Origin of the sequence: Streptomyces sp. NPDC093568, from assembly GCF_044764945.1 — a bacterium.
Taxonomy (GTDB): domain Bacteria; phylum Actinomycetota; class Actinomycetes; order Streptomycetales; family Streptomycetaceae; genus Streptomyces.
Map to the genome: position 1 here is coordinate 165,179 of NZ_JBIWJD010000002.1, position 114,991 is coordinate 280,169.

Consider the following 114,991-nt stretch of genomic DNA (forward strand, 5'->3'; position numbering starts at 1 on the left):
TCCACGCGCGACTCCGACCCCTCGATGCGGCCGCACCTGTGAGCCGCATAGGCTCGACGGCATGTCGCTGAGCAGCCTCGCGTTGATCGAAAACTGGCCCGTCCCCACCGCCGCCGCGGGAGTCGTACGGGCGGACGGCACGGTCCTCGGTACGCACGGTCCCCTCGCGCACCGCTTCCCCCTGGCCTCGGTCACCAAGCCGCTGGCCGCGTACGCGGTGCTCGTCGCCTACGAGGAGGGCGCGGTCGAGCTCGACGAGCCGGCCGGGCCCGAGGGGTCGACGGTGCGGCATCTGCTCGCGCACACCTCGGGGCTGGCCTTCGACGAGCACCGGGTGACGGCCCCGCCCGGGGAGCGGCGGCTGTACTCCAACGCCGGGTTCGAGCAGCTCGGGGACCATGTCGCCAAGGCGACGGACATCCCGTTCGCGGAGTATCTGCGCCAGGCGGTGCTGGAGCCACTGGGCATGACGGCCACCTCGCTGGAGGGCTCCCCGGCGAAGGACGGCGTGTCGAGCGTGGAGGACCTGCTGCGGTTCGCGGCGGAGGTGCAGGCACCGCGGCTGCTGGACCCGCGCACGGTCGCCGAGGCGATGACCGTGCAGTACCCGGGGACGAAGGGCGTGCTGCCCGGGTACGGGCACCAGAACCCGAACGACTGGGGCCTCGGCTTCGAGATCCGCGACGGCAAGTCTCCGCACTGGACGGGTTCGACGTCCTCGCCGCGCACCTTCGGGCACTTCGGGCAGTCGGGTACGTTCCTGTGGATCGACCCGGACGCGCGCGCGGCCTGCGTGGCGCTGACGGACCGTGCGTTCGGGCCGTGGGCGGTCGAGGCGTGGCCGCCGTTCACGGAGGCGGTGCTCGCCGAGCTGTAGCCGCGCCGGTGGCGTCGAGGCTCTCGCCCGTCCCCTCGGTGTCGATGTGCGGCAGGATCCGGTCCAGCCACCGGGGCGTCCACCAGGCGTGCTTGCCCAGCAGCGTCATCACTGCGGGCACCATGAGCAGCCGGACCACCGTGGCGTCGATGAGCACACTGACGGCGAGGCCCAGGCCCAGCATCTTGACGACGATGTTGTCGCTGATGATGAAGGCCGCGAAGACGCTCACCATGATCAGCGCCGCGCAGGTGATCACCCGCGCGGTGATCTCCAGGGCGTGGGCGACCGAGTCCTTGGCGTCCCCGGTGCGCTTCCACGCCTCGTGCACCCGGGACAGCAGGAAGATCTCGTAGTCCATGCTCAGGCCGAAGATGATCGCGAACATCATCATCGGCACATAGCTCTCGATGGGCACCTTGCCGTGCACGCCCAGCGCGGGCCCGCCCCAGCCCCACTGGAAGACGGCGACGACCACGCCGTACGAGGCCGCGATCGACAGGACGTTGAGGACGGCCGCCTTCACCGCGACCAGCAGGCCGCGGAAGACCGCGAGGACGATCAGGAAGGCGAGGCCGACCACCACGAGGATGATCAGCGGCAGCCGCTCCGCGACGATGTTGCGGAAGTCGACCTGGGCGGCCGTGGTCCCGGTGACGTAACCCTTGGCGCCGGTGCCGGAGGCAGCGTCGGGGAGCGTGTCGTCGTAGAGGCGGTTGACGAGGTCGGTGGTGTCCTTGTTCTGCGGGGACACCGACGAGTAGACCGTGCCGACCAGGACGTCGCCGTCCTGGGTCGGCTGCAGCTGGCTGACGAAGGACGTCCCGGACTCGTCGTTCAGTGCCTGCTGGGTCTTCGAGGCCAGGTCGGAGCGCTGTGAGTCCGGCACGTTCGTCTGGTCCACGACGACGGTCAGCGGCCCGTTGGAGCCCGCGCCGAAGGCGTCCGTCATCAGGTCGAAGGCCCGCCGGTCGGTGAAGGACGTGGGGTCTGCGCCGTCGCCGATGTGACCGAGCTGGATCGAGAAGACGGGGATGGCCAGCACCGCGACGGTGACCACGCCGGCGGACAGGTACCGCCACGGATGGTGCTCGACGCGCTTGGCATAGCGGTGCCAGGTGCCCTGCGAGACGTCGCCTCCGGCCTCGGTCTCGGCGATGGGCTTGCGCACGTGCCAGCGGTCGATGTTGCGGCCGACCAGCCCCAGCAGGGCCGGGACCAGGGTCAGCGCGCCCAGGACGGCGGAGACGACCGTGACGGCCGCGGCGACGCCGAGCAGGCCGATGAAGTTCACGCCGGACACCCACAGGCCCATCAGGGCGACGATCACGGTGGTGCCGGAGACCAGCACCGCGCGTCCGCTGGTGGCCGCGGCGTGCCCGGCGGCGCGCACCGGGTCGGCGCCGTCCATGAGGTTCTGCCGGTGCCGGGTGAGCAGGAACAGGGCGTAGTCGATGCCGACGCCGAGGCCGATCATCGTGGCCAGGGTGGGCGAGACCGTGGCGAAGGTGAACGCGAGGGCGAGCAGGCCGAGGCATGCCAGCCCGCCGACCACCGCGATCAGGGCGGAGACCAGCGGCAGGACGGCGGCGATCACACTGCCGAAGCCGATCAGCAGGACGACGATGGCCACGCCGAACCCGATCGCCTCGCTGATCCGGTCGTTGCCGGCGGGCCGCTCCAGCTCGCCGAGCGATCCGCCGTACTCGACGTCGACGCCGGCCTGTCTGAGCGGATCCACGGCCTTGTCGACGCCGTTCAGGTAGCTCTCGCCCAGCAGGGAGGGCTGCTCGTCGAAGCGGATGGTGATGTAGCCGGTCTTCCCGTCCGAGGACAGCGGCCCGACCTTCGAGGAGGTGGCCTCCAGCGGGTTCTGCACGGACAGGACGTGCGGCAGCTTCTGCAGGTCGGAGACGGTGGTCGACATCTGCGAGCCGAACGAGGCCAGGGACTTGTCCGCGTCGTGCATGACGATCTGGCTGCTGTAGCCGCCGGCCTGCGGATCGTGTGCCTTGAGGACGTCGAGGCCCTTCTCGGACTGCACGTCGGACAGGGCGAAGTTGTCCGAGTACTCCCCGCCGTGGAGGTGGTTGAGAGCCTGGAGCACACCGAGCGCCACGACCCAGGCGACGATCACGATCACGAAGTGGTGGGCACACCACTCACCGAGCCGTCGCAGTCCCCCTTTTTCCGGGGCGTCGCCCCGTCCCCCTTCGGCCTTGCGTCTTGCCATGGGCTCGGCTCTTCTCTGCCGGGCGGGATTCAGACCTCCATTTGACGATGCTCCGACCACTTGGGCATCTCGAGCCCCACCACTAACCGGCCATCTCCCACATCAGCAGCTCCGCCGCGCTCACCGCCACGGCCTCCACGTCCTTGGCGTCCGTGAGGCGCGCCGCGTCCCCGGCGCCCAGCTCCGTGCCGTCCAGGCGCAGGTCACCGCGCACGACATGGACGTACACATACGCCCCGTCCGGCACCGCCGTCCGCTCCCCCGCCGCCAGCCGGCGCACATGGAGCATCGCGCCCGCCTCGGGGACGGCGTAGGGCGTGGAGTCCGCGATGCCGTGGACGATCTCGTACGCCGGGTCGCCGCCCGGCGCGAGCGGGGCCAGCCAGGTCTGGACGAAGGTCAGCGGCGTGCCGGCGTCGTTGCGCTCGACGTGCCGCACCCCGCCCGCCGAGCTGAGCCGCTGCACGTCCCCGGGGCCGACCCGGGTCTCGTGGCCGGTGGAGTCGCGGTGGGTCAGCTCGCCCTCGACCACCCAGGTCACGATCTCGGTGTGGCTGTGCGGGTGCTCGTCGAAGCCGGCGCCGGGGACGAGCCGCTCCTCGTTGCAGGCGATCATCGCGCCGAAACGGAGGTTGTCGGGGTCGTAGTGCGGGCCGAAGGAGAAGGCGTGGCGCGACTCGATGCCGGAGGCCGGATCCCCTCCCGGATAGCGCTCCGCGGCGCGCCGTACGTCCATCACGGGGACCACGGTAGCCCTACCTGCGAGAGCTCACCCGCGACCCTCCGGCACGCACTCGCGTCCGGATAAGGCAGTCTTGTCCCCGTGCCCGAACCCGAAGCCCGTAACTCCCCCGCCGCCGCGCACGACGTCCATGCCCATGCCGCGACCCTGAAGCGGCTGGAGAAGTCCTCCGGCTCGCTCGCCGCGCAGGCCATCGCGCGGATGGACGAGACGCTGCCGTGGTACCGGGCGATGCCCCCGGAGAACCGTTCCTGGATCGGTCTCGTCGCCCAGGCCGGTATCGCCGCCTTCACCGAGTGGTTCCGGCATCCCGACGCTCCCCAGGCCATCTCCACCGACGTGTTCGGGACGGCCCCGCGCGAGCTGACCCGGGCCATCACCCTGCGCCAGACCGTGGAGATGGTGCGCACGACCATCGAGGTCATGGAGTCGGCCATCGACGAGGTCGCGGCTCCCGGCGACGAGAACGTGCTGCGCGAGGCGCTGCTCGTCTACGCCCGCGAGATCGCCTTCGCCACCGCCCAGGTCTACGCCCAGGCCGCCGAGGCACGCGGTGCCTGGGACGCCCGTCTGGAGTCCCTCGTCGTGAACGCCGTGCTCAGCGGCGAGGCCGACGAGGGGGCCGTCTCACGGGCCGCGGCGCTCGGCTGGAACTCGCCCGAGCACGTCTGTGTCGTGCTCGGGACCGCGCCCGACGGCGACAGCGAGCTGACCGTCGAGGCCATCCGGCGGGCCGCCCGGCACGCCAAGCTCCAGGTGCTGACCGGTGTGCTCGGGGACCGGCTCGTGGTCATCGCGGGCGGCAGTGACAGTCCGCTCGCCGTCGCCAAGTCGCTGATCGGGCCTTACGCCGCCGGACCCGTGGTCGCGGGGCCCGTCGTACCGGATCTGCTGGCCGCCACCCGGTCCGCGCAGGCCGCGGCCGCCGGGCTGAAGGCGTGCACAGCCTGGCAGGACGCCCCGCGGCCGGTGCTCGCGGACGATCTGCTTCCGGAGCGCGCCATCGCGGGCGATCCCAGCGCGCGCGAGCAGTTGGTGGAGGAGATCTACAGACCGCTGGAGGAGGCCGGGTCGGCGCTGCTGGAGACGCTCTCCGTCTATCTCGAACAGGCGAGCAGTCTGGAGGGCGCCGCGCGGATGCTGTTCGTGCATCCCAACACCGTCCGCTACCGGCTTCGACGTGTGACTGACGTCACCGGCTGGTCGCCGTCCGATGTACGCTCCGCGTTCACCTTGCGCATCGCACTGATCCTGGGGCGTCTGGTCGACGGCGATCTCCAGCTCTAGGCTTTTGTCGGGGGCCCACAAAACCCCCTCGTGTTCTTCGTCCTTGTCCTCACGGGCGGCGCTGCCCGTCCCCAAGAGAGAGTGTGAGAGTGCTCGTACTCGTCGCTCCCGGCCAGGGCGCCCAGACGCCCGGCTTCCTGACCCCCTGGCTCGAACTGCCCGGTGCCGCCGACCGTCTCGGTGCCTGGTCGGACGCCATCGGACTGGACCTCGCCCACTACGGGACGCAGGCCGACGCCGACGCCATCCGGGACACCTCCGTGGCGCAGCCGCTGCTCGTCGCGGCCGGCATCCTGTCCGCCGCGGCACTGGGTGACATCAACCCGGGTGCCGTCGCCGGCCACAGCGTCGGCGAGATCACCGCCGCCGCCTACGCGGGCGTCCTCGACGACACCGCCGCGCTGACCCTCGTGCGCAAGCGCGGCCTGGCCATGGCCGAGGCCGCCGCGATCACCGAGACCGGCATGTCGGCGCTGCTCGGCGGCGACCCCGAGGTGAGCGTCGCGCACCTGGAGAAGCTGGGCCTGACCCCGGCGAACATGAACGGCGCCGGGCAGATCGTGGCCGCGGGCACCATGGAGCAGCTCGCCGCGCTGAACGAGGACAAGCCCGAGGGCGTGCGCAAGGTCGTCCCGCTGAAGGTCGCCGGCGCCTTCCACACCCACCACATGGGCCCCGCCGTCGACAGGCTGGCCGAGGCCGCCAAGGAGATCGTCCCGGGCGACCCGAAGGTCACCTACGTCTCCAACAAGGACGGCAGGGCGGTCGCCACCGGCTCCGAGGTGCTGGAGCGCCTCGTCGGGCAGGTCGCCAACCCGGTCCGCTGGGACCTGTGCATGGAGACCTTCAAGGAACTCGGCGTCACGGCCCTGATCGAGGCGTGCCCGGGTGGCACGCTGACCGGTCTGGCCAAGCGCGCACTGCCGGGCGTACGAACGTTCGCCCTGAAGACCCCCGACGACCTGGACGCTGCTCGCGAGCTCATCGCAGAGCACGCCTGACAAGGAGCCCTGAGCATGGCGAAGCTGAAGCCCAGCAAGGGCGCCCCGTACGCCCGCATCCTCGGTGTGGGTGGGTACCGTCCGGTCCGGGTCGTGCCCAACGAGGTGATCCTGGAGAAGATCGACTCGTCCGACGAGTGGATCCGGTCGCGCTCGGGCATCGAGACGCGGCACTGGGCGAACGACGAGGAGACCGTCGCCGCGATGTCGGTCGAGGCGTCCGGCAAGGCGATCGCCGACGCCGGGATCTCCGCCGAGCAGATCGGCGGCGTGATCGTCTCGACCGTCTCGAACTTCCGGCAGACCCCGGCCGTCGCGACCGAGATCGCCGACAAGCTCGGCACGAACAAGGCCGCGGCCTTCGACATCTCGGCCGGCTGCGCGGGCTTCGGCTACGGCCTGACGCTCGCCAAGGGCATGATCGTCGAGGGTTCCGCCGAGTACGTCCTCGTCATCGGCGTGGAGCGCCTGAGCGACCTCACCGACCTGGAGGACCGCGCCACGGCCTTCCTGTTCGGCGACGGCGCGGGCGCGGTCGTCGTGGGCCCGGCCGACGAGCCCGGCATCGCCCCCACCATCTGGGGCTCCGAGGGCGACAAGTCCGAGACGATCAAGCAGACCGTGCCGTGGAACGAGTTCCGGGTCGGCGATGTCTCCCAGCTCCCGCTGGACAGCGAGGGCAACGTCAAGTTCCCCGCGATCACCCAGGAAGGCCAGGCGGTCTTCCGCTGGGCCGTGTTCGAGATGGCGAAGGTCGCCCAGCAGGCGCTGGACGCGGCCGGGATCACCCCGGACGACCTGGACGTCTTCATCCCGCACCAGGCCAACGAGCGGATCATCGACTCGATGGTGAAGACACTCAAGCTGCCGGAACACGTCACGGTCGCCCGCGACGTGCGCACCACCGGCAACACCTCGGCCGCCTCGATCCCGCTCGCGATGGAGCGGCTCCTGGCGACCGGCGAGGCGAAGAGCGGCGACACCGCGCTCGTCATCGGATTCGGGGCGGGTCTCGTATACGCCGCGACGGTCGTTACTCTCCCCTAGGCACTCCGTGCCGGATCATGTGAGCCGGCACGGGAAACGCACCACCTGCCGCTCACGCGGCGGACGCCAAACCCTCTGAGATATCTACGAAGGAGCGCCAAGATGGCCGCCACTCAGGAAGAGATCGTCGCCGGTCTCGCCGACATCGTGAACGAGATCGCCGGCATCCCGGTTGAGGACGTCCAGCTGGACAAGTCCTTCACCGACGACCTGGACGTCGACTCGCTGTCCATGGTCGAGGTCGTCGTCGCCGCCGAGGAGCGCTTCGACGTCAAGATCCCCGACGAGGACGTCAAGAACCTCAAGACCGTGGGCGACGCGACCGACTACATCCTCAAGCACCAGGGCTGATCCTCCGATCCACCCTGGGGCTGCCTGCCCCGCCACCCGGCGGTGGCGCCGCTGAATCCTCGTATCCGTTGGAGAAAGAATTCCCGTGAGCCCGACCAATCGCACCGTGGTCGTCACCGGTATCGGCGCAACCACACCGCTGGGTGGCGACGCAGCCTCTACCTGGGAGGGCCTGATCGCCGGACGTTCCGGCGTCAAGCCCCTGGAGCAGGAGTGGGCCGCCGACCAGGCGGTCCGCATCGCGGCGCCGGTCGCCGTGGAACCGACCGAGGTCATTCCCCGGCCGCAGGCCCGCCGTCTGGACCGCTCGGCGCAGTTCGCGCTGATCGCGGCCAAGGAGGCCTGGGCCGACGCCGGGTTCGAGGCCAAGGCCGGTGAGGACCCGAACGTCGACCCCGACCGTCTCGGTGCCGTCATCGCCTCCGGGATCGGTGGCGTGACGACGCTGCTCGACCAGTACGACGTGCTCAAGGAGAAGGGCGTTCGCCGCGTCTCCCCGCACACCGTGCCCATGCTGATGCCGAACAGCCCCTCCGCGAACGTGGGTCTGGCCGTGGGCGCCCGTGCGGGCGTGCACACGCCGGTCTCCGCGTGCGCCTCGGGCGCCGAGGCCATCGGCTACGCCATCGAGATGATCCGCACCGGCCGCGCCGACGTCGTCGTCGCGGGTGGCACGGAGGCGGCGATCCACCCGCTGCCGATCGCCGCGTTCGGCAACATGATGGCGATGTCCAAGAACAACGACGACCCGCAGGGCGCCTCGCGTCCCTACGACGTCGCCCGCGACGGCTTCGTCCTCGGCGAGGGCGCCGGCGTGATCGTCCTGGAGTCCGCGGAGCACGCCGCCAAGCGCGGTGCCCGCGTGTACGCCGAGGCGGTCGGGCAGGGCATCTCCGCCGACGCGCACGACATCGTGCAGCCGGAGCCGGAGGGGCGGGGCATCTCGCACGCCCTGCAGAACCTGCTGGAGCGCAACGACCTGGACCCGGCGGAGATCGTGCACGTCAACGCGCACGCCACGTCGACGCCGGCCGGTGACATCGCCGAGCTGAAGGCGCTGCGGAAGGTGTTCGGCGACGACGCGGACCACATGGCCGTGTCGGCCACCAAGTCGATGACGGGTCATCTGCTGGGTGGTGCCGGTGGTGTGGAGACGGTCGCGACCGTGCTCGCGCTGTACCACCGGGTGGCTCCGCCGACCATCAACGTCGAGAACCTTGACCCGGAGGCCGAGGCGAACGCGGACGTGGTCCGCGGCGAGGCGCGCAAGCTGCCCGTGGAGGGCCGTATCGCCGCGCTGAACGACTCGTTCGGCTTCGGTGGGCACAACGTGGTGCTGGCGTTCCGGACGGTCTGAGAAGCAGCCGTACGTACGTGAAGGGCCCCCACCTTTCGAGGTGGGGGCCCTTCGCATGTCCGAGTCTCAGACCACCTGGTGCAACCAGCGCACCGGCGCGCCCTCACCGGCATACCGGAACGGCTCCAACTCGTCGTCCCACGGCTTGCCCAGGAGCTTGGCGATCTCCGCCTCCAGGTCCGTCTCCTCGCGCTGGGATCTCGCGAGCGCCGCGCGCAGGCGGTCCTCCGGGATGAGGATGTCGCCGTGTATGCCCGTCACGGCGTGGAAGATGCCGAGGTCGGGGGTGCAGCTGTAGCGCTCGCCCTCGGCGGTCGGGCAGGGCTCGGCCGTGACCTCGAAGCGCAGCAGGTGCCAGCCGCGCAGGGCCGACGCCAGCTTGGACGCCGTGCCCGGCTCGCCCTGCCAGCTGAACTCCGAGCGCCAGGTGCCGGGCGCGGCCGGCTGCCGGATCCAGTCGAGGTTGACGCGTGTGCCGAGCACCCCGGCGACGGCCCACTCGACGTGCGGGCACAGCGCGCGCGGCGCGGAGTGAACGTACAGAACTCCACGTGTCGTCACCGGTACCTCCGGGCTGAGCGGACATCTTTGCGAACTGGCGGACGATAGTGGCCGGGCAGCCACGTTGATGGCGAGGCTACCGTGCGGCGGCGCAAGGAGTGTGACGTACCGTCGGTCCCGGTGCCGTGAAACGTCCGCCATTCACCCGTGGGGACGCTTGTACGGGTGTGAGCCGTTGCATGAGCCGGCGGGGAACCCTGGTGCGTTGTCATGGGTTGGAGACTTCAGTGGAGGAACCGACCGGGGCGAGCGAGGGGATGGACCAGGGCATGCGGCAGCGACGGCAACTCTCGCTCGCGGTGTTCGCCGCCGTGACCGCGGCCGTGGTGGGCGTGTCGGGCTGTGACGCCGTCGGGGGCGCCTCGCCGGCGCCGTCCGGCAGCAAGGCGCGCCCGTCGCCGAAGCCGACGCCCGTCTGGGACCGCAGCCCCGCCTCGGTCGCGGCCGTGGGCGACTCGATCACCCGTGGTTTCGACGCCTGCGGTGTCCTGTCGGACTGTCCGGAGGTCTCCTGGGCGACCGGCGGCAGCCCGAAGGTCGACAGTCTGGCGGTCCGGCTGCTGGGCAAGGCGAAGGCGGCCGAGCGGAGCTGGAACTACGCGGTGACCGGCGCCCGGATGGTGGACGTGGCCGGGCAGATGGCCCAGGCGGTCACCCGCAAGCCGGAGTTGGTGGCGGTGATGGCGGGGGCCAACGACGCCTGCCGGGCGTCGACCGCCGAGATGACGTCCGTGGCCGACTTCCGGACGCAGTTCACGGACGCGATGAGCACGCTGCGCGACTCCCTGCCGAAGTCGCAGGTGTATGTGGCGAGCGTGCCGAACCTGATGCGGCTGTGGGAGCAGGGCCGTACGAACCCGCTGGGCAAGCAGGTGTGGAAGCTCGGGATCTGCCCGTCGATGCTGGGCGACGCGGACTCGCTGACCGCGGCGGCGAACCAGCGGCGCGAGCGGGTGCAGGAGCGGGTCGAGGCCTACAACTCGGTGCTGAAGGAGGTCTGCGAGAAGGACCGGCGGTGCCGTTTCGACGACGGGGCGGTGTACGCCTTCCGGTTCGACGGCCGGCAGCTGAGCCAGTGGGACTGGTTCCATCCGAGTGTCAACGGCCAGGCACGGCTGGCCGAGATCGCCTACCGGACGGTCACGAACTAGTGTTCCGCTCATGAGCGAACACTTCGGCACACTTTCCGACGGCACCGAGGTCCACCGCTGGACCCTGGAGCGCGCGGGCGTACGGGTACGGGTGCTGTCGTACGGCGGGATCGTGCAGTCGCTGGAGGTGCCGGACCGCGACGGGCACGCGGCGAACGTGGTGCTGGGGTTCGCCGGCCTGGACGGATATCTGGCCCACCCGGAGCCGTTTCTGGGCGCCCTCATCGGCCGGTACGCCAACCGGATCGCCGGCGCCCGTTTCCCGTTGGACGGCCTGACGTACGCGCTCGAACCCAACGACCCGCCGAACTCCCTGCACGGCGGTGGGCACGGCTTCGACAAGCGGGTGTGGGAGGTGACGCCGGTCGAGCACGGCGTGCGCCTCACCCGGGTCAGCCCGCACGGCGAGGAGGGCTTCCCGGGGCGGCTGGAGGTCTCGGCGACCTACACCCTCGATGCCGACGGCGCGCTGCGGATCGCGTACGAGGCGGTGACGGACGCGCCGACCGTGGTGAACCTGACCAACCACAGCTACTTCAACCTGGCCGGTGCGGGCTCCGGCGACGCGGGCGGGCAGGAACTGCGGCTGGCGGCATCCCGGTTCACCCCGGTCGACGACGACCTCATTCCGACCGGCGCCCTGGACGACGTCGCGGGCACCCGCTTCGACTTCCGTCAGGCGCGCAAGGTCGGCGCCGGGTACGACCACAACTTCGTGCTCGACAAGGGGGTGACGGAGGACGCGCGGGAGGTCGCCGGCCTCTACGACCCGACGACCGGGCGGGCGCTCACGGTGGCGACGACCGAGCCCGGCCTCCAGCTCTACACCGCCGACCACCTGACCGAGCCCTTCGCCCCAGGCGACGGCATCGCGCTGGAGACCCAGCACTTCCCCGACTCGCCGAACCGGCCCGGCTTCCCGAGCACGGTGCTGCGGCCCGGCGAGGTGTTCAGGTCGGAGACGGTGTACGGCTTCTCGGTGCGCTGATCCGGTGCGCTGACCGCCGCGCCGATCCAGTGCGCGCCGGTCCACCGCGCACCACGAGCCCCGGCCCGGGCGTCAGGACCGGACCGGGGCTGTTCCTGGGTACTTCTCCCGGGTCAGACGTTAATGGTCGCCGTCACCCGACGGTCGGCGATCGAGCGTCCGACCTGGATCTCGTACGAACCCTTCACGAACGTCCACGAATTGGTCGTCTCGTCCCACATCTCGAAAGCCCGGCGCGGGAGTTCGATCACGGCCTCGGCCCGCTCCCCCGGCCCTGCCTCCACCCCGGCGAACCCGGCCAGCCACCGGGCCGGCCGCTCGGCGTCCGGCTCGCCCGGCGCCAGATAGACCTGCACGACCTCGCGCCCGGCGCGCTCACCGGAGTTGCGCAGCCGGACCGTCACCGTCGCGCCCTGGACCTCGGCGGACTCGTAGGTCCACTCGGTGTAGCCGAGGCCGTGCCCGAAGGGGTACGACGGGGCCCGGCCCGCCTTCTCCCAGGCGCGGTAGCCGATGAAGACGCCCTCGGTGTACGGGAGCTCACCGGCGGTCGGGACGACCTCGGTGACCGGGGCGTCGGACAGGGCACCCCAGGTGGTGGGCAGCCGGCCGCCCGGCTCGTGGGCGCCGGTGAGGACGTCGGCCAGGGCCGCGCCGCCCTCCTGCCCGGGGAACCAGCTCAGCAGCACGGCGGCGACGTCCTCGCGCCACGGCAGCTCCACCGGGGAGCCGGAGTTGACGACCACGACGGTGTTGGGGTTGGCGGCGGCGACGGCCCGGACCAGTTCGTCCTGGCGGCCGGGCAGCGTCAGGTCCGTGCGGTCGAAGCCCTCCGACTCGACGCGGTCGGTGGTGGCGACCACGACGACGGCCGTGTCGGCGGCGCGGGCGGCCTCGACGGCCTCGGCGATCAGCTCGTCGGCGTCGCGCTGCGGCTCCTGGTGGGCGAGGGTGAAGCCGACGACCTTCATCGGGGCGCCCTCGGGGAACTCGACGACGTGGGTGAGGGACACCTCGACCGTTTCGCCGGCGGTGAGTTCGGGCTGGGCACGCGGCACGGGGGCGCCGAAGAAGGAGATGAACGGATCGTCCTTGTCGGAGCGCTGGACGTCGTCGTAGTAGGTGGTTCCGTCGACGGTGAGCCTGAACGCACCGAGGCCCTTGATGCCGAAGGTGTGCGGGCCGGACTCGCGCGGGGTGAAGGTGCCGGTCAGCTCGACGGTGTGCAGGGCCTCGTCGGTGACGCCCTCGGGGAGGTCCGACCCCATCCACTGGATCTGGCCGCTCGGCGCCGATCCGGTGCCGATGACGTCGCCGGCCGCGTTGCGGCACACGGCGCGCAGTTCGAAGCCCTTGGAGGCGACGGCGAGTTCCGTGCTCGGGTCGGCGCCTACGGCGTAGGTGAGGGTGCCCTCGGGGAGGGCGGCGGTGAGGCCGTCGAGCGGGGAGACGATCCGGGCCGGGAAGACCGTCGCCGAACCCCCGCCGAGGACACGGGCGTCGCGGGCGGCGGCGCCGATGAGCGCGACCGTGCCGTTCGGCGCGAGCGGCAGGGCGCCCTGGTTGCGGACCAGGACGAAGGAGCGGCGGGCGATCTCGCGGGCCAGCGCCGGGCCGTCGACGGTGCCGGGAAGCTCGGTGACGACCGGCTCGGCGCCCTCGAGGATGCCGACGCGGGCGGCGAGCCGCAGGACGTTGCGCACGGCGTCGTCGACCTTGGCCTCGGCGACCTCGCCGTCCCGTACGGCCTGGGCCAGGGCCTCGCCGTACACCGTCCGCGGGCCGGGCATGGCGACGTCGAGACCGCCCTCGATCGCGCCGACCGTGGACCGCGCGGCCATCCAGTCGGAGACGTTGAAGCCGTCGAAGCCCCACTCGCCGCGCAGGACCTCGTTCACGAGATAGTGGTGCTCGGTCATCGTCGTGCCGTTGACCGTGTTGTAGGCGGTCATGATGCCCCAGGGGTGGGCGTTCTCGACGATGATCTCGAAGGGCGCCAGGTAGAGCTCGCGCAGGGCGCGTTCGCTCACGGTGTTGTCGACCGTGAAGCGGTCGGTCTCGGCGTCGTTGGCGACGAAGTGCTTGACGGTGGTGCCGACACCGCCGGACTGGACCCCGCGCACGTAGCCGGCGCCGATCGTCCCCGTCAGGTACGGGTCCTCGCTGTACGCCTCGAAGTGGCGCCCGCCGAGCGGGGAGCGGTGGAGGTTGACGGTCGGGGCGAGCAGGACGTGCACGCCCTTGCGGCGGGCCTCCTGGGCGAGGAGGGTGCCGGCGCGGCGGGCGAGGTCCGGGTCCCAGGCGGCGGCGAGGGCGGTGGGCGAGGGCAGCGCGACGGAGGGGTCGTCGGCGGTCCATCGCACACCCCGGACGCCGATCGGGCCGTCGGACATGACGAGCGACCGCAGGCCGATCCCGGGGAGCGCGGGCAGGGTCCACATGTCCTGACCGGAGAGCAGCCGTGCCTTCGCGTCGAGGTCGAGCCGGGCGAGGGCCGCGTCGACCACCGCCTCGCGTGTGTCGTCGGCCTGGGTGCGGGTTCCCGCCATCGCGGTGCCTCCTCGTTGAGTGCGGTCGCTGCCTCCATCCTGCATCGGCCACCTGTAGACCGGTAGGTTTCGTTATCTTGCTGTTATATTACTTGTCCGGTGATGTCGTACGGTGACGACATGAACGCGAGGGTCAGGAGCGAGGAGCGCCGTGCCGAGATCGTGCGGGCGGCCCTTGAGGTGATCGCCGAGCGCGGTTACCGGGGCGCGAGCCTGGGCGCGGTCGCGGAGCGGGTCGGGCTCACCCAGCAGGGGCTGCTGCACTACTTCCCGACGAAGGACGCGCTGCTCGTCGCCGTGCTCCAGGAGCGGGACCAGTGGGACGCCGTGCCCGACACCCGGTGGCGGGTGGACCTGCTCGCCTCGCTGGTCGAGTACAACGCGATGCGGCCCGGCATCATCCAGACCTTCTCGGCGCTGCTCGGCGAGAGCGTGACGGAGGGACATCCGGCGCGGGCGTACTTCACCGAGCGGTACACGCGCGTGCGGACGACCATGGCGGAGGTCCTGCGCGCCGAGTACGGCGACCGGCTGCCGAACGGACTCACGCCCGAGCGCACGGCTCCCCTGCTGGTGGCCGTGATGGACGGACTCCAGTACCAGTGGCTCCTGGACCCCGAGTCGGTGGACATGCCGGGCGCGTTCCGGGACTTCCTCAGCCTGCTGGGCGAGAGCCCGCACTGACGGCCGCCACGATCTCGACCTCGACGAGCGCCTCCGGCCGGAACAGCCTCGGCACCTCGAACGTCATGCTGGTGGGCGGGGTGCCGGTGAGGTACTGGCGTCGTACGGTGCCGTATTCCTCCAGGGTGCCTATGTCGGTGAGGCAGGTGCGGATGTTGATGACGTTCGCCAGGGTCGCGCCGTGGGCCTTGAGCAGGGCGGCGATCGTCTCGAAGATGCCGCGGGTCTGTTCGGCGACCGTGTCGCCCTCGGCGATCTGCCCGGAGAGGAACAACAGGGCGCTGCCGTCGGCGTGTTCCACGCGGGCGACCTGGGAGTAGTACGGGCTGAGGGGCTGGGGCGCCGAGGCAGGGCTGTCGATGGAGATCTGCATGCCCTCGACGCTAGGTCCGCCCTTGAGATGCGACAAGCGAATGTCCAGCATGGGTGCCATGCCGAACCAGCATGAGTTTCCCGAGGTTTCGACCGTGTGGCTGAGGGCGTTCCTGGAAGTCGCCCGCCACGGCTCCTTCACGGGCGCCGGCCGCGCGCTCGGCTGGACGCAGTCCGCGGTGTCCCGTCAGATCGCCACGCTGGAGGCGGCATTGGGCGGTGCGCCGCTCTTCGACCGGCTGCCGCGCGGCGTGCGGCTCACGGAGGCGGGGCGGGTGCTCGTGCCGTACGCCGAGGCCGTCGCGGAGTCGCTGCACGACGCCGTGCGCGAACTGGCCGCCGTGCGTGAAGTGACCGGGGGGAGGCTGCGGTTCGGGGCGTTCGCCACGGCCGACGCCGGGCTCGTGCCCCAGGCGCTGGCCGTGTTCCGTGCGCGGCGTCCACGGGTCCGTGTGACCCGGGAGGAAGGCTTGACTCCGGCGCTCCTGGAGCGCCTGGCCGCCGGACACCTGGATCTGGCGGTCGTCTCGACCACGGGCCGGGCGCCGCTGGAGTCGTACGAACTCCACCATCTCCTCGACGAGTCCCTGTACGTCGCCGTCCCCGCCGCCCACCGCCTCGCCCGGCACGAGGGCCCCGTGCGGCTCGGGGAGTTGGCCGACGCCGACTGGATCTCGGGCAGCTCCCGCCCGGAGGGCACGCTCCTCGACGCGGCCCTGCGGCAGGGCTTCCGGCCGCGGGTCGCGCACGTCGTCGGCGAGTGGACGGCCAAGCAGGGGTACGTCGCCGCCGGCCTCGGGGTCGCGCTGGTCCCGGCGTTGGCCGCCGGGTCGGTGCGCCCCGATGTGCGCCTGGTGCCGGTGCTCGACGAGGGCGGTCCGGCGCGGGCGGTGTACGCGGCGACGGTGCGGGGCCGGTCGTTGTCGCCGGCCGGGGAGGAGTTCCTCGGGGCGCTGCGGGCGGCGGTGGTGTCGGTGTCCTCGTCCCCCACCATGGCGTAGACCACACCCGCCAGGCGATACTTCCGGCGTCCCGCACGAAGCAGCTTCCCCCACCGTGACGGAAGGACCGGAACTCCCTTGAATTCCCTACGTGTTCGGATCGGCGTCCTCGGACTGGCCCTGCTGGCCGGCCTCTCGGCTCCCACGACCGGGGCGGCCGCCGCCGGGTCGGCGGCCCCGACGCCGACCGTGGAGGAACAGCGGCTGGACCGGCCGGTCCCCCAGGAGATATTGCGCCGCTCCGGATTCGACGCCCTGGCCTCGCAGTTCGTTCGTGACCTGCGGGCGGCCCGGTCCTACGCGCAGGCCCGTCACGTCGTCGAACGCGAGGGGTCGGCGCTGTGGCGGCGGGCCGTCGACCGGGCCCAGGGGCGCGGTCCTGCGGGCGGTGATCTGAGCCGGGACGACGACCGGCCGCTGTACTGGGCCCGGTTGTCGATGACGCGTCAGGTGCGGACCTGGGAGCCGGGGTTCACGCTGAGCGGCACGCAGCGGGGCGTGCTGTTGGGCGCGTTGGAGCGGACGTCGCGCGGGCAGAGCGACATCCGCTATCCGCACGGCGGGCTCAAGCGGGTGCTGGTCACCGGGTTCGACCCGTTCACCCTCGACCGCGACATCCGGATCTCCAACCCGTCCGGGGCGACCGCGCTCGCGCTCGACGGCACGGTGATCGAGACGGCGGAGGGTCCGGCGCGGGTGGAGACCGCCGTGTTCCCGGTGCGCTGGCAGGACTTCGCGGACGAGACGGTGGAGCGGACGCTGCGTCCGTATCTGAAGAAGGTCGATCTGTTCACGACGGTGAGCCAGGGGCGGGTCGGGAGGTTCGACATCGAGCGGACGAACGGGGCCTGGCGGGGCGGGTTTCCCGACAACGAGAACCTCACCCGGACCGAGGCGATTCCGGTCACCGACCCGGCCTCACAGCCGCAGTGGACGTCGACGACCCTGCCGTACAAGGAGATCGTCGCCGCGAACACCGGCCGTTTCCCCGTGTACGACAACACGAGCGTGACGGAGATCCCGGCGGGCGGCACGGAGGCGGTCGTCCGGCCGGACGGGCCGACGGCAGGGTCCACCGCGCGGGCCGGGGGCGGTGGGAACTATCTCTCCAACGAGATCGCCTACCGGGCGACGCTGCTCCGGGACCGGCTCGGGCTGCACGACACGCTGCCGGGCGGGCATGTGCACACGCCGGTGCTGCAGTTCGGGGCGGGAAACACGGATCCGGCGACGGGGTCGGTGACCGACCCCGAGTTCGTGCGGAACCGGCTGGACATCATCGCCCAGGTCCGGACGATCCTGAAGGTGACGGTCGACAGCCCGGTCACCAGCTGACGTGCTCCGCGTCGGGCGCGGGCGCCGCTTCCTCCCGGGTCTCCTCCCCCATCAGCTCCCGCGCCATCAGCGTCGCCCCCGCAACCGCGCCCGGCATCAGGAACACCGCGACGAAGGGGACCAGGAAGGCGGCGGCGAGGGGCGTGCCGAAGCCCCAGACCAGGGTCTTGCGGGAGCGGAGCATCCCCAGGCGGTCGCGGAGTTCGACGCGGCGGCGCTGGAGGGCGACCGCCGTGAGTTCCTCGGTGAGGAAGAAGCCGGTGACGATGACGCCGATCACCGGTACGACCGTCTGGCCGACGACCGGGATGAAGCCGAGGGCGAAGAGCAGCAGGCCCCAGAGGGCGGCGCGCAGCACGATCCGCAGGCTGTCGCGGCCGGAGATCCACAGCTCGCGCCAGAGCGGCAGGCCGGACTCGGGAGCCGTGCCGTCGGGCGAGACGTCCCGGTCGACCTTCTCGGAGAGGCTCTCGTAGAAGGGCTGGCCGACCAGCAGGGTGACCGCGGTGAACGTGATGACGGAGAGCAGCAGGCTCAGGGCGAACAGGACGGCGGTGAGGAAGCCGCGGAAGAGGCCCTGCCAGGGGCTCGACCAGTCGTCGGCGAAGGGCGTCGTCCAGGCCACGAAGTCCTCGCCCCACAGGGCGAGGGCGACCAGCGCCGCCGCGTAGAGCACGAGGGTGATCAGGCCCGGGAGCAGACCGAATCCGTACTGCTTGCCGTGCCGGGCCACCCATCGCTGGCCCTTGAGGAGATACCCGAAACCGACACCAAGATCGCGCATGGACCGAACTCTAGTCGGGGCGTGTCACACCCGGGTCACAGCCGCTTCGGGGCACGGTCACCGCGACCCCTGGTTCATCGCACCGGCGCGCCCTCCGGGGTGTCCGTGCCGCCAACTCCCTCTTGTTGCCGTTGAGTCGAACAGGTACACCTCGCCGTACCGATCTTTGGACGTTCCGGAGGAGGTACGCGTGCGCACCACGAGAACCGTTCCCGCGAGACCCGTACTGCTCATCGCCCTCACCACGGCGGGCTCCCTGCTTCTGACCACCCCGTACACCGCCGAGGCGGAACCCGGGCCCCCGGTCCACCGCGAGGCCGCGCCCGACCGGCACGCGGCGCGGACGCCGGTGAGCGCGGCCCAACGGGCCCTCGCCGGCGCCGGGATGCCGGCCGAGGCCGAGTCCGCGGCGACGCTCGGCGACGACAGCCGCGGCTACCCCCGCCGGCAGGTCCTGGTCCCCGACCCCGAGAACCCGGCCGACAAGTCCATCAAGCTGGGCCTGACCCCGTACCACGCCATCGCGCCGAAGCTGAACACCCTCCAGGCCCTCGGCGACCGGGTGAGCGTCGAGGTCGCTGGCCGGTCGGCCGGCGGGCACCGGCTCTACCTGGTCACCGTCACCGCCCCGGAGACCGCCCGCCAGGCCCGCGCCCAGGCGCGGATGCGCGAGCTCATCGAGAGCGCACCCGCCCTCGCCGCCAAGTCTCCCGAGGTCAGGAAGACGTACAAGACCCCCGTCTTCTTCAACAACAACATCCACGGCAACGAGTGGGAGGGCACCGACGCCTCCCTGAAGCTCATCGAGCGCCTCGCCACCGCCAAGGACGCCAGGACGCGCGACCTCCTCGCCCACAGCCGCCTGTACTTCAACATCACCGCCAACCCGGACGGCCGTATCGCCGGAACCCGCGCGAACGCCGCCGGCTTCGACATGAACCGGGACTTCGTCACCGCCTCGCAGCCCGAGGTGCGGGCGATGCGGCGGATCATGGTGGACAAGCAGCCGGCCGTCATGCTCGACCTGCACGGGTACGTCAACGGCACCCTCATCGAGCCGACCACTCCCCCACACGGCGAGAACTACGAGTACGACCTCTTCCTGAAGAACACCTACGCCAACGCCCTCGGCATGGAGGCCGCCGTCAACGGCCTCGGCTACACGCCGCAGAAGGACGGCGTCCAGCCCGCGCAGATACCGTTCCGCGACCAGGACGAGGGCTGGGACGACTGGCCGCCGGTCTTCACCCCGCAGTACGCGGCCTTCCACGGCACGGTCGCCGCGCACACGGTGGAGATCCCGATGCGGGTGAACAACGCCGACTACGACACCCTGCCCGTCGGCGAGCTTCGTCGCCGGTCGGCCATCAACGTGGACGTCGCCGGGGCCGCCCTGCGCGCCACCCTGGACTTCGTCCGGGACCGGCGCGCCTTGCTCGTCGCCGACCAGATCGAGGTGTTCCGGCGGGGTGCGGCGGGCGCCGCGCAGGTGCCGGTGTCGGAGGCGACCGTCCCGGGCGTCCCTGGCATCGGCCCGGAGGACGTGTACACGACCACCTTCCCGCGCGCGTACGTCCTCCCCTCCGGCGGCCCTGCCACCGCCCGTCTCGTCGACCATCTCCTCGCCAACGACATCCGCGTCACCCGCGCGGCACACGCCTTCCGGCTCGGCGGCCGGACGTACGCCAAGGGCTCCTACGTCGTCGACATGCGCCAGCCCAAGCGCGGGCTCGCGAACGCGCTCCTCGCCGACGGGCGGGACATCAGCGACAAGGTCTCGGTGATGTACGACATCTCGGGCTGGAGCCTGGGCCGGCTGTGGGGCGCGCCGGTCGGGACCCTGCCGGGTCTGCCGTACGGCGTGCTGCGCCCGGTCCGTGCGGCGTCCCCCGTCGCTTACGTCGCCCCGCGCGGCGACCTGCGGCTGCGGCTCGACGACCCGGACGAGGTCGCCGCCCTGAACTTCCTGCTGCGCAAGGGCGTCGAGGCCCGCCGCGCCGCCGACGGCAGCGCGATCGTGCCGGGGTCGGCCCGGCGCCTGGCGGCGGAGGCGGCCCGCGCCCACGGTGTCGCCTTCCACGCCACGAAGCTCACCGGCAGCACCCCGCTGCACCGCACCCGTGTCGCCGCCGCCGTCACGGCGGGTGAGCTGCTGGCGCTGCGGGAGATGGGCTTCGAGGTCACGCCGGTCTCGACGGGCGTGCTGAACGCAGGCTTCGACTGGTCGTCGGTGGACGTGCTGTTCGTGTCGGCGGGGCTGGCGTACGACGACCTGGAGGCCGGCGCCCGCGCGGGTCTCGACGCCTTCCTCGACGGGCACGGTCTGGTCGGCCGGGGTGCCACGGGTGCCGCGCTCGGCACAGCGGCCGGTTCGCTGTCCGTGGAGGCCGTCGAGGGCAACGGGGACGCCAACGGTGTGGTGCGCGTGGTGAACTCGGGCAGCCCCCTGATGCGGGGCGCACCGGCGCACAGTTTCGTGTACGCGCCCGTGTGGTTCACCGGCCTCGGTCCGGACGTCCGGGTCGAACAGACGTACGCGACCGGGAATCCGCTGGTCTCCGGGCACTGGCGGCCGGCGCCGGACGGCTCCGGCGGGCCGGCGGACGCGGCGGGGCGGGCCGCGGTGGTCAGCGGCCCGCGGGCGGTCCTGTTCGGCACCGAGCCGCTGTTCAGGGATCATCCCAAGGGGGAATTCGCGCAGGTGGGACGAGCATTGTTCGCCATGGCACCCGCAAGTGGCTCAGGTGAGGAGAGCGGATGACACGAGAGATCCACGGCACCGTCGCGGACGGCTTCGAGCCGGTGCGCGAGGAGTTCGCCGCGTTCGTGGCCGGTGAACTGCCGGACTACGAGGGACAGTTGTGCGCCTACGTGCACGGCCGCAGGGTCGTCGACCTGTGGGCCGGTGACGGCTGTGAGGCCGACTCCCTGTACGGGGTGTTCTCCTCCACCAAGGGCGCCGCGCACCTCGTGGTCGCGCTGCTCATCCAGGAGGGCACCCTGGAGCCGGACCGGAAGGTGACGTACTACTGGCCGGAGTTCGGGGCCGAGGGCAAGGGCGGCATCACCCTGCGCGATCTGCTCTCGCACCGGGCCGGGCTGATCGGTCTTGACGCCGGGTTCACCGGGGACGAGCTGGCCGACGACCGTGCGATCGCCGAGCGGCTCGCCGACCAGCGGCCGTTCTGGCGGCCGGGCACGGCCTTCGGGTACCACGCGTTCGTCATCGGCGCGCTCACCGGCGAGGTGGTACGGCGGGCGACCGGCCGGACGCTCCAGGAGGTCTACGAGGAGCGGGTGCGGGCGCCGTACGACCTGGGCTTCTATCTCGGGCTGCCCGAGGAGTTGGAGCCGCGGTACCGCTCGGTGCTGCCGATGGCGCCGACGCCGGAGCAGCAGGCGGCGCTGGACGCGGAGCCGACCGGGCCGCACACGCTGGCCTCGATCGCGTTCAACGCGCATGTCCCGGCGCCGGGGGAGCTGTCGGACTACCCCAACTCCCGTGCCGTGCGCGCGAGCGGACCCGCCTCGGCGGGCGGCGTCGCGTCCGCGCGCGGGCTGGCGGGGATGTACGCGGCGGCCGTCAGCGAGGTGGACGAGCGGCCGCCGCTGCTGAAGCCGGACACCGTCGCCGAGGTCGGCCAGATCCACTCGACCGGCTACGACCTGGTGGCCCGGTTCCACAAGTCCTTCGCACTGGGCTTCCAGGCGGTCGCCGACTACGTGTATCCGTTCCTGGGCGCGGGCGCCTTCGGGCACAGCGGCGCGAGCGGCTCCCAGGCCTTCGCGGACCCCCGCAGCGGCCTCGCCTACGGCTACACCCGCCGCCGCTACGCCTTCCCGGGCGGGGCGGCACCGGAGAACGAGCGGCTGGTGAGGGCGGTGCACCGGGCGGCTCTGGCGAGCTGACAGCGTGCGTGACAGAGGCCGCACCCCACGTCCAGGGGTGCGGCCTCCGCCGTGTGCAACGAGCGGGGTCAGACCAGCGTCACGCTGATGTTGCCGCGCGTCGCCTTCGAGTACGGGCAGACCTGGTGTGCCTTCTCAAGCAGGTCCCGGGCGGTGGCGGCGTCCACGTTCGGGATGGCCGCCGAGATCTCCACGATGATCCCGAACCCGTCGCCGTTCTTGCCGATGCCGACCTTCGCGGTGACGGTCGAACCGGAGATGTCGGCCTGCTCCTGGCGGGCCACGACGCCGAGGGCGCCCTGGAAGCAGGCGCTGTAACCGGCGGCGAACAGCTGCTCCGGGTTGGTGCCGGCGCCGCTGCCGCCCATCTCCTTGGGCGGGTTGACCACGACGTCGAGCTTGCCGTCGTCGGTGGCCACCCGGCCGTCGCGGCCGTTCTCGGCGGTGGCCACCGCGGTGTAGAGGACGTCAGCTCGACTGATGGGGGTGCTGGACATGCGGTGTCTTCTCCTCCTCGGTCCGCCGCGACTCGCGCCCACGATCGACGACGGTTTCGGAAAGAAGTTACCGCATGCCGGAAATCCAGCACAGGGTCAGAGCTTGACGATCATCTTTCCGGTGTTGTCACCGCGCAGCACACCGAGGAACGCCTCCAGGTTGTTCTCAATGCCCTCGACGACCGTCTCGCGGTACTTGAGCTGCCCCGAGGCGACCCACGGGCCGACCTCGGACACGAACTGCGGCTGGAGGTCGTAGTGGTCGCCGACCAGCAGGCCCTCGATGCGGCCGCGGGTCGCGATGAGGCGGGCGAGGTTCTTCGGGCCGGGGGCGGGCTCGGTGTTGTTGTAGACCGAGATCATGCCGCAGACGGCGATCCGGCCATGGACGTTGAGCTGGCCGATGGCGGCCTCCAGGTGGTCGCCGCCGACGTTGTCGAAGTACACGTCGATGCCGTCGGGGGCGGCCTCGCGCAGCTGCTCGTCCACCGAGCCGTTCTTGTAGTTGAACGCGGCGTCGAAGCCGTACTCCTCCACCAGGAGCTTGACCTTCTCGTCGGATCCGGCGGACCCGATGACCCGCGAGGCCCCCTTGAGCTTGGCGATCTGCCCGACCTGGCTGCCCACGGCACCCGCGGCGCCGGAGACGAAGACCGAGTCGCCCTCCTTGAAGGAGGCGGTGCGCAGCAGACCGGCGTAGGCGGTGAGGCCGGTCATGCCGAGGACGCCGAGGTACGTGGACAGCGGCGCGGCGTCCGGGTCGACCTTGACGGCGTTCTTCGCGTCCACCGCCGCGTACTCGCGCCAGCCGAGGAAGTGCAGGACGTGGTCGCCGACCGCGATCCCCTCGGCGTTGGACTCCACGACCTCGCCGACGGCGCCGCCCTGCATGACCTTGCCGAGCTCGAAGGGGGCGACGTAGGACTTGGCGGCCGACATGCGTCCGCGCATGTACGGGTCGACGGAGAGGTACTTGTTCCGTACGAGCACCTGGCCCTCACCGGGCGTCGGCGTCTCGGCCTCGACCAGGGCGAAGTCCTCGTCCTTGGGCCAGCCGACAGGGCGGGACAGGAGGTGCCATTCGCGGTTGCTCATGGGGGGATGCGCCTTTCCGTACGGGTATTTTTACTTCAGCATCTGAAACAACCATGCTCCTGAATATTTCAGGATGTCAAGTAACGGGGGTACCCTGAGAGCATGGCCACTCCACACAAGATCCGCCGTCCGGATGAACTGACCCTCGAAGTCGTCGACCTCATCGGTTCGGTCGTGGCCCGGTACCACGAGGAGTACGAGGAGGCCGCCGCCGAGCACGCGCTGACCGGCGCGCAGGCGCGGCTGCTCAGCCTGCTGTCGCTGGAGCCGCTGCCGATGCGCAAGCTGGCCCAGCAGCTGCGGTGCGAGCCGTCGAACGTGACCGGGATCGTGGACCGGCTGGAGTCCCGGGGCCTGGTGGAGCGGCGCCCCGACCCCGCGGACCGGCGGGTGAAGCTGGCCGCCGTCACGGAGGAGGGACGCCAGGTGGCCCGCGGGCTGCGCGAGTCCCTGCGTTTCGCCCGGGAGCCGCTCGCCGGGCTCTCCGCGGAGGAGCGGCTGTCCCTGCGGGATCTGCTGCGCCGGATGCTGGGCGCGGACGGCCGGTAGGGGGGCGGCGCCGGATCACCCGCGACAGGTGAGGTGCGGTCCGGGCGCGGGCGGTGTGATTCCTCTGTGGTCGGTATGCGGAACCCCGTGCGCGCGCCCCGCTCGGACGGGCGCCCCCGGGGAACGGCTCGGCGCTGGACGGCGCGGCTGGCGCTGCTGGTCGCGCTCGGCGCGCTCGCGCTGCTGCTGACGGCGGCCGGGGTCGACAGCCTCGCCCTGCTGCTCGTCGGTTTCGCGGGGCTCGCCGTCACCGCCGCCGCGCTGTGGTGGACGCTCTCCCGGCACGGTCTGTCCCGGGCGCTCGCCGCCACCCTCGCCCTGCTGACACCGGGCGCCGTGCTGCTGGCCTACGCGACGGTGGGCCTGCTGTGGGCGGTGCTGTCGGCCCTCGCCCTGTGGGCGGTGGCGGCGCTGATCGGCCGGGCCGCGCTCGCCGCGGAGGTTCAGCCCCCGCCGCCGCGCGGACACCGGACGCCGCCGCCCAAGGCGCCGTTCCTCATCATGAACCCGCGCTCGGGCGGCGGGAAGGTCGGCAAGTTCGATCTCGTGGCCAAGGCTCGGGCCCGGGGTGCCGAGGTCGCCGTGCTCGACCCGGCGCGGCCGCGGGACGTCGGCGAACTCGCCCGCCAAGCCGTGGTGGAGGGTGCCGATCTGCTGGGCGTCGCCGGCGGGGACGGCACCCAGGCGCTGGTGGCGGGCGTGGCGGCGGGGCGCGGGCTGCCGTTCACGGTGATCTCGGCCGGCACCCGCAACCACTTCGCCATGGACCTCGGCCTGGACCGCGACGACCCGTCGGCCTGCCTGGACTCCCTCACCGACGGGGTCGAACTCCACGTCGACCTGGGCCTGATCGGTGAGCGCGTGTTCGTGAACACCGCGTCCTTCGGGGTGTACGCGGCGGTGGTGCAGAGCCCCGCCTACCGGGACGACAAGGTGCACACCATCATGCGGGAGCTGCCGGACCTGCTGACCCATCACACCGGGCCGCGACTGACCGTGCGCGTGGGCGAGGCGGTCATCGAGGCGCCCCAAGGGGTGCTGATCAGCAACAACCCCTACGGCCTCGGCGATGCCGCAGGGCTCGGGCGGCGACCGCGGCTGGACTCCGGGGCGCTCGGTGTCATCGGGATCAGCGTCGACAACGCCGCCCAGGCGGCCGGTCTGCTGCGCGGCCACCAGTCGCGCGGGCTCACCGTGCTGACCGCGAGCGAGGTGGTCGTCGACGCCGACGCCCCCGAGATCCCGGTCGGCGTGGACGGCGAGGCCCTGCTGCTGCCCACGCCGGTCGTCTGCCGCGTGATGCCCGGCGCGCTGCGCGTCCGCGTGCCGCGCGAGCGGCCGGGCGTGCCCCGCACCAGGCCGCCGGTCGACTGGCGGGCCCTGCGCCGGCTGGCCTTCTCGGGCGGCGTCGCCTCAGGCGCTCCCGGCGGTCCGGATTCGCGGGAGTGAACGGCTTATCAGGTGCACGACCTCAGGAGGTCTTCGGTGCACGACCACAGGAACTCTTAGGTGCACCACCACAGGAACCGGTCGCACGTCTCGGACGGCGTCGGGTCCGGCGTCGGGTCCGAGGTGGTCGGCTGCGCCGTCGGGGTCGGGTCCGGTGCGGACGTCGGCGTCGGCTGCGGGGCCGAGGTGGACGTGTCCGAGCCGCCGCCGGCCGGCGCCGACTGGGCGCCCTTGGTGGGGGTCTTGTCCTCGTCCTTCTTGTCGTCCTCGTCCTTCGGCGACTTCGAGGCCGAGGGGGAGGTCGAGGCATCCGGTGACGGCGAGTCCTTGCCCGGCAGCGTCGAGCCGTCCGTCGCCTCGGGGGACGCGGACACCTCCTCCGACGCCGCGCCCTCCGCCGACTCGTCCCCCGCCGCGGCCGGCCGGTGGTTCGTGCCGGGGGCGTCCATGCCGAGTTCGGCGAGGCTCAGGCCCCCGGCGGCCAGGACGAACCCGGCGGCGATCAGCAGGGTCCGGCGACGGCGGCGGCGATGCGCGGCGGCCTTGCGATCGCGACGGCTGGCACCGACCGACTCGCCGTCCTCGTCCGGCTCGTCGTCGTACTCGTCGTACTCGTCGTACGCGTCCTCGGATTCGGCGGGCTCGTCCGCGTACTCGGCGTGCCCGTCGCTCTCGACATGGCCCTCGGGCTCCTCGTGACCGCGCCTGCGCCCGCGGCCGCGGCGCTGCGCCGCCCGGCGAGCGGCCCGTCCGCCGACGACCGCCACGGGTTCCGGGGCCGGCTCGGCCTCGTGCCCCTCCGCGTGCTGGTCCGCGCCCTCATGAGGAACGGCGTAGTCGCCACCGCCGTAACCCGCATCGCCGTACCCGCCACCGGCGTACTGCGCTTCGTACCGCTCGGCCATCTGCGGGTACGCCTCGTTCGGGGCACCCGCGTACACCCGGGGTTGTTCGACCGTGGCGCCGCACCCCGGGCAGGCGAGGGCGCCATTCAGGTGCCGTCGGCACGGGTGGCAGTAGTCCATGACGCGGGAAGACTAGGTTCCGCAGACGCACAGTTCCTAGTCACACCTGTGAAAGTTCTGTAGTAAACAAGCCCTTCCCGCATGGCGAGTTGACGGATATGCCTGGACACGCCAGAGACGCCCTCCACGCTCCGCTACGGACCGCCCGAAATCCGTATCGAAAGCGGTGTCGAAACCGTTATGTGTTCGACCCATTGACACTCCCGGCGCCGCCTCCCTACTGTCACGACAGCATTTCGAACGTGTGACGAAATATCGAACGCGCTCGAGTGCGACGCGAAATGGCCGACGACGCAGCAAGGGGCAACTGCCGTGCGCATCACCGGAATCAGCACACACGTGGTCGGGACGCCGTGGCGCAACCTGACCTACGTCCAGGTGCACACCGACGAGGGAGTCACCGGAGTCGGCGAGACCCGGATGCTGGGGCACACCGACGCGCTCATCGGCTATCTGCGGGAGGCCGAGGCCAACCACATTCTCGGTTCGGACCCGTTCGCCGTCGAGGATCTCGTACGCCGCATGAAGTACGGCGACTACGGCCGGGCCGGCGAGATCGTGATGTCCGGTATCGCCGTGATCGAGATGGCCTGCTGGGACATCAAGGGCAAGGCCCTCGGGGTCCCGGTCTGGCAGCTGCTCGGCGGCAAGGTCACCGACAAGGTGAAGGCGTACGCCAACGGCTGGTACACGACGGAGCGGACCCCGGAGGCGTACCACAAGGCCGCCCAGGGCGTGATGGAGCGCGGGTACCGGGCGCTCAAGATCGACCCCTTCGGCACCGGGCACTTCGAGCTCGACCACCAGCAGACCCTGTACGCGGTCTCCCTCATCGAGGCCGTACGGGACGCCATCGGCCCCGAGGCCGAGCTGATGCTGGAGATGCACGGCCGCTTCTCCCCCGCCACCGCCGTACGGCTCGCACGGGAACTGGCCCCCTTCAAGCCGGCCTGGCTGGAGGAGCCCTGCCCGCCGGAGAACCTGAAGGCGCTGGAGAAGGTCGCCGCCAAGGTGGACATGCCGGTCGCTACGGGCGAGCGGATTCACGATCGCATCGAGTTCCGCGAGCTGTTCGAGAGCCAGGCCGTCGACATCATCCAGCCCGACGTCGGCCACATCGGCGGCATCTGGGAGACCCGCAAGCTGGCGGCGACCGCCGAGACCCACTACGTGCTGGTCGCCCCGCACAACGTGGGCGGCTCGGTCCTGACCGCCGCCTCCCTCCAGGTCGGCTTCACCTCCCCGAACTTCAAGATCCTGGAGCACTTCAACGACTTCGCCGACGCGGAGATCAAGAAGGTCGTCAAGGGCGCGCCGCAGGTGAACCCGGAGGACGGCTGCTTCCACCTCTCCGACGCCCCCGGCCTCGGGGTCGAGTTCGACGCCGACGCCGCCGCCGAGTTCCCGCAGCAGCAGGCCCGCTTCGACCTGTGGGCCGAGGGCTGGGAGCAGCGCAAGCCCAAGGGCACGCAGTGAGCACCGCCGTCGTCATCGAGGCGCCCGGCGAGCACCGGCTCACCGCGCACACGCCGCGCGAGCCGGAGGCCGGGGAGGCGCTGGTGCGCGTCCACGCGGTCGGCATCTGCGGCAGCGACCGCGAGGTGTACCAGGGCAACCGGCCCGAGGGGTACGTCCGTTACCCGCTCACCCCCGGCCACGAGTGGTCCGGAACCGTGCAGGCGGTCGGCGCCGGGGTGCCCTCGACGCTCGTCGGCCGCAAGGTCGTCGGCGAGGGCTTCCGCAACTGCCAGGTCTGCGACCGCTGCCACGCCGGTGAGACGACGCTGTGCGGCGCGGGGTACGAGGAGACCGGCTTCACCCAGCCGGGCGCCATGGCGGCCACGCTGACGCTCCCCGCCCGGCTGCTGCACGTCCTGCCGGACGACTGCGACCTGACCGCCGCCGCCCTGCTGGAGCCGGCCGCCTGCATCGCCGCCGCGGCGATCAAGGCGAACGCGCTGCCGGGTGAGCGGGTGGCCGTGGTAGGCACCGGGACGCTCGGGATGTTCGCCGTCCAGTTCCTGAAGGCGGGCTCGCCGGCCGAGCTGCTCGTGGTGGGCACGCGGCGCGACCGCGAGGCGCTGTCGCGGCAGTACGGCGCGAGCGACTTCCGCACCAAGGACCAGGAGCTCCCGGACGACTTCGACGTCGTCATCGAGACCGCCGGGTCCGCGGACGCGGCGCGGGTGTCCGCCGGACTGCTCCGGCGCGGCGGTCGGCTGGTCCTGACCGGGATCCCGGCGCCGGGCGCGCAGGGGCTCGACCCGACCGACCTCGTCGTACGGCAGCTGGAGGTGCACACCGTCTTCGGGGCGCCGCCGGACGCCTGGGCGCACACGGTGCGCGTGTTCGGCGCGGGGCTGCTCGATCCGCTGCCGCTGGTCACGCACGAGCTGCCGCTTCAGGAGTTCCCGCAGGCGATCGAGCTCGTCGGGTCCGGCGATCCGAAGGTGGGCAAGGTCCTGCTCCGCCCCTAGCCGTACGCCGGTACGGGGGCAACCTGACGGTCCCCGTACCGGCGTACATCCAGGCCCCGCACACCCTGAGCCGCGAACCTCGTCCGACATATCGAACAAGAAGGACAGCTTGTGACCGACGCTTCCGCAGCCCGCCGACCCGGTGAGCAGGTGCTCGCCGCCCTCGGCCTGGGTGCGCCCGACCTCTCCCCCGCCGACGCCTCGCCCCACTCCTTCCCGGGCGGCGGCCGCTGGCGCACCGAGATCCCCTCGTGCGAGGGTCCCGAAGCGCTGGCCGTCGTCCTGAAGGAAGCCTCGCTGCTGGACGTGCCGATCCACCGGATCAGCCAGGGCAGCGGTGTGTGGATGCTGACCGACGCCGAGATCACCGAGATGGTCGACGCGACGAACGAGCGTGACATCGAGCTCTGCCTGTTCACCGGCCCGCGCGGCACCTGGGACATCGGCGGCTCCACGCGCACCGACTCGCGGGGGGCCGGACTGCGCGCCCGGGGCCACGACGCCGTCGCCGGCTGTGTCGAGGACGCCGTCCGGGCCACGGAGCTGGGCGTCAAGTGCCTGCTCGTCGCCGACGAGGGCGTGCTGTGGACGCTGCACCGGGCGAGAGTCGCCGGGATCATCCCGGCCGACACCACGCTCAAGGTGAGCGCGCTGATCGGCCCCGTGAACCCGGCCGCGTACGCGGTCTACGAGAACCTGGGCGCCGACTCGGTCAACGTGCCCAGCGACCTGACGCTCGATCACCTCACCGAGATACGGCGGATCTCCGCCGCCCCCATGGACATGTACATCGAGGCCCCCGACGACCTCGGCGGCTATGTGCGGATGTACGAGGTCGCCGAGCTGATCCGGCGCGGCGCACCGCTGTATCTGAAGTTCGGGCTCGCCAAGGCCCCCGGCATCTACCCCTACGGACACCACATGCGGGACCTGACGCTGGCCACCGCCCGGGAACGCGTACGGCGCGGCCGGCTGGCCCTGGACCTGCTCGCACGGCACGGAGCTGACGGCGACATGGCGCCTCTCGGTTCACGGCTGCCCGGAACGCTGAAGCGATTCGAAACTCCCGCATAACGTTCCGGACAAACCCCCTTCACAGAAGACGACGCAGTCGAACACAATCCCACACACCCTCGGTCGACCACACAGCCCCAGCGGCAGCGTCCTCGCATCGCCAGACCGAGCCCTGCCACACACACATCAAGGATGATGACCATGCGTACTCGCAGAGCCGCACTCGCCGCCATAGCCTCCGCCGCGTCCCTCGCGCTCACCCTGTCCGCCTGTGGCCAGAGCGGCGAGGGCGGCAGCAAGGAGGAGGGCGGCGACACCAAGGGCGCCACCATCGGCATCGCGATGCCGACCAAGTCCTCCGAGCGCTGGATCGCCGACGGCAACAACGTCGTCAAGGACCTGGAGTCCAAGGGCTACAAGACCAAGCTGGTCTACGGCGAGGACGACCCGGACCAGCAGGTCTCCCAGATCGAGAACCTGATCACGCAGGGCGTCAAGGCGCTGATCATCGCGGCCATCGACAACAAGTCGATGAACAACGTGCTCCAGCAGGCCAAGGACGCGAACATCCCGGTCATCTCCTACGACCGCCTCATCCTCGGCAGCCCGAACGTCGACTACTACGCCTCGTTCGACAACGAGAAGGTCGGCGAGCTCCAGGCCAACTACATGGTCGAGAAGCTCGGCCTGAAGGACGGCTCCAAGAAGGGCCCGTTCAACATCGAGCTGTTCGCCGGCTCCAACGACGACAACAACACCCGCTACTTCTTCGGCGGGGCGATGAAGGTCCTGCAGCCCTACATCGACAAGAAGCAGCTCGTCGTCAAGTCCGGCCAGACCAAGCTGACCCAGGTCACCACCCTGCGCTGGGACGGCGGCACCGCCCAGAAGCGCATGGACGACATCCTGACGTCGAAGTACCGGTCGGGCAGGGTCGACGCGGTCCTCTCGCCGTACGACGGCATCTCCATCGGCATCCTCTCGGCGCTGAAGTCCGACGACTACGGCTCCAAGAGCAAGCCGCTGCCGATCGTCACCGGCCAGGACGCCGAGCTCGCCTCGGTGAAGTCGATCATCGCCGACGAGCAGTCGATGACGGTGTACAAGGACACCCGTGAACTCGCCAAGGTGGCCTCGAACATGGTCGACGCGGTGCTCAACAAGAAGAAGCCCGAGGTCAACGACACCGAGACCTACGACAACGGATCGAAGGTCGTCCCGGCGTACCTGCTGGAGCCGGTCGCGGTCGACAAGACCAACTACCAGAAGGAAGTCGTGGACTCCGGCTACCTCAAGGCGAGCGACCTCAAGTAACCGCCGGCCCACTCTGATTGGAAGGCACGACCATGGCGGGACCCGTCCTGGAAATGCGCTCGATCGTCAAGACCTTTCCCGGCGTCAAGGCGCTGTCGGACGTCACGCTGACCGTCCAGCAGGGCGAGGTCCACGCCATCTGCGGGGAGAACGGCGCCGGTAAGTCGACCCTGATGAAGGTCCTCTCCGGCGTCCACCCGCACGGCACCTACGAGGGGGACATCCTCTTCGAGGGCGAAGTCTGCGAGTTCAAGGGCATCCGGGCGAGCGAGCACCACGGCATCGTCATCATCCACCAGGAACTGGCGCTGTCGCCGTACCTCTCCCTCGCGGAGAACATCTTCCTCGGCAACGAGCACGCCAAGGGCGGGTTCATCGACTGGCGGGAGACCCTGCGACACGCCACCGAGCTGCTGCGCCGGGTCGGCCTGTCCGACCACCCCGACACCCGCGTCGCCGACATCGGCGTCGGCAAGCAGCAGCTGGTGGAGATCGCGAAGGCGCTCTCGAAGAAGGTGAAGCTGCTCATCCTGGATGAGCCGACCGCGGCCCTGAACGACGAGGACAGCGGCAAACTCCTGGATCTGATCCTGGAGTTGAAGAAGCAGGGCATCACCTCGATCATCATCTCCCACAAGCTCAACGAGATCCGCAAGGTCGCCGACTCGGTGACGATCCTCCGTGACGGCCAGACCATCGAGACCCTCGACGTGAAGGCGCCGGAGACCACCGAGGACCGGATCATCAGCGGCATGGTCGGCCGGGACCTGGAGAACCGCTTCCCCGACCGCACCCCGCACGAGCCGGAGGAGGGCGCGGCCCCCGCGCTCGAGATCCGCAACTGGACCGTGCACCACCCGATCGACCAGCAGCGCAAGGTCGTCGACGACGTGTCGCTCCAGGTGCGGCGCGGGGAGATCGTCGGTATCGCGGGCCTGATGGGCGCCGGCCGCACCGAGCTCGCGATGAGCGTGTTCGGGCGGACCTACGGCCGCTACCACGGCGGCACGGTCCTCAAGGACGGCACGGAGATCCGTACGAAGACCGTCCCCGAGGCGGTGAAGCACGGCATCGCCTACGTCACCGAGGACCGCAAGCACTACGGCCTGAACCTCATCGACACCATCAACCGCAACATCTCGCTCAGCGCGCTGGGCAAGGTCTCCAAGCGGGGCGTGGTCGACGAGCACGGGGAGCGGCAGGTCGCCGAGGGCTTCCGCAAGTCCATGAACATCAAGGCGCCGACCGTCTTCGAGCCGGTGGGCAAGCTGTCCGGCGGCAACCAGCAGAAGGTCGTCCTCAGCAAGTGGATCTTCGCCGGTCCCGATGTGCTGATCCTGGACGAGCCGACGCGCGGCATCGACGTCGGCGCCAAGTACGAGATCTACACGGTCATCGACCAGCTGGCCGCCCAGGGCAAGGCGGTCGTCTTCATCTCCTCCGAGCTGCCGGAGCTGCTCGGCATGTGTGACCGCATCTACACGATGGCCGCGGGGCGGCTGACCGGCGAGTTCTCGCGGGCCGAGGCCTCGCAGGAATCGCTGATGCGTCAGATGACAAAGGACAAAGAGGTAACCCGATGAGCACGGATGTGACCGCCAAGAGCCCGGCCCCCGCGCCGCCGGGGAAGAGCTCGGGGGCCGCGGGCGACGGCCTGCTCCAGCTCGTGCTGGACGGCATGCGCCGCAACATGCGGCAGTACGGCATGCTGATCGCCCTCGGCCTGATCGTGGTGCTGTTCGCGGTCTGGACCGACGGCGACCTGCTGCTGCCGCGCAACGTCTCCAACCTGGTGCTGCAGAACAGCTACATCCTGATCCTCGCGATCGGCATGATGCTGGTCATCATCGCCGGCCACATCGACCTGTCCGTCGGCTCGTTGACGGCGTTCGTCGGCTCGATGGCGGCCGTGTTCATGGTCAAGAACGACATGCCATGGCCACTCGCCGTGATCCTCTGCCTGGCGATGGGCGCCCTCGCGGGTGCCGCGCAAGGGTTCTTCATCGCGTACGGCGGAATACCGTCCTTCATCGTGACCCTCGCGGGCATGCTGATCTTCCGCGGGCTGACGGAGATCTTCCTGGAGGGCCAGACCCTCGGCCCGTTCCCGGAGGGCCTGCAGAAGGTCGCCAACGGCTTCCTGCCCGAGGTCGGACCGAACACGAACTACCACAACCTCACGCTGCTGCTCGGCTTCGCGATGATCGCGTTCGTGGTCTTCCAGGAGTTCCGTGACCGCCGCCGCCAGCAGGAGTTCTCCCTCGACGTCCCGCCCTTCAACCTGTTCCTGCTGAAGCTGGTCGCGCTCGGCGCCGCCATCCTCACGCTGACCATGCTGCTGGCCAGCTACAAGGGCGCCCCGATCGTGCTGCTCATCCTGGGCGTGCTGCTCGTCGGCTTCGGCTACGTCATGCGCAACGCGATCATCGGCCGCCACATCTACGCGATCGGCGGCAACCTCCCGGCGGCCAAGCTGTCGGGTGTGAAGGACAAGAAGGTCACCTTCCTGGTCTTCCTGAACATGGGCATGCTCGCGGCCCTGGCGGGTCTGGTCTTCGCCGCCCGCTTCAACGCGGCCTCTCCCAAGGCCGGCCTCAACTTCGAGCTGGAGGCCATCGCGGCCTCGTTCATCGGCGGCGCGTCGATGAGCGGCGGCGTCGGCACGGTCCTCGGCGCGATCATCGGCGGCCTGGTCCTGGGCGTGCTGAACAACGGTATGAACCTCGTCGGCATCGGCACCGACTGGCAGCAGGTCATCAAGGGCCTGGTGCTGCTGGCGGCGGTCGGGTTCGACGTGTGGAACAAGCGCAAGGTCGGTTCGTAAGTCCAAGCACAGGGCCCCGCCGGGAGGTGGGGCCCTTCAACTTCACGAGCAGGAGCCGCACATGGACATGAGCAGACGTACGGTCATAGCCGGCGCCGCGGCGGCGGGGATCACCGCCGCGACCATCGGCAGCGCGAGCGCCACGGGGGGCGGGGCGCCGGTGAAGTCGCTCTTCGGCAAGCTCGCCGACGGCACCAAGGTCCACAGCTGGTCGCTGGCCAACGGCGGCACGCGGATGAAGGTCCTCTCCTACGGCGGCATCGTGCAGTCGCTGGAGATCCCGGACCGCCGCGGCCACTGCGCCAACGTCTCGCTGGGCTTCGACAACCTCGAGGACTACGTCGCCAAGAGCCCGTACTTCGGCGCGCTGATCGGCCGCTTCGGCAACCGCATCGGCAAGGGACAGTTCACCCTCGACGGCAAGGCCTACCAGGTCAACGTCAACGACGGGGAGAACAGCCTGCACGGCGGCGCCAAGGGCTTCGACAAGCGGGTGTGGGACGTCGAGCCGTTCACCAAGGGCTCCGACGTCGGCCTGCGCCTCTACTACACGTCCGTCGACGGCGAGATGGGCTACCCGGGCACGCTCAAGGTGAAGGTGACGTACACCCTCACCCGGCACGGCGACTGGCGCATCGACTACGAGGCCACCACCGACAAGGCCACCGTCGTCAACCTCACCAGCCACGTCTACTGGAACCTCGCGGGCGAGGGCAGCGGCACGATCGAGAACCACCGGCTGAAGATCGACGGCTCCCGCTACACCCCCGTCGACTCGGGCCTCATCCCCACCGGTGAGCTGGCCCCCGTCGCCGGCACCCCCTTCGACTTCCGCCGCACCAAGCGCATCGGCGAGGACCTCCGCGAGGCCCACCAGCAGTTGCTGTACGGCAAGGGCATCGACCACAACTGGGTGCTCGACAAGGGCGTCTCGCCGCGCCCGGAGTGGGTCGCCACCCTGAAGGACCCGTCATCCGGCCGCACCCTGCGGATGGCGACGACCGAGCCCGGCCTGCAGTTCTACTCGGGTAACTTCCTCGACGGCACCCTGGTCGGCCCGTCCGGCCGCACCTACCGGCAGGGCGACGCGCTGTGCCTGGAGACGCAGCACTTCCCGGACTCGCCGAACAAGCCGTCGTTCCCGTCGACGGTGCTGCGACCTGGGCAGACGTACCGTTCGACGACCGTCCACTCGTTCAGCCGCTGACGTCCGGGGCGTCTTCTCTGACCGACCTTCACAGGTGGCACACAAGTTCTCACCGATTCCTCAGTGGTTGAACAGCGCCACCCAAGCCTCCGTATGTAAGGGCGGCCCGTGCTCCCCCGCGCGGGCCACCCAAGACGACGGGCCCGGTCGTCCCCACCGGGCCCGCCCCACACGGAGGTTCCATGGCCGACAACGTCACCTCGCTGTTCCGCAGCACCGCGGCACACAGCCCGTCGATGGCGGCGCTGACGCGTGAGGGCGGCGACGGGGCCGGTCCGGTCGACTTCTGTATTCCCTGCAACCCGTACTTCCCGACGCCGGAGATGTTCCAGGACATGGCGTCGAAGCTGCGGGACATCATCACGTATTACCCGAGCAGCGCCGACACCATCACGGCCGAGCTCTGCAACCTCCTCCAGCTTCCGCCGCAGTGCGTGGCGATGGGCAACGGCTCCACCGAGCTGATCACCTGGATCGACCATCTGCTGGTCCGTGAGTCCCTCGCCATCCCCGTCCCCACGTTCGGCCGCTGGACCGACCAGCCGATGGAGACCGGCAAGCGCGTCGACATGTTCCCGCTCCAGGAGTCCAGCGGCTTCGCCCTGGACCTCGCGCAGTACGCCGAGTTCATCCGGGCCAGGGGGACCCGGGTGGCGGTCATCTGCAACCCGAACAACCCCGACGGCGGCTACCTCCACAAGCACGCGCTCGTGCAGTTCATGGACGCGATGGCCGATCTGGACCTGGTCGTCATCGACGAGTCGTTCCTCGAGTTCGCCGACGCCGAGCAGGAGCCGTCGGTGGTCCAGGAGGCGATGCTGCGGCCCAACGTGATCGTGCTGCGCAGCCTCGGCAAGAACTTCGGCCTGCACGGCATCCGCTTCGGCTACCTGGTCGCCAACCCGGCGCTGGCCGGCATGGTCCGCTCGATGCTGCCGAAGTGGAACCTCAACGCGTTCGCCGAGCACGTGGTGTTCATGCTGAAGAACCACGGCGCCGAGTACGCGCAGAGCCTCCACCAGGTGCGCCGGGACCGCCTCGACATGGCCAGCCACCTGGCCCAGCTGCCGGGTCTGACGGTCTACCCATCGCAAGGCAACTTCCTCTTCGTGCGCCTCCCCGTGGGCGCGGAAGGCACCGTGGTCCGCGACCGGCTGCTCACCGAGCACCGGATCCTGGTCCGCGAGTGCGGCAACAAGATCGGTTCGTCCAGCCGCTTCCTGCGACTCGTGGTGCGCCCCCAGGTGGACGTGCGTCGCCTGGTGTCCGGCCTGGAGCAGGTGCTCTACGGGTCCAGGAGGGGAGCCGCCGTACCCGAGCTGGGTACAGGGACCAACTACAGCTCGGGTACGGCGGCCGTGGACCGGTTGGTCAGCTCCACCAACGGCGCGGGCATGCCGGGGATCGCCGCGCAGGCCATGGCGGCGCCTCAGCCGCAGGCGGTGCCGCAGGGGGGCGGCATGCCGATGCCGGCGCCGGTTCCGGTGGCCCCGGCCGCGGCCGCCGCACCGGCTCCCGCGCCCATGCCCGCGCCCGCTCCCATACCCACTCCCGTCCCCACTCCCGTCCCCGTCCCCGTCCCCGCCCCCACCCCCGCTCCGGCTCCCGCTCCCACCCCGATGACGTTCCCGTCACCGGTGGCGCCGGCCGCGGCCGTGGTGCCGCCCGGGCCCACGCCTCCGGGGGTACCGGCTCGTGGGGGCCTTACGGCGGCCCAGGTGCGGGGTACTACGGGTCCGGGGCTGACGCCGGCGCCGGCGACCGGGTGGCCGAACAGCCAGAGTTGGCCGAATGCGGCGGGGATGCAGGCCGGGTAGCGCCCAGTCGCCGTAGGCGTGTTGTGCGTGGGCGACTGCGGGTCCGTTGTGGCTGGTCGCGCCCACGCGGGGAGCCGCACATCGATACAGCCCCGCGCCCCTTGGGGCGTTGCGGCTGCCGCCGGCAGGGGCAGCCGATGTCCGGCGCCCACGCCTCGGGGACACAGGAGCACGTACGCCACCAACTCGGTTCGAAAGGGCCGTGGAATCGAACCACTTGCGCGTCCATGGTCCGCGCAGCCCCTCCTGTCCCACGCCTCCAGTCGATGCCGTCCCGACCGGGCGCCGCCTGCGATCACCCACGCAAATTGATGACCGGCCGAAAGCACGGCGGAATGCATCCTTCCCGACAGATGGAATTCACAACTCCACTAGCCGAACCGCTTGTTCGTTGACACTCACTCAGCGGCATGTTTAGGGTAGGCAGCCGTAAGGAATTCTCGGCACCCAGGACGGATCACCGAACGGGGGTATGCGTGAGTTCCGCCGAGTACGGGGGGCGAGTCGAGAGCGACTGCCCGGCATGGGATCCTGCCGCAATATTTCCGGCTCCGGATTCCCAAGAAATCGACAGAATCCTGACGGCCGTAAATCAGGATTCAAAGGCCCTCTCCGGTCGATTACGTGACCGGATGACGGAGTTGGACACCGAAGCCCTGCTGGACGGGATCCGTCAGTACGAGCGATGCGTCACCGAGCTTCAGCGGGTCAGCGTCTACGCGGAACTGCTGTACGCCCTCCACGACCAGGGGCCGGCCGCGACCGGGCTGCTGCGCCGCCTGGACGGCGAGTGGGCCCGCCTCGCCGCCGAACTGGAGTTCTTCGAGCCGGGACTGGCCGCCCACCCCGGACCCGGAGATCTCGGCCCGTACCACCACTTCGCCCAGCGCACCCGCACAGCGGCGGCCCATGAGGGGCCGGGCGGGCCTCAGGAGGCGGCGCTCGCCACACTGCTGCCGACCGGGACCGAGGGCTGGCAGCGCCTGGCGCAGCAACTGCTGGCCCGCATCCGCGTCGAGCTCGACGGCGGGACACGCTCCCTCGGGGAGGCCCTCCCCACGCTCTACAGCCCGGACCGCGCCAGGCGGGCCGCCGTGCACGCTTCGATCAACCGGGCCCTCGAACCCGAACTCGAACTGCGTGCGACCGCGCTCGGCATGATCGTCGCGGACGGCGAGGCACGGGCCGCGCTGCGCGGCACGGATTGGCTGAAATCACGTCACTTCGCCGACCAGATCCGGCCGGACGAAGTCGCCGTCCTTCTCGCCGTGGCCGATGAATGCACCCCGATCGTTCATGATTACTACGCGCTGAAGTGCACGCTTCTGGGGCTCGACCGACTGGCCGACTATGACCGTTACGCACCTCTCGGCAATTCGGTACAGGACATCGCGTGGCCGGATGCCGTCGATGTGGTGATCGCTTCATTCCGTAAACTTGACCCGGGCTTTGAAAAGCTTGCCCGATCAATATTTGACGCCGGCATGGTGGATGCCGCACCCCGTCCGGGAAAACAGCGGAGTGCCTTCACTCGCGCAATCCCCGGACAACTGCCCTGCATTTCGATGAACTTCACCGGCCGATTGCGCGACGTCCTCACCCTCGGCCATGAGATGGGGCACGCGGTGCACATGCTGCTCGCCTCGGAGCAGCCGTTCCTGGCCGCGAACCCGCCGTCCATGGTGAACGAGACCGTCGCCCTGTTCTGCGAGGCCATGACCGTGCGCACGCTGCTGGCCGGCCACACCGACCGGCACACGAGGGCCTCAGTGCTGGCACGCTGGCTGGAGGACCAGTTGGTGGCCGTCGCCAGGCATGCCGTCCTCCACCGGTTCGAGGTCGCGCTGCGCACGGAGCTGCGCGAGACCGGCACGCTGGAGGCCGACCGGATCGCCGAGTTGTGGACGGACGGTCAGCGCGGCCTGTACGGACCTGCCGTCGAACTGACCGACGGCTACCGCATGTGGTGGAGCTACCTCGGGCCGCTGTTCACCGACCCGGGCTCCCACTACCCCTACATCTACGGCCAGTTGGCCGCCCTGGCACTGCTGAACCGCTTCGACGAGGACCCGGCGGGCTTCGGCCCCCGGTTCCACCGCCTGCTGGCGGCCGGCGACACCCGGCCGCCGCAGGAACTCCTCGGCGTCGCCGGGGTCCGCACCACCGAGGCGGACGACTGGCGCCGCGCCGCCCGCACCCTGCGGGGCCAGCTGACCGGGCTGAGCTCCCTGGCCCGGCAGCTCCACTGACTTCCGCACCCCCACCCCGGTGAGGGAGCGGAGCATCCACACCGACCAGTCAGGAAGGAGGGGACCGACATGACCGTTGCCATGAAGACGCGCAAGGCGAGCATCGCCGGCAGCACCGTCGAGGGCTGAGGCCCGCCGTGCACGGAGGTGACCGAGTCCGTCAGGGCCGACTGACCTCCGTGGATTCCAGGGATCCCGTCGGTGGGCGCCGTAATCGCCCACCGACGGGATCCTCCGGCCGGACGCCCGGCAGCGGGCGTGGCTGTCATCAAGTATCGCGCTTTCGCCACGTATCACGAAGGGATGGCCACACCATGCCCGCAGACGGGCGCATCCTGCCCCAGCTCAAGCACACCTCGCCCCTCTTCGGCTCCGGCGACACCGTCTACATCGGCGGCTTCGGCGAGGTGACCGAGATCGACGACCCCACGGGATCCATCCGCCGGCTGCTCGAACTCCTCGACGGCACACGGACCGTGACCGAGGTGCACCGCGATCTCGCCGCGGACTTCCCCGAGGTGTCCGCCGAGGAAGTCGCGGCGGCGGTGGAGCAGTTCGACGAGGCCGGCTTCCTGCTCAACGGGGCCGTCGCACCGGAGGGGATCCTGGAGGACCACGAACTCGAGCGCTGGGCGCGCAACATCAACTTCTTCGGGTCCTACGCCCGCCTCGCGGACAACAAGTACGACCTCCAGCGCCGGCTGCGCGACGCCCGCGTGACGCTGCTGGGCCTGGGCGGGCTCGGCACCCATCTGCTGCTGGACATGGCCGCGATGGGCATCGGACACGTGCGGGCGGTGGAGTTCGACCGCGTCGAACTGTCCAACCTCAACCGGCAGATCCTCTACCGGGAGAGCGACATCGGCCAGGAGAAGCTGTATCTCGCGGCCGAGCGCGTGCGGCTGTTCAATCCGCACATCGACATCGAGCCGGTGAGCCTGAAGATCGGCTCCACCCAGGACGTGCTGGGCGTGATCGACGGCGCCGACGTGGTGATCTCGGTGGCCGACCGGCCCAAGATGGAACTCGCCCACTGGGTCAACGAGGGCTGTGTGCTCCAGCGCAAGCCGCTCGTCACCGGCGGTCTGGAGACCCAACGCGCGGTGTACTTCACCATGATCCCGGGACAGACCGGCTGCATCGCCTGCTGGCGCCGCCAGGTGCTGCACGAGGACCGTGTCTCCGACCGGCTGCTGACCGAGAAGCGCGAGCGCCAGATCGGCGGGGACAACGCCGCCTTCTGCCCGTTGGTGACCATGACCACCGGTTTCCTCGTCGGCGAACTCACCCGTCTGATCACCGGCATCGCCCCGCCGGTCGCCGCGGGCCGGCTGATGCAACTGCGCTTCGACGACTACGAGATGAGCGAGAGCGAGCGCTGGGAGCGGCTGGAGGACTGCGCCGTCTGCGGCAAGGACGCCGTCGATACGACCACGGCGACCGCGCTCACCGAGGCACGGTAGACAGGCTGGCGAGGTTCGTGCGGTGAGTGGTGTGGAGCAGCGCTCGGATGACGTGGGTTACGCCAGGATGCCTCGCATGGGAAGCCGTTACTACGTACTGCTCACCGCCTACCTCGCGTCGTCGCTCGGCAACTGGGTCTACCGGCTGGCGCTGCCCCTCCTCGTACTGCACCTCACCGGCTCCGCCCTGAGCACGGCCGTGCTGTACACCATCGAGTACGTGCCGTTCCTTCTGCTGTCCATGCCGGGCGGGGTGTTCGCGGACCGCTTCGACCGGCGCCGATTACTGATAGCCGGAGATACGACGGCCGGCGTCATCGCGGGCTGCCTCGGCATTCTGGTGGTCCTCGACATCCACACGCTCTGGCCGATCTACGTCGCCGCGTTCCTGCTGTCCTGCGTGGAGCCGATCTACCATCCCGCCTTCCAGAGCTTCCTGCCGGACATCGTCCCGTCCGAGCGGCTCGGCCAGGCCAACGCCTGGATGCAGACCGGCGACAACATCATGGCGATGGCCGGCCCCGCCATCGCCGGCGGCCTGGTCGCGGTGTTCGGCTTCGACGTCACGGTGTTCCTGAACGCCGGGTCGTTCCTGGTCTCGGGTGCCGCCATCCTGCTGATCCGCGGGCTGGGCGAGGGCACGACAGAATCGCCGGACGCGGCGCCCCGAGAACCCCAAAGGCCCTCGTTCATCGGTGAGATGAAGGAAGCCGTCCGGTACATCTTCAAGGACAACAAGGTCCTGATGGCCGGCTCCCTGATGTTCACCGGCACCAACTTCGCCATCTGGCTGATCCAGGCCAACTTCATCTACTACCTGACCGACTACCGGGCGTTCGAACCGGACGTCATCGGCATCGTGCTGGCGGCCCAGGGAGTCGGAGCGGTCATCGGGGCCGCCGTCGCGGGCCGGTTGATCCGCCGCAGACCTCCCGGCCACATCCTGATCGGCACGACGGCACTGGCGGGCCTGGTCACCCTGCTCCTGGTTCCGGTCCGCGACCCCGTCGGCATCGCCGTCGTCTGGGGCCTGGTCTTCGCCCTCGGCTCGATCAACCCGGTCGCCTGGTTCACCCTCCGCCAACGGATCGTCCCGGGCCACCTCCTGGGTCGTGTCGTGGCGACGACCCGCATGCTCGCCTTCGCCTCGATCCCGGTGGCGGCCCTCGTCGCGGGCGCGGTGGAGAGCTCCTTCCACGACATCTACGTACTGATCACCATCGGGGCCCTGCTCAGGTTGCTGATCGCCGGACTCGCTTACCTGTCGCCGCTGCGTACGTCGTCGTCGCCCGCCGTGGACGCGCCCGCGCCGGTCGCCGAGGAGGCCGAGGCACCGGATCCGGGCCCGACATCGAGGAATTGACGGGAGAGGCAGCGATGGACGGTTCACGGCTCGACCTGTGCATCATCGGCATGGGGCCGCGCGGACTGGCCGTCCTGGAGCGGATCTGCGCGAACGCCGAGGCCGTACCGGAGAGCCGGATCGTCGTGCACGTGGTCGACCCGCATCCTCCCGGCCCCGGAAGGGTCTGGCGCCCGGCCCAGTCGCGTCATCTGCTGATGAACACCGTCGCCTCCCAGGTGACCATGTTCCCGGACGAGAGCGTCGACCTGCACGGCCCTCTGCGGCCAGGGCCGAGCCTGCACGAGTGGGCCCGCTTCCTGGTGCTGATCGGCTCCTTCGGCGGACGCCGGTACCCCGACGAGACGCTGGCCGAGGCGGCCGAGCTGGGACCCGACTCCTATGCCACCCGGGCCTTCTACGGGCACTACCTGGAGTGGGTCTACGACCGGGTGGTGGGCACGTCGGCGGACCGCGTCACGGTGGTGGTGCACCGGTCCCAGGCCGTCCGGCTGGACGAAGAGAACGACGAAGGCCCGGCGCAGAGCGTGCTGCTGGCGGACGGGACACGGCTGACCGGGCTGCGCGGGGTCGTCCTCACCCAGGGCCACCTGCCCACCGTCGCCTCCCCGCGCGAGGCTGAGTTCAGGGCGTTCGCGCGGACCGAGCGACTCCACTACGTCGCCCCGGGCAACCCGGCGGACGCGGATCTCGCCGCGGTGCTGCCCGGCGAGCCGGTCGCCCTGATGGGCCTGGGCCTGAACTTCTTCGACTACATGGCGCTGCTCACCCTCGGCCGCGGCGGCACCTTCGAACGCGACGGGGACGGCCGGCTGCGCTACTGGCCGTCCGGCCGGGAGCCGGTGCTGCACGCCGGTTCCCGGCGCGGAGTCCCCTTCCATTCCCGGGGCGCCAACCAGAAGGGACCCTACGGACGTCACGAGCCCGTGGTGCTCGACCGGGCGACGGTCGGCAAACTGCGCGCTCTGGCCGCCCGCCGCGGCGGCCTGGACTTCCGGCGCGACATCTGGCCGCTGCTCGCCAGGGAGGTCGAGACCGTCTACTACGGTGCCCTGCTCACCGCACAGGGCCGGGCGCGCGACGCCGGGGAACTGCGGGCCCGCTATCCGGTCCTGCCCCGGGAGGACGGCGCCGAGCGGGGCTTGCTCGACGCCTACGGCATCCCGGCCGAGCTGCGCTGGGACTGGGAGCTGGTGGCCCGTCCGTACGGCGACAGAACGTTCACCGGTCCCGCGGACTACCGGGACTGGATCATCGGGCATCTGCGCGCGGACATCGCCGCCGCGCGGGAGGGCAATGTCGACGGGCCGCTCAAGGCCGCCGTGGACGTGTTGCGGGACCTGCGCAACGAGATCCGGCTGCTGGTCGACCACTCCGGGCTCACCGGCGACTCCCACCGGCAGGACCTGGACCGGTGGTACACGCCGCTCAACGCCTTTTTGTCCATCGGTCCTCCGGTGCGACGGACCGAGGAGGCGCTCGCGCTGATCGAGGCCGGCATCCTGCATATGACCGGCCCCGGTACCCGGGCCCGGCCCGATCCGCAGGCGCACGCGTTCGCCGTCGACTCGGGCCGCGTGCCCGGCTCCGAGGTGTGGACGTCCGTACTGATCGACGCCCGGATGCCCGACGTCGATCTGCGTCGCACCGCCGACCCGCTGCTGCGTCAGATGGCGGTCGCCCGGCAGGTACGGCCGCACCGCATACCCGACCCCGGTGGCGACGCCTACGAGACCGGCGGACTCGCCGTCACTCCCAGGCCCTATCACCCCGTCGACGGCTCGGGCCGGCCGCACCCGCGCCGGTTCGTCTTCGGGGTGCCGACGGAGTCGGTCCACTGGGTGACCGCCGCCGGCATCCGCCCGGGCGTCAACTCGGTGATCCTCAGCGACGCCGACGCCATCGCCCGCGCCGCACTGGATCTGCCCGACGTCTGCCCGCCCCCGGGTTCGGACGCCACCCCCACCACGAAGGCGGCGGTATGACAACGGACCGTACTTCGCCGGTCGGCCCGGACTCCGGGCTGCTCACCCCGGTGCGCGCCGGCACGCGGGCCGAGGAGGCGACCTCCGACGCGGCATGGCTGCGCGCGCTGCTGGACGCGGAGACGGCGCTCGTGCGTGCCCAGGCCCGGCTGGGGGTGGTGCCCGAGAAGGCCGCCGAGACGATCGCGTACGTCGCCGCGACGCACCCGTTCGACCTCGTGGACCTGGCGCGCCGGGCCCGCGGTGCCGCCAATCCCGTGGTCGCCCTGGTCGGGGCGCTGACCGCGGCCGTCGCGGCCGAGGACGAGGCCGCCGCCGACCACGTCCACCGCGGCTCCACCAGCCAGGACATCATGGACACCGCCGCCCTGCTGGTCGCGCGCCGCGCCACGGACCCGCTCCTGGCCGACCTGGACCGCACCACGGCCGCGCTCGCCGGGCTCGCCGCGACGCACCGGGACACGCCCATGCCGGGCCGCACCCTCGCCCTGCACGCCGTACCCGTCACCTTCGGCCTCAAAGCCGCGGGCTGGCTGCTGGCCGTACTGGAGGCGGGCGAACGACTGCGGGACGTACGGCACCGCCTGCCGGTCCAACTGGGCGGCGCGGCGGGCACCTTGGCGGGTTACCTCGAACACGCCCGGGCCGGCTCGGCCCCGGTGGCCGACCGGTACGCCGGCCGGGATCCGGCCGCCTACGTCACCGACCTGGCCGACGCCTTCGCCGCCGAGACGGGACTCGCCGTACCGGTACTGCCCTGGCACACGGCTCGTGGCCCGCTGGCCGAACTCGCCGCGGCGCTGGCCCTCGTCACCGGTGCCCTGGGCAAGCTGGCCGTGGACGTGCAGACGCTCTCCCGCACCGAGATCGCCGAGGTCGCCGAACCCGCCGCCGCCGGACGCGGGGTCTCCTCGGCGATGCCGCACAAGCGCAACCCGGCGCTGGCCACGCTGATCCGCGCCGCCGCCCTCCAGGTCCCGGCCCTGGCCCTGGTCGTCACCCAGGCCATGCTCGCCGAGGACGAACGTCCCGCGGGTGCCTGGCACGCCGAATGGGAGCCGCTGCGCGAGTGCCTACGGCTGGCGGGCGGTGCCGCGCACACGGCGGCGGAGCTGACCGAGGGCCTGACACCGCACCCGGCTCGCATGCGCGACAACCTCGCCCTCACCGGAAGCCTGCTGGTCACCGAACGCCTGGCCGCCGTACTGGCCTCGACTTTGGGCAGGCGGAAGGCGGCGCACGTGGTCACCGCAGCCGCCACCGAGGCCGCGCGAAGCGGCACTCCCCTGCGCGCGGTGCTGACCCGATCGCCGGACCTCGCCGACCACTTCACCGAACAGGAACTGACCGACCTCCTCGACCCCACCCACTACACGGGCGCCGCCGCGACCCTCGTACACCGGGCCCTGACCCACTACGAGGCGCTCCGCGACCGGCGCGGCTAGGGTCTGTCCGTTTCGGGAAAGCCGCAGGTCCACCTCCGCACGGACGGTCTTGCCGGGCGCGGAGTCACGGTCCAGCACCGAACGAGCCGCCGCGGTGATCAGTTGGTCCCGTACCGCCTGCACGGCGTCGGCCAGTTCAATCCGATGGCCGGTCATGTCCCGCGCAGCCCCGCCACGAGCAGCTCGACCAGTCGGCGTGCGTCGTAGCGGGGGTCACTGTCCGCGCCGATGCAGAGGTTGCCGACGCCGCGCATGAGCTCGTACGCCTCGACGCCGGGGCGGATCTCGCCGGCGGCGGCCGCGGCTTCGAGGAGTTGGGTGCAGACGGGGAGGAGGCGGTCGAGGAAGTAGGTGTGCAGGGTCTCGAAGCCGGCGCTGTCGGAGTGCAGCACACCCGCGAGTCCGTGCTTGGTGACCAGGAAGTCGACGAAGAGGTCGATCCACTGGCGGAGCGCGGTGAACGGGGAGTCGGTGGTGGCCAGCAGCCTCGGGCCGGCTTGCGCGCACGCCTCGATCTGATGGCGGTAGACGGCGGTGACGAGATCCGCCCGTGTCGGGAAGTGGCGGTAGATCGTGCCCATCCCGACGCCCGCCTTGGCCGCGATCTGGCGGATCGGCGCGTCGACGCCCGAGGTGACGAAGACCTCGGCGGCCGCGGCGAGCAGCGTCTGCTGGTTGCGCTGCGCGTCGGCCCGCTTGCTTCGGGCCGGTGTCTTCCCGGCCGGGTTCTCGGTGGACATCAGGCATTCCTCGTACGCCGTTGACAAAGCGGAACAGTGCTCCGGATACTAAATGGAGCAGTGTTCCGGTTCAGGCTAGCCGACCCGGGCACTTCCGACCACCCTGCCCACCCCTGCCCTGAAACGGCCGGCGTGCGCAAGGGCCCCAGAAGGGAAGCGCATCATGCCCGCATCCACGCAGACCACCGCCCTCGCCCCGCCCGCGCCGGTCCTGTCGTACGGCCCGGTGGTGCTGCCCGTCCCGGGACGCCCCGTGGACCTGCACCTGCGCGTCACCGCGCCGGCGACCGGGACCGACCTGCCCGTCATCCTCCTCTCCCACGGGCACGGCCCCTCCAACCACCTCTCCTCGCTGCACGGTTACGCGCCGCTCGCCAACCTCTGGGCGGCGCGGGGCTTCGTCGTCGTCCAGCCCACCCACCTCAGCTCGAGGACCCTGAGCCACCTCGTCGCCGACGCCCCCGGGGCGCCCTTCTTCTGGCGTTCGCGCGCCGAGGACATGACCCACGTCCTCGACCGGTTCGACGCGATCGAGGCCGCCGTGCCGCAGCTGGCCGGACGCGTGGACCGCACCCGCGTCGCCGTCGCCGGGCACTCGCTCGGCGGTCACACCGCCGGCCTGCTGCTCGGCGCCCGCACCACCGACCCCGGCACGGGCGAGGCGGTGAACCTGCTCGACCCCCGGATCACGGCGGGTGTGCTGCTGGCGGCACCCGGCAGGGGCGGCGACGTCCTGAACGGCCCGATGGCCGAGGTCATCTCGTTCGTCCACTCGTCCGACTTCTCCGCCATGACCACGCCCGCCCTGGTCGTCGTCGGCGACAAGGACGACGCCCGGCACTTCACGGACGCCGGGCCGGACTGGCACGCCGACGCCTACGCCCTCGCCCCCGCGCCCAAGACCCTGCTCACCCTGTTCGGCGCGGAGCACGGACTCGGCGGCATCGCCGGCTACGACGCCGCCGAGACCACCGACGAGAACCCCGCACTGGTCGCCGCGCTCGGCCGCCTCGTCCCGGCCTACCTCCGCGGCCGATTCGACCCCGAGGACGACACGTGGCGAACGGCGACCGAGGCCCTGACGACCGGCCCCGACGCCGTCGGGCGCGTGGAGTCCAAGTAGCCGTCGGGCCGCGCCCGCCGACTTCGGCGAGCGCGGCCCGACGCGTGCGCTACCGGCCCGGGCACTCCTTCCACGCCAGGTGGTACACCGTGCTGATGTCACCGTCGGTCGAGTCCATGGTCATGAAGCTGACCTTGCTCGGCGAGGAGGAGCCGAGGTTCACCCGCAGCTCGGTGTTGATGTTGAAGTTGCGCTGCTTCCCGCAGGGCGCCCAGACCAGCTGCGCCCAGTCGGTCTCGTCGGTGGCCTGCCAGTTGTCGTTGAGCGGGCCGCTGAAGGGGTGGCTGCGGAACTGCGTGTTCGGAGAGCCCTGGAAGTAGTACGAGGCTCTCTGCGTGGCGTTCGCCCCGGACTGGAGGGCGGCGAAGCCGCGGTAGTCGGCGCTGGCGATGGCGTAGGTGAAGCCACCGGGGACGTGCACGACCAGGCTGAGCTGGCAGTTCTTGCGGAACGCCGTCGGGTCGGAGCTGCCGCCGACCTGGGCGAGGTAGTCGCTGTAGGTCACGGTGAAGGCGGTGTTGTCCTCGGAGACGGCGACGGCCGTCGTGCCCTGGGGGCAGCCGGAGCCGTTCACCGTGGCGACCTTGATGACGATCTTGTCCGGCGGCGGGTTGTCGAACGCGGGGGCCGCCTGAGCGGGCAGGGCGCCGCCGAAGAGGGCGGCCAGCGCGCCGCCGCTCAGCAGGAGGCGCAGGAGTCCACGTGCCATGGAGCTCTCCTTGGGGATGGGGGGTGGCTGCGCCTCCGGCCCGTTTCACTCTCGTTGAACATTTGAAGAAACGGTGAGGTTCCTGTGAAGGCCGGAGGCGTACGCATCGTAGGAGCCGCGCGTGCGGTCGGCAGGAGCCAACTCCAGCCATTCACAGTTGAGTTATCCACAAGGGGCGAGGTCGTTCACATCCACGTGGCGGCCACCCGGGAAGGTCAGCCGAGGCGGATCACGTTCCAGGACAGCGGTTCCAGTACGGCGGTGAGCCGGCCGTCCTTCAGGGCCGTGCCCTCGACCTGGTGCGGGCTGACCCGCTCGGGGTCGTCGAGGGTGTTGCGGGCGTCGGGATCGGCGTCCGCGAGGGCGCTGTGCTCGACGACCGCCGTCAGGTCGAGGCCGCTGAGGGCGACCTCCAGCGGCAGCGCCTCGCCGCGGCTGCGGTTGACCGCGAAGACGGTGACCGTGCCGTCCTCGGCGCGCACGGCGGTGGCGTGCAGCAGGTCGGTCTCGCCGTACTTCTCGGTCTCGTGGGTCGGGGAGTCCACCCGGACGTCCAGGACCTGGCCGCGGCCGTACCGGGACGCCTGCGCGAAGGGGAAGAACGTCGTCTGCCGCCAGGCGGGGCCGCCCGGCTCGGTCATGATCGGCGCGATGACGTTGACCAGCTGCGCGAGGCAGGCGACGGTGACGCGGTCCGCGTGCCGCAGCAGCGCGATCAGCAGCGAGCCGAAGACGACCGCGTCCATGACGCTGTAGTTGTCCTCCAGGAGGCGGGGGGCTTCCGGCCAGTCCGTCAGCGTCTTGGCGTGCGCCTCCCACTCGGGCAGGTACCAGACGTTCCACTCGTCGAAGGAGAGGTTGATCTTCTTCTTCGACTTCAGCCGGGCGCCCACGTGGTCGGCGGTCGCGACGACGTTCTCGATGAACGACTCCATGTCGACGGCGGAGGCGAGGAAGGAGTCGAGGTCGCCGTTCTCGGGCCAGTAGTAGGCGTGCAGCGAGACGTAGTCGACGAGGTCGTACGTCTCCTTCAGGACCGTCGCCTCCCACTCGGCGAAGGTCGGCATGGACTGGCTGGAGGAGCCGCAGGCGACGAGTTCGACGCCGGGGTCGAGCTGCCGCATCGCGCGGGCCGTCTCGGCGGCGAGACGGCCGTACTCCTCGGCCGTCTTGTGGCCGGTCTGCCAGGGGCCGTCCATCTCGTTGCCGAGGCACCAGAGCCTGATGCCGAAGGGGGCCTTGTCGCCGTGGGTGACACGGAGGTCGGACAGGTCCGTGCCCTCGGGGTGGTTGGCGTACTCCTGGAGTTCGAGGGCCTCGGCGACGCCGCGGGTGCCGAGGTTGACGGCCATCATGGGTTCGGCCTGTGGGCCGATCTTGCGGAGGAAGTCGATGTACTCGGAGAGGCCGAAGCGGTTCGTCTCGGTGGAGTGCCAGGCCAGGTCGAGGCGGCGGGGGCGGTTGTCCGCCGGGCCCACGGAGTCCTCCCACTTGTAGCCGGACACGAAGTTGCCGCCCGGGTAGCGGACGGCCGTGACGCCGAGTTCGCGGACCAGGTCGAGGACGTCCGTGCGCAGGCCCTTGTCGTCGGCGGTGGGGTGGTCCGGTTCGAAGATGCCGGTGTAGACGCAGCGGCCGAGGTGTTCGACGAAGGAGCCGAAGAGGCGGGGGTTGACCTCGCCGACGGTGAAAGCGGGGTCGAGGGTGAAGCGGGCGGTGTGCATGTTCGCCTTTCGGGGTGGGTCGTTCTGTTTCGGTGGCGGCATGTATTTGACCGGCATCGACCGCCTGCTGTTCGACATATCGGATTACGCACGTGACTTCGAACGGGAACGTAAGGTGGAAGCGTTTTCCAGTCAATGCCCCGTGCATGAATTCCGGGCCGTGGCGGTCGTTCCCCGTTGAAACAACGGTCGCCGGATCGCATGACGCGAACACTTCGGGCCGCGTAGGCTCGAACGGCCCGCCGAACGGCGGGGGAACAGGGGATGCGATGGACATCGCGGGCGCGCGCAAGAGGGCGGCCCGGGTCGCTTCGGTGCTCCGGCTGCGGCGCTCTCCCGCCGCCGCCGCGATGCACGACCTGGCCTCCGGGCTGAGCACGGCCGTGCGGGCCAGCTCCCACCCCCCGTCCGACGTGGGCGAGTTGTGCCACGCGCTGTGCGCCGAGATGAGCGCGCTGCGCGGCGGGCGCCCCGTGGAGCTGCGTTTCGAGCGGTTCCCGGACGAGATCGAAGTGACCGGGCTGTGGGTGGAGTTCCAGGACTTCGACCTGGTCATCGTCGAGGAGCGGGCCGAGGCGGTGCAGCGGCTGGTGGTCCTGGGGCACGAGCTGTGGCACATGCACGCCGGGCACCGCCACCCGCACACGGCGGGCACCGCGGCCGCGCACGCGCTCGTGGGCACACCCGGCTGGCGGGAGGCGGCCCTCACGGTCGCCGCGCGCAACGGCTCCCGGCGGCGGGACGAGGCCGAGGCCGACGACTTCGGGCACCGCCTGGCCGCCGCGTTCCGGCCGCTGCTGTCCGGCGGGGACGGCGACGCCCCGCCCCTCGACCCCGTACAGCGGTCCCTGGGCTATCGCGGACGGAATCGGGGTGCGACGCCGTGACGTCGCTCGCGCTGACGCCGGTCGAGTTCGTCAACGAGTTCTATCCGAACTTCTGGTGGATCCCCGCCGGGATCCTGGCCGCCGCGCTGGCCATCAAGCTGCCCACCATCATCCGGCTGTGGAACGACCCGCTGCTGCGCGCGGTGGGCGGACTGCTGCTGCTCGCCTGCTCGGTGTTCGTGTTCGTGGCGCCGTCGACCATCGCCCGGGTCAACCGGCTCACCGGGATCCCGAACTTCTCCGGGCCCTGGGTGTACTCGCTGCTCACCGCGTTCTGCGCGTCCTGCCTGCTGCTCATCATCACCTGGCGCAGCGGTCTGTCCGACCGCTCGGCCCGCACCCGCCGCGCCATGCGCGGTGTCGTCGCCGTCTACTCCGGGGTGATCGTCGCGATGTGGGTGCTGTTCGCGCTCGCCGACGTGCCCGTGGAGCGGCTGCGGGACCTGGACACGTACTACGCCAACACGCCGTACATGCGCGAGATGATCGTGCTGTACCTCCTCGCGCACACCACGGCGGCCCTGGTCACCAACTGGCTGATCTGGAACTGGATCCGCACCGACGGACTCGACGCCTGGCTGCGCTGGGGCCTGAAGTTCCTCGGCGTCGGCTACACCCTTCAGCTGGCCTTCGACGCCGCCAAGCTCACCGCCCTGGTGGCCCGTTGGGCCGGCCGGAACCTGGACTGGCTGAGCACGGCCGTGGCACCGCCCCTCGCCTGCCTCTCCGCGATCCTGGTCGCGGTCGGCTTCATCCTTCCGCACGCCGGCCAGTACCTGCACGACCGCTGGCGCATCCGGCTCGCCCACCGCGAACTGCGGCCGCTGTACCTGCTGATGAAGTCGGTCAACGGCGGTGGCGTGCCCTTCGTGCTGCGCGCCACCCCCGAACTGCGGCTGATCCGCCGGGAGACGTTCATCCGCGATGTCCTGCTGCCGCTGGCCCGGTTCGTCGACCCGGAGCAGCGCGACCGTTCCTACGACTGCGCCGTCGCCCTCGGCCTGCCACCGGACCGGGCGAAGGCACTGGCCTCGGCGGTCGCGGTCCTGGACGCCGTCGACGCCAGGAGCGCCGCACGGGACGGCGAGGGCGGCGGCGACACCGACACCACGGATCTGCTGCGGGACATCGGGGCCATGTCCCGCGCCCTGCGGGACGCCGAGGACATCCGGGCGGTACGGAAGCGGACGGGGTCCCGGCCGGACGGTGTACCGGTCGCCAACTGACGGCGAATTGGCCAAAGTCTCCGCGCGCCCCGGGACGGGCCGAGCCTGTGGCACAGGGCCCGGCCGCCCGGCCCGGGCAGTTCGTTCTGCTCCGATTTCGGCTCGGTTTCGGCCATCCCTGGCCGCCCTCGGGTGCGGAAGGTGGCTGAGCCGACACGGGACTTGGCATATTGCACAGGGTCGAACGTCCAGCGGCCACGGGGAGAACCGTGCGTACGAACAGGGAGATGCGTCGCCTCGCCGACGCCCTCATCGGCCCCATCCGCGTGCCCGTGCCCGCGGATCCCGAGGCCCTGTTCCAGGCGGTGGTCGACTCGGCCGTCCAGTGGCGCGGCCGGCCCATCGTCGTCCACCGGGAGGTCTTCCCGCCGCACACCGCCAGCGGGCTGTGGCTGGAGCGCGAGACGCACGACGACGTCATCGTCGACCGGCGGGCCGCCGTATGGCACCAGATCGTGATCTTCTGCCACGAGGTGTGGCACATGCACCAGCGGCGGGACCCCGTCGCCGGCCCACGGCCGGCCGCCGCCCGCAGTGACTTCACCCTCGCCGACGAGCAGGAGGCGGACCGCTTCGGCATGCTGATGGGCCGCAAACTGCGCACCTGGCTGGAGGCCTCGGCGGACTCCGTGTTCGCGGCGGGCGCCGACGGCGAGGACCTCGCCGGCCGGATCGGCGCCGCGCTCAACTACCGCGGGACGCAAGGGTGAGCGCCCTGCTCGGCTATGTCAGCTGCGCGGTGCTGTGGCTGGGCGTGGCGGTGAAGGTCCCGGACCTGGTCCGCCATCGCCGCGACCCCTATCTGCGGGCCATCTGCGCGGTCCTGGGCCTGGGCGGCCTCTGCTTCTTCCTCGGCGCCCCGCCCACGGTCGGCGCCGTCAACCGTCTCAGCGGCGTCCCCAACCTCGCCGCGCCGCTGACGTACGCGGCGATCACCGCGTGCGGCGCCGCCTCCCAGATCCTGGTCACCCTCTGGCGGGGCGGGCCGGGTGTGCACCGCACCGCCCGCCGCTGGGTGCTCGCCTACGCCGGGGTGGTGCTGTGCGTCGCCGCGCTGTTCCTGCTCGGCGATGCCCCGGTGGAGCGCCGGGAGGACCTGGACACCTACTACGCGACGACGCCGTACCTGCGGGAGATGATCCTGCTCTATCTGGCCGGGCATCTCACCGCCGTCACCGTCACCGCGGTCTCGGCGCTGCGCTGGGCCCGCGAGGTGCGCGGCCCGCTGCGCGCGGGGATGCTCACGCTGGGGGCCGGAGCCGTGTGCGGGGCCGGGTACAGCGTGTCCAAGCTCATCGCCGTGGCCGCCCGCTGGACCGGGCGGGACTGGCCGACGCTGGGCACGGACGTCGCCCAGTCGGCCGCCGGTCTCAGTGCCGTGCTGACGGCCACCGGGGTGCTGATCCCGCTGGCCGGCCCCCGGCTGGCCGAGTGGCGGCGGGCCCGGCGGACGTACACGCGCCTCGCTCCCCTGGAGCGCGAGCTGGACGACGTCCTCACCCGCCGCCGGCTGCGGCTGCCACGCCCGCGCTGGTCCTCCCCCGCCACCCGGCTGGTCTGGCGCCAGACCAGCATCCACAACGCGCTCAGCCACCTGGACGCCTACGTCGACCGCGAGTTGTACGACGAGACGCACGAGGCCGCGCTGCGGGCGACGGGCGATCCGGAGCGGGCGGCGGCGACGGCGTGGGCGGCGGTGATCGCCACGGCGGCCAGGACGTGCCTCGCGGAGCAGTCCGGCTGCCCGTGGGACGGGCCGGCCGGTGCGGCGCGGGAGGCCTGGCGCGCGGTGCCGGCGGCGGGGCACGCCGGTGAGTCGGAGTGGTTCCAGGAGCGGGCGCCGGGCCCGGAGGCGCTGGTGCGGATCGCGGACGCGCTCGTCACCTCGCCGCTGGCGCGCGGGGCCCTGGCCGGGGCGCGGGCGGCGGAACGGAGCTCCGCCGTATGAGTCTTGTCGTCTATCTGGCAGCCGGTGTCCTCGCGCTGTCCGCCGCCGTGCTGTTCCGCCGGCCCCGGACGACCGCCGGGAAGCGCTCGGCCCGGCCCGACCCGCTGACCGTGTCCACCTGCGTGGCCATCACGCTCGGCGCGGTCGTGTTCCTCTGCTCGGCGCCGATGACCCTGGCCGCCGTCAACGACCTCACCGGCGTCCCCAACTTCGGCGCCCCGCTGACGTACGGGCTGCTCACGGCGTACAGCTGCTCGCTGCTGATCCTGCTCATCAACTGGCGCGGCGGGCCCCGGGAGCGGGTACGGCGGCTGGTGCTGCGCTGCATCGCGGTGTACGGCCCGCTGATCGTCGCCGTCGTCGTGCTGTTCGCGCTCGCGGACGCGCGGGTCGAGCGGCTGACCGACCTCGACACCTACTACGCCAACACCCCCGGCATGCGCGAGATGATCGTGCTCTATCTGCTCGGGCACAGCGCGGCGATCGTCGCGATGGTCGTGGTGTGCGTGCGGTGGGGCCGGGAGGTCACCGGGCTGCTCAGGGCCGGGCTGCTGCTGATCTGCGTGGGGTCGCTGCTGGACCTGGTGGGGTTCCAGCTGACCAAGTACACGGCCGTGGCGGCACGTTGGGCGGGACACGACCTGGACTTCCTCTCCACCCAGGTCGCCCCGCCGATGGCCGCGCTGGCGGCGCTGATGTGTTCCGCCGGGTTCGTGCTGCCGAGGCTGCTGCCTGCCGCCGTGGGGCACTGGCGGGGGCTGCGCGACCACCGGCGGCTCGGGCCGCTGTGGCTGCGGGTGGGGTTCGTGTCCACCGCGCCCAGGCCGGAGTCGTCCTGGTGGCAGCTGCCCGCCGAACGTCTGCACTGGCGCGAAGTGGCCATCCATGACGCCCTGTTGACGCTGGCCCCCTACTTCGACGAGCGGGTGCGCGAGCGGGCGCTGTCCGCCGCGCTGGCCGGGGGACGCTCCGCGCACGAGGCGCGGGTCGCCGCGGAGGCCGCCATGATCGCCGCCGCGGCCCGACGGGCGGCGGCACGCGAGGAGCCGCTGGCGACGCCGAGCACCTCCCGTCTGCATGCCACGGAGGTCTCCGGCACGGGCGGGCTGGTGGAGTTGGCGCAGGCACTGGGCCGATCGGCTGCCGGGAACACGGTGCGTGAAGGTACGGTGAGAGCCTGAGCGCTCCGCTGGGTGCGCCGCGAGGGGGAGTGCCGAGACATGCCGTCGGTCGTCTGCGGCGCCGGCGTGGCTGATCGCGCAGTTCCCCGCGCCCTACGGGCGCTTGAGTGCGAGGAGAGGCATGTCGCGTAGAGCTGTCGTCATCGGTGCGGGACTGGCGGGCATGCTGGCCGCGGCGGCCCTGTCCACGGTCGCCGACGAGGTGGTCGTACTCGACCGGGACGAACTGCCCGACGAGCCCGCGCACCGCAAGGGTCTGCCGCAGGGCCGTCACGCGCATCTCCTCATGGCCGGCGGACTGGCCGCGATGGAGGACCTGGTGCCCGGCGTGAGCATGCGCAAGCATCTGCTCGCCGCCGGCGCGCACGAGATTCCGCTCGCCTCCGGCATGGTCGCCCTCACCCCCGAGGGCTGGTTCCGGCGCTGGCGGCATCCCGGACCGCAGATGCTGACCTGCACCCGGGCCCTGCTGGACTGGGCGATACGGGACGCCGTGCTGGCCCACACCGGGGTGGAGATCCGCAAGGCGCAGGCGCTGGAGCTGACGGGTTCGGCCGAGCGGGTCACCGGGGTGTGCCTGTCGACGGCGGACGGCTCGCAGGACCTGCCGGCCGACTTCGTGGTGGACGCGAGCGGGCGTGGCTCACGGGCCGTCACCTGGCTTGCGGAGCTGGGCATTTCGGATGTCCGCGAGAAGACCGTGGACGCCGGTCTGGTGAACGCCACCCGTCTCTACCGCACCCCCGAGGGCGCCGGGCCCTTCCCGCTGACCATCGTGCAGGCCAACCCGTACCTCGGCCGGCCCGGCCGCAGCGGGATGATGCTGCCCATCGAGGGCGACCGCTGGATGGTGAGCCTGGCCGGCACGCGGGGCGGGGGCGAGCCGCCGTCGGACCCGGACGCCTTCCTGCGGTACGCCCTTGAGCTGCCCGACCCGATCGTGGGCCGCCTGATCTCCGGTGCCGAGCCGCTCACCGACGTCCATGTCAGCCGCAGCACCAGCAACCATCGGCGGTATCTGGAGAAGACCCGCCGGTGGCCCGAGCGCTTCGTGGTCCTCGGTGACGCGCTGGCCACCTTCAACCCGGCGTACGGGCAGGGCATGTCGGTGGCGGCGATGGGCGCGCGGGCGCTGGGCGAGGAGTTGCGCGGCGCCGGCCTGACCGGTTCCGGGCTGGCCCGGCGGGTACAGCGGGCGGCGGCCCGGTCGGTGGAGGGGGCCTGGACGATGGCGGTGAGCCAGGACGTCTGGTTCCCCGGCACAAGGGGCGGCTCGCCGGGGGTCGCGGACCGCCTGGTCACCGCCTACACGCGCCGCATGATCCGCACGGCGACCGGCTCCTACACCGCCGCGTCGGCGGTCTGGGACGTGACGAGCATGACGACAGGGCCGACGCGACTGCTGCGTCCGTCGACCGTTCTGGCGACGCTGAGCGGGCCGCCGATGCCGGCGGCGGTGGGGGCACCGCTCACGAAGGAGGAGCGGGAGATCCTGCGGGGTCTGGACCGGACCGCAAGCTGAGGCAAGGGGGCCAACGGGCCACGGAGGCGCGGGAGTTGGAATTCACCTCGCCTCCCCGGCGGCCCCGTCCCCGGGTCAGCCGGCGAACGCGGGCTGGACCAGCCCCTTCCCCGCGCCGGGTACGACCAGCAGCGAGCCCGCCAGCGGGAGCGGCGCGTCCAGGCCGACGCGGGCCGTGGTGATGTACAGGTCGGTCAGGTCGGGCCCGGCGAAGGCGCACGCGGTCACCCGGGGCACCGGAAGCTCGATCACCCGGTCCAGCTCGCCGTCCGGCGTGTAGCGCCGGACCGCGGCACCGTCCCAGAGCGCCACCCACACACCGCCCTCGGCGTCCACGGTGAGCCCGTCGGGGAACCCGGCGCCGTCCTCGATCGCGACGAACGGCCGCCGGTCGACGACACCGCCGTCCACGTGGTCGAAGACGTCGACGCGCCGCGTGGGCGAGTCGACGTAGTACATGAGGCGGCCGTCCGGGCTCCACCCCGTGCCGTTGCTGACCGCCACGTCGTCGAGGACGAGATCGGCCGATCCGTCACCGGTGAACCGGGAGAGGGTGCCGCCGCCCGGGGCCTCGTCGTAGCGCATGGTGCCCGCCCACAGGGAGCCGTCGGGGGCGACGGCGGCGTCGTTGGCGCGGCGGCCCGGGACGGCCTCGTGGTGCAGCCAGCGGAAGGAGTCGTCCGGGTCGAGCAGTCCCACGCCGTCCCGGAGGTTGAGGACGAGCCCGCCGCCGGCGCGGGGCTTGACGGCGCCGATGTGCTGGGGCGTCGTACGGACGCTGCGCCGCCCGGAGACGGGGTCGTAGGTGTGGATCCGGCTGCCCAGGATGTCGATCCACAGCAGCCGTCCGCTGTCCGCGTCCCAGGTCGGCCCCTCGCCCAGCTCGGCCTCCGCCGCCACGGCGACCTCGTACGCCGCCGTCATGCCACGCTCCGGTGCCCGAGCCGCTCCGACAGCTCGGCGGCACCCTTCGCGGCGAGCTGCTCCAGCTCGGCGAGGCGGTCGTCGCTCCAGCGGATCATCGGCACGGAGATGGAGAGGGCGGCGACGACCTGCCCGGTGCGGTCCCGCACGGGCGCCGCGACACACGAGACGTCCGGGTTGGACTCCCGGCTCTCGACGGCGATCCCGCGCTGCCGGATCGCGGCGAGGGCCTCGCGCAGATCGCCGGGGTCGGTGATGCTGTTCGGGGTCATGGCGACGAGCTCGGCCCCGTCGGGGATCCGCGAGCCGAGTTCCGACTCGGGGAGGGAGGCCAGCAGCATCTTGCCGACGGACGTGCAGTGGGCGGGCAGCCGGCGACCGGCGGCGGAGACCATCCGCACCGCGTGCGTCGAGTCGACCTTGGCGATGTAGATGACGTCGGTGCCCTCGAGGATCGCCACGTGGACGGTCTCGTCACAGGTCTCGGCGACCGACCGCGCGACCTGCTGCCCCTCGGCCGCGAGGTCGAGCTGCTCGGCGTACCGGCTGCCGAGCTGGTACGGCCGCACGCCCAGCCGGTACCGTCCCGGCTGACCCGGCACCTGGACGATGTACGACCGGGCGGCCAGAGTGGTGACCAGCTCGTGCACGGTGGTGCGCGGCAGCTGGAGCTTGCGCACGATGTCGGGGGCGGAGAGCGTCCCGTCCCCGTCGAGGAAGAGCTCGAGAATGTCGAGAGCCCTGGTCACGGCTGGTACGAGGCGTCCCACGTCCGGCCCCCTCCCTTGCATGTCGGTAAGGCTGAGGCTGCGTTCGAGATTTCAACAGCCGATCGGGATAACGAACACAGGCTACTCAAATTCCGTTTACCCCGGCAATGGTCATGCGCGGACCGGGCTCGAAACAGTTCAGACCTGCGGCTTTCCCGTCCGCACATACGTCACGTCGAAATCCGTCGTCCACCGCTCACCGTCCGCCGACTGTTCCCACCGGCCCTCCACGGTGTCGCCGTCGAGGGCCGCGGTGACGGTGAGGCGCTGATGGAAGCCGGGGGCGGCGCGCCACTGGTGCCAGGTGCGGTCGGTCATCGTGCCCCGGTAGACGCGGGCGACGGAGCGGCCGTCGGCGTACAGGACGGTGAACTCGTCGGCCGTGTCGTCGTAGCCGATCAGGGCGACGGTGGGGAAGGGGGCGTGCGGGCCCCACTCGCCGGGGAGTGCGGTGTCCGGGCCGACGTCGGCGCGCTGGGCGAGGAAGGCGCCGTTCTCCAGCCAGGTGAACTCCGTGCGGATCGGGCCGACGGTGCGGCCGGCGGCCCACAGGTCCCACTCGCCGACGAAGACGTCCAGCCTGCGCAGGGCGGGGTGAGGGGTCGGTCGGCGCATCGGGGGCTCCTCCGGGTCTCGGGGCGGGAGCAGACGGGGCGGCGCCGGGTACGCCGACGCCAGTACGCGGGGTTACTCCCGCTGTCAGACGTGCTCGCCGCCCGCCCCCGGCACCGTGTTGTCCATGTCTTCCGCGACTTCCACGACTTCCGCGTCCTCCGCATCCTCCAGGAAACTCGGCCGTCCCGCCCGCCGGGCCGCCCTCGTCGTCCATGTCGTCGCCTCCGCGAGCTGGGTCGGGCTCACGCTCGGGCTGCTCGCGCTCGGGATCACCGCGGCGGGCACCGGGTCCGCGGTGACCGTGGAGGCGTCCGTGCGGGCCATGAAGCTGTTCGCCGACTGGCTGCTGCTGCCAGTCGCGTTCCTCACGCTGGTCAGCGGGCTGGTGCTGGCCCTCGGCACGCAGTGGGGGCTGGCCCGGCACCGGTGGGTCTACCTCAAGTTCTGGATGACCCTCGCCACGACCGCCGCCACCGTCCTCGCCCTGCGTCCCGGCGTGAACTCCGCCGTCGCCGCCGTCGCCGCGGGCGGCCCGCTGCCGGACGCCGGTGACGTCCTGTTCGGGCCGGTCGTGTCGCTGTCCGCGTACGTCTTCATGACGGTGATCTCGGTCCTCAAGCCCTGGGGGCTGACGAAGCGGGGCCGCAGGGCGCGCGCCGCGTCCACCCGCCGGCGGGCCGACCACACCGAGCCGGCCCGTCAGGCGGCCTGACCGGCCCCTACAGGTGCTGCTGCCGCTACCCCGGTGTCTCGCCCAGCACCCCCCGCAACCTCTGCGCCCGCAGCACCAGCTCCAGCTCGAACCGCCGGTCGGGGTCGTCCATCTCATCGCCCCACAGCTCGCGGATCTGCCGCAGCCGGTAGCGGACCGTCTGGGGATGCACCCCCAGGCGGGCCGCCACCTCCGGTGCGCCGCCCCTGGTCTCCAGCCACGCGAGCAACGTCTCCGCCAGCCGCCGCCCGTGGGTCGGCCCGCACTGCTCCAGGGGGGCCAGGCACCGCACCGCCAGGTCGTCGATGAGTTCCTCGGGTTGCAGGAGCACCAGCGCCTCGGTGTGCTCCGTGCAGTACAGGACCTCTCCGGCCGGCAGCAGCCGCCGCTCCATCAGACTTACGGCCGCCTCGGCCCAGCGCAGCGACTTCGCCGCGTCGGCGAGGGGCACCGGCGGGCCGATCGCCCCGGACCAGCCCCACAGGGCCCGGTGCAGGAGTTCGGGGCGGCCGGCGGCGTCCGGCTCGGGGACGACCATGCGCGGCTGCTCGTACTCCAGGTCGAGCAGCACCCCCTGCCCCACGGCCGGGGCGAGGGCCTCCCGTGCCGGGCGCAGCAGTACGCCGACGGCGACCTTCTCGGGCAGCGGCCAGCCGATGCGGGCCGCCCGTTCGGAGAGGGCGTCGGCCGGATCGCCCCGGTGGTGTTCGGCCAGCAGCAGTTCCATCAGCCGGCGCTGGAGGCGGAGCCGCTCGCCGGCCTGGCGCGCCGCCGCCTCCGCGTATCCGCGCACCGACTGGTCGACCAGGCCGTCGAGATACTCGTAACCCGCGTCCACCAGCTCGTACATCGCGGGCGGCGGGATGTCGACGCGCTGCCCGATCTCGGCGAAACGGCGCCAGGCCAGCCGTACGCCCAGCCGGTAGATCGCCTGCAACGAGTCCAGGGAGCGGCCGTTGTAGCCCTCGCCCCGGCCGAAGTCCTGGAAGACGCCGGGCGGGACGGTCGGGCGGCCCTCGGACTTCTCCAGGTGCTCGACGAAGACCTCGATCGCGCGCCGGATGCCGACGAGGGCCATCGGTTCGCCGGACTCGTCGAGCACGACCGGGAGTTGGGGGTACTCCCGCTGGATCTCGCGCAGGATCTCCTCGGCGAGGGCCGGGGCGTCCGCCATGGCCAGCTCCGCGAAACGGCGGACCTGGTAGCGGGGTACGTCGCGCCAGGCCGAGCGGGTGGCGGCGGCGGGGGACGCGGGTGAGCGGGTGGCGGTCACCGTCAACTCCCCTGGCCCGCTTGCTCGTAGGTGATCAAGGGGGTGTTGGGCTGGTCGGGCGTCGCTTGCAGCAGCGCGACGATGCCGAGCGCGGCGGCCACCGCCAGTACGGCGGCGAGCACGACGGTCAGCCCGGCGGCGAGCAGTCTGGACATCGCAGGGTCAGCCTCTCTGTCCGGAGGTCGTCCCCACCCCGGTGTCGCCTGCCCGACCCCTGCCTGTGGGCCCAGTCTCGACAAGCCCGGTCCAACCGTCAAGACATTGACACTCAGTCAAGAGACGCCTACGGTTCCCGGCCCAAGAACGGCCAGGCAACGACCGTGTGTCAATCCCCCAGGAGTGCCGGATGCGCCGTACAGCCTCACCCCTCTCGTTGATCCTGCTGGGCCTCGGCACGTTTCTGCTGGTACTGGCGCCCATGCTCGCCTGGTACGTGACCCCGCGTGCCGCCGTGAACCCGATCGACATCGACACCACAGCTGTCTACAAAGGCACCGGCAGTGTCTTCGACACCGAGAAGATCGAGACCGTGCCGGACCGGACGATCACCGTCACCCAGCGGGTGCGGGGCGACGTCGCGGCGAGCGAGCGCAGCGGCGACGCCGTCTGGGACGTGATCACCACCGTGGACACCGACAAGTCCCTGCCGGCCGCCGACCCGCACGACGCGCTGGACCACACCCCGCACCGCTGGGTGATGGACCGGAAGACGACCAGGCCGGTGCACTGCTGCGGCGAGAAGCCGTACATCGAGGGCGAGGCCTATCTGAAGTTCCCGTTCGACGTGGAGAAGCGCTCCTACCAGTGGTGGGACAACACCGGCGGGACGACGGTGACCATGCGCTACGACGGCACCGAGCGGATCCAGGGGTACAGCGGCTACCGGTTCACGGCCACGGTCGCGCCCCGCAAGGCCGGCACCCGGCTCGTCCCCGGCAGCCTCGTCGATCAGCCGAACCGGCCGCAGGTGCTGGCCGAGGAGTGGTACTCCAACCACGGCTTCAAGCTGGTCGTGGACCAGCGCACCGGCCGGGTCCTCTACGCCCAGACCGGACCGCGCCGCACCCTGCGGGCGCCCGGCGGCGACAAGGACGCTGCGGTGCTGCTGGACAGCGAGAAGATCGCGTTCACGCCGGCCACGCAGAAGGAGGCCGTGCGGCAGGCGCGGCAGGACACCGACCGTCTGCGACTGGTGGGCACGACGTTGCCGATCGGGGCGGCCGGGGCGGGATTCGTGCTTGCGGTGGTGGGAGTCGTTTTGGTGGTACGAGGGCGCAAACAGCCGGAATCTCCCGGTACGGTCGAGATGCCCCAGCCCTCACTCACAATGTGACGTGACGTCAGCTCTAACAAAGCCCGAAATTGTCACGCCGGTGAGTAGCCGTGGCGAACTGCTGGGCGAAAACTGTCCAACCCCACCCGGACACAGCCTGTCCACACCCCACTCACAACGACCGTAAGGCGCCGAGAACCTCCGGTTCCCCCCACAGGAACCCAAGCCCTTCCTCACAGGAACCCGAACCCTCCCTCCCCCACGCTGAGTTCCGCACCCTGAGACGAGTTGGAGCACCCATGCCCCAGCACGTGCCCTCCCCGCTGCCCGCCACCCTCCCCTGGGCGTCGCAGCACCACCTTCCGGCGCTCCCCCCACATCCGCGCCGAATCGTTTTTCTCGCCCATCGCGACCTGGGCAACGCGGCCGCCGGCGGCTCCGAGCTGCTGGTCGACCGGCTCGCCGACGGCCTCACCCGGCTCGGCCACCAGGTCACCCTGCTGTGCGGTGGCCCGGCCGCGTACCGGGACTACCGGGTCGTGTCGGCGGGCGGCTCGTACGGCCACTACCTGCGCGCCAGATCCGCCTTCGCCCGTCAGGTCGGCGACTGCGACCTGCTGGTCGAGGTCTGCAACGGGGTGCCGTACTTCGCCCCCATGTGGCATCGCGGCCCGACGCTGTGCCTGGTCAACCATGTCCACACCGATCTGTGGAAGATGCGGTTCGGCGGTGCGATGGCACCTGCCGCCCGGCTCGGCCGCAGACTGGAGCACTGGGCGCTGACCGGCGCGCAGCAGCGCAACCTCCTGGTCGCCGTGTCGCCGTCCACCGCGCACGCGCTGCGGGCGATCGGGGTCGAGCGGGACCGGATCCGGGTCGTCCACAACGGGGTCGAGGAGCCGGGGCCCCTGGCCGACCGTTCCCCCGAGCCCCTGTTCGTGGCCGTCGGACGGCTCGTCGAGTACAAGCGGATCGATCTGCTGCTGCGCTTGTGGGAGCGGGTACGGCCGGTCACCGGCGGCCGGCTCGTCATCGTCGGGGACGGGCCCGAGCGCGGGCGCCTGGAGGCGCTCGCCGGCCCCGGCGTCGAGTTCACCGGGCATGTTTCCGAGGCGGAGAAGCACCGGCTGCTGTGTGCGGCGTGGCTGCTGCTGCATCCGTCCGCGATCGAGGGCTGGGGGCTCGTCGTCACCGAGGCCGCGACCCGCGAGACGCCGACCGTCGCCTTTGACGTGCCCGGACTTCGGGATTCCGTCGTGGACGGGGAGACCGGGGTGCTCGCACAGGGCGAGTCGTCGTTCGCGGCCGCCTGGTGCACGCTCGCCCTGTCGGGGCACCGGCGCAAGCTGATGGGCAAGGCGGCGCGGGACCGGGCGGCGCGGTACCGGTGGGACCGGACGGTTCGGCAGTTCCTGGCGGTTGCCGGGGAGGCGGTGAAGGGCCATGACGCCTATGCGCCGTAGGGGTGGGGCCGGTTTGCGAGTGCGGGTTCGTGGGGGCTTGTCGCGCAGTTCCCCGCGCCCCTACCGGGGCGCACCACGGGACCGGCGTATGAAAGATCCGTCTCTTGGACGCTCCCTCGCTCTTTTCCGGGCGTTCATGCATGAACAGGACGACCCCGAAGCCTGCTACTCGCTGCTCGCCCGCGACGCCGTCGATCAGATCGAGGCCTACGACGGCTCCGTCGCCGGGCGAGTCGTCGTCGATGTCGGCGGCGGGGGTGGGTACTTCACCGAGGAGTTCCGGCAGCGGGGCGCGTACGCGTATCTCTTCGAGCCCGACCCGGGCGAACTCGGCGAGAAACCCCCCGAAGGAGCAGTCGTCGCGGACGGGTATCTGCTGCCCCTGCGCGACGGGGTCGCCGACGTCACCTTCTCCTCCAATGTGCTGGAGCACGTGGCCGACCCGCAGACCTTCCTCAGTGAGCTGGCCCGCGTGACCCGGCCCGGCGGGCTGATCTATGTGTCGTTCACCAACTGGCTGTCCCCCTGGGGCGGCCACGAGTGGGCTCCCTGGCACTACTTCGGCGCCGAGCGGGCCAGGGCCCGCTATCGCCGGCGTACCGGGCGGGCCGCCAAGCACACCCTCGGCGAGAACCTCTTCGCCGTGCACATCGGCCCCACCCTGCGGCAGGTCCGCGCCCGTGACGACGTCGAGGTCGTCTCGGCGCGCTCCCGCTACTGGCCGTTCCTCGCGGAGGCCGTCGTGAAGGCGCCCGGCATCCGCGAGTTCGCCACCTGGAACCTCCTCCTCATCCTCCGGCGGTGTCCACCATGACGACCACGGTCCAGGCTCCTCCCCCGGCAGCCGTGCCCACCTCCGCGCCCGCCTCGGGCCCGCCGGAGGGGCCGCGCTCGCGGCGCTGGCTGCTGGGGTTCTGGGCCGTGGTGTTCGTGCTGCTGCTGGCGGTGCGGCCGGGGCGGCAGACCTTCGACACCAAGCTCGGGGTGACGGTCGACCCGGGGCAGTTCCTCGCCGACCTGGGCCAGTTGTGGCACGACGAGGGAAGTTTCGGCGGGATCCAGGACCAGTACGCGGGCTATCTGTGGCCGATGCTGCCGTTCTACTGGCTGGCCGACGTCGTACGGCTGCCGGTGTGGCTGGCCGAGCGGCTGTGGCTGTCGCTGATCGTGTCCGTCGCCTTCTGGGGCGCGCTGCGGCTGGCCGAGCGGCTGCGGGTGGGCAGCGGGGGGTCGCGGCTGGTGGCGGCGGTCGCGTATGCGCTGTGGCCGGTCTTCACCGTCGTCGTCGGGTCCACGTCGGCCGCCGCGCTGCCGGGTGCGTTTCTGCCCTGGGTGCTGCTGCCGCTGACCGACGAGCGGTACGCGGCGCGAGTCGCCGCCCTCAGGTCCGCCCTGGTCATCCCCTTCATGGGCGGCGTCAACGCGGCCTCGACGCTGGCCTCGCTGCTCCCCGTCGGGCTGTACCTGCTCTCGCGTCCGCCCGGTCCGCGGCAGCGGAAACTGATCGCGTGGTGGGTGCCGGGGGTGATCCTGGCGACCGCCTGGTGGGTGATCCCGCTTCTGCTGCTCGGCGCGTACGGCGAGAACTTCCTTCCGTACGTGGAGAGTTCGCAGACCACGACCGAGACCATGGCGGCGACCGAGGCGCTGCGCGGGGCCGGGAACTGGGTCGCCTATCTGCACTTCGGGGAGGCCTGGCTGCCGGCCGGCTGGACCGTCGCCTCGTCCGTCGTGGTGATCGTCTGCTCGGCGCTGGCCGCCGGGCTGGGGCTCGCGGGGCTGGCCCGGCGGGACATGCCGGAGCGGCGCTGGCTGGTGCTGACCGTGGTGACGGTCGCGCTGGTCCTGCTCGCCGGGTACGGCGGGGCCTTCGGGGCGCCCTTCCACGGGGTCGTGCAGGACTGGCTGAACGGCGGGCTCGTCCCGTTCCGCAACATCTACAAGTTCCAGACCGGGCTCGCCCTGGCGCTGGTGCTCGGGCTCGCCCATCTGGTGGGCGTCGCGGCCGAGGCGCGCGGGGCGCGGCCGGTGCGGGGCCGGCGGTACGCGCCGCTGGTCGCGGCCGTGCTGGTGCTGCCGGGCCTGATGTGGCCGTACCTCAACGGCTCGATCCTCAACCCGGGTTCCTTCAAGGAGATACCCAAGTACTGGCAGAGCACGGCCGACTGGATGGAGAAGTACTCCCCCGACGCCCGCGTCCTCGTGGTCCCGGCCACCGCGCACGGCATCTACACCTGGGGCTCCACCATCGACCAGCCGCTCGACGTCCTCGCCGACTCGCGCTGGGCCCAGCGGGACTACGTCCCCTTCGGCACGCCCGGCAACCGGCGCGCGATGGACGCCGTCGAGCAGGCGCTGATGAGCGGCGGTGAGGTGCCGGGGCTGGCCGACTTCCTGAGCCGCGCGGGGGTCTATTACGTCGTCGTCCGCAACGACCTCGACCCCGACCAGGTCGGCGCCCTCCCGACGACGACCGTGAAGCGGACCCTCGCAGAGTCCGGGTACGAGCGGGTGACGGGACTCGGGCCGGTCATGACGGGCGGGACGATCGCCGAGGGCACCCCGCTCCAGGTCGAGGGGCTGTATCCCCGGCAGCGGGCGGTGGAGATCTACCGGCCGGCCGGCGAGGACGTGCCGCGCCCGCGCCAGGCCGGGCTCCAGCCGGTCGCCGACACGGCCGTCGTCTCCGGCGGGCCGGAGGCGCTGCTGCCGCTCGCGTCCCGGCTGCGGGGCCGGGCGAGCGTGTTGACCGGCGACAACCATCCCGGGCTCGGCTCGCCGCAGGTCCAGGTGGTCGGCGACGGGCTGCGGCGCGCGGACACCCGGTTCGGGCTGGTCAACGCGAACACGTCGTACACGTACACGCGCGACGAGCGCAACGCGCCGGACGCCGCCCAGGACGCGGGCGAGAGACCGCACCAGATCCTGCCCACCACCGGAGCCGGCCACCAGACGGTGGCCGAGCTGCGCGGGGCACGCTCGGTGACGGCGTCCTCCTACGGCAGCTGGCTCTTCCATCTCCCGCAGTTCGACCCGGTGAACGCCTTCGACGGCAACCCGGACACGGCGTGGGCCGAGGGCTCGGAGGGGTCGCCGGACGGCGAGTGGCTGCGGATCGCCTTCGCGGGCGGCTCGTACGACATGCCGTCGTCGTTCAAGGTGACGCCGCTGCCGCAGGAGGGTGTGCGTCAGGCGCCGACACGGGTGCGGGTCGAGACGGAGAAGGGGGCGGTGAGCTCCTTCCTGCGGCCGGACGGGTCGGCGCAGTCCGTCAAGGCGCCCGCGGGCGCGACGGGTTGGATGAAACTGACGATCACCGACTCGGTGGCGCGGCGGGCCGGGCTGACCGGCGCGGGCTTCTCCGAGATCGCCCTGCCGGACGTGCAGGTGACCCGGCTGCTGCGGCTGCCGTCCGACGCCGACGGCTCCGGGGCCGCCGCCGAGATCGTCTCCCTGTCCCGTGCGGCCGACCCGACCGGTCTGTCGGCGACGGGTACGGAGGCGGGTCTGCACCGGCGCTTCACGACGTCCACGGCCGGGACGTACGAGGTGCGGGCGAGTGCGGTACCGGTGGCCGGCGAGGAACTGGACGAGCTGCTGTACGAGGTGGCGCCGGAGCAGCGCAACCGGATCGTCGCGACCGCCGACTCCACGGCGCGGCTGGGGGCGGGGCTGTCGCCGCGCAATCTCACCGACGGTGATCTGACCACGGCGTGGATCGCGGGCGACCGGCCCACGATCCATCTGCGCTGGCCCGGAAAGCAGGCGGTCGGGGAGATCGTCCTGGCGCCGGCCGGGGGCCTGTCCACCCGTCCGACCGAGGTGCACATCAGCTCCCCGGACGGCGCGGCCATCGCGGGCGTCGACGAGAACGGCAACGTCCGCTTCCCGCCGATCACCACCGACCGGCTGGACATCACCATCACCGAGAGGGCCCCGCTGACCCTCTACAACCCGATGGTGGACGAGGACCTGCAACTGCCGGTGGGCCTGACGGAGGCGTACATCCCGGCCCTCGACCAGTACCGGACCCCCCAGCCGAAGGGTTCCCGGGCCTTCTCACTGCCGTGCGGGAAGGGGCCGGTGGTGTCGGTGGACGGGGAGCTGTACCGGACCGGTGTGCAGGGGACGGTACGGGATCTGGTGGAGCGCCGGCAGGTGGACGTGACGCTCTGTCAGCAGGGCCGCGAGGACACCGAGTTGCGGCTGACGGCCGGTGACCACCGGGTCGAGGGCGGGGACGCCGGTCCGCTCACCCTGACCGAGGTGACGCTGACGCGCGGCACGGTCGCCGAGCCCGCCGCGGCGGGCCGTGAGCTGGGCATACGGGACTGGCTCGGCGACCGGCGCGCGGTGACCGTCGGCACGGGCGCGGCGAGCTACCTGACGACGTACGAGAACTTCAACGACGGCTGGCACGCCACGCTGAACGGCAAGGAGCTGACGCCGGTCCGGCTGGACGGCTGGCAGCAGGGCTGGCGGATCCCGGCGGGCGCCGGTGGCACGGTCGAGCTGTCGTACGAACCGGCGGTGACCTACGAGGCCGGGCTGATCGGCAGCGCGGTCGCCGTCGCGCTGCTGGCCGGGCTGGCCCTGTGGCGCCGCCGCGCCCCGAACCCCGACGAGCCGCAGGCGGCGCCGCCGTCGCCGGGGCTGTGGCTGGGCACGGTGGCCGTGACGGTGGTCGGGGTACTGATCGCCGGGTGGTTCGCGCTGCTGGTGCCGGTGCTCGCGGTGGTGGCCTGGCGACGGCATGCACTGCTGGTGCCGATCGCGTTCGCGGCGCTCGCGGGAGCCGGGGTCGCCGCGGCGGTCGGGGCCGGGGAGCCGGTGGGGGCGGGTGAGGGCGCGTTCGGCCACGCCGCTCAACTGCTGGCGCTGATCGGCCTGTTCGCCGGTGTGGTCTCCGTGCGGGAGGCGGCGGGCTCGGGTGGGCCGGGAGGCGGGGGCGGTACGGGGCCCGGTTCCACCGCCGTGCTGCCGCCGGTCCCCGCAAGCGGCGCCCCGGGCTTCGACCCGGTCACGCCACAGACGCCGACCAAGCCGCTGCCGCACCGGGAGCGGGGGCGCAGCCCGATGGGGACGGACCCGTCCGATGCGGCGGCACCCCGACCCGACTCGGGGCCGACCGTCTCCGCGCGCGGCCCCGGCGGCCCGGCGCCCGAGCCGGCCACCGCCCGTCTCAGGATGCGCAAGCCGCGGTTCGGGGGAGGCCGCTCGGAGGAGGGCCGGGTACCGGACGAGGACACGGGGAAGGGCGAGGCCACATGACCGCACTGCAGCAGCCCGCGCGGGCCGGGGAGCCGCTTCGGCCCCCGGCGCGGATCCCGTTTCCCGTCGTGGACGAGGTCGCCCGGCACTGTCTTCAGGAGGAGGAGCCGGAGACGGTCCACATCGAGGTCCATCTGCCGGGGCCGCTGGACCGGGTGCGGCTGCGTACGGCCTTCGCGGAGGCGTTGCGCCGGCATCCCCGGGTGCTCATGCGCGAGGCGCCGGGGCGGTGGTACCGGCGCCGGTACGAGTGGGAGCTGACGGCGGAGCCGGACGTGGAGGTGGTCCGCTGCGCGGCGCCGGGCCGGGACGCGTTGCGGGCCGCGCGGACCCGGGCGCTGACGGAGGCGCCGCCGCTGTCCCTTTCGCCGCCGATCAGGCTGGAGGTGGTGCCGGGCGGCGGGCCGGTCGAGGGCAGTGAGGCGACGGACGCGGTCGGCGTGGCCACGGGCGGCCGTAGCGCCCAAGAAGGCTCGGCGGCGGACACCGTTCCCCGGCAGGGGACCGTCCTCTTCCTCACCATCAACCACACCGCCCTCGACGGCCCCGCGTGCCTGCGTGTCCTCGCCACCGCCGCCGAGCTCTACGGCGGCCGGGACAACTCCCCCGCCGCACCCCCCGTACGCACCACCGCCGAAGCACCCCCGCCCCGGGAGGACACGCCCTCCAACTGGTCACCCCCCGCCCGGGTGGCCCAGGGCACCCCCGAACCCTCCCCCGGCAACGGCCTGCTCGTCGCCGAACTGCCCCTGCCGCACCGCCCCAAGGGCTCCCCCTACACGGTCAACGACCAGCTCATGGTCACCACGGCCCTGACCCTGGCCCACTGGAACCGGGAACACGGCGCCCGCCCCCGCCCGCTGCGCATCACCATGCCCGTGGACGACCGCCCCCGGGACGCCACCATGCCCATCGGCAACGGCACCCGGCTCGTGGAAGTCCCCTTCACCCCGGCCGAGTTGGCGGCGCACACCCCGGCCGACATGCCCGCCCTGCTGCACCGCACGGCCACCCGCACCCGCGCCCTGAAGTCCCTCCCGCGCCCCCAGCTCGGCCACGGTGCCGCCCTGCTCACCGCCCCCGTCGCCCCCGTCGCCTGGCGCGCCGCCGCCACCCGGGGCCTGCGCAGAGCCGCCGCGCCCTGGACCTCGACGACCCTCCTCAGCAACATCGGCCGTATCCCGTACCCCCTGGACTTCGGCGAGGACGCCGGCCGCGCGCACGCCGTGTGGTTCTCGGCGCCCGCCCGGATGCCGCGCGGCCTGACCGTCACCACCGCCTCGACCGCGGGCCGTCTGCATCTCGCCCTGCGCTGGTCGCGGGCCCTGCTCAGCCACGGCGACGGCGCCCATCTCCGGGACCTCTTCGAGCACTACCTGCACACCACCGAGGTGAACCCGTGACGACGACCGCCCCACCCCCCAAGGACCTCCGCGACTTCTACGAGAACCCCGCCGTCCCCGTCGCCTCCGGCACCCCCCGCAGCCGCCGCCAGGCCCGCATGCTCGCCGAGGCCCTGGGAGCGGCGGGCGACGGACGGCCGCGCACGATCATCGACATCGGCTGCGGCGACGGCACCGCGGCCGCCACCGCCGCCCCCTATCTGACCGGCCACCGCGTCGTCGGCGTCGACTGGTCCCAGGACGCCCTGCGCCGGGCCCGCACCCGGATCCCGTACGCCGTCCGCGGTGAACTCACCGACGGCGGGCTGCCGTTGCGCACCGGCGCCGCCGACGCCGTGCTGTTCAGCGAGGTGATCGAGCACCTCGTCGACCCGGACGCCGCCCTGGACGAGATCCGCCGCGTGCTGCGCCCCGGCGGCCACCTCATGCTCTCCACGCCGAACCTGGCCGCCTGGTACAACCGCGCCCTGCTGCTGGCCGGGGTGCAGCCGGTGTTCTCGGAGGTCAGCCTGCGCGGGATCCACGGGCGGCCGGGGCGGGAGGTCGTGGGACATCTGCGGCTCTACACCGCGCGCGCGCTGCGGGAGTTCGTGGCCGCCTCCGGCTTCGAGGTCGTACGGCTGGCGGGGGCGCCCTTCCACGGCGTACCGCGTCCGCTGCGCCCGCTGGACCGGCTGGCCTGTGCCAGACCACCGCTCGCGTCGATCCTGCTGCTGCACGCACGGCGGACGTAGGGGGCTGACCATGTGGTGGGGAGTGGCCGCGGCCCTGTTGGCGAACACCTTGTACAGCCTCGGTTTCGTCCTGGAGAAACGGGCGCTCACCGCCCTCCCGGAGGTGACGATCCGACAACCCGCGCGGCTGCTGCGGCTGGTGCTCGGCAGCCCGCTGTGGATCGGCGGCTCGCTCGCCCTCGCCGCCGGTTTCGCCGCCCAGCTCGTCGTCTACCGCACCCTGCCGATCGCCGCCGCGCAGGGCATCTTCGTCTCCGGGCTCGTCCTCCTCGTGCTGCTCTCGGCGCGGCTCCTCGGCGAGGAGACCAGCGGGCGCGAGCGGTACGCGCTCGGCGCGATCCTCGCCGCGCTGCTGATGGTCGTGCTGTCGCTGCGCGAAGGACCCAACGGCGGGGAGACCGTGGGCCAGGACGCCCCGTACCCGCTGATCCTGCTGGTGTGCGTGCCGTCGCTGGCGGCGGGCGTGTGGCTGTACAACTCCGCCGAACGCAGGGCCCGGCACCGGCACCGGCTGCCGACCACCGGCGTCGAGTACGGCGTGGCGGTGGGGCTGCTCTACGGGGTCAGCTCGCTCGCGATCAAGGGGGTGTCGAGCCGTCTGACGACGAGCGGATTCGGCGCCGCGCTGCTGGACCTGCTCCGCTCCCCCTACCCGTACCTCCTCCTCTTCACCGGCGCGTTCGGGCTGGTCATGTCGCAGGCGGCGCTGCAACGCTGCCGGGCCTCGCTGATCGTGCCGGTGTGCACGACGGTGACCTGCCTGTACACGGCCGTACTCGGCACGCTGTCGTTCGGCGAGGCGCTGCCCGGGGACCCGCTGCGGCTGGCGCTGCGGGTCGCGGGTACGGCGCTCGCCCTCGCCGTACTGCTGTCGATGCCCCGGCACGACCGGCAGCAGCCCGCACCCGCTCCCCGACCCGCCCTCGGCGCCAAGGAGTTGACCCCGCCGTGAAACCCGACGACCCGCTGCTGCGGATCCTGGCCTGCCCGCTCGACAAGGGGCCCCTGCACCTCGTCGTGCCCGAAGGCGCGGCCGAGGTGCTGTACAACCCGCGGCTGCACCGCCGCTACCCGATCGTGGACGGCATTCCGCAACTGCTGCCGGCCTCCGGGGAGCAGGTCTCCGACGACGAACACGAGGAACTCCTCAAGCGGATGGCCCCATGACCCTGGCCGCGCGCATCGCCCCACTGCTGCCCACCCGCCTGGTCGCCGCCGTCGCCCGGGCCGTGTACCCGCGCTTCGAACCGGAGCTGGCCCGGCTGGCGGAGCTGTGTCCCGCCGGGTGCGGGACGGCCGTGGACGTCGGCGGGTGGTACGGCCCGTGGACGCGGCGGCTGTCGCGGCGGGCCCGCCGGGTGGTGACCGTGGAACCGGTCCCGCACCTGGCCCGGCTCCTCGCCGCGACGGCCCCGCCCAACGTCCGGGTCGTGCAGGCCGCGGCGGCCGAGCGCCACGGCGCCGCCCGGCTCTGGCTGCCGCCGCGCGACGCGGGCGACCGGGGTGTGTCCTCCCTGGTCCGCCGGGACATCCACGCCACGGCGCTGCACGTCAGCTGTGTCACGCTCGACGAACTCGGCCTGAAGGACGTCGGGTTCGTCAAGGTCGACGTGGACGGCAGCGAGCTCGCGGTGCTGCGCGGTGCGACCGGCATCCTGGCCCGCGACCGGCCGGCCCTGTTCATCGAGCTGGAGTGCCGCATCCAGCCGATCGCCCCGGTGGTGACGTACCTCTCCCTGCTCGGCTACGCCGGCTGGGTCCTGCCCGGCCGGGACTGGATCCGGCTGTCCGACTTCCCGCTGGAGGCCCACCAGGCCGGGACCGCCCACGTCGTCACGCACGGGCTGCTGCGCCGCGTCCTGCCGTTCCGCGGCCCGCGGTACGTCAATTCGGTCCTCTTCCTCCCCGACGGCCGCCGCCCGATCGGCGACGATGGCTCACATGCCCTCAGGAAAGCCCCCCGCTAGCGCCGGTGCCTTCACCCCGCTCCACTTCCAGCTGGTGCTGCTGCGCCGCATGGCCGACCACAACCCGGACCTGGTGGAGGACGCCCGCCGCGAACTGGGCGTCTCCCTCGCGGAGATGCGCGAGGCGAACAAGCGCTGGCAGGCGATGGTCCGCTCGCCGCGGGCCCGCGGCTCCGCCTCCCGGTACCGCTCGGTGCTGGGCGCGCCGGAGTCCGTGGTCCCCCGCAAGGTCGGCGACCTGGAGTGCGAGGCCTGGCTGTGGCCGGTCCCGCTCTGGCCGGACCTCCGCTTCGAGGTCCTCCTCGCCCCGAACGGCGCGGTCTGGAACGAATGGCTGGTCCGCGCCCCGAATTCCCCCGCCCCTCCCCTGCACACGATCGCCGACCTCACCCCCTGGTCCTGCACGGTCGACGAGGCGGCCCGAGCCTTCGCCCCCGCCCGCCCGCTGGAAGGCACGGCCCCGACGCGCTGGGGCCTCGCGTTCACGGCACCGGACGGGGAGGGGGTGCGGCGGGAGGTGGTCGCCGAGTTCACGTGGGGGCTGTTGCAGCGGGTGGGGGTCGGCGGTGAGGTGCCGGCTCCAGCCGGCTGAGCTAGGCAGCCGGTTGAGCGCCGGCAGCCAGCTATGAGCGCGCCGCCGGTTGTGCGCCGGCCGCGGCGAGGATCGCCTCGACCACACGCGGCACGGACGCCGGGTGCAACGACAGGAACAGGTTCGGCTCGACCAGTTCCAGCTCCATGACCCGGGGCTGCCCGTCCTCCCCGTCGACGAGGTCCACGCGCGCGTACAGCAGCTCCCCGGCCTCCGGTACGGCGGCCAGGGCGCGCTCGGCGACCTCGCGCTCGGCCGGGGTCGGGGTCCAGGGCTCCAGGCCGGGGTGGGCGACCTTGCGCTGGTCGTAGGGGGTGCCCGGGGTGAGGACGGCGCCCTTGCGGCTGGCGTGCAGGAGGCGGCCGCCGAAGAACTGCAGCGCCCGCTCCCCGCTGACGTCGATGCTCGTCACGTAGGGCTGCACCATCGCCGTGAACCCCTCCGCGTGCATGCGTGCGAGCTGCCGTACGGCCGTGTCGTGCTCGTCGGGCGCGTAGCGGGCGGCGAAGCGCGCGCCCGCGCCGGAGGTGGGCTTGACGACGTACTCGTGGGCGACGGGAAGGTCGGGGCTGTCACCGGGAGCCAGATACCGGGTGGGCACGATCGGTACCCCGGCCCCGGCGAGGTCGCCGAGGTAGCGCTTGTCGGCGTTCCAGCGCACGACGCCGGCCGGGTTCGCGAGCCGGGTCACCTTCGCGCACCGCTCGGCCCAGCCCAGGAACTCGGCGGCACGCCAGCTGTAGTCCCAGGTGGAGCGGATGACGGCGAGGTCGTAGCCGCCCCAGTCGACGGTGTCGTCGTCCCAGTACACGACGTCCGCCCCGGCCCCCGCCTCACGCAGAGCCCGCACCAGCGCGGGGAGGTCGCGGTCTTCGCTGACCTCGGGGCCGGGGCGGCAGGTGACGAGGGCGGTGCGGGGCACGGCGGGTTCCTCCAGGGGGTGAGGGTGATGCGATGCGCAGGCTAACAAGCGCTTCCGGAACCGGGACAGGCCGCTTGACCTTCACCTTTGGTGAAGCCACAGCATCGGTGTGAGGAACCGGAGGGGGTCGGGATGCACAAGGACGCGCCGACGGGGCGCCCGCTGACGATCGGGGCCTTCGCCAAGGCCAGCCGGCTGTCGCCGAAGGCACTGCGGCTGTACGACGAGCTGGATCTGCTCAGGCCCAGCCGGGTCGATCCGGACACGGGATACCGCTACTACGCCGTCGAGCAGCTGGAGCGGGCCCGGCTGGTGGCGTGGCTGCGCCGGCTGGGGATGCCGCTGGCCCGGATCCGTGAGGTGTGCGCGCTGCGGCCGGCCGAGGCCGCCGGTGCGATCGGCGCGTACTGGGAGCGGGTCGAGACAGAGACGGCCGCGCGGCGCGACCTCGCCGAGTTCCTCGTCGCACAACTGCTCATGACACCGAGGAAGGACACCACCATGCTGGAGCTCCGCTACTTCGCCCATTCCGACCGGGGCCGGGTCCGCCCCACCAACCAGGACACCGCCTACGCCGGCACCCGGCTGCTCGCGGTGGCCGACGGCTTCGGGTCGGCCGGCGCACCCGCGAGCAACGCGGCGGTGGAGGCGCTGCGCACGCTGGACACGGCCGAACTCCCCGCGGGCGACGTGCTGAACATGCTGGAGGAGGCGGTGCGGGGCGCGACGGAGGCGGTCCGCGACGCGGCGGACGGGGCCGATGACGCCGGTACGACACTGACGGCACTGCTGTGGACGGGATCCCGCCTGGCCCTGGTCCACATCGGCGACTGCCGCGTCTACCTCCTGCGCGACGGCGCCCTGTTCCGTGTCACCGAGGACCACACGGTGGTGCAGTCACTGATCGACGAGGGCCGGCTGACACCGGAGGAGGCCACGACCCACCCCCAGCGTTCCCTCCTCCTGAAGTCCCTCTCCCCGACCACCCCGCCGGACCTCCGCCTACGCGACGCCGAGCCCGGCGACCGCTACCTGCTCTGCTCCGACGGCCTGTCCACGGTCGTCCCCGACGCCCGCATCCGCCACTTCCTCGCCACTGCCCAGTCACCCGACGCCGCCGTGCATGCCCTGATCGACGCGGCGAACGAGGCGGGTGGGCCGGACAACGTCAGTTGTGTGGTGGCGGATGTGGTGGAGGGGGCGGGGAGCAGCCGCGTCTGACGGCGCCTTCGATGCCTCAGGTGTCTGAGGTGAGGTCGGAACGCATGGCCCTGCGCAGGCTGTCGAGTGCCTCGCTGACGGCGTTCATGGCCGATGGCCACTCAGGGTCGGTGGCCAGGTCGGCTACGTCGAAGCGGTCCCGTAAATCTCGGATCCGCATGAATGCCTGGTCGGCCTCGTCGCCGAGGCGTGGTGGAGCAATGATCAGCATCTGGTAGCGGAGGTGATAGGCGTTGGTCGATCCGAGGATCTCGCCTGCCTGCTGCACTCGCTCCTCCCTGGTCGAGCCGGCTTTGCGCTTCAGGTCTCGGAGGCGATGAGTGGTGAGCGAGAGCGCCCCGAGATAGTCGGCGTACAGCTGCTGCTTCACCGCGCGTTCGCGAGCCGAGTTCTCCCGGTGCCATCGCGATCGCTCCGCGAGGAGTGACGAACGGTGCGCCGGTGCTGGCCGCGGCCCCCGACGTCGACCGTGAGCGTTTCTTCCGGCGGTTGATGGTGTAGGAGGGATCGTGTTGGCCGTAGTGCCGCGGTGGCGTGGCTGGTGATGGTCATGCCGGGCTGGGGGTTGTGAGCTGCTGTCGATTGACTGCGTACAAGCGTGTTCCGTCGTGCATGAGTGAGTGTCCGGGCCACGGCGGGCGCGGATGCCCGGGGACGGGAACGGGAGTTCCTATGTCGAATGCGTGACCATTGCGGGTGGTGGTCGTTGGGTGGGGCGGTGGGTTCTTCGGCTCGTGCTGTGCCAGGGGGAGGGGTGAAGGGGTGGGTGAGTTGAGGGAGTTGACGGCGCCGTTCGTCGTGCCCGGCCCGTCCGGGGTCGCGGTCCGCGACCGGCTCAAGCACCTCACCGCCCAGGACGAGAGGGTCCTACGCCTGGTCGGTGACCATCTGGGTTCCCTGGCCTCCCGCGACCTGAAGACACGGTGCGCGGCCGGTCTGGAGCACGACAGTGAACGGTGGGCCGAACGCAAGCGCGCCCTCACCCAGGAGTCCTCTTCGCGCTGGGCCGGGTCGATCACGAAGGCCACCCACGATCAGTGGGCGCTCGCCCGGCGCGGCCAGCTCGCGCACATTCAGAGCCTCGACGCAGGGGTCAGGACGATCTCGCACCGCCTGTCCCTCCCGGTCGGGGAGAAGGGCAGCAAGAGGGCTCCGAGCGGCTACGGCACCCGGCAGGAGTGGTTCGCCAAGTCCCGCCGTCTGCACGTGCTCGAAGACCGGCTCGGCGCGGCGCGGGCCGACCGCGAGGCAGGTGTCGTGCACGTGGTGCGCGGCGGGAAGCGGTTGCTGAACAGCCGGCACAACCTCGATGCGGCGCAGCTCACCGTGCCGGAGTGGCGGCAGCGGTGGCAGGCCGGACGCCGGTTCCTACAAGCCGACGGCGAGTCCGGCAAACGGCACGGCAACGAGACCATCCGCGTCACCCCCGACGGCGAGATCTCGATCAAGCTCCCGGCGCCGCTGGCGCACCTGGCGAACGCCCCGAACGGCCGGTACGCGCTCACCGCACGCGTGGCGTTCGCGCACCGGGGCGAGCAATGGGCCGACCGCGTCACCGCCGACCGGGCCGTTGCCTACCGCATCCACGAAGACACCGCCCGCGGCCGCTGGTATGTGACCGCATCGTGGACGATCCCACCGGTCCAGACCGTGCCACTGGCCACGGCCCGCGCAGGCGGCCTGGTCGGCATGGACACCAACGCCGACCACCTGGCCGCCTGGCGCCTCGACGACCACGGCAACCCCGTCGGCAAACCACTCCGCTTCGGCTACGACCTCACCGGCACCGCCGCCCACCGCGACGCCCAGGTCCGCCACGCCCTGATCCGCCTGCTGCACTGGGCCCAGCGCCACAACCTCGCCATCGCGATCGAAGACCTCGACTTCCAAGCGGACAAGACCCGCGAGAAGCACGGCCGCAAGAAGCGGTTCCGCAACCTCATCTCCGGTATACCCGTGGCCAGATTGCGGGCCCGGCTCGTGTCCATGGCGGCCGAACTCGGCATCACCATCGTCGCCGTCGACCCGGCCTACACCAGCCGGTGGGGCGCCCAACACTGGCAGAAACCCCTCACCACCAAGACCCGCAAGACTTCTCGCCACCATGCGGCAGCGGTGGCGATCGGAAGACGCGCCCTGGGGCACCCGATCCGGCGACGGACGGCACCGCCCCCTGCTCACCGGAGTGATGAGCAGGGGCATCGGACCGTCCAGGCCCGACCGGGTACCCCAGGGCGTGAGGAAACCCGCCCCCGCATTCCCGGGACGCGGACACGATCCGTGCGCACCGGACGCGGAGCGAACGCGGGAGACCAGAACGCCCAACACCGTTCGGGGCGCTCGGCTGAGCACGGGTCCTGGCAACAGGACTCACTCCCGCTCAGTCCCTAGGAACGGTAGGCCGTTGGAAGACAGCACTCGGTATCCGTTGAACAGTTAAGGAGTACGACGCGTGTCCTCTCTCTTCCCGGCCCTGACGGGCGCTCCGGCACAGCGAGCCGCCCTGCGGTTCGGCGACCGCTCCCTGACGTACGGCGAGCTCGGCGCCGCCGCCGGTGCCCTCGCGGCGCGGATCGGCGGGGCGGGCAGAGTGGCCGTCTGGGCGACCCCGGCGCTGGAGACCGCGGTGGCCGTGGTGGCGGCGCTGGAGGCCGGGGCGGCCGCCGTACCGCTCAACCCGAAGTCCGGGGAGAAGGAGCTCGGGCACATCCTGTCCGACTGCGCGCCCTCGCTGGTGCTGGCCGCGGCGGGGGACGAACTGCCCGCGTCCCTCGGCGGCCTGGAGCGGGTCGACGTCGACGTGCACGGCGCCGGTCCGCTCCCGGACCCGCGGGTGTCGGACGAGGACCCCGCCCTGATCGTCTACACCTCCGGCACCACCGGCCCGCCGAAGGGTGCCGTCATCCCGCGCCGGGCCGTCACCCACACCCTGGACGCGCTCGCCGACGCCTGGCAGTGGACCGGCGAGGACGTCCTCGTCCACGGCCTGCCCCTGTTCCATGTGCACGGCCTGGTCCTCGGCATCCTCGGCCCGCTGCGCCGCGGCGGATCCGTGCGCCACCTGGGCCGCTTCGGCACGGAGGGCGTGGCGCGGGAGTTGAACGAGGGCGCGACCATGATGTTCGGCGTGCCGACGATGTACCACCGCGTCGCCCAGGCACTCCCCGAGGACCCGGGCCTCGCGCAGGCGCTGGGCAAGGCCCGTCTCCTCGTGTCGGGTTCGGCGGCACTCCCCGTCCACGACCACGAGCGGATCACGGCCGCGACCGGGCAGCGGGTCGTCGAGCGGTACGGCATGACGGAGACGCTGATGAACACCAGCGTCCGCGCGGACGGCGAGGCCCGGGCCGGCACCGTCGGCGTACCGCTGCCCGGTGTGGAGCTGCGGCTGGTGGAGGAGGACGGGGCGCCGATCACGTCGTACGACGGCGAGACGGTGGGCGAGATCCAGGTGCGCGGCCCGAACCTGTTCACCGAGTACCTCAACCGCCCCGACGCGACGGCGGCCGCGTTCACCGCCGACGGCTGGTTCCGCACCGGCGACATGGCCGTGCGCGAGGCCGACGGGTACGTCCGTATCGTCGGCCGCAAGGCCACCGACCTGATCAAGAGCGGGGGTTACAAGATCGGGGCGGGGGAGATCGAGAACGCGCTCCTCGAACACCCGGGGGTCCGGGAGGCGGCGGTCACCGGGGAGGCGGACGCGGACCTGGGCGAGCGGATCGTGGCGTGGATCGTCCCGGCGGACCCCCAGTCGCCGCCGTCCGCGCAGGAGTTGGCCGACCATGTCGCCGAGCGCCTCGCCCCGCACAAGCGGCCCCGCAGGGTCCACTACCTGGACGCCCTGCCCCGCAACGACATGGGGAAGATCATGAAGCGGGCACTGACCTCATGACGGAACGGCTCGCGGCACGCCAGGTCGTCGCCCTGCTGACCGACGGCTCCTCCTTCACCGAACTCCCCGCCCCGGAACGCGGTTCCGGCCCCGACGGCCCGCTCGCCTGGCAGGGCTACGACGCCTCACGCGCCCGTGCCGTCGAACGCACCGGCGAGGAGGAGTCGGTGGTCTGCGGAACCGGCACCGTCGGGGGTACGCGCGCGGTCCTGATCGCGTTCGAGTTCGGCTTCCTGGGCGGCTCGCTGGGCGAGCGCACCGGGGACCGGCTGGAGGCGGCGTACACCTACGCCCGCGCCCGCCGGCTGCCCGTCGTGCCGCTGGTGGCGACGGGCGGCAGCCGGTTGCAGGAGGGCATGCTCGCCCTCACCCAACTCCAGCGCGTGGCACGCCAGTCCGCGCTCACCCGGGAGGCGGATCTGCCGCAGATCGCGGTGCTCCGCGACCCGACGACGGGCGGCGGCTGGGCCACCCTCGGCGCGGGCGCCGACGTGACCCTCGCCCTGCCCGGCGCCCAGGTCGGCTTCGCGGGCTCCCGCGTCCGCCCGCCGGACGCGGACCCGGCGGCGTACACGGCGGAGGCGCAGGTGGCGGCGGGGGCGGTGGACGCGGTGGTGCGGCCGGGCGAGCTGCGGGCGGTGCTGGGCCGGTGGCTGCGGCTGCTGACCTCCCCGTCGACCGCACCGCTCCTGCCGCCCTCGTCACTCGGCGCGTCCACCCTGCCGGCCACCGGCTGGGACGCGGTCCAGCGGGCCCGCTCACCTCAACGGCCCCGGGCCGAGGCCTACTTGAGCGCCTACTTCACCCACCGGGTCGCGATCAGCGGCGACCGCTGCGGCGGCACCGACCCGGACGGCATGCTGTGCGGCTTCGGCGAGCACGAGGGCCGTACCGTCGCCTACGCCGCCCAGACCGGCACCGCCACCCGTCCCGCCGGCTACCGCACCGCCACCCGGCTGATCCGCCTCGCGGACCGGCTCGGGATCCCGGTGCTGACCCTGGTGGACACGCCGGGCGCCGCCAACGACGCGGAGGCGGAGCGCCAGGGGGTGGGGGCGGCCATCGCGGACCTCTTCGGCTCGGTGGCCTCCGCGCGCACCCCGATCACCACCCTGCTGATCGGCGAGGGCGGCTCGGGCGGCGCGCTGGCGCTGGCCGCGCCCGGCAACACCTGGGCCACGCCGGACAGCTACTTCTCGGTGATCGGGCCGGAGATGGCGGCGGCGATTCTGAAGCGGGGGGCGGGGGAGGTCGAGGCGACCGCGGACCAGCTCCGGATCCGGCCCCAGGATCTGGTGGAGCTGGGGGTGGTCCGGGGGGTCGTCGAGGGAGCCTAGTCGAAGAGGGCACGGACACGGCCGCGGTCACGGCCCCGGGGCCGCACGACGGGAAACGGCCGCGGCGTGATCGTGCCGCGGCCCGGATCCCCGGAGCCCTTACTCGACGCCGCCCGTCCCCTTTGAACGCGACACGCCGTCCGACCCCCCATCAGTCACAAAAACCCCCATTCAGCGGCACCCCGCCCGGCCCCCTCCAGAAGGCGCCCCCCTCCCGGCCGCCCGCACGATGCGAGTAGGGCCGCCACCCGTCGGCCCGCACGGAGGACCCTGACACACCGAGCGAGGCCCGCCACCTACCCGGCGGACCCATGGTCTGCGTTACCGGGAGGACCCCCATGACCGCCACTCTGGAGCAGCTGCGCCGCTGCCATGTCGCCGTCGACCTGGGGGCGGCCAGGACCCGTGTCTATGTGAAGGGCACCGGACTCGTCGTCGACCAGCCCTCCGTCGCCGCCGTGAACACCCGGACCGGCGCGCTGATCGCGGTCGGCGAGTTCGCGGAGCGGATGACCGGCCGCACCCCGGACTACATCCGGGTCGTACGGCCCGTTTCCGGCGGCACCGTCGTCGACATCGAGATGGCGCAGCGCATGCTGCGGCACCTGCTCGGCGACAAGATGCGCCGCGCCCTGCGCCGCAAGCCCTTCCTGCGGGCCGCGGCCTGCACTCCGCACGACGCCGACCCGCTCGCCCAGCGCGCGGCGATCGAGACCCTGGTCGGTCTCGGGGCCCGCCGCGTCGAACTCGTCGACACCCTCATCGCCGCCGCCGTGGGCTGCGGACTGCCCGTGGAGCAGCCCGAGGCCAGCATGATCATGGTGTGCGGGGCCGCCGCGACCGAGGTCGCCGTGCTGTCGCTCGGCAACATCGTCACCGCCGAACGGGTCCGGGTCGGCGGCGAGGCCGTGGACCACGCGATCGTGCAGCATCTGCGGCACGAGCACGAGCTGATGCTGCCCAGCCAGAACGTACGCCCGCTCCAGATCGCCCTGTCCGAGAACGGGCTCACCGCGCACGGTCCCACCTCCACCGAGATCCACGGCCGCGACATCTGCACCGGCCTCGCGCGCTCCGTCCAGGTCGACACCGCCGCCGTGCGGGACGCCATCCAGACCCCGCTCACGGCCGTCCTCGACAGCATCGGCAAGGTGCTGCGCGACTGCCCGCCCGACCTGGTCGCCGACCTCGCCGACCGCGGGATCATGATGGTCGGCGGCAGCGCCCTGCTTCCCGGCTTCGACGAGATGCTGCGGGAGGCCACCAGCATGCCGGTGCACATCGCCGACCGTCCCGACGTCTGCGCGGTGCAGGGCCTCGGCACCATGCTGGAGGGCAAGGTCGAGCCGCTGGAGCTGGACCCGGCGAGCTGAGCGTCAGCGCGTCACCCCGGCGATGTTCTCCTCCAGGCTCGGCGCCACCTGCCCCGCCGCCGCCAGGTCCTTGCGGTCGGCCGCCTCCCGCGCCGTCTTCAGGCCGGCCGTGACGGCTGCCGCCTCCGCCTTCGGCACGTCGTCCCTGAGCCGCTCCCAGACGAGTTCGAGGCCGGTGACATCGCCCGCGACCGCTCCCTCGGCCCCGGCCTCCGCGTCGATCCCCAACTGCCGCGCCCACATCTCGAAGCGGTCCCTGTCCGCTGCCGCCACCGGCACGTAGGGCAGCCGCAGGTCCGACGCGTTCTGGGCCACCCGAAGCGCGGCGCCGAGCGTCTCCTCCTCGTCCCCGGCGGCCACCGCCGCGTCGAGCGCTTCGAGGTCGCGCGTCATCTGCCGGTCCAGCAGTTCCGGTACGGCGTCGGAGGCGCGGTACGCCGTCCAGGTGTCCCGCAGCGCGGCCAGGTCCGCGTCGGTGACGTCGCCGTCCTGCACGTCCTGCGCCGCCCGCTCGAGTGTCGCCAACTCCGCCGGCGGCGGCCCCGGCCTGGCGTCCGTGGGCACCGCGAGGGACACCGCCTCCAGGTCGCCGCCGGCGTTGCCGGTGGAGAACTCGCCGTAGCCGGGGGCGAAGGTCTTGTCCTCGGTCGAGCCGTCCATGTGCAGCTCGCGCACGGTCATCGCGCCCTCGACCTTCCCATACGGCCCGTCGACGGTCCGGCCGGTCTCCGTGACCGTGACCTCCTCGAAGACGACGCCGGGCTGGTTCTCCGGCCGGTAGACGTCGCCCTTCTCCGGATGCGCCGGCATGATCATCGCCGCGGGTGCCCCGTCGCGGCCCGCCTGCCAGGTGCCCTCGGTGTCCGCGACCACGCCGTCCTCGTAGTTGAAGACGTCCTCGCCGAGGTACCACACGGAGCCGTCGTCGGCCTGGGCGTACCAGTCGAGGGCGACCTCGTGGACACGGCCGCCGGAGAAGGCGACGTACTGCGAGGTCAGCGCCTGGACCGTCGTGCCGTCGAACTTGATGGTCTTGGTTCCGGGCAGCAGGCTGACCTCGGTGCGGAAGGCCTCGTCGTCCACCTGGCCGCCCATGATCACCTGATCGACCTCGGCGGTCGGGTGCAGGGGGTTCGTGATCCGGGTCGGGTGGGAGAAGGCCGGCTCGGTCAGGTCGACGCGGTCGCTCCCGGGGGCGAGCGGCAGGCAGTCGCGGCCCGTCTCGCCGGTCTCCTCGTCGACGACGCGCACGCAGTCCTCCGTGCTCGTTCCCGCCGCTCCCCCGGCACTCCCGGAGCAGGCGCCCGCCATCAGCACCGCGGCACCCACGACGGCCCCCGGCCAAAGGATCCTGCGCCGCGTCCTCATGGCTGCCTCCTCGAACGGATCGGCTGTGCCGAGGGTCCCTCGCGGCCGCTGAACATCCCCTGAACGCCCCTGAACGCCGTGTCAGAAAGCCGCACCCCGAGGGCTCACCGGCACGACTCACCGCCACGGTTCACTCTCCCGCTCACTCCCCCGCCGACGGCAGCGTCACCGTGAACCGAGCCCCACCCAGCCCCTCGCTCACCCCCGCCTCCGCCGTCCCCCGGTGCGCCCCGGCGACCTCCGCCACGATCGCCAGGCCCAGCCCCGCGCCGCCCGCGCCCCGCGCGCGGGACTCGTCCAGCCGTACGAAGCGGTCGAAGACCCGGCCCCGGTCGGCGGCCGGGATGCCGGGGCCGTCGTCCTCCACCAGCAGCCGCACCCATCCGTCCCCGGCGTCCCGCAGCCCCAGCGCCACCCGCGTGCGCGCGTGCCGCGCCGCGTTCTCGCCGAGGTTGCGCACCAGTCGCCGTAGCGCCTCCTCGTCGCCGGTCACCCGGGCCGCGCCCACGGCCGTGCTGTCGACGCGCAGGCCGGGCGAGGCGGAGCGCAGCCGGCCCGCCTCCGCCAGGACCAGGTCGTCGAGGTCGACCGGCCGCGGCCCGCCCCGCAGCAGGGCGCTCTCGTCGGCGCGGGCGAGCAGCAGCAGGTCGTCGACGAGGCGCTGCATGCGTACGGCCTCGTCGAGCACGGTGCCGGCGAGGACGCCGGTGTCCGTGCGCCCGGGGTGGGCGAGGGCGACCTCGGCGTGCTGGCGGACGGTGGCGACGGGTGAGCGCAGTTCGTGGGAGGCGTCGGAGACGAACCGGCGCTGTGCCGCCTCGGCGCGGGCGACGCGGCGCAGGGTGCGGCCGACGGCGACCCAGGTCGCGGTGGCCGCGAGGAGGAGCAGGACGGGCAGGCCGATGAGCAGCAGCCAGGTGACGGTGTCCGTGGCCTCGTGGACCCCGGCGGCGTCCCGGCCGTCGAGGACGACCAGTTCGCGGCCGTCGTCCCGGGCGCCGACCGCGACGACGAGGAAGGGGTCGTCGTCGAGCGGGGTGTCGACGGAGGCGCTCTCGCCGGGGTCGAGCCGGGCCAGCGCCGGTCGGCCCGCGACGTTCTCGCTGGCCGCGACGACCGTGCCGTCCGGGGCGAGGACCTGCAGGAACTCCTCGTCGGGCGCGGACACCGTCGGCGCGGGCACCCCGCGTCCCGCCTCGATGACCCGGGCGACGTCCGAGGCCCGCGCCCGCGCGGCGTCGCGTACGTCGTCGCTGAGTTCGGTGCGCAGCCCGACGACCAGCCCGACGCCGGCGGCGACCAGGGCGACGGCCACCGCGAGCACGGCGACGACCGTGGCCCGGACCCGTACCGCCCGCAGCCGGCGCTCGTACCGCTCGCCCGTCATCGGGCACCCGTCACCCGTCGTCGGGCACGAGCCGGTACCCGTGCCCCCGTGACGTCAGCAGCGACCGCCGTCCGAAGGGCCGGTCGACCTTGTTGCGCAGCCGCCGTACGTACACCTCGACGATGTTCGGGTCGCCCTCGAAGTCGTCGCCCCAGACGTGGTCGAGGATGGTCCGCTTGGACACCGCCTCCCCGGTCCGCCGCAGCAGGAACTCCAGCACCGCGAACTCCCGGGCGGTGACCTCGATGTCGTGCCCGGCCCGGCTGACCGTCCGGGCCGCCGGGTCGAGCCGCAGATCGCCCGCGGCCAGAGGTGCGGGCCGCTGCCGGGCCTCCCGGCGCAGCAGCGCGCGCAGCCTCGCGAGGAGTACGGCGTAGGAGACGGGCTTGGTCAGATAGTCGTCGGCGCCGGTGTCGAGGCCCTCGATCTCGTCCCACTCGCCCTCTTTGGCGGTGAGCATGAGGATCGGTGTCCAGTCGCGCTCGGCGCGCAGGGACCGGCAGACGCGGTAGCCGTTGAGCTTCGGCAGCATGACGTCGAGGACGATCGCGTCGTAGCTGTGCTCGCGGGCCAGCCACAGGCCGTCCACGCCGTCGAGCGCGATGTCGACGGCGAAGCCCTCGGCCTCCAGGCCGTCCCTGAGCCCCGCCGCGAACCGCTCCTCGTCCTCGACGACCAGCACCCGCATGCCCTCAACGTACGTCGCCAAGGGCGCGCGGGCTCGGTGTCAGTACGGCAGGATGCGCCCGGAGGGCGTGCGGCGGTCGATCTCGCCCCTGGTGTCGCGGGGAGCGACGGGCCGGCGGGTGACACGCACGCGGACGTGGCTCTGGGGGTTCATGACGCCCTCCTCCTCTGATGGCTCGGCCCGTTGCGACCAGCCTTCTCTCCGCGACCTTTCGGCACATCGTGCCCAGGGAGGCACTTGTCATGCCTCCGCGGCAGGAGCGGATGAGGGCGGATCTGCTTCCCGGGGAGGAGGGCGCCCCCTGAGTCAGCTAGGGCCTGTCGTTTGGATCATGCCGGCGTCGCGGGCCAGGGCCCGGAAGCGGACTTCGCCCCCGCGCGGTATCCGCTGCTCGAACGCCGCCGGCGCGATCGGGCTGTCCGGCGGCACGACGGCCATCGTGCGGCGCCGCTGCGCCTCCGCGACGGCGTCCCCGGCGGCGGTGGCGTGCCGGGCGTGGACGATGCGCAGCTGCCCGTCGCCGGAACCGCGCCGACTCACGGGGGTGACACCGGCGTTGGTGCCGTCCGGGTGGGTGACCCACAGGTCGAAGTCGTCGTAGCGCACGAGTTGAAGAGGGAGTCGGTCCAGGCCTCGACGCCGTCGGCATCCGTGGCCGGCGTCTCGAGGAGTTCGCGCGCCCGCTTGTAGCCCGGCCCGTCCAGGGCGGGCAGTGTCAGCGGGAAGGCGGCGATCAGCTCGGCGGCCTCGCGGGCGGAGCCGGTTTTCCGGCTCTCCTTCCATCGTGCGGCCGGCCCCGGGGCCGTCGACTCGCACTGGACCCGGCCACGGAACAGGCGCACGCTCATCTATAGGGCTCCCGACCCCGTACGGAAGTGATCTCGATGGAAGACAAGAACTGGACCGTCCGGATCCACATCACCGAGGACGGCGACAACACCCGCGCCGAAGCCGTGCTGACCACCGACGACACGCCCGACGACATGATCGCCGTCACCGGACGGGGTGTGGCCCGCCGCAACCCGCTCGACCGGCCCGTGCCCGAGATCGGCGACGAACTCGCCGCCTGCCGCGCCCTGGAGGACCTGTCCATCAGGCTGCACGACATCGCGGCCGACGACATCGTCCAGCTGACCGGCCCCGTCGACCGGTGACGCGGCCGGGCGTCAGTCCCGCGCCCAGCTGTACCGCCGCTCCGGCCGTCCCGCCTGCCCGTACCGCAGGGACACCTCCGCCCTGCCGGTGACGCTGAAGTGCTCCAGATAGCGCCGCGCGCTCACCCGGGACACGCCGAGGCGGGCCGCGCACTCGGCGGCGGAGAGGCTGCCGTCGGCCGCGCGCAGCTCCCGCTCGATCAGCTCCGCGGTCTCCACGCTCATCCCCTTGGGCAGGGCCGCGGGCGCGGCGGCCGGTGCCGTGCCCCGCGCCAGCGCCCGGTCCACGTCGGACTGGCCGCTGACCACCGCCGCGTAGAGGTTGCTGCGCCGGGCCGCGTACTGCTCCAGGCGCGCCCTGAGGTCCTCCGCGTCGAAGGGCTTGAGCAGATAGTCGACGACGCCCTGGCGTACGGCCCCGCGCACCGCCTCGGACTCGCGTGCCGCGCTGATCACCATGACGTCGCAGTCGTGTCCGGCGGTGCGCAGCCGGGGGATGATCTCCAGGCCGAACATGTCGGGGAGGTAGAGGTCGAGCAGCACCAGGTCCGGTTGCAGCTCGCCGACCGCGGCGATCGCCTGCTCGCCGCAGTTCGCGGTGCCGATCACCCGGAACCCGTCGACGTCGTTGACGAATCCACGGTGGATCCGCGCCACCATGAAGTCGTCCTCCACGATCAGGACGTCGATCATCGGACTGCCTCCGTCGCTCGGTCGGCCGGTCGGCCGACGGACATCCGGGCGGTGAACATGGCGCCCGACAGCGTGTTGGTCACCGACACCTCACCGCCCCGGCGTTTGCACACCAGCCGCGTGAGCGCCAGGCCGATCCCCCGGTCGCCGCCTTGGGCGGCCTTGGTGGTGAACCCGTGCAGGAACACCTCCTGCGCGAGCTCGGGAGCCACCCCGGGCCCCGAGTCCCGTACGACGATCTCGACGCTGGAGGCGTCCTGGCGCAGCTCCACCTCCACCCACGCGCCGGGCTCGCCGTCCCCCGCCGGGGAACCGCTCGCGGCGGCGTCGACCGCGTTGTCCACGAGGTTGCCGAGCACGGTCGCCACATCGGCGGAGTCGGTCGGCTCCAGCTGTTCCAGGGCCGTGCGCTCGGAGATCTTCAGCCGTACCTTGCGCTCCGCGGCGAGCGCCGACTTGGCCATGAGCAGGGCCGCGACGGCCCGGTCGTGGACCCGGCTGGTGAGGTGCAGGTCGAGCGACTCGCGGTGTTTGCGCAGGGCGCGGACGTAACTCACGACCTCGTCGTGCTCGCCGATCTGGATGAGCCCGGAGATGGTGTGCAACTGGTTGGAGAACTCGTGGGCCTGGGCGCGCAGCAGCTCGGTGGTACTGCGGAAGGATCCCAACTCCCGCTCCAGCTGGGCGAGTTCGGTGCGGTCGCGCAGGGTGGTGACCGAGCCGAGGAGGCGGCCGTCCTTGGTGACGTCCATCCGGTTCATCACCAGGACGCGGCCCCGGCGCACGACGACCTCGTCGCGCCGGGCGAGATCGCCGGGCTCCCCCGCCGACGCGGTCCCGGCCAGGACGTCGTACAGCCGCCCCTCGATCCCGAGGTCGGCCAGGCTCATCCCGACGCAGTTCTCGGGCAGGTCCAGCAGGCCCCGGCCGACGGCGTTGACGAGGGTGAGCCGCTGGTGCGGGTCGAGGGCCACGACTCCCTCGGCGATCCCGAAGAGCATCGCCTCCCGGTGTTCGGCGAGCCCGGCGATCTCGCGCGGCTCCATGCCGAAGGTCTGCCGTTTGATCCGCCGGGCCAGCAGCCAGGAGCCGGCCAGGCCGAGGACGCTGGCGACGCCGAGGTAGACCAGCAGGTAGGAGGAGGCGCCGACCAGCCGCTGCCAGACCGACGGGGAGGTCCGGCCGATCAGCACCGTGCCGAGGTGGTCCCCGGCGTTCCTGTCGCCCGCTGCGAGCACCGGCGCCTGCGCCACGAGCTGGGTGACGCCGCCCACCGGCAGCTCCCCGGACCAGCCGACGGCCTCGGTGACCTGGGGTCCGTCGCCCGGCATGCGCGTTCCGACCAGGGTCGGGTCGGTGGCGGCCACGATCTCGCCGTCGGCGCCGGCGACCATGGCGGAGGTGACGCCGGACCGGGTCAGCGTGGACTGCAGCAGTGGTGCGAGCATCTCGGCGGGGGCGGGCCGGACGATCTGGGTGCGCACCAGGGGGTTGCCCGCCATCTCCTCGGCGAGCGCGGTCACCCGGCGGCCCTCGACCCGGTCGAACGTCGCCTTCGACTGCGCCAGCGACACCGCGGCCACGGCGACGAGCACGATCACGACAATGGCGAGCTGCCATACCAGCAGCTCACCTGCGAGCGTCTGACGGCGCTGCTGCCGTGACGGGGACCGGGACGTCATGACCACTATGAACTCAACCTTCAATGGTCACACAACCGAGACGGGGTGTCTCAGGAACCGCACAATCATGGCGCCGGATCGGGCCGAGCGAAAGAGATGAGCCATGAGAAGTCGACGAGCCGCACTTGTCGGAGCTCTTGCCGCCGTTTCGATGATCGCGGTGAGCGCCTGTGGCGCCACCGCCGACAAGGAGGAGTCCGGGGGCGGGGACGGCAAGCCGGTGACGGGCCTGCGCCTCATGGTCCCCAACACACCGGGCAGCGGTTACGACCTCACCGCCCGCACCGTCACCCAGGTCATGCAGGACACCGACATCGCCTCCGGCGTCCAGGTGTTCAACCTGCCCGGCGCCAGCGGCACGGTGGGCCTGCAGCGCCTGGTGAACGAGAAGGGCAACGGCAAGATGGCCATGCAGATGGGCCTGGGTGTCGTCGGAGCCTCGTACACCTCCAAGTCCGAGGCGACGCTGACCGACACCACGCCGGTCGCCAAGCTGATCGAGGAGGCCGGCGCGATCGTCGTGCCGAAGGACTCCCCGTACAAGACGATGGACGACCTCGTCACCGCCTGGAAGAAGGACCCCAAGAAGCTCGCGGTGGGCGGCGGCTCGTCGCCGGGCGGCCCCGACCACCTGCTGCCGATGCAGCTGGCGAAGGCGGTCGGCATCAAGCCGAAGGACGTCAACTACGTCAGTTACGACGGCGGTGGCGAGCTGCTGCCGGCCATCCTCGGCAACAAGCTCGCCTTCGGGGCCAGCGGGTTCGGCGAGTTCCTCGACCAGATCGAGGCCGGGCAGGTCCGCGTCCTCGCGGTGACCAGCGAGAAGCCGATCGACGCGCTCAAGGACGCCCCGACCCTCAAGGACTCCGGCATCGACCTGGTCTTCACCAACTGGCGCGGGATCGTGGCCCCTCCGGGCATCACCGCCGAGCAGAAGAAGACCTGGGTCGACTCGCTGACGAGGATGCACGACTCGAAGGAGTGGCAGGCGCAGCTGGAGAAGAACGGCTGGGTCGACGCCTTCGTCGCCGGTGACGACTTCGGCACCTTCCTCACCGAGCAGGACAAGGCGGTCGCCGACCTGCTGGCAGAGCTCGGGCTGGCATGAGCTCCCAGGTGAAGGACGAACGGACCGTGGAGGACTCCCCTCCGCCCCGGGAGGGCGGGGACCGCGCGCAGTACGGCATGTGCGCGTTCCTCGCCCTGCTGGGCGCCGCCGTGGTCGTGGACGCCCTCGGCATCCCGCACATCACCAGCGGCACCGACCCGGTCGGCCCGCGCGCGGTGCCGCTGATCCTGGGCACGCTGCTGGTGGCGCTCGCCGCGCTGTACGCCGTCGACGTGGCCCGGGGCGGCCACGGCGAGCCGGAGGCCGGCGAGGACGTCGACCTGTCGGGCGGCGCCGACTGGCGCACGGTGGCGCTGCTGGTCGCCGTGTTCGTGGCGAACGCGCTGCTCATCGAGCGGCTCGGCTGGGTGATCAGCGGCGGACTGCTGTTCTGGGGCACGGCGTTCGCGCTCGGCAACCGGCACTACATACGCAATCTGCTGATCGCCGCGACGCTCTCCCTGACGACCTTCTACGCCTTCGCGGTCGGCCTCGGTGTGAACCTCCCCGCCGGCGTCCTGCAAGGAATCCTGTGAGGCCGCGATGGACAACCTGAACAACCTCATGCAGGGCTTCGCGGACGTCATGGCCCCGCTGAACCTGCTGCTCGCCCTGGTCGGCGTGGTCATCGGCACCGCGGTGGGCGTCCTGCCGGGCATCGGCCCGGCGATGACGGTGGCCCTGCTGCTGCCGATCACCTACGGCATGGAGCCGGTGCAGGCGTTCATCATGTTCGCCGGCATCTTCTACGGCGGCATGTACGGCGGCTCGACGACGTCGATCCTCCTCAACACCCCCGGCGAGTCCTCGTCCGTGGTCACCGCCATCGAGGGCAACAGGATGGCGAAGGCGGGCCGCGCGGCCCAGGCCCTGGCGACGGCGGCGATCGGCTCCTTCGTGGCGGGCACCGTCGGCACCCTGCTGCTGGTCCTGATCACCCCGTTCGTCGTGGACTTCGCGGTGAGCCTGGGCGCCCCCGACTACTTCGCGCTGATGCTGCTGTCGTTCATCGCCGTGACGTCGGTCCTGGGCTCGTCGCGCATCCGCGGCTTCGTCTCCCTGCTCCTCGGCCTGACGATCGGCCTGGTCGGCATCGACACGGTGTCGGGCCAGCAGCGACTCACCCTCGGGATACCGCAGTTGGCCGACGGCATCGACGTCGTCGTGGTCGCGGTCGGCATCTTCGCGGTCGGCGAGGCGCTGTGGGTGGCCGCGCATCTGCGCCGCCGGCCGGCCGAGGTGATCCCGGTGGGCCGCCCGTGGATGGGCCGGCAGGACTGGAAGCGGTCCTGGAAGCCCTGGCTGCGCGGGACGGCGTACGGCTTCCCGTTCGGCGCGCTGCCGGCCGGCGGCGCCGAGATCCCGACGTTCCTGTCGTACGCCACGGAGAAGCGGCTGACCAGGCATCCCGAGGAGTTCGGCAAGGGCGCGATCGAGGGCGTGGCCGGACCGGAGGCCGCGAACAACGCCTCGGCGGCGGGCACCCTGGTCCCGATGCTGGCGATCGGGCTTCCGACGAACGCGACGGCCGCGGTGATGCTGGCGGCCTTCCAGTCGTACGGCATCCAGCCCGGGCCGCTGCTCTTCGAGCGCGAGGCGAGCCTGGTCTGGGTGCTGATCGCGAGCCTGTTCATCGGCAACCTGCTGCTGTTGCTGCTGAACCTCCCGCTGGCCCCGGCGTGGGCGAAGCTGCTCCGGATACCGAGGCCGTACCTCTACGCGGGCATCCTCTTCTTCGCCACGATGGGCGCCTACGCCGTCAACGCCCAGCCGCTCGACCTGTTCATCCTCCTCACCCTGGGCCTGCTCGGCTTCGCCATGCGACGCTTCGGACTGCCGGTCCTGCCGCTGATCGTCGGCGTGATCCTCGGCCCGCGCGCGGAGCTCCAGGGCCGCCGCTCGCTGCAACTGTCCGGCGGCGAGCTGTCGGGGCTGCTCGGCGGGCCGGTGTCCTACACGGTCTACGCCGCGATCGCGCTGGTCCTGCTGTGGCCGCTGGTCGGCAGGTTCGTCAAACGTCCACCGTCCCGTGAGGGAGTAGGAGCATGACCATTCTGGTGGGATACGTCCCCTCCCCCGAGGGCGAGGCGGCTCTGCGCGCGGCGATCGACGAGGCCCGCCGCCGCGACGAGAAACTGCTGGTGGTGAACGCCTCGCGGGGCGACGCGCTGGCGGACCCGCGGTTCGCCCAGGAACCGGACCTGACCCATGTCCGCGAGGACCTCGCGGCCCTGGGCCTCGACTTCGACATCCGTCAGGTCCTCGGCGCCCGCGACGCAGCCGAGGAGATCATCGACCTGGCGGAGACCAAGAGCGTCTCCCTGGTGGTGATCGGCCTCAGGCGGCGCAGCGCGGTCGGCAAGCTGATCATGGGCTCGGCGGCGCAGCAGATCCTGCTGGGCGTGAGCTGCCCGGTCCTCGCGGTGAAGGCGGAGGGCTGACGGTGCTGCGGACCTTCGGCTGGTCGTTCGCCGTCACGGCGCTCGGCCTCGCCTTCGCCGCCTGGCAGTGGGGCTGGGAGGCGTTCGGGATCGTGCTGATCCTCTCCGTCCTGGAGATCTCGCTGTCCTTCGACAACGCGGTCGTCAACGCCGGGATCCTGAAGCGGATGAACGCCTTCTGGCAGCGGATCTTCCTCACCCTGGGCATCCTGATCGCCGTGTTCGGCATGCGGCTGGTCTTCCCGGTGGTGATCGTCGCGATCAGCGCCGAGGTCGGCCCGGTGGAGGCGGTCCGGCTCGCCCTGGACGACCCCGACCGCTATCAGGCCCTGGTCACCGACGCCCATCCGGCGATCGCGGCCTTCGGCGGCATGTTCCTGCTGATGATCTTCCTGGACTTCATCCTGGAGGACCGCGAGATCAAGTGGCTGGCCTGGCTGGAGCGCCCGCTCGCGCGGCTCGGCAGGATCGACATGCTCTCGGTGTGCCTCGCGCTCGTCGCCCTGCTGGCCACGGCGCTGACCTTCGCCGCGCACGCCCACGTCAGCACGGGCCACGCGGACAAGACGGCCACCGTGCTGCTCTCGGGGGTCGCCGGTCTGATCACGTATCTCGTGGTCGGCGGCCTCTCCGCGCACTTCGAGGACCGGATCGAGGCGGAGGAGGAACACGAGCACGAGGAGGAGGAGAAGGCCAGGGCCGAAGGCCGGCCGGTCACCGTGGTGGCCCTCGCCGGGAAGGCCGCGTTCTTCCTGTTCCTGTACCTGGAGGTGCTGGACGCGTCCTTCTCCTTCGACGGCGTGATCGGCGCCTTCGCCGTCACCAACCACATCTTCTGGATGGCCCTCGGCCTCGGGATCGGCGCGATGTACGTCCGCTCCCTCACGGTGTACCTGGTCCGCCAGGGCACCCTCGACGACTACGTCTATCTGGAGCACGGCGCCCACTACGCCATCGGCGCCCTCGCCGCGATCCTGCTGGTCACCATCCAGCACCAGATCAGCGAGATCGTCACCGGCCTGATCGGCGTCGTCCTGATCGCCGCGTCCTTCCTCGCCTCGGTCCGCCGCAACAGGGCCCTGGAGGCCGCCGGGGAGGGCACACAGGGTGACACGGAGGGTGACAAGCGGGGTGATCCGCGACAAACGTGGTCCACGACATAGGCGTTTTCGACCGATTGTGGCTAGCTGGATGTGTTTGCCTCGCGCACAGCGTCGCGTCATCCACGCGCCGTCCCAGTCGATCGCCCGCCCGGGAGACCCATGCGCCTCCGCGTCCCCTCCGCCCCGCCCGCCGCCTCCGCGCGCCGTATCACCTCACTGCCGCCCGTAGCCCTGGCCGGCGGCGCCCTCGCCGTGGGCGTCGGCGGCCTGTATCTCGCCGGGCTGCTGCTCGCGGGCGGGGACATAGAGGCCGGTACTACCGTGCGCGGCGTGGACATCGGCGGGCTGAGCCACGAAGCGGCCGTCCGCAAGCTGGAGGACCGGCTGGGGCCGGCCGCCGCCCGGGACCTGCGGGTGACGATCGGCGACCGCAAGGGCCGGATCGACCCGCGGCAGGTCGGCCTCACCTTCGACTACGACAAGACGGTGGACCGCGCCTCGCGCACCGAGGACGCCGACCCCTTCACCGTGATCGGCGGCCTGTTCAGCTCGGGCGGCTCGGTCGAGCCGGTCGTGGCCGTCGACGAGGACCGGGCCCACGCCGCCCTGAAGAGGGTCGCGAAGTCGGTCGACCAGAAGGTCCGCGAGGGCGCCGTCACCTTCGAGGGCGGCCAGGTGCGGACGATCGCCCCGGTGAACGGGCGGGCACTGGACACCGACGCGGCGATCGACCCCTTGCGCACCGCCTTCCTCAAGGGGGACGCCGACTCCGTCACGGCGCTGCCCACCCGCGAGACCAGGCCGAAGGTCACCGAGCGGGAGGTGCGGCGGGCGGTGCGCGAGTTCGCCGAGCCGGCCATGTCGGCGCCGGTCACGCTCACCGCGGCCGACCTGCGCTTCACGATCGACCAGCCGGTGCTCGGCGAGTACCTGTCGATGCGCCCCGACGCCGCCGGCCGGCTCACCCCGCGGCTGGACCACGAGGGCCTGCGCGCCGACCCCGCCGTCACCCGGCCCCTGTCCTCGCTGCACGCCCGGGCCCGCAACGCCGAGCTGGGTCTGGTCGGCAACCGGGTCGGGGTGGTCCAGGACGGCCGGGCCGGTCACGTCGTCACCGACAAGGCGCTGGGCAAGGCCGTGCTGCCGCTGCTCACCAAGCGGGCCGCCGCCCGCAGCGGCGAGATCGCCACGCTCGTGGCCGAGCCGCAGGTGACCCGTGACAACGTCATGCGGCTCGGGCTGCGCGAGCAGATGTCCTCCTTCACGGTCAACTTCGAACCGGCGCCGTACCGCACCCGGAACATCGGCCGTGCGGTGGAGCTGATCAACGGCTCCGTCGTCATGCCGAACAAGACCTGGAGCTTCAACCGCACCGTCGGCGAGCGCACGGAGGCCAACGGCTTCGTCGACGGCGTCATGATCCTCAACGACGAGTTCACCAAGGCGCCGGGCGGCGGGGTGTCCGCGGTGGCGACCACCGTCTTCAACGCGATGTTCTTCGCCGGCGTCAAACCCGTGGAGTACGGCGCCCATTCCTTCTACATCGAGCGCTACCCGGAGGGCCGCGAGGCGACGGTGGCCTGGGGCAGCCTGGACCTGCGCTTCAAGAACGACTCCGGTCACGCCGTCTACATCCAGGCCCACTCCACCGCCTCGTCCGTCACCGTCAGCTTCCTCGGCACCCGCAAGTACGACGAGATCTCCTCGCTCACGGGCCCGCGCACGAACGTGCGGCAGCCCGAGCGCAAGGTGAACGCCGACAACAGGTGTGTTCCGCAGACCCCGTTGGAGGGCTTCGACGTCACCGTCGTGCGGCAGTTCGTCCAGGACGGCCAGGTGGTGCGACGGGAGCCGTTCCGCACCCACTACAAGCCCCGCGACGAGATCGTTTGTGAGGGTTCCCGGCCGCGGTGAGCGTACGGTGGCCCTCGTGACTTCGCGGCCGCACCGGGACGGCACATGACGGCAGCCGACACGCCTCATGGCCAACGATCGAAATGCCTTGTGCGCGGCCGATGAGCCACGTAGAAAAAGGACGCTCCACCGGTTCTTCACATCAGCGGAAAGGATGTCGATCGCATTGCGTGCGTCAGGCCTGCCTAGGCTCGGCCCCGATGGAAGGGCGATCTACGAGCTGGCACTGACGGGTCCGGGCGTGCTGCCCTCCGCACTTCCGGGGCAGCTGGACCGCGAACCCGACGTGATCGAGAGTGCGCTCGCCGACCTCCAGGCGCTGGGCCTGCTGTGTCCGTCCGACGACGAGACGGGGATGCTGACGGCCGTCAGTCCCGACAGTGCCGCCGCGCAGACGCTGTTCCCGAGAGAGCAGGCGGTGAGCGAGCAGCTCGGCGAGATCGCCGAGGCCCGCGCCGAGATGGAGCGGCTGCGGCCGCTGTACGCCGCCGCGCGCGCCAAGTGGCTGCAGAACAGCGCGATCGAGATACTGCCGAGCCTGCGTGCCGTGCGGAGCGTGCTCAGTGAGCTCGGCGCGGCCTGCACCAGCGAGATGCTCACCTCGCAGCCCGGCGGCGGCCGCCCCACCCCGGTTCTCGAGGAGGCGATCGCCCGGGACGAGGCGATGCTGCGCCGCGGGGTCAAGGTCCGCACGCTCTACCAGCACACGGCCCGCTACAACCAGCCGACCGTCGCCTACGTCGAGCGGGTGGCCCGGCTCGGCGCCGAGGTGCGCACGCTCAGCGACGGGTTCCCGCGCGTGATCGTCTTCGACCGGCAGGCCGCTGTGATCACACTGCACGGGCGTCCCCTGGGCGGGGTCCTGGTGCACGACCAGAGCGTCGTGGACTTCGCGGTCGCCTCCTTCGAGCGGGCCTGGCCGAGTGCCACCCCCTTCACCGCCGAGTACCAGAAGGAGCAGCTGCACGCCCTGTCGACGGAGGTGAAGCAGGACATCACCCGGCTGCTGGTGTCCGGCCTCGACGACCGGGCCATCGCCCGCCGGCTCGGCATGGGTCTGCGCAGCTGTCAGCGCCACATAGCCGAGATCATGGAGCAGTTGGGCGCGCGCAGCCGCTTGCACGCCGGCTATCTGATCGGCCGGGCCGGGCTGCTCGACGACACCGACCCCGAGGGGCACGATCCGTCGGTCGCGGGCACCCCGCCCGCGGTGTTCGACACCGAGGGACTCACCAAGAGGTGACGGGCGGGGCGCTCGCGGACCGGCAGCTCTAGACCGCCGTGGGCAGGGGCACGTCGGCCACCGGTTCGATCCGGGGGTCGGCGAGTCTCAGGTAGTCCCCGGTGCGCAGGGCCACCGACCGGTCCAGACGGGCCGCGTTGAAGAAGATCTCCTCATGGCCCAGCAGGTCCGGGTCGACGAGCAGGTCGAGCCCGGGGTCGAAGCTGAACGGCATGATCGAGCCGCTGACGCTGCCCGCGAGCCGCTCGGCGACGTCCCGGGCCGCGAAGGCCGCGTCCGTGCCGTCGTAGAGACCGCGCACCCGGTCGAGGTCGGCCCGGCGGTCGCCCGGCACGACGGTCAGCACGTAGCGCCGGTGCTTCTTGCCGAGTCCGACCCTGATGACCAGGCACTTGGCGGCCTGCTCCAGCCGGTGGCCGCGCAGCCGGGACGCGAGGTCGGTGCGGCCCTCGGGGGCGTGGTGGATGAGCCGGTAGCGCGCGTCGGCGCCGTCCAGGAGGCTGATCAGCCGGCTGTAGGCGTCCTCGGTCACCGTCGGCCCGCTCATCAGGCGTCCGGGGTGCGCGCGTGGAAGACGGTGCCGGTCGAGGCGCCGGTGCCCAGGTTGATGACATCCACGCGGGAGTCCGTGCGGGTCGCCCGGACGAAGACGCCGCCGCTGACGGTGGCGGTGGTGAACACGCCCCACACCGGCGTCCACGGCACCAGGGTGCCGTCCTCGTCGGCGCAGTACTCGGGGACGGGGCGGATGCGCCGCTGCAGGACGTACGGGCCGTCGACGGCGTCCCGCACCCGCTCGGCCCACTCCTCGGAGGTGAGGCCCTCCTGCCAGCCGAGCAGCACCGCCTTGCCGCCGTGTCCCAGGGTCGCCTTCAGCACCAACTCCTCCTGGTGCTCGACGGCGTGGGCGAGGAGGTCGACGCGGCTGCCGTCCTCCAGGGTGACCTCGCCCTCGCGCACGGTCCGGGTCCAGGGCAGGATCCGGTCCAGGGCGGCCAGCTCCCGCGGGTCGAACAGATGGCGGTTGGCCTCGTCGGAGAGCATCGCCAGGGCCGCCTTGCAGCCGAACAGTTCGGCGTCCATCGGCGTGAAGATCTTCACCTCGCCGCGCTCGGCGGCGTCCAGGACCGGGTCCATCAGCGCCACCGCGTCCGGCGCCGAGGCGACGTCCTCCAGCATGAACAGCCGGTTGACGATGTCCACCCGGTGCTCACCGAGCCAGAGGCCGCCGTCGCGGGCCTCCAGCTCGCCGATGTGGCAGGCGTGCGCGTCCATGCCGAGCGTGCTCCAGTGCTCGGCGACCGCCCGCATGTACGGCGCGAGCGACTCGTAGCTCTCGGGCCAGTCGGTGATCGCGATCACCGGGCGGCTGCCGGGCTCGATCCCGCACTCCAGGCGGATCGTGTCCAGGTGGGCCCGCATGGTGTCGACGTGGTCCAGGTCGTGCTCCTCGACGAACTCCTTCATCCGCGCGTCGTTGAGGAGGGCGCGGTTGATGTGGACCATGTCCGAACCGCCGATGGCGCTGCCCATGTTGTACTCCATCAGCCGGAACCCGCCCTCGTCCGCGTAGAGGTCGGAACGGCTGAACCGAGTGACACTGGTGCCCCGTCCGCGCAGCACACAGCGGATCTGGTCGTCGTTCATGCCGAGGGCGCGGGCGAACGCCGCGAGGTCGCCGTCGAACAGCCGGTCGGGCAGACTGATCAGGGCGCTGCGCAGCACGTCCAGGTCGGCGAGCAGGCGCCGGCGTTCGTCCGCCTCGATGAAGAGCGGGCGGGTCAGCAGGCACCCCCGGTAGAAGATCCGCACCAGCTCCGACTGCGGATCCACCGGGACCGGCGTGGGCACGGCCTTGAGGAACTGCGCGGTGAGCGCGTTGCGAGCCACGTGAATACCCTTCGAGGAATGAGGTCGGCCAACGGGCCTACGGCGACGTCGAGTTGGCGCCGGCGGTGATGACCAGGTAGCAGTAGTCGTCGAGCATCTTGGGCAGCGGGCGGGACGGGCGGCCGAGCGTCTCGGCGAAGGCGAGCGCGTCCTCGACGCCGATGCCCAGCCTCGCCTCGGTGAGCAGGCGGGCCGCCCAGTCCCGGCCGAGCCGCTGGTGCGCCGCGTACGCGGCTCCGTCGCGGGCGCCGTGCAGATGTGCGGCGATGGCCTCGTCCCACGGCATCAGCGTGTGCGGGCGCAGGGCGTGCAGGGCCTTGGCGGCGGCGGTCGGGCCGAGGGCGCGCACGCGCCCGGTGGCGGGAGACAGGGCCGCGGGCGCCGCGGCCAGTTCGGTGAAGCAGTCGCCGAGCGCGCCGACTTCGTCGTCGGTGAGCTCGGAAAGGGCGCGGCGGGGAAGGTCCGCGCCCCGGCTCCGCCACCAGGCGGCCAGCCCCTCGTCGAAGGGGTCCGGCTCGCCGGGCTTGGGATACCGGATGCGGCAGCCCGCCGCGTTGAGCCAGCGCAGCAACGCCTTGCGGTGCGCGGGCTCGGCGAGGTCGGGCCGCTCTCCGGTGGCGGACATGTAGTCGTGCCAGATCTCGTCGACCCGCGTGTACTGCGCGAACCGCTGTACCGCGTCGGTCAACAAGGCCTGGTTCATGGGAAGTTGGGGCACGACTACTCCTCGGAGGGGGGCGGGGCGGTGATCACCGGGACAGAATGTAGCCGTCCTGCGGGCGGTGGCCGCGCGAGCGGCGCAGGTCGGTGAGCACGAAGGTGCGCTGCAGCCAGCGGTCGTTGCCGTCGTAGCGGGGGGAGAACGCGGTACGGCCGTGCAGCGTCACCCGGTTGTCGACGATCGCCAGATCGCCGGCGGCCAGCCGGATGGTGTACGACACGTCGTCGAGTGCCTTCTCCAGGGTGCGCAGCGCCTCTTCGGCGCGCGGGGTCAGACCGGTGGTGGCGGCGAAGTCGACCCGGACGTCGGGGTCGTGGGGGTCGCCGAACAGGATCGGGTGGGCCGGGGTCTCCTCGTCCTGCGCGCCGAAGGACGGCGGCGGCTGCGTGGAGAACTCCGGGGCGGACAGCGCCTCGACGACGGCCGGCGGCAGCAGCGGCAGCGCCTCGCGGATGCCCGCGGTGCGCAGCCCGGCCTCGCTCTCGTGGTCGGCGCGCAGGCACAGCAGCATCACGTGGTCGGGGCGGTGCTCGTGGAAGGCGTTCTCGTTGTGCATCATCAGCGCCACCGAGCCGGCGTTGCCCTGGAAGGTCTCCTGGCCCGGCACGGGCACGACGTCCTGAACGAGGGCGCCGGACTTCTCGGCCCGGAACGCGGCCGGGTCGCCCAGTCCGCAGGCCGTCATCATCAGCACCGCGGCCGGCACGCTGACCTCGCGCTGGACGGACCCCTTCACGATCGGCGTGGGCGGCAGTGCGGTGGCGTCGACCGGCAGGCCGCGGATCAGGAGCGCGCCGGTGGGGCCGGAGTCGCGGCGGTACTCGCGGGCGGTGCGGCGCAGCGAGGCCGGCAGTTCCTCCCACGCGGCCCGTGCGGCGGCCACCCAGCGCGGGTCGTCCACGTCCGGCAGCGTTCTGCACAGGTCGCGGGCGGCGGCCTCGATGCGGGCCGTGTCGTCGGGGGTCAGGGCGAACACCGCCGGGTTGGACCGGGTGGGTATGCCTGCTGTTGCGGTCACTTCATCACCATTTCTGTACGTGGAGCGGCGTGCGTCCGGCGTGCCGACACACGGTCGATCAGGGTCAGAGCGGGAGCGGTGAGCATGGTGGTGACGAGCGTCATCACCACGAGCATGGTGAAGACGGTGGGGGTGATGACCCCCAGCTGGAGACCGACACCGAGCACCACCAGCTCGGTGAGGCCGCGGCAGTTCATGAGGGCGCCGAGGGAGAAGGAGTCCTGCCAGCCGAATCCGGTCAGCCGCGCGGCGCCCGTGCTGCCGACCCACTTGGCGAGGATGGCGACGGCCGTGATCAGCGCGCACCAGGCCCACAGCGTGGGGTCGTCGCCGATCAGCCGGAACTCGGTGCGCAGGCCGGACTGGACGAAGAACAGCGGGAGCAGCATGACCAGGGTCAGCGAGCGCATCTTGTCCACCGCGCTCGCCACCACGGCGTTGTCCCGCGGCACGACCGCGCCGAACAGGAAGGCGCCGAAGATCGCGTGGATGCCGATCCATTCGGTGGTGAACGCGGCCAGCAGGATCCCGGACAGCAGCACCGGCAGGGCGCTCCGGCCGGCCGGCCACCGCTCGACGGCGCGGGCCAGCATCGGCCGCAGGGCGAACCACACCGCGCAGATGAACGCCACGCTCAGCGCCGCGGTCAGCAGGACCGAGAGCGGCGAGCCGCCCTTGGCCAGCGCGGTCACCAGGGCCAGCAGGCACCAGGCGGTGATGTCGTCGACGGCCGCGCAGGTCAGCGCGAGTGCCCCGACCGGGGTGCGGTCGATCTTCCGGTCGGTGAGGATGCGGGCGAGCACCGGGAAGGCGGTGATGCTCATGGACACCGCGATGAACAGGGCGAACGTCGGGAAGCTGACGTTCTTCTCGGCGAACCGGTCGTACATGGCGAAGGCGAGCAGCACCCCGCCGAGCAGCGGTATGGCGATGCTGACGTTGCTCACGAGGACGGCGGAGCGGCCGCGGTCGCGGACGTGCCGCAGGTTGAGCTCGTAGCCGACCAGGAACATGAACAGGACCAGGCCGAGCTGCGCGAGCGCGTTGATCACCGGCAGCATTTCCGCGGGGAACAGCCAGTGCTGTCCGTCGGGCCAGACCGCGCCCAGCAGCGAGGGGCCCAGTGCGATGCCGGTGAGGATCTCGCCGATGACCGGGGGCTGGCCCAGCCGGCGGGCCAGCCGGCCGGCCAGCAGGCAGCACACCATCATGACCGGCAGGGCGAGCAGCAGATGCCCCGTCAGCTCCAGCTTCGGGAGCCCGATGGCCAGGTCAGTGGCCATCGGAGGCGCCCTGTTCATCCGTGAAGTACCAGTTCTCGGGGTTGATGAAGCCGAGCGGGTTGATCGGCTCGACGCCCTGCAGGGTGTTGGCGACCTCGAAGACGCGCAGCGGGAAGTTGGGCATCCAGATCACCGGGACCTGCTCCGCCAGGTAGTCCTGGTAGGCGTACAGGTCGGCGAGGTCGTCGCTGGTGACCGTCTTCTCGATCAGCTCGTCGGTGACCGGGTCCGAGTAGCTTCCGAAGTTGCAGCCGGCGCCGGTGCGGTAGAGCAGTTCGCCGGTGGGGTGGAAGTTCGGCCCGTACACCCAGCCGCCGTTCCAGCAGGACAGCTCCCAGGTGGTGGTGCCGGTGGTGTCCTGGCCGACCAGGACGGAGGGGTGCACCTCTTCGAGGACCAGCTCGATGCCGGCCCGGGCGGCGTCGTCGCGGAACTTGCGCAGCAGCCGGGTCAGGGTCTTCTCGTGCCCGGAGGCGTACCGCAGCGTGACCGTCAGCGGGGTGCCCTCGGGGATGCCCTCGCCGGCCTGGCCGGCGCCGGTGCCCGGGTTGACGCAGACGGCCGGCGTGACGGAGGTGTCCCAGCCGTTCTCGTCCAGCAGCCGGCGGGCCTTGTCCACGTCGAAGGGGAACGGGTTGGACTTCTGGGCCGGCGACAGCAGCTCGGTGGCCGGCAGGGCCGGGACCGGGCCGTACGTCGGATAGCCGTAGCCCTGGTAGATCTCCTGGAAGGAGCCGTCCTGGTCGAGGCAGGTCTGCAGGGCCTGCCGGAAGTACAGCTGGCGGAAGATCTTCCCGGCGATCGTCGGGTTGGAGAAGTTGAACGGGAAGTAGTGGATGGCGTACAGGATCTGCGGGACGATCCGGTAGTGCTCGGCCAGCGGGTTGGGGCCGCCGGTCGTCGGGTCGGCGGTCGGCTCGGTGATCCGGTCGAAGGGCAGGAAGCCCATGTGGATGGCGTCCGGGCCGTCCGGGCCCTGCTCCAGCCACTGGTACTGCTGCTCGTCGGTGTCGGTGGGCACCAGGCGGAACTCGTCGGCGTACGGCTTGTTGGGGCCGGAGTAGGACGGGTTGGGCACCATCCGGACCAGGCCGTCCATCGCGTACTCGGCCAGCTTCCAGGGGCCGTTGACGACCGACCAGACCGGGCTGTCGGCCCAGCGGGTGCGGTGCCTGTTGTCCTCCGCGTAGACGTCGCCGTTCTGCGCCATCAGGTAGTCGTAGACGGCGTACGCGTCGTCCTTGTTACGGGTGGCGTCGGCCGGCCCGTCGGCGGTGCGGTCCCAGGCCTTGGGCAGCGGGGTGATCAGGCTGAACTGGTTCATCAGGACCCAGTTGCGCGCGTACGCCTTGTCGAAGGTGAAGCGGACCTTGTCCTCGGCGACCTTCTCGTAGGAGGTCAGGTTGTCCGGGAAGAAGCCCGGCACATAGCCGCCGTACTCCTCCTTCTTCGCCTCCAGCAGATGCATCCAGAGCATCACGCCGTCCGCGTTCACCGTCTCGCCGTTGGACCACTTGTACGGCTTGACGGTGAGGGTGGCGGTGCGGCCGTCCTCGCTCCACTCGGGCGGCTCGGCCATGCTCAGCTCGTAGTCGACGCTCGCGTCGCCCTTGGTGCCGTACCAGTACAGCGGCCGGTACATGAGCATCTGGAACTCGTAGAGGCTGCGGGCGCCGAACCGGCCCGGGGGCAGCAGCGGGAAGATGCAGGCGGGCGGGAAGCCGGGGGTGCAGGCCCAGCTGATGGTGCCGCCCTTGCGGGGAGTCCGGGTCATGACTGTCCTCGGTCGGTGGAAGTGGCGTCGCGGGGGAGCTCTTCGATGCAGGAGGTGCCGCTGTCGGCGTCGGGGCCGTAGCGCTCCCAGGTCTCGTGCAGCCGGATCCGGCCGTCGGGCAGGACCTCGGGGACGCTCTCGCAGCGTCCGGAGACGGTCCGCCCGTCGGACAGCACCATCGTGTAGGCGAAGGTGAGCTTGCCGTCGGGGCCGGCGAGACCGGTCAGGGACCCGCGGCGGACGTCCGCGCCCGCGGAGGAGCCCCAGACCAGGTCGCCGTCCTGGCGGTAGTGGGCGACGGGGGCCTCGGGGCCGGCCGTCACCTTCCTGAACCGTTTGCCGTCGTAGTTGATCACTTTGCGCTCCGTGGCTGGTGGGGTCGCTCAGGCGGCGTCGCGCAGCTCCAACGTGCAGCACTTGACGCTGCCGCCGGCCTTGAGCAGCTCGGACAGGTCCACGCCGCGTGGCTCGAAGCCCCGCGCGCGCAGTTCGTCGATGAGGTGGGTCGCCGCCTGCGGCAGCAGGACGTTGCGGCCGTCGCTGAAGGCGTTGAGGCCGAAGACCGCGGCGTCCGCGTCGGTCGCGAGGATCGCGTCCGGGTACAGCTCGCGCAGCACGGCCCGGCTGCCCGGCGTGAACGCGGCGGGGTAGTACATGACTTCGGTGTCGGACAGCACCGCGAGCGCGGTGTCCAGGTGGTAGAACTCCGGGTTGACCAGGGTCAGTCCGGTGACCGGGACCCCGAAGAACTCCTGTGCCTCGGCGTGCGAGCGGGGGTCGGTGCGAAAGCCCGTGCCGGCCAGCAGCCGGCGTCCGGCCAGCAGGTAGTCGCCCTCACCCTCGTTGATGTACTCCGGCCACAGCAGCTCCTTGAAGCCCTGGCCGCGGAACCAGTCGAGGTAGGCGGGCCCCTCGGCGGTGCGCTCGGCGTGCCGGAAGCGCGCGCCGAGCACCTTGCCGTCGACGACGGTGGCGCCGTTGGCGGCGAACACCATGTCGGGCAGCCCGGCCAGCGGCTCGATCACCTCGACGGTGTGCCCCAGCTCCTCGTACAGCGCGCGCAGGTTCTCCCACTGGGCGAGCGCGAGCTCGGTGTCGACGGGCTTCTCCGGGTGCATCCACGGGTTGATCGAGTAGTGCACGTCGAAGTGGCTGGGGCGGCACATCAGCAGCCTGCGCCGGGTCACGGTGCGGGCGCCGGCGACGGTCTCGTGGACGGTCTGGCGCGGCAGGATCGGTTCGGTGTACGGCATCGGAGTTCTCTCCCTGGGGTGTGGGAACGGGTGGGGCGGGTGACGGTGGGTCAGTGCGTCAGCCGTACGTCGATGGCGCGGGCGAGATCTGTCGCCGTGCTCATCGCGTCCTCGAAGGAGGTGCCGGTGACGCCGAGGAAGCCGAGGATGGAGTTGCCCTCCGGGGGACGGCGGATGATGTCCCCGGGACGGGCCGTGATCTTGAAGAAGAACACCTTGTCGGAGCCGGTGACCTCGTCCGGGACAACGACCTCCTCGATCTGCCCGGAGTCGCACAGCAGCGCCATGCCGGCGATGTGCACGCCGGTCGGGGTGTACGGACCGGTCTTCGGGGCGACCCCGCGGGCGGTGTCCATCAGGGTCCGGATCGGGCAGTGGTCCGCGGTCAGCCGGGCGATGTGGTCGAGGCCGCCGCCGCCGGGCCGGATCGCGATCTCCAGGATGTGCGGGGCGCCCTGGTGGTAGCGGACCTCGGCGTGCAGCGTGCCGTGGGTGACGCCCTGGGCGCGGACACCGGCCCGGACCGCCTGGTGCAGGGCCTCGATCTGGTCCGGGGCGAGCGAGGTCGGCGCGGCGTGCACGTCGTCGTCGAAGGTGTCGCCCTCGACGGTGACGCGGTCCACGATCGAGCCGAGGTACACCTCGCCGTCCCAGGCGACCGCCTCGCACAGGAACTCCCGGCCGTCCAGGAAGGACTCAACCAGCAGGCCCTGCGGCCCGAGGTCGATGCCGTGGGCCTCCATCCGGTACCAGGACATGTCGTCGATGCCCGCCAGCGCCTGCGGGAAGCGCTCGGCCATGTCGTCCGCGTTCTCGATGCGGAAGACGAAGTTGCTGGCCGCGCCCAGCGTCGGCTTGAGGATCACCGGGTAGCCGAACTCCTCGGCCGCGGCGAGCGCGTCGGTGAGCTCGGGCACGAAGCGGAAGTGCGGGATGGGGGCCCCGCCCTTCTCGTGGGCCTGGCGCATCAGGTACTTGTTGCGGCTGGTGCGGGCGGCCTCCACGCCGACGCCGGGCAGCCCCAGCGCCTCGGCGACCGCGGCCACGGTCACCACGCCGGCCTCGGAGAAGGTCAGGACGCCCTCGAAGCGCTCCTCCTCGTGCCAGGCGCGGGCGGCGGCGACGATGTCGTCGATCTGCTGGGAGCCGACGACGCGGTAGCGCTCGGCGGGCCAGTAGTCGTCCTCGCCCAGGCCGTTGAGTACGTACAGGTCGGCCCCGAACTCCTCCACCTGCCCGTAGCGCGACAGGTAGTAGTTCGCGTTCTGCAGAGCTTCGACGGCGAGCAGTTTCATGGCTCGTGCTCCTTCCTTCGGTCAGTTGGTGGGCTGCGGGGCCACGGCCGCGTCGGCCGCGTCCGTCGCGCCGGGCAGGTCGGGGGCGGTGGTGGCGGCGGCCTTCGCCCGGGCCGCGCCCTCCTGCTGTGCGTAGAAGCCGCGCATGGTGGCGATCGCGACCAGCGGGACCACGCCGATCAGCACGGACAGCGCCCAGAACGCGGAGGCCACCGAGTGGTGGTCGGCGAGGTACGAGAGGGAGATCGTGACGACGAGGCCGGCCGCGAGGCTCACCGCGTTGACGGTGCCGAACACCCGGCCCGAGCGGCTGTCCTCGATGGCGCGCATCAGCAGGGTCCGCGAGGAGATCGCCGCGAAGCCGAAGGAGAACGCGGCGAACGGGATCGCCGCCATCAGTCCGGCGATGTGGAACGGCTCGACGGCGATCAGTGCCGCGTTGCCGAAGAAGCCGAAGGCGGCCAGCGTCAGGTTGGAGAACCGGTGCGAGACCCGCTTGTAGACGGCCGCGCCGATCAGCATGCCCACTCCGGCCAGCGCGTCGACCAGACCGAAGATGCCTTCCCTCTGCTTGAACACCTGGATGACGAGGACGACGAGCAGCACGTTGCTGACGGTGATGTTGACGCTTCCGACCGCCAGCAGCAGCCCCAGGCGCTTGACCGGTCCGCCGGTCGCCGGCGCCTCGGCCTCGGCCTCGGCGGCGTCGGCCGCGCTCACCGCGGGCCTGTTGCCGAGCAGGACCCAGCAGACCGCGGAGAACGCGAAGGTGACGGCGTTGAAGTAGAACATCGGCATCAGGCCGAAGATCTGGATCAGGAAGCCGCCGACGGCCGCCGACAGCAGCGAGCCGGCCTGTGTGGACATCGAGAAGTTGGCGTTGAACGGGCCGAGCCGCTCGTAGCGCACGCGCTCGCGCACCAGCGCGTTGCTCGCGGGGTTGAACAGCGCCGCGATCATCGACAGGCCGAAGGTGACCGCGTAGGCCGTGTACTGGGTCGACGCCCCCAGCGCGATGGCGACGGGCAGCGCCAGCGCGACCACCGCGCTCGCCACGTCGCACACCAGGCACATCACCCGCCGGTCGAACCGGTCGACGAGGCGCCCGAAGGGCACCGAGAGCAGCACCTGCGGAATGGCCATCACGATGAACAGCCAGCCCACCGACAGCGCGGTCTGCTGCTCCTCCAGCACCAGCAGGGAGGCGCCCAGCAGCTGGATGCCGTTGCCCAGGTAGGTGACGAAGTTCGCCGGGAGGATCAGCCACTCGGCGCGGTCGGCCTTGGGCGGCCCTCCCGCCTGGTCGGCCTTGGCGGACGTTGCCGTGGTCATGGTGCGACTCCTGTTGTCGACTGGTGGGGGGAGGTGGCCCGGACGGCCAGATCGCCGGGCAACCGGACGGGGTGGTCGACCGCGGTCAGGCCGGTGGGCACCCGCGGTCCGGTGCCCAGGGCCCGGCGGGCCAGCGAACGGGCGATCAGCGGTGCGAACTTGAACGAGGACCCGCCACAGGCGGCGTAGATCCACGCGTTGTCGTCGCCCAGCTGCCCGAGGACCGGGCCGTGGGTCTCCCGGTCGGCGAGGTAGTAGCTGTCCTCGGCCCGTTCGATCCACTCGGCACGGAAGCCGGCCAGCAGGGAGGTGAAGTGCAGCACCAGGCGGGTCTGCACATCGCGGGGTGCGACGCGGTCGCCGGTCCGCTCGACCGGGCGGCAGGCGACGGCCGCGCTCAGCTTCAGCGGGGCGCCGCCCACCGGCGGCACCAGCCAGGCGCCCTCGGCGGTGCCGAGCGAGGGGATGGCCGGGGTCCGTTCCCACACCTCGCGCATGGACCCGGGCACCGCGCACATCAGCTGGGTCTGCCGGTACAGCGTCAGACCGGAGGACTCTGGGCCGAGCAGCTCGCGCGACCACAGGCCGGCGGCCACCACCACGGCGTCGCCGCGCAGGACCGTGCCGTCCTCGAGGCGCACCAGGCCGAACGGCGCCTCGACGCCGGTCACCCGGTGCCGCGGCAGCAGCTTCACGCCCGGCCGGGCGGCCAGCACCGCGGCGGTGCCGGCCAGGATCCGGTCGGCGAGCAGCACGCCGCCGTCGCGTTCGAGGACGGCCCGGCTGCCGCGCGGCAGTCGCAGCTGCGGATACCGCTCGGCGGTCTCGCCTTCGCTCAGCCGGCGCGCGCCCGGCAGTTCGGCGAAGGTGGCCGCCGAGGCCTCGGGGTCGTCCGGCCCCAGCACGGTGAGCGCGCCCACCCGGTGGTAGACGGTCGTGCCCAGCCGGGACTCCACCTCGGCCCACCGGTGGTGGGCCTCGATGGCGGCGGCGGCCTCCGCCGGGCCCGGGTGCAGGGCGCGCAGCACCCGGTGCCGGTCGTAGGAGGTGGCCTCCGGGTTGGGTATCCCGCCCCGGTCCACGACGCTGACCTCGGCGCCGGCCAGGGAGCACTCCAGCGCGGTGAGGAGGCCGATGACCCCGCCGCCCACGACGATGATCCGCACGACGTCAGCCGATCTGTTCCGGGAGCGTGTCGAACGAGGGCAGCGCGAACGGCTTGACCTCGGAGATCGCGAAGGCCTCGAAGCCGAGGGAGCCGTCGAACCCGCCGGCCAGCGTCGCCGCCTCGGCCAGGTCGATCAGGATCGGCGAGGCGCACGCGATGAGCGCCCGCACCTCGACGAACAGGTCACCGAGCGCCGTGCGGTCCAACTCCGCTGCCGTCAGGTCGAGTTCCTCGGCCCACCGGGTCAGCCGCTCCAGCTGTACGCAGATCAGGTCGGCGGCGCGGGTGAGGCTGTAGCTCTCCAGCTCGTAGCAGCCGGCGAAGCGCTCCAGCATGATCGCGGCGTGCTTGCGGGCCCGGTCGGAGACGGGCAGCGCGTCGTCCCCGGCCCGCTCGGTCGCCTCGGTGAGCCGGGAGCTCAGCCGCCGCCAGGGCTGGACCAGGCGCTCGTCGGTGACCTTGTCCAGGGCGGCCCGGCTGAAGTTGGTGCGCTGGTTCTCCGGGTTCGCCAGCGCGAGGTAGAACCGCACGAGGTCCCGGGGGACCTCCTTGAGCAGTTCCTCGGCGTACAGGACGTGGCCGCGGCTGGTGGAGAACTTCTCGTTCTCCAGCTCGTAGAACTCGTTGACCACCATGGCGTCCGGCACGATGTACCGGCCCTCGTGCGCCATGATCAGCGCCAGGTGGGTCAGCCCCCAGAACCAGATGTTGTCGAAGCCGATGAAGTAGACCAGCTCGTGGTCGCGCCGGGTCTGCCACAGCTCGTCGGAGGACTCGGTCTCCTCACCGAGCTGCCGGGCCGCGTAGTCGGTGGTGTACATGACGGCCGGGATGCCTTCGACCCAGGCGTTGATGACCTGGCCGGGCGTCTCGGCGAACGGCGCGGGGATGCCCCAGCCGATCGGGTAGGTGATCGCGAAGTCGGGCAGCGGGCGGTCCAGCAGCTCACGGATGAGCTGGGCCATGTGCGGCCGGAGGTAGGGGAGCTTCTCGGCGTAGTAGGTGGTGAGCCGGTCCCGGTACTCCTCCATGGGCAGCACGAGGATCTCGGCCTCACGGGTGGTGAGGACGTCGGTGGGGTCGACGGTGGAGCGGGTGCCGATCAGCTCGTCGAAGTTGTTGGGGTGCCCGCAGGTCTCGCACAGGCCGCCGCGGCTCTCCGACAGACAGATCGGGCAGTCGCCGCAGATCAGTCCCTCGACGAGGAACTCGCCGGTCTTCTCCGAGTAGGGCAGGTTCACCGTGCGCAGCCGGAACTTGCCGGCGTCGTACAGCTCCTGCACGAACCGCAGCACCGTGGCCCGGTAGCCGTCGTCATACGGCGCGAAGCCGTCGACGGACATGCCCATCGTCGCCAGGGTGTCGCGGATGCCGTGCCAGGAGCGGGTGGCGAGCTCCTCGGGGCTGACGCCCAGCTTGCGGGCGCTGGCCAGCACATAGGTCTGGCTCTCGTCCGTGCCCGAGGAGTAGAGGACACCGCGGCCGGTGGCCCGCAGGTAGCGCGCGTGGACGTCCGCGCCGATGAACGGGCCGGCGAGGTGGCCGACGTGCAGGCTGCCGTTGGGGGTGGGCGGGGTGTCGATGACGATGACGCGGCGGTCACCGAGCTCGTCGACGGAGGTCATGGTCATGCCTCGCTCTCGTGCCGGGTGCTGAAGACCCGGGTCATGTCGGTGTCCCACCAGATGCTGAACATCTCGAAGTCGGTGTCGGTGTCGTTGATGACCTGGTGCTCGTGGCCGGGCGGGAAGTGCACGATGTCGCCGGCGACGAACGGCAGCCGCTCACCGCGCGACTCGATCCAGGCCTCACCCTTGACCGCGACGAAGATCTCGTACTCGTGGTGGGCGTGGCGGGGGGACGAGGAGCCGGCCCGGATGACGCTCTGGGCCCCCTCGAAGGGCGCGTTGAGCGTGGGCCACGGCAGCAGTCGCTGCGACCAGCTGTTCTCCGCGCTCAGCGCGGCACGGTCGAAATGACGGATGTCCAAGGGAGTTCCTTCGAGACAGGGCCCGGGGCTGGGCGGGCAGGGCGAGTGGGGGGTGACGCTTCGTCCGGCGGCGGGTGCGGCGAAGGGGCGGATCAGTGGCTGCCCGCCACGACGGGCTCGCGGTCCCTGCCGGCCGGTACGGACTCGATCAGTTCGGCGGCCGGTGCCGCGTGCCGGATCAGGCTGCGGGCGATCTCCTCGCTGCGCTGCGCGAGGATGCTCAGCAGGGAGTCGGCGATGCCGTGCGTGGCCTCGTTGACGCCCTGGAGGTGGACGGTGGCGGTGGACTGCGCGCCGATGTCCAGGCGGTAGTCCCGGCCGACCTCGACGTCCTTGATGCCCAGCGCGTCGGCGAGGCCCTGGATGACGGCCGGCTGCGCGGAACGGAAGCCGGTGCCCAGCAGGACGACGTCGCAGGAGATCTCCTCCTCGGCGCCGGTCAGCTGGTTGACCAGGGTCAGGACCAGCTCGTCGCCGGTGTCCCGGGCCGCGGTGACCTGGGTCATGGTGCGGATCGACTGCCGGTCCCGGCCGCGCATGCGGTCCAGGTAGACCTGCCGGTAGAGCTGCTCCAGCATGGGCGGGGTCAGACCCGCGTAGTTGGTGCGGTGCATCTCCTGGAGGATGCGGGCGCGCGCCTCCGGCTCGGCGTGGAAGAACTCGTCGACGAACCCCGAGTAGAACAGCTCGTTGGTGAACTTGCTGGTCTCGTAGTGGTTGAAGCCGATCGAGCGCATGACCAGCGTCGGTTCGCAGCCGGGCAGGTCCTGCTGCACGGAGTGGAACATCTCGGCGGCGCTCTGCGCCCCGCCGATCACCACGACCCGCTGGCCCGCGGTCCGCGGCCGCTCGACGATCCGGTCCATGTACTCGGTGCTGTGGATGATCCGGTCCGCGCCGAGCCCCTGGAAGACCGCCGGTATGTTGGCGTCGCGCCCGGCGCCCACGACGAGCTGACGGCCCGTCACGGTGGTGCCGTCCGCCATGCGCGCCACCCAGCCGTCGACCGCGCCTCCTGCGTCGCGGCGCGGGCGAAGCGAGGTGACCCGGGAGTCGTAGCGCACCTTGACGCGGTCAAGGGACTCGGCGACCCAGCGCTGGTAGTCCGATATCTCGCTGCGGTACGGCGTGAAGGTGCCGAGGTTGATGAAGTCCTCCAGTCGCCCCGTCTCGTGGAGGTAGTTGACGAAGGAGAACTTGCTTCTGGGGTTGCGCAGGGTCACGAGGTCCTTGAGGAAGGAGACCTGGCTCTGCGACCACGGCAGCAGCATGCCGCGCTGCCAGGCGACCCGGTCGCCCTGTTCGAGCAGGAGCGTGCGGTCCGCCAGGTTCGCTGGCGCGAGCTCCTCGAGCGCCACGGCCAGGGCCAGGTTGGCCGGGCCAGCTCCGATGGCCAGGACTTCGACGTCGTGGTTGGACATGAACTTCCCCTCGGTGCAGTGGCATTACTCCTGGCGGTGTGCCGGAGCGGGCTGAACGGCTCAGACGCGGGGCTCGGTCGACGCGGCCTCGGCCTGCGTGATCGAGCGGCCCCAACCGGAGTCGTCGGCCTGGACCGAACCCCAGCCGGAGTCGCCGTTGGTGGCGCTCGTGAGCCCGGTCAGGGCTACGACCAGGGCGGTGAGCGACAGAGCGGCGACCACGGCAGCACGGGTGCGGGACATGAGTGCTCCTCGAATCGTTGAGTTCGGGTGGGAACTTGGGCCTCAACCGGCGGTTTCGCTCGGGATGCCTCGGCAACATTGACAGCCCGCCGGGCGGAGTGCGGGATTCCCTGCCGACCGTCAAACCGCCTGGCAGAAATACGGCACTTGGACAGACCGCCCATATGCCGGAAAACGGTAATGAATAGACCGTTCCGGTAACGCCGAGTGTCCGAGCGGATCCGGAAACGGCACGCCGAGAGCAGCTCTTCGTCCCCATGTGCTCGTTTTCCTGTGGTTTTCGGAGGTTTCACCTGATTCATGCACCCGGCAGGTTCCCGCCTGGCGGATTTCTGGCCCCGTGTACGCCCCGTCAACTCGTGGTCGAACGGCGATGGTGGACGGCGGGGCCGACCTCCGGCCCGATCCCACCGAGGCTGAGGAGCCGGCACCATGACCGCACAGACCGACGCCCTGCTAGTGATCGGCAGCGGCCAGCAGCGCTACCGCGAGTACCTGCTCGCGTCGGCCGCCGAGCGGCACCCGCTGTGGCTGATCGACGCGGCCGAGCCGACCTGGCAGCGCCCCCACGTGGCGGGCTGGAGCGTGGTGCCCCTGCTCGACCGGGCCCGGCTGATCCCGGACCGCGAGCGGATCCTCGCCACGGCCCAGGAGATCGCGTCCGGACGCCGCATCGCGGGCGTGTTCACCTACGACGAGACGATGGTGACGACCGCCGCGCTGATCGCCGAGAAGCTGGGCCTGCCGGGCCTCACCGTGGACGGCGCCGACCGCTGCCGCAACAAGCACCGCACCCGCTCCGCCCTCACCCTGGTCGGGCTGCCGCAGCCCCGGTTCGCCCTCGCGTACACCCTGAAGGAGGCCCGCGAGGCGGCCCCTGCGGTCGGCTTCCCCATGGTGCTCAAGCCGCGCGGCATGGGCGCCAGCATCGGTGTCGTACGCGTCGACGACCCGGACGCCTTCGACGACGCCTTCGCCATGGCCGAACGGGCCGGGCACGGCGGCTCACCGGACTACGAGGGCGGCGTGCTCCTGGAGGAGTTCATGACCGGCCCCGAGATCAGCATCGACGGGGTCTGCGTCGACGGCGTGTACGAGCCGATGTTCGTCGCCCACAAGCAGACCGGATTCGAGCCCTACTTCGAGGAGACCGGCCATGTGGTCGACGCCGCCGACGACCTGCTGACCGACCCGGACCTGCTGCACGTGCTCAGGTCCGCGCACGAGGCGCTGCACGTCTCCACCGGCATCACCCACACCGAGGTCCTCTTCACCGAGCGCGGCCCGGTCGTGGTCGAGGTCAACGCGCGCCTCGGCGGCGACCTCATCCCCTGGCTCGGCGAGCTGGCCACCGGCATCCGGCCCGGCCGGGTGGCGGCCGAACTCGCCCTCGGGGAGCGCCCCGACCTCACCCGCACCGAGCGGCGCACGGCCGGCATCCGCTTCACCTACCCGCCGGGCGACTGCCGCGTCCAGGAGGTGTCCGTCCCCGCCGCCGGCTCCGTCGAGGGGCTGCTGCGGGCCGAGTCGATCGCGGACGAGGGCACCGAACTGCGCCTGCCCCCGGGCGGTTACCTGAGCCGGTACGCCTACGTCGTCTGCGCCGCCCCCGAGCGGGCCGCCTGCGAGCGGAGCCTCGACGAGGCCGCGAGCGGCGCGCACCTGACGTCCGTGCCGCTGGACTGACCGCCGCCGCCCGCCCCTCCCACCGCAGACAAGGAGCACCCCACCGGTGTCCGCGATCACCGAACTCACCCGAGCCGAGGCCGACGAGCGCGGCCGGCTCTTGCAGACCGACTCCTACCTGATCCACCTCGACCTCACCCAGGGCCCCGACGTCTTCCGGTCGGAGACGCTCATCCGCTTCACCGCACAAGCGGGCGCCACGACCTTCGCCGAGCTGATGCCCGAGCACATCCACGCCATCGAGCTCAACGGCCGGGAGCTGGAGCCGGGCGCGGTGTACGCCGAGGGGCGGATCAGGCTCGAAGGGCTGGCCGAGCGCAACGAGCTGC

The 114,991-nt window shown here is 71.7% G+C and carries 100 protein-coding genes and 1 pseudogene (1 of these 101 only partly in view); 61 read left to right on the forward strand and 40 right to left on the reverse strand.

Annotation, left to right across the window (positions count from 1 at the left end; all coding sequences use genetic code 11):
• Positions 1-61: 61 nt before the first annotated feature.
• Complete coding sequence (locus ACIRD7_RS10275) at positions 62-877, forward strand: serine hydrolase domain-containing protein (protein WP_403452029.1); 816 nt, start codon at positions 62-64, stop codon at positions 875-877.
• Here ACIRD7_RS10275 and ACIRD7_RS10280 read toward each other — a convergent pair.
• Complete coding sequence (locus ACIRD7_RS10280; RefSeq protein ID WP_403452030.1) at positions 849-3,110, reverse strand: MMPL family transporter; 2,262 nt, start codon at positions 3,108-3,110, stop codon at positions 849-851. The two genes, ACIRD7_RS10275 and ACIRD7_RS10280, sit on opposite strands and share 29 nt — an antisense overlap.
• A gap of 82 nt (positions 3,111-3,192) precedes the next feature.
• A complete protein-coding gene (locus ACIRD7_RS10285) occupies positions 3,193-3,846 on the reverse strand; it encodes a pirin family protein (protein ID WP_403453056.1) in 654 nt (217 codons plus the stop codon).
• 87 nt (positions 3,847-3,933) lie between these two features.
• Here ACIRD7_RS10285 and fasR point away from each other — a divergent pair, with 87 nt between their 5' ends.
• The 5 genes from fasR to fabF all read left to right on the forward strand — a co-directional run bounded on the left by fasR (position 3,934) and on the right by fabF (position 8,895).
• Positions 3,934-5,139, forward strand: a complete 1,206-nt coding sequence (gene fasR / locus ACIRD7_RS10290; RefSeq protein WP_403452032.1) for a fatty acid biosynthesis transcriptional regulator FasR — start codon at positions 3,934-3,936, stop codon at positions 5,137-5,139.
• 89 nt (positions 5,140-5,228) lie between these two features.
• On the forward strand, positions 5,229-6,140 hold the full coding sequence (locus ACIRD7_RS10295) for an ACP S-malonyltransferase (RefSeq protein ID WP_403452034.1): 912 nt from the start codon (positions 5,229-5,231) through the stop codon (positions 6,138-6,140).
• Positions 6,141-6,155: 15 nt separating this feature from the next.
• Complete coding sequence (locus ACIRD7_RS10300) at positions 6,156-7,187, forward strand: ketoacyl-ACP synthase III (protein ID WP_403452036.1); 1,032 nt, start codon at positions 6,156-6,158, stop codon at positions 7,185-7,187.
• 102 nt (positions 7,188-7,289) lie between these two features.
• Positions 7,290-7,538, forward strand: coding sequence for an acyl carrier protein (locus ACIRD7_RS10305; RefSeq protein WP_004001566.1), 249 nt, complete (start codon positions 7,290-7,292; stop codon positions 7,536-7,538).
• Between the two features lie 85 nt (positions 7,539-7,623).
• The gene (fabF, locus tag ACIRD7_RS10310; RefSeq protein WP_403452038.1) at positions 7,624-8,895 is read left to right on the forward strand and encodes a beta-ketoacyl-ACP synthase II; all 1,272 of its coding nucleotides are present in this window, start codon (positions 7,624-7,626) and stop codon (positions 8,893-8,895) included.
• A 66-nt stretch (positions 8,896-8,961) separates the two neighbouring features.
• On the opposite strand, the gene ACIRD7_RS10315 is transcribed toward fabF, so the two are convergent.
• Positions 8,962-9,456: a DUF3145 domain-containing protein gene (locus ACIRD7_RS10315; protein WP_403452040.1), complete on the reverse strand. Its 495-nt coding sequence runs from the start codon at positions 9,454-9,456 to the stop codon at positions 8,962-8,964.
• Between the two features lie 269 nt (positions 9,457-9,725).
• On the opposite strand from ACIRD7_RS10315, the gene ACIRD7_RS10320 reads away from it, so the two are divergent.
• The gene (locus ACIRD7_RS10320) at positions 9,726-10,607 is read left to right on the forward strand and encodes an SGNH/GDSL hydrolase family protein (protein WP_403453057.1); all 882 of its coding nucleotides are present in this window, start codon (positions 9,726-9,728) and stop codon (positions 10,605-10,607) included.
• Between the two features lie 10 nt (positions 10,608-10,617).
• A complete protein-coding gene (locus ACIRD7_RS10325) occupies positions 10,618-11,595 on the forward strand; it encodes an aldose epimerase family protein (protein WP_403452042.1) in 978 nt (325 codons plus the stop codon).
• Between the two features lie 113 nt (positions 11,596-11,708).
• Here ACIRD7_RS10325 and ACIRD7_RS10330 read toward each other — a convergent pair whose 3' ends face one another.
• A complete protein-coding gene (locus tag ACIRD7_RS10330) occupies positions 11,709-14,144 on the reverse strand; it encodes a glycoside hydrolase family 3 protein (RefSeq protein ID WP_403452044.1) in 2,436 nt (811 codons plus the stop codon).
• A gap of 102 nt (positions 14,145-14,246) precedes the next feature.
• Between ACIRD7_RS10330 and ACIRD7_RS10335 the strand changes: the two genes are divergently transcribed.
• Positions 14,247-14,828, forward strand: coding sequence for a TetR/AcrR family transcriptional regulator (locus ACIRD7_RS10335; protein ID WP_403452046.1), 582 nt, complete (start codon positions 14,247-14,249; stop codon positions 14,826-14,828).
• Here the strand turns inward: ACIRD7_RS10335 and ACIRD7_RS10340 are convergent.
• Positions 14,800-15,201: a RidA family protein gene (locus tag ACIRD7_RS10340; protein WP_403452048.1), complete on the reverse strand. Its 402-nt coding sequence runs from the start codon at positions 15,199-15,201 to the stop codon at positions 14,800-14,802. The two genes, ACIRD7_RS10335 and ACIRD7_RS10340, sit on opposite strands and share 29 nt — an antisense overlap.
• A 49-nt stretch (positions 15,202-15,250) precedes the next feature.
• On the opposite strand from ACIRD7_RS10340, the gene ACIRD7_RS10345 reads away from it, so the two are divergent.
• Positions 15,251-16,201, forward strand: a complete 951-nt coding sequence (locus ACIRD7_RS10345) for a LysR family transcriptional regulator (RefSeq protein WP_403453058.1) — start codon at positions 15,251-15,253, stop codon at positions 16,199-16,201.
• Between the two features lie 78 nt (positions 16,202-16,279).
• Positions 16,280-17,536 (forward strand): pyroglutamyl peptidase, encoded by a 1,257-nt coding sequence (locus ACIRD7_RS10350; RefSeq protein ID WP_403452050.1) that lies wholly within the window; start codon positions 16,280-16,282, stop codon positions 17,534-17,536.
• Here ACIRD7_RS10350 and ACIRD7_RS10355 read toward each other — a convergent pair.
• Positions 17,526-18,320: an EI24 domain-containing protein gene (locus tag ACIRD7_RS10355; RefSeq protein ID WP_403452052.1), complete on the reverse strand. Its 795-nt coding sequence runs from the start codon at positions 18,318-18,320 to the stop codon at positions 17,526-17,528. The two genes, ACIRD7_RS10350 and ACIRD7_RS10355, sit on opposite strands and share 11 nt — an antisense overlap.
• 190 nt (positions 18,321-18,510) lie before the next feature.
• On the opposite strand from ACIRD7_RS10355, the gene ACIRD7_RS10360 reads away from it, so the two are divergent.
• Positions 18,511-21,081 carry a M14 family zinc carboxypeptidase gene (locus tag ACIRD7_RS10360; RefSeq protein ID WP_403452054.1) on the forward strand — a complete coding sequence of 857 codons (2,571 nt, stop codon included), beginning with the start codon at positions 18,511-18,513 and terminating at the stop codon, positions 21,079-21,081.
• A complete protein-coding gene (locus tag ACIRD7_RS10365) occupies positions 21,078-22,229 on the forward strand; it encodes a serine hydrolase domain-containing protein (RefSeq protein ID WP_403452056.1) in 1,152 nt (383 codons plus the stop codon). The genes ACIRD7_RS10360 and ACIRD7_RS10365 overlap by 4 nt, the downstream gene beginning before the upstream one ends.
• Before the next feature lie 68 nt (positions 22,230-22,297).
• Here the strand turns inward: ACIRD7_RS10365 and ACIRD7_RS10370 are convergent, their stop codons facing one another.
• Positions 22,298-22,726 carry an organic hydroperoxide resistance protein gene (locus tag ACIRD7_RS10370; protein WP_403452058.1) on the reverse strand — a complete coding sequence of 143 codons (429 nt, stop codon included), beginning with the start codon at positions 22,724-22,726 and terminating at the stop codon, positions 22,298-22,300.
• 96 nt (positions 22,727-22,822) lie between these two features.
• On the reverse strand, positions 22,823-23,821 hold the full coding sequence (locus ACIRD7_RS10375; protein ID WP_403452059.1) for an NADP-dependent oxidoreductase: 999 nt from the start codon (positions 23,819-23,821) through the stop codon (positions 22,823-22,825).
• 102 nt (positions 23,822-23,923) lie between these two features.
• On the opposite strand from ACIRD7_RS10375, the gene ACIRD7_RS10380 reads away from it, so the two are divergent.
• Both ACIRD7_RS10380 and ACIRD7_RS10385 read left to right on the forward strand, forming a co-directional pair.
• Positions 23,924-24,370, forward strand: a complete 447-nt coding sequence (locus ACIRD7_RS10380; protein WP_403452060.1) for a MarR family transcriptional regulator — start codon at positions 23,924-23,926, stop codon at positions 24,368-24,370.
• Positions 24,371-24,457: 87 nt separating this feature from the next.
• A complete protein-coding gene (locus tag ACIRD7_RS10385) occupies positions 24,458-25,819 on the forward strand; it encodes a diacylglycerol/lipid kinase family protein (RefSeq protein WP_403452062.1) in 1,362 nt (453 codons plus the stop codon).
• 56 nt (positions 25,820-25,875) lie between these two features.
• Here ACIRD7_RS10385 and ACIRD7_RS10390 read toward each other — a convergent pair whose 3' ends face one another.
• Positions 25,876-26,844: a hypothetical protein gene (locus ACIRD7_RS10390; RefSeq protein ID WP_403452064.1), complete on the reverse strand. Its 969-nt coding sequence runs from the start codon at positions 26,842-26,844 to the stop codon at positions 25,876-25,878.
• Between the two features lie 312 nt (positions 26,845-27,156).
• Here ACIRD7_RS10390 and ACIRD7_RS10395 point away from each other — a divergent pair, with 312 nt between their 5' ends.
• The 13 genes from ACIRD7_RS10395 to pcaB all read left to right on the forward strand — a co-directional run bounded on the left by ACIRD7_RS10395 (position 27,157) and on the right by pcaB (position 46,002).
• Positions 27,157-28,320: a mandelate racemase/muconate lactonizing enzyme family protein gene (locus ACIRD7_RS10395; RefSeq protein ID WP_403452065.1), complete on the forward strand. Its 1,164-nt coding sequence runs from the start codon at positions 27,157-27,159 to the stop codon at positions 28,318-28,320.
• Complete coding sequence (locus tag ACIRD7_RS10400) at positions 28,317-29,321, forward strand: zinc-binding dehydrogenase (RefSeq protein ID WP_403452067.1); 1,005 nt, start codon at positions 28,317-28,319, stop codon at positions 29,319-29,321. The genes ACIRD7_RS10395 and ACIRD7_RS10400 overlap by 4 nt, the downstream gene beginning before the upstream one ends.
• Before the next feature lie 111 nt (positions 29,322-29,432).
• Positions 29,433-30,395: a hypothetical protein gene (locus tag ACIRD7_RS10405; RefSeq protein WP_403452069.1), complete on the forward strand. Its 963-nt coding sequence runs from the start codon at positions 29,433-29,435 to the stop codon at positions 30,393-30,395.
• Positions 30,396-30,530: 135 nt separating this feature from the next.
• The gene (gene chvE / locus ACIRD7_RS10410; RefSeq protein WP_403452070.1) at positions 30,531-31,649 is read left to right on the forward strand and encodes a multiple monosaccharide ABC transporter substrate-binding protein; all 1,119 of its coding nucleotides are present in this window, start codon (positions 30,531-30,533) and stop codon (positions 31,647-31,649) included.
• A 32-nt stretch (positions 31,650-31,681) separates the two neighbouring features.
• A complete protein-coding gene (gene mmsA, locus ACIRD7_RS10415; RefSeq protein WP_403452071.1) occupies positions 31,682-33,232 on the forward strand; it encodes a multiple monosaccharide ABC transporter ATP-binding protein in 1,551 nt (516 codons plus the stop codon).
• The gene (gene mmsB / locus ACIRD7_RS10420) at positions 33,229-34,473 is read left to right on the forward strand and encodes a multiple monosaccharide ABC transporter permease (RefSeq protein ID WP_403452073.1); all 1,245 of its coding nucleotides are present in this window, start codon (positions 33,229-33,231) and stop codon (positions 34,471-34,473) included. The genes mmsA and mmsB overlap by 4 nt, the downstream gene beginning before the upstream one ends.
• Before the next feature lie 61 nt (positions 34,474-34,534).
• Complete coding sequence (locus ACIRD7_RS10425) at positions 34,535-35,680, forward strand: aldose epimerase family protein (RefSeq protein ID WP_403452075.1); 1,146 nt, start codon at positions 34,535-34,537, stop codon at positions 35,678-35,680.
• Between the two features lie 182 nt (positions 35,681-35,862).
• On the forward strand, positions 35,863-37,497 hold the full coding sequence (locus ACIRD7_RS10430; RefSeq protein WP_403452077.1) for a pyridoxal phosphate-dependent aminotransferase: 1,635 nt from the start codon (positions 35,863-35,865) through the stop codon (positions 37,495-37,497).
• A gap of 632 nt (positions 37,498-38,129) precedes the next feature.
• A complete protein-coding gene (locus tag ACIRD7_RS10435) occupies positions 38,130-39,746 on the forward strand; it encodes a M3 family metallopeptidase (RefSeq protein ID WP_403452079.1) in 1,617 nt (538 codons plus the stop codon).
• 314 nt (positions 39,747-40,060) lie between these two features.
• Positions 40,061-41,209 carry a ThiF family adenylyltransferase gene (locus ACIRD7_RS10440; RefSeq protein ID WP_403452081.1) on the forward strand — a complete coding sequence of 383 codons (1,149 nt, stop codon included), beginning with the start codon at positions 40,061-40,063 and terminating at the stop codon, positions 41,207-41,209.
• 76 nt (positions 41,210-41,285) lie between these two features.
• Positions 41,286-42,572: an MFS transporter gene (locus tag ACIRD7_RS10445; protein ID WP_403452083.1), complete on the forward strand. Its 1,287-nt coding sequence runs from the start codon at positions 41,286-41,288 to the stop codon at positions 42,570-42,572.
• A gap of 14 nt (positions 42,573-42,586) precedes the next feature.
• Positions 42,587-44,557: an FAD/NAD(P)-binding protein gene (locus ACIRD7_RS10450; RefSeq protein WP_403452086.1), complete on the forward strand. Its 1,971-nt coding sequence runs from the start codon at positions 42,587-42,589 to the stop codon at positions 44,555-44,557.
• Positions 44,554-46,002 (forward strand): 3-carboxy-cis,cis-muconate cycloisomerase, encoded by a 1,449-nt coding sequence (gene pcaB / locus ACIRD7_RS10455; protein ID WP_403452088.1) that lies wholly within the window; start codon positions 44,554-44,556, stop codon positions 46,000-46,002. Before ACIRD7_RS10450 ends, pcaB begins: the two co-directional genes overlap by 4 nt.
• A gap of 152 nt (positions 46,003-46,154) precedes the next feature.
• Here pcaB and ACIRD7_RS10460 read toward each other — a convergent pair whose 3' ends face one another.
• Complete coding sequence (locus tag ACIRD7_RS10460; RefSeq protein ID WP_403452090.1) at positions 46,155-46,742, reverse strand: TetR/AcrR family transcriptional regulator; 588 nt, start codon at positions 46,740-46,742, stop codon at positions 46,155-46,157.
• A 163-nt stretch (positions 46,743-46,905) separates the two neighbouring features.
• On the opposite strand from ACIRD7_RS10460, the gene ACIRD7_RS10465 reads away from it, so the two are divergent.
• Entirely contained in the window at positions 46,906-47,865 is a 960-nt protein-coding gene (locus tag ACIRD7_RS10465; RefSeq protein WP_403452091.1) for an alpha/beta hydrolase family protein, read from the forward strand.
• A 49-nt stretch (positions 47,866-47,914) separates the two neighbouring features.
• Here the strand turns inward: ACIRD7_RS10465 and ACIRD7_RS10470 are convergent, their stop codons facing one another.
• Positions 47,915-48,574, reverse strand: coding sequence for a DUF4360 domain-containing protein (locus tag ACIRD7_RS10470; protein ID WP_403452093.1), 660 nt, complete (start codon positions 48,572-48,574; stop codon positions 47,915-47,917).
• A gap of 215 nt (positions 48,575-48,789) precedes the next feature.
• On the reverse strand, positions 48,790-50,298 hold the full coding sequence (locus tag ACIRD7_RS10475; protein ID WP_403452095.1) for an alpha-N-arabinofuranosidase: 1,509 nt from the start codon (positions 50,296-50,298) through the stop codon (positions 48,790-48,792).
• A 269-nt stretch (positions 50,299-50,567) separates the two neighbouring features.
• Here ACIRD7_RS10475 and ACIRD7_RS10480 point away from each other — a divergent pair, with 269 nt between their 5' ends.
• The 6 genes from ACIRD7_RS10480 to ACIRD7_RS10505 all read left to right on the forward strand — a co-directional run bounded on the left by ACIRD7_RS10480 (position 50,568) and on the right by ACIRD7_RS10505 (position 57,062).
• Positions 50,568-51,185, forward strand: coding sequence for a toxin-antitoxin system, toxin component family protein (locus ACIRD7_RS10480; protein ID WP_403452096.1), 618 nt, complete (start codon positions 50,568-50,570; stop codon positions 51,183-51,185).
• Entirely contained in the window at positions 51,182-52,411 is a 1,230-nt protein-coding gene (locus tag ACIRD7_RS10485) for a DUF6545 domain-containing protein (protein WP_403452098.1), read from the forward strand. Before ACIRD7_RS10480 ends, ACIRD7_RS10485 begins: the two co-directional genes overlap by 4 nt.
• A 209-nt stretch (positions 52,412-52,620) precedes the next feature.
• Positions 52,621-53,121: a toxin gene (locus ACIRD7_RS10490; RefSeq protein ID WP_403452099.1), complete on the forward strand. Its 501-nt coding sequence runs from the start codon at positions 52,621-52,623 to the stop codon at positions 53,119-53,121.
• Positions 53,118-54,359 (forward strand): MAB_1171c family putative transporter, encoded by a 1,242-nt coding sequence (locus ACIRD7_RS10495; RefSeq protein WP_403452101.1) that lies wholly within the window; start codon positions 53,118-53,120, stop codon positions 54,357-54,359. Before ACIRD7_RS10490 ends, ACIRD7_RS10495 begins: the two co-directional genes overlap by 4 nt.
• On the forward strand, positions 54,356-55,540 hold the full coding sequence (locus ACIRD7_RS10500) for an MAB_1171c family putative transporter (protein ID WP_403452103.1): 1,185 nt from the start codon (positions 54,356-54,358) through the stop codon (positions 55,538-55,540). The genes ACIRD7_RS10495 and ACIRD7_RS10500 overlap by 4 nt, the downstream gene beginning before the upstream one ends.
• Before the next feature lie 121 nt (positions 55,541-55,661).
• Positions 55,662-57,062 carry an FAD-dependent oxidoreductase gene (locus ACIRD7_RS10505; RefSeq protein WP_403452104.1) on the forward strand — a complete coding sequence of 467 codons (1,401 nt, stop codon included), beginning with the start codon at positions 55,662-55,664 and terminating at the stop codon, positions 57,060-57,062.
• 75 nt (positions 57,063-57,137) lie between these two features.
• Here the strand turns inward: ACIRD7_RS10505 and ACIRD7_RS10510 are convergent, their stop codons facing one another.
• The 3 genes from ACIRD7_RS10510 to ACIRD7_RS10520 all read right to left on the reverse strand — a co-directional run bounded on the left by ACIRD7_RS10510 (position 57,138) and on the right by ACIRD7_RS10520 (position 59,371).
• Complete coding sequence (locus tag ACIRD7_RS10510) at positions 57,138-57,986, reverse strand: SMP-30/gluconolactonase/LRE family protein (RefSeq protein ID WP_403452106.1); 849 nt, start codon at positions 57,984-57,986, stop codon at positions 57,138-57,140.
• On the reverse strand, positions 57,983-58,756 hold the full coding sequence (locus tag ACIRD7_RS10515; RefSeq protein WP_403452108.1) for an IclR family transcriptional regulator: 774 nt from the start codon (positions 58,754-58,756) through the stop codon (positions 57,983-57,985). The genes ACIRD7_RS10510 and ACIRD7_RS10515 overlap by 4 nt, the downstream gene beginning before the upstream one ends.
• 138 nt (positions 58,757-58,894) lie before the next feature.
• Positions 58,895-59,371 (reverse strand): hypothetical protein, encoded by a 477-nt coding sequence (locus ACIRD7_RS10520; RefSeq protein WP_403452110.1) that lies wholly within the window; start codon positions 59,369-59,371, stop codon positions 58,895-58,897.
• Positions 59,372-59,495: 124 nt separating this feature from the next.
• Here ACIRD7_RS10520 and ACIRD7_RS10525 point away from each other — a divergent pair, with 124 nt between their 5' ends.
• Positions 59,496-60,083 (forward strand): DUF2269 domain-containing protein, encoded by a 588-nt coding sequence (locus ACIRD7_RS10525; RefSeq protein ID WP_403452111.1) that lies wholly within the window; start codon positions 59,496-59,498, stop codon positions 60,081-60,083.
• A gap of 25 nt (positions 60,084-60,108) precedes the next feature.
• Here ACIRD7_RS10525 and ACIRD7_RS10530 read toward each other — a convergent pair whose 3' ends face one another.
• Both ACIRD7_RS10530 and ACIRD7_RS10535 read right to left on the reverse strand, forming a co-directional pair.
• Positions 60,109-61,356 (reverse strand): PucR family transcriptional regulator, encoded by a 1,248-nt coding sequence (locus ACIRD7_RS10530; protein ID WP_403452113.1) that lies wholly within the window; start codon positions 61,354-61,356, stop codon positions 60,109-60,111.
• A 2-nt stretch (positions 61,357-61,358) separates the two neighbouring features.
• Positions 61,359-61,511 carry a hypothetical protein gene (locus tag ACIRD7_RS10535; RefSeq protein ID WP_403452115.1) on the reverse strand — a complete coding sequence of 51 codons (153 nt, stop codon included), beginning with the start codon at positions 61,509-61,511 and terminating at the stop codon, positions 61,359-61,361.
• Positions 61,512-61,702: 191 nt separating this feature from the next.
• Between ACIRD7_RS10535 and ACIRD7_RS10540 the strand changes: the two genes are divergently transcribed.
• From ACIRD7_RS10540 to ACIRD7_RS10585, 10 genes are all read left to right on the forward strand, one after another.
• Positions 61,703-62,689: a DUF3068 domain-containing protein gene (locus ACIRD7_RS10540; RefSeq protein WP_403452117.1), complete on the forward strand. Its 987-nt coding sequence runs from the start codon at positions 61,703-61,705 to the stop codon at positions 62,687-62,689.
• A gap of 239 nt (positions 62,690-62,928) precedes the next feature.
• On the forward strand, positions 62,929-64,092 hold the full coding sequence (locus ACIRD7_RS10545; protein WP_403452119.1) for a glycosyltransferase family 4 protein: 1,164 nt from the start codon (positions 62,929-62,931) through the stop codon (positions 64,090-64,092).
• A gap of 88 nt (positions 64,093-64,180) precedes the next feature.
• A complete protein-coding gene (locus ACIRD7_RS10550; RefSeq protein WP_403452120.1) occupies positions 64,181-64,906 on the forward strand; it encodes a class I SAM-dependent methyltransferase in 726 nt (241 codons plus the stop codon).
• Positions 64,903-69,363, forward strand: coding sequence for an alpha-(1->3)-arabinofuranosyltransferase family protein (locus tag ACIRD7_RS10555; RefSeq protein WP_403453059.1), 4,461 nt, complete (start codon positions 64,903-64,905; stop codon positions 69,361-69,363). The genes ACIRD7_RS10550 and ACIRD7_RS10555 overlap by 4 nt, the downstream gene beginning before the upstream one ends.
• Positions 69,360-70,766, forward strand: coding sequence for a condensation protein (locus tag ACIRD7_RS10560; RefSeq protein WP_403452122.1), 1,407 nt, complete (start codon positions 69,360-69,362; stop codon positions 70,764-70,766). The genes ACIRD7_RS10555 and ACIRD7_RS10560 overlap by 4 nt, the downstream gene beginning before the upstream one ends.
• Complete coding sequence (locus ACIRD7_RS10565) at positions 70,763-71,500, forward strand: methyltransferase domain-containing protein (RefSeq protein WP_403452124.1); 738 nt, start codon at positions 70,763-70,765, stop codon at positions 71,498-71,500. Before ACIRD7_RS10560 ends, ACIRD7_RS10565 begins: the two co-directional genes overlap by 4 nt.
• A gap of 22 nt (positions 71,501-71,522) precedes the next feature.
• Positions 71,523-72,452 carry a hypothetical protein gene (locus ACIRD7_RS10570; RefSeq protein ID WP_403453060.1) on the forward strand — a complete coding sequence of 310 codons (930 nt, stop codon included), beginning with the start codon at positions 71,523-71,525 and terminating at the stop codon, positions 72,450-72,452.
• The gene (locus ACIRD7_RS10575; RefSeq protein WP_403452125.1) at positions 72,449-72,667 is read left to right on the forward strand and encodes a Trm112 family protein; all 219 of its coding nucleotides are present in this window, start codon (positions 72,449-72,451) and stop codon (positions 72,665-72,667) included. Before ACIRD7_RS10570 ends, ACIRD7_RS10575 begins: the two co-directional genes overlap by 4 nt.
• A complete protein-coding gene (locus ACIRD7_RS10580) occupies positions 72,664-73,467 on the forward strand; it encodes an FkbM family methyltransferase (RefSeq protein WP_403452127.1) in 804 nt (267 codons plus the stop codon). The genes ACIRD7_RS10575 and ACIRD7_RS10580 overlap by 4 nt, the downstream gene beginning before the upstream one ends.
• A complete protein-coding gene (locus ACIRD7_RS10585) occupies positions 73,442-74,059 on the forward strand; it encodes a hypothetical protein (protein WP_403452129.1) in 618 nt (205 codons plus the stop codon). The genes ACIRD7_RS10580 and ACIRD7_RS10585 overlap by 26 nt, the downstream gene beginning before the upstream one ends.
• 31 nt (positions 74,060-74,090) lie before the next feature.
• Here the strand turns inward: ACIRD7_RS10585 and ACIRD7_RS10590 are convergent, their stop codons facing one another.
• Positions 74,091-74,981: a RimK family alpha-L-glutamate ligase gene (locus tag ACIRD7_RS10590; RefSeq protein WP_403452131.1), complete on the reverse strand. Its 891-nt coding sequence runs from the start codon at positions 74,979-74,981 to the stop codon at positions 74,091-74,093.
• A gap of 132 nt (positions 74,982-75,113) precedes the next feature.
• Between ACIRD7_RS10590 and ACIRD7_RS10595 the strand changes: the two genes are divergently transcribed.
• A complete protein-coding gene (locus tag ACIRD7_RS10595; RefSeq protein WP_403452132.1) occupies positions 75,114-76,202 on the forward strand; it encodes a MerR family transcriptional regulator in 1,089 nt (362 codons plus the stop codon).
• Positions 76,203-76,218: 16 nt separating this feature from the next.
• Here the strand turns inward: ACIRD7_RS10595 and ACIRD7_RS10600 are convergent, their stop codons facing one another.
• Positions 76,219-76,572 carry a hypothetical protein gene (locus ACIRD7_RS10600; protein WP_403452134.1) on the reverse strand — a complete coding sequence of 118 codons (354 nt, stop codon included), beginning with the start codon at positions 76,570-76,572 and terminating at the stop codon, positions 76,219-76,221.
• 392 nt (positions 76,573-76,964) lie between these two features.
• Here ACIRD7_RS10600 and ACIRD7_RS10605 point away from each other — a divergent pair, with 392 nt between their 5' ends.
• From ACIRD7_RS10605 to ACIRD7_RS10620, 4 genes are all read left to right on the forward strand, one after another.
• A complete protein-coding gene (locus tag ACIRD7_RS10605) occupies positions 76,965-78,593 on the forward strand; it encodes an IS200/IS605 family accessory protein TnpB-related protein (protein ID WP_403452136.1) in 1,629 nt (542 codons plus the stop codon).
• Positions 78,594-78,654: 61 nt separating this feature from the next.
• Positions 78,655-80,097: an acyl-CoA synthetase gene (locus tag ACIRD7_RS10610; RefSeq protein WP_403452138.1), complete on the forward strand. Its 1,443-nt coding sequence runs from the start codon at positions 78,655-78,657 to the stop codon at positions 80,095-80,097.
• The gene (locus ACIRD7_RS10615; protein ID WP_403452140.1) at positions 80,094-81,434 is read left to right on the forward strand and encodes a carboxyl transferase domain-containing protein; all 1,341 of its coding nucleotides are present in this window, start codon (positions 80,094-80,096) and stop codon (positions 81,432-81,434) included. The genes ACIRD7_RS10610 and ACIRD7_RS10615 overlap by 4 nt, the downstream gene beginning before the upstream one ends.
• 338 nt (positions 81,435-81,772) lie before the next feature.
• Positions 81,773-82,807 (forward strand): rod shape-determining protein, encoded by a 1,035-nt coding sequence (locus tag ACIRD7_RS10620; RefSeq protein ID WP_403452141.1) that lies wholly within the window; start codon positions 81,773-81,775, stop codon positions 82,805-82,807.
• Between the two features lie 3 nt (positions 82,808-82,810).
• Here the strand turns inward: ACIRD7_RS10620 and ACIRD7_RS10625 are convergent, their stop codons facing one another.
• The 4 genes and pseudogenes from ACIRD7_RS10625 to ACIRD7_RS10640 form a co-directional block, all read right to left on the reverse strand.
• Positions 82,811-84,175, reverse strand: a complete 1,365-nt coding sequence (locus ACIRD7_RS10625; RefSeq protein WP_403452142.1) for a hypothetical protein — start codon at positions 84,173-84,175, stop codon at positions 82,811-82,813.
• A gap of 142 nt (positions 84,176-84,317) precedes the next feature.
• Complete coding sequence (locus ACIRD7_RS10630; RefSeq protein ID WP_403452144.1) at positions 84,318-85,562, reverse strand: sensor histidine kinase; 1,245 nt, start codon at positions 85,560-85,562, stop codon at positions 84,318-84,320.
• Positions 85,563-85,572: 10 nt separating this feature from the next.
• Entirely contained in the window at positions 85,573-86,250 is a 678-nt protein-coding gene (locus ACIRD7_RS10635; RefSeq protein ID WP_403452146.1) for a response regulator transcription factor, read from the reverse strand.
• A gap of 306 nt (positions 86,251-86,556) precedes the next feature.
• Positions 86,557-87,098, reverse strand: a pseudogene (locus tag ACIRD7_RS10640) (DUF6424 family protein).
• 36 nt (positions 87,099-87,134) lie between these two features.
• On the opposite strand from ACIRD7_RS10640, the gene ACIRD7_RS10645 reads away from it, so the two are divergent.
• On the forward strand, positions 87,135-87,404 hold the full coding sequence (locus ACIRD7_RS10645) for a DUF1876 domain-containing protein (RefSeq protein WP_403452148.1): 270 nt from the start codon (positions 87,135-87,137) through the stop codon (positions 87,402-87,404).
• A gap of 12 nt (positions 87,405-87,416) precedes the next feature.
• On the opposite strand, the gene ACIRD7_RS10650 is transcribed toward ACIRD7_RS10645, so the two are convergent.
• The gene (locus ACIRD7_RS10650; RefSeq protein WP_403452150.1) at positions 87,417-88,097 is read right to left on the reverse strand and encodes a response regulator; all 681 of its coding nucleotides are present in this window, start codon (positions 88,095-88,097) and stop codon (positions 87,417-87,419) included.
• Complete coding sequence (locus tag ACIRD7_RS10655) at positions 88,094-89,779, reverse strand: ATP-binding protein (protein ID WP_403452152.1); 1,686 nt, start codon at positions 89,777-89,779, stop codon at positions 88,094-88,096. Before ACIRD7_RS10655 ends, ACIRD7_RS10650 begins: the two co-directional genes overlap by 4 nt.
• A gap of 103 nt (positions 89,780-89,882) precedes the next feature.
• On the opposite strand from ACIRD7_RS10655, the gene ACIRD7_RS10660 reads away from it, so the two are divergent.
• The 7 genes from ACIRD7_RS10660 (at position 89,883) to ACIRD7_RS10690 (ending at position 97,588) form a co-directional block, all read left to right on the forward strand.
• Positions 89,883-90,887: a Bug family tripartite tricarboxylate transporter substrate binding protein gene (locus ACIRD7_RS10660; RefSeq protein ID WP_403452154.1), complete on the forward strand. Its 1,005-nt coding sequence runs from the start codon at positions 89,883-89,885 to the stop codon at positions 90,885-90,887.
• Positions 90,884-91,423 (forward strand): tripartite tricarboxylate transporter TctB family protein, encoded by a 540-nt coding sequence (locus tag ACIRD7_RS10665; RefSeq protein ID WP_403452156.1) that lies wholly within the window; start codon positions 90,884-90,886, stop codon positions 91,421-91,423. Before ACIRD7_RS10660 ends, ACIRD7_RS10665 begins: the two co-directional genes overlap by 4 nt.
• A gap of 7 nt (positions 91,424-91,430) precedes the next feature.
• Positions 91,431-92,936: a tripartite tricarboxylate transporter permease gene (locus ACIRD7_RS10670; RefSeq protein WP_403452158.1), complete on the forward strand. Its 1,506-nt coding sequence runs from the start codon at positions 91,431-91,433 to the stop codon at positions 92,934-92,936.
• Positions 92,933-93,328: a universal stress protein gene (locus ACIRD7_RS10675; RefSeq protein ID WP_403452160.1), complete on the forward strand. Its 396-nt coding sequence runs from the start codon at positions 92,933-92,935 to the stop codon at positions 93,326-93,328. Before ACIRD7_RS10670 ends, ACIRD7_RS10675 begins: the two co-directional genes overlap by 4 nt.
• A gap of 2 nt (positions 93,329-93,330) precedes the next feature.
• A complete protein-coding gene (locus ACIRD7_RS10680) occupies positions 93,331-94,491 on the forward strand; it encodes a DUF475 domain-containing protein (protein ID WP_403452161.1) in 1,161 nt (386 codons plus the stop codon).
• Between the two features lie 99 nt (positions 94,492-94,590).
• Positions 94,591-96,345 carry a VanW family protein gene (locus ACIRD7_RS10685; protein ID WP_403452163.1) on the forward strand — a complete coding sequence of 585 codons (1,755 nt, stop codon included), beginning with the start codon at positions 94,591-94,593 and terminating at the stop codon, positions 96,343-96,345.
• A 166-nt stretch (positions 96,346-96,511) separates the two neighbouring features.
• A complete protein-coding gene (locus tag ACIRD7_RS10690; RefSeq protein ID WP_403452165.1) occupies positions 96,512-97,588 on the forward strand; it encodes a helix-turn-helix transcriptional regulator in 1,077 nt (358 codons plus the stop codon).
• A 28-nt stretch (positions 97,589-97,616) separates the two neighbouring features.
• Here the strand turns inward: ACIRD7_RS10690 and ACIRD7_RS10695 are convergent, their stop codons facing one another.
• The 15 genes from ACIRD7_RS10695 to ACIRD7_RS10765 form a co-directional block, all read right to left on the reverse strand.
• Complete coding sequence (locus ACIRD7_RS10695) at positions 97,617-98,135, reverse strand: YbaK/EbsC family protein (protein ID WP_403452167.1); 519 nt, start codon at positions 98,133-98,135, stop codon at positions 97,617-97,619.
• On the reverse strand, positions 98,135-99,478 hold the full coding sequence (locus tag ACIRD7_RS10700; protein WP_403452169.1) for a hypothetical protein: 1,344 nt from the start codon (positions 99,476-99,478) through the stop codon (positions 98,135-98,137). The genes ACIRD7_RS10695 and ACIRD7_RS10700 overlap by 1 nt, the downstream gene beginning before the upstream one ends.
• Positions 99,479-99,515: 37 nt before the next feature.
• On the reverse strand, positions 99,516-100,196 hold the full coding sequence (locus tag ACIRD7_RS10705; RefSeq protein ID WP_403452171.1) for a hypothetical protein: 681 nt from the start codon (positions 100,194-100,196) through the stop codon (positions 99,516-99,518).
• Between the two features lie 31 nt (positions 100,197-100,227).
• Entirely contained in the window at positions 100,228-101,217 is a 990-nt protein-coding gene (locus ACIRD7_RS10710) for a TauD/TfdA family dioxygenase (protein WP_403452173.1), read from the reverse strand.
• Complete coding sequence (locus ACIRD7_RS10715; RefSeq protein WP_403452175.1) at positions 101,214-102,500, reverse strand: cation:proton antiporter; 1,287 nt, start codon at positions 102,498-102,500, stop codon at positions 101,214-101,216. Before ACIRD7_RS10715 ends, ACIRD7_RS10710 begins: the two co-directional genes overlap by 4 nt.
• On the reverse strand, positions 102,490-104,274 hold the full coding sequence (locus ACIRD7_RS10720) for an ABC transporter substrate-binding protein (RefSeq protein ID WP_403452177.1): 1,785 nt from the start codon (positions 104,272-104,274) through the stop codon (positions 102,490-102,492). Before ACIRD7_RS10720 ends, ACIRD7_RS10715 begins: the two co-directional genes overlap by 11 nt.
• Complete coding sequence (locus tag ACIRD7_RS10725; protein ID WP_403452179.1) at positions 104,271-104,630, reverse strand: hypothetical protein; 360 nt, start codon at positions 104,628-104,630, stop codon at positions 104,271-104,273. Before ACIRD7_RS10725 ends, ACIRD7_RS10720 begins: the two co-directional genes overlap by 4 nt.
• 27 nt (positions 104,631-104,657) lie before the next feature.
• Positions 104,658-105,527, reverse strand: coding sequence for a dimethylargininase (ddaH, locus tag ACIRD7_RS10730; protein WP_403452181.1), 870 nt, complete (start codon positions 105,525-105,527; stop codon positions 104,658-104,660).
• A 50-nt stretch (positions 105,528-105,577) separates the two neighbouring features.
• A complete protein-coding gene (locus ACIRD7_RS10735) occupies positions 105,578-106,822 on the reverse strand; it encodes an ATP-grasp domain-containing protein (protein ID WP_403452183.1) in 1,245 nt (414 codons plus the stop codon).
• Between the two features lie 21 nt (positions 106,823-106,843).
• Positions 106,844-108,154: an MFS transporter gene (locus ACIRD7_RS10740; protein ID WP_403452185.1), complete on the reverse strand. Its 1,311-nt coding sequence runs from the start codon at positions 108,152-108,154 to the stop codon at positions 106,844-106,846.
• Entirely contained in the window at positions 108,151-109,320 is a 1,170-nt protein-coding gene (locus ACIRD7_RS10745) for an FAD-dependent oxidoreductase (RefSeq protein WP_403452187.1), read from the reverse strand. The genes ACIRD7_RS10740 and ACIRD7_RS10745 overlap by 4 nt, the downstream gene beginning before the upstream one ends.
• 4 nt (positions 109,321-109,324) lie before the next feature.
• Positions 109,325-110,953 carry a class I tRNA ligase family protein gene (locus ACIRD7_RS10750; RefSeq protein ID WP_403452189.1) on the reverse strand — a complete coding sequence of 543 codons (1,629 nt, stop codon included), beginning with the start codon at positions 110,951-110,953 and terminating at the stop codon, positions 109,325-109,327.
• Complete coding sequence (locus ACIRD7_RS10755; protein WP_403452191.1) at positions 110,950-111,312, reverse strand: cupin domain-containing protein; 363 nt, start codon at positions 111,310-111,312, stop codon at positions 110,950-110,952. The genes ACIRD7_RS10750 and ACIRD7_RS10755 overlap by 4 nt, the downstream gene beginning before the upstream one ends.
• Positions 111,313-111,404: 92 nt before the next feature.
• Positions 111,405-112,733, reverse strand: coding sequence for a lysine N(6)-hydroxylase/L-ornithine N(5)-oxygenase family protein (locus ACIRD7_RS10760; protein ID WP_403452193.1), 1,329 nt, complete (start codon positions 112,731-112,733; stop codon positions 111,405-111,407).
• Positions 112,734-112,793: 60 nt separating this feature from the next.
• Complete coding sequence (locus ACIRD7_RS10765) at positions 112,794-112,976, reverse strand: hypothetical protein (RefSeq protein WP_403452194.1); 183 nt, start codon at positions 112,974-112,976, stop codon at positions 112,794-112,796.
• Positions 112,977-113,408: 432 nt separating this feature from the next.
• Here ACIRD7_RS10765 and ACIRD7_RS10770 point away from each other — a divergent pair, with 432 nt between their 5' ends.
• Both ACIRD7_RS10770 and pepN read left to right on the forward strand, forming a co-directional pair.
• Positions 113,409-114,662 carry an acetyl-CoA carboxylase biotin carboxylase subunit family protein gene (locus ACIRD7_RS10770; protein ID WP_403452195.1) on the forward strand — a complete coding sequence of 418 codons (1,254 nt, stop codon included), beginning with the start codon at positions 113,409-113,411 and terminating at the stop codon, positions 114,660-114,662.
• A gap of 46 nt (positions 114,663-114,708) precedes the next feature.
• Positions 114,709-114,991 carry the 5' end (the start) of an aminopeptidase N gene (pepN, locus tag ACIRD7_RS10775; RefSeq protein ID WP_403452197.1) on the forward strand. 2,267 nt of this gene lie beyond the right edge of the window, so 283 of the gene's 2,550 nt are visible here — the first part of the coding sequence; it begins with the start codon at positions 114,709-114,711; the stop codon falls past the right edge of the window.

Coding starts and splice junctions, on each gene's coding strand:
- ACIRD7_RS10275 (WP_403452029.1), top strand. CDS start 62: ATGTCGCTGAGCAGCCTCGCGTTGATCGAAAACTGGCCCGTCCCCACC.
- ACIRD7_RS10280 (WP_403452030.1), bottom strand. CDS start 3,110: ATGGCAAGACGCAAGGCCGAAGGGGGACGGGGCGACGCCCCGGAAAAA.
- ACIRD7_RS10285 (WP_403453056.1), bottom strand. CDS start 3,846: ATGGACGTACGGCGCGCCGCGGAGCGCTATCCGGGAGGGGATCCGGCC.
- ACIRD7_RS10300 (WP_403452036.1), top strand. CDS start 6,156: ATGGCGAAGCTGAAGCCCAGCAAGGGCGCCCCGTACGCCCGCATCCTC.
- ACIRD7_RS10305 (WP_004001566.1), top strand. CDS start 7,290: ATGGCCGCCACTCAGGAAGAGATCGTCGCCGGTCTCGCCGACATCGTG.
- ACIRD7_RS10320 (WP_403453057.1), top strand. CDS start 9,726: ATGCGGCAGCGACGGCAACTCTCGCTCGCGGTGTTCGCCGCCGTGACC.
- ACIRD7_RS10325 (WP_403452042.1), top strand. CDS start 10,618: ATGAGCGAACACTTCGGCACACTTTCCGACGGCACCGAGGTCCACCGC.
- ACIRD7_RS10330 (WP_403452044.1), bottom strand. CDS start 14,144: ATGGCGGGAACCCGCACCCAGGCCGACGACACACGCGAGGCGGTGGTC.
- ACIRD7_RS10335 (WP_403452046.1), top strand. CDS start 14,247: ATGTCGTACGGTGACGACATGAACGCGAGGGTCAGGAGCGAGGAGCGC.
- ACIRD7_RS10340 (WP_403452048.1), bottom strand. CDS start 15,201: ATGCAGATCTCCATCGACAGCCCTGCCTCGGCGCCCCAGCCCCTCAGC.
- ACIRD7_RS10345 (WP_403453058.1), top strand. CDS start 15,251: ATGGGTGCCATGCCGAACCAGCATGAGTTTCCCGAGGTTTCGACCGTG.
- ACIRD7_RS10355 (WP_403452052.1), bottom strand. CDS start 18,320: ATGCGCGATCTTGGTGTCGGTTTCGGGTATCTCCTCAAGGGCCAGCGA.
- ACIRD7_RS10365 (WP_403452056.1), top strand. CDS start 21,078: ATGACACGAGAGATCCACGGCACCGTCGCGGACGGCTTCGAGCCGGTG.
- ACIRD7_RS10370 (WP_403452058.1), bottom strand. CDS start 22,726: ATGTCCAGCACCCCCATCAGTCGAGCTGACGTCCTCTACACCGCGGTG.
- ACIRD7_RS10375 (WP_403452059.1), bottom strand. CDS start 23,821: ATGAGCAACCGCGAATGGCACCTCCTGTCCCGCCCTGTCGGCTGGCCC.
- ACIRD7_RS10380 (WP_403452060.1), top strand. CDS start 23,924: ATGGCCACTCCACACAAGATCCGCCGTCCGGATGAACTGACCCTCGAA.
- ACIRD7_RS10390 (WP_403452064.1), bottom strand. CDS start 26,844: ATGGACTACTGCCACCCGTGCCGACGGCACCTGAATGGCGCCCTCGCC.
- chvE (WP_403452070.1), top strand. CDS start 30,531: ATGACCATGCGTACTCGCAGAGCCGCACTCGCCGCCATAGCCTCCGCC.
- mmsA (WP_403452071.1), top strand. CDS start 31,682: ATGGCGGGACCCGTCCTGGAAATGCGCTCGATCGTCAAGACCTTTCCC.
- mmsB (WP_403452073.1), top strand. CDS start 33,229: ATGAGCACGGATGTGACCGCCAAGAGCCCGGCCCCCGCGCCGCCGGGG.
- ACIRD7_RS10425 (WP_403452075.1), top strand. CDS start 34,535: ATGGACATGAGCAGACGTACGGTCATAGCCGGCGCCGCGGCGGCGGGG.
- ACIRD7_RS10430 (WP_403452077.1), top strand. CDS start 35,863: ATGGCCGACAACGTCACCTCGCTGTTCCGCAGCACCGCGGCACACAGC.
- ACIRD7_RS10435 (WP_403452079.1), top strand. CDS start 38,130: ATGACGGAGTTGGACACCGAAGCCCTGCTGGACGGGATCCGTCAGTAC.
- ACIRD7_RS10440 (WP_403452081.1), top strand. CDS start 40,061: ATGCCCGCAGACGGGCGCATCCTGCCCCAGCTCAAGCACACCTCGCCC.
- ACIRD7_RS10445 (WP_403452083.1), top strand. CDS start 41,286: ATGGGAAGCCGTTACTACGTACTGCTCACCGCCTACCTCGCGTCGTCG.
- ACIRD7_RS10450 (WP_403452086.1), top strand. CDS start 42,587: ATGGACGGTTCACGGCTCGACCTGTGCATCATCGGCATGGGGCCGCGC.
- pcaB (WP_403452088.1), top strand. CDS start 44,554: ATGACAACGGACCGTACTTCGCCGGTCGGCCCGGACTCCGGGCTGCTC.
- ACIRD7_RS10460 (WP_403452090.1), bottom strand. CDS start 46,742: ATGTCCACCGAGAACCCGGCCGGGAAGACACCGGCCCGAAGCAAGCGG.
- ACIRD7_RS10465 (WP_403452091.1), top strand. CDS start 46,906: ATGCCCGCATCCACGCAGACCACCGCCCTCGCCCCGCCCGCGCCGGTC.
- ACIRD7_RS10470 (WP_403452093.1), bottom strand. CDS start 48,574: ATGGCACGTGGACTCCTGCGCCTCCTGCTGAGCGGCGGCGCGCTGGCC.
- ACIRD7_RS10475 (WP_403452095.1), bottom strand. CDS start 50,298: ATGCACACCGCCCGCTTCACCCTCGACCCCGCTTTCACCGTCGGCGAG.
- ACIRD7_RS10480 (WP_403452096.1), top strand. CDS start 50,568: ATGGACATCGCGGGCGCGCGCAAGAGGGCGGCCCGGGTCGCTTCGGTG.
- ACIRD7_RS10500 (WP_403452103.1), top strand. CDS start 54,356: ATGAGTCTTGTCGTCTATCTGGCAGCCGGTGTCCTCGCGCTGTCCGCC.
- ACIRD7_RS10505 (WP_403452104.1), top strand. CDS start 55,662: ATGTCGCGTAGAGCTGTCGTCATCGGTGCGGGACTGGCGGGCATGCTG.
- ACIRD7_RS10510 (WP_403452106.1), bottom strand. CDS start 57,986: ATGACGGCGGCGTACGAGGTCGCCGTGGCGGCGGAGGCCGAGCTGGGC.
- ACIRD7_RS10520 (WP_403452110.1), bottom strand. CDS start 59,371: ATGCGCCGACCGACCCCTCACCCCGCCCTGCGCAGGCTGGACGTCTTC.
- ACIRD7_RS10525 (WP_403452111.1), top strand. CDS start 59,496: ATGTCTTCCGCGACTTCCACGACTTCCGCGTCCTCCGCATCCTCCAGG.
- ACIRD7_RS10535 (WP_403452115.1), bottom strand. CDS start 61,511: ATGTCCAGACTGCTCGCCGCCGGGCTGACCGTCGTGCTCGCCGCCGTA.
- ACIRD7_RS10540 (WP_403452117.1), top strand. CDS start 61,703: ATGCGCCGTACAGCCTCACCCCTCTCGTTGATCCTGCTGGGCCTCGGC.
- ACIRD7_RS10545 (WP_403452119.1), top strand. CDS start 62,929: ATGCCCCAGCACGTGCCCTCCCCGCTGCCCGCCACCCTCCCCTGGGCG.
- ACIRD7_RS10550 (WP_403452120.1), top strand. CDS start 64,181: ATGAAAGATCCGTCTCTTGGACGCTCCCTCGCTCTTTTCCGGGCGTTC.
- ACIRD7_RS10555 (WP_403453059.1), top strand. CDS start 64,903: ATGACGACCACGGTCCAGGCTCCTCCCCCGGCAGCCGTGCCCACCTCC.
- ACIRD7_RS10560 (WP_403452122.1), top strand. CDS start 69,360: ATGACCGCACTGCAGCAGCCCGCGCGGGCCGGGGAGCCGCTTCGGCCC.
- ACIRD7_RS10580 (WP_403452127.1), top strand. CDS start 72,664: ATGACCCTGGCCGCGCGCATCGCCCCACTGCTGCCCACCCGCCTGGTC.
- ACIRD7_RS10585 (WP_403452129.1), top strand. CDS start 73,442: ATGCCCTCAGGAAAGCCCCCCGCTAGCGCCGGTGCCTTCACCCCGCTC.
- ACIRD7_RS10595 (WP_403452132.1), top strand. CDS start 75,114: ATGCACAAGGACGCGCCGACGGGGCGCCCGCTGACGATCGGGGCCTTC.
- ACIRD7_RS10615 (WP_403452140.1), top strand. CDS start 80,094: ATGACGGAACGGCTCGCGGCACGCCAGGTCGTCGCCCTGCTGACCGAC.
- ACIRD7_RS10620 (WP_403452141.1), top strand. CDS start 81,773: ATGACCGCCACTCTGGAGCAGCTGCGCCGCTGCCATGTCGCCGTCGAC.
- ACIRD7_RS10625 (WP_403452142.1), bottom strand. CDS start 84,175: ATGAGGACGCGGCGCAGGATCCTTTGGCCGGGGGCCGTCGTGGGTGCC.
- ACIRD7_RS10630 (WP_403452144.1), bottom strand. CDS start 85,562: ATGACGGGCGAGCGGTACGAGCGCCGGCTGCGGGCGGTACGGGTCCGG.
- ACIRD7_RS10635 (WP_403452146.1), bottom strand. CDS start 86,250: ATGCGGGTGCTGGTCGTCGAGGACGAGGAGCGGTTCGCGGCGGGGCTC.
- ACIRD7_RS10645 (WP_403452148.1), top strand. CDS start 87,135: ATGGAAGACAAGAACTGGACCGTCCGGATCCACATCACCGAGGACGGC.
- ACIRD7_RS10650 (WP_403452150.1), bottom strand. CDS start 88,097: ATGATCGACGTCCTGATCGTGGAGGACGACTTCATGGTGGCGCGGATC.
- ACIRD7_RS10655 (WP_403452152.1), bottom strand. CDS start 89,779: ATGACGTCCCGGTCCCCGTCACGGCAGCAGCGCCGTCAGACGCTCGCA.
- ACIRD7_RS10660 (WP_403452154.1), top strand. CDS start 89,883: ATGAGAAGTCGACGAGCCGCACTTGTCGGAGCTCTTGCCGCCGTTTCG.
- ACIRD7_RS10665 (WP_403452156.1), top strand. CDS start 90,884: ATGAGCTCCCAGGTGAAGGACGAACGGACCGTGGAGGACTCCCCTCCG.
- ACIRD7_RS10670 (WP_403452158.1), top strand. CDS start 91,431: ATGGACAACCTGAACAACCTCATGCAGGGCTTCGCGGACGTCATGGCC.
- ACIRD7_RS10675 (WP_403452160.1), top strand. CDS start 92,933: ATGACCATTCTGGTGGGATACGTCCCCTCCCCCGAGGGCGAGGCGGCT.
- ACIRD7_RS10685 (WP_403452163.1), top strand. CDS start 94,591: ATGCGCCTCCGCGTCCCCTCCGCCCCGCCCGCCGCCTCCGCGCGCCGT.
- ACIRD7_RS10695 (WP_403452167.1), bottom strand. CDS start 98,135: ATGAGCGGGCCGACGGTGACCGAGGACGCCTACAGCCGGCTGATCAGC.
- ACIRD7_RS10715 (WP_403452175.1), bottom strand. CDS start 102,500: ATGGCCACTGACCTGGCCATCGGGCTCCCGAAGCTGGAGCTGACGGGG.
- ACIRD7_RS10720 (WP_403452177.1), bottom strand. CDS start 104,274: ATGACCCGGACTCCCCGCAAGGGCGGCACCATCAGCTGGGCCTGCACC.
- ddaH (WP_403452181.1), bottom strand. CDS start 105,527: ATGCCGTACACCGAACCGATCCTGCCGCGCCAGACCGTCCACGAGACC.
- ACIRD7_RS10735 (WP_403452183.1), bottom strand. CDS start 106,822: ATGAAACTGCTCGCCGTCGAAGCTCTGCAGAACGCGAACTACTACCTG.
- ACIRD7_RS10740 (WP_403452185.1), bottom strand. CDS start 108,154: ATGACCACGGCAACGTCCGCCAAGGCCGACCAGGCGGGAGGGCCGCCC.
- ACIRD7_RS10750 (WP_403452189.1), bottom strand. CDS start 110,953: ATGACCATGACCTCCGTCGACGAGCTCGGTGACCGCCGCGTCATCGTC.
- ACIRD7_RS10760 (WP_403452193.1), bottom strand. CDS start 112,733: ATGTCCAACCACGACGTCGAAGTCCTGGCCATCGGAGCTGGCCCGGCC.
- ACIRD7_RS10765 (WP_403452194.1), bottom strand. CDS start 112,976: ATGTCCCGCACCCGTGCTGCCGTGGTCGCCGCTCTGTCGCTCACCGCC.
- ACIRD7_RS10770 (WP_403452195.1), top strand. CDS start 113,409: ATGACCGCACAGACCGACGCCCTGCTAGTGATCGGCAGCGGCCAGCAG.